At 71.0% G+C, this 115,343-nt stretch carries 85 protein-coding genes, 3 pseudogenes and 1 riboswitch (1 of these 89 running past the window's edge); of the genes and pseudogenes, 56 read left to right on the top strand and 32 right to left on the bottom strand.

Annotated elements, in window-relative coordinates; genetic code table 11:
- Positions 1-171 carry the 3' end of a CAF17-like 4Fe-4S cluster assembly/insertion protein YgfZ gene (ygfZ, locus tag K336_RS0103300; RefSeq protein ID WP_021798900.1) on the top strand. 816 nt of this gene lie to the left of the window's left edge, so 171 of the gene's 987 nt are visible here — the last part of the coding sequence; its start codon lies off the left edge, out of view; the stop codon is at positions 169-171.
- A 108-nt stretch (positions 172-279) separates the two neighbouring features.
- On the opposite strand, the gene typA is transcribed toward ygfZ, so the two are convergent.
- Both typA and K336_RS0103290 read right to left on the bottom strand, forming a co-directional pair.
- A complete protein-coding gene (gene typA / locus K336_RS0103295) occupies positions 280-2,157 on the bottom strand; it encodes a translational GTPase TypA (RefSeq protein WP_021798896.1) in 1,878 nt (625 codons plus the stop codon).
- A gap of 266 nt (positions 2,158-2,423) precedes the next feature.
- Positions 2,424-2,603: a hypothetical protein gene (locus tag K336_RS0103290; protein ID WP_021798895.1), complete on the bottom strand. Its 180-nt coding sequence runs from the start codon at positions 2,601-2,603 to the stop codon at positions 2,424-2,426.
- Between the two features lie 94 nt (positions 2,604-2,697).
- Here K336_RS0103290 and K336_RS14080 point away from each other — a divergent pair, with 94 nt between their 5' ends.
- The gene (locus K336_RS14080) at positions 2,698-3,435 is read left to right on the top strand and encodes a rhodanese-like domain-containing protein (protein ID WP_051245361.1); all 738 of its coding nucleotides are present in this window, start codon (positions 2,698-2,700) and stop codon (positions 3,433-3,435) included.
- Here K336_RS14080 and K336_RS0103280 read toward each other — a convergent pair.
- The 4 genes from K336_RS0103280 to K336_RS18395 all read right to left on the bottom strand — a co-directional run bounded on the left by K336_RS0103280 (position 3,424) and on the right by K336_RS18395 (position 10,530).
- Complete coding sequence (locus K336_RS0103280; RefSeq protein ID WP_021798899.1) at positions 3,424-3,702, bottom strand: metal-sensitive transcriptional regulator; 279 nt, start codon at positions 3,700-3,702, stop codon at positions 3,424-3,426. The genes K336_RS14080 and K336_RS0103280 overlap by 12 nt on opposite strands.
- Before the next feature lie 114 nt (positions 3,703-3,816).
- Entirely contained in the window at positions 3,817-4,800 is a 984-nt protein-coding gene (locus K336_RS0103275) for an ATP-binding protein (RefSeq protein ID WP_028706281.1), read from the bottom strand.
- A 4-nt stretch (positions 4,801-4,804) separates the two neighbouring features.
- Positions 4,805-6,670, bottom strand: a complete 1,866-nt coding sequence (locus K336_RS18400) for a VWA domain-containing protein (RefSeq protein ID WP_051245368.1) — start codon at positions 6,668-6,670, stop codon at positions 4,805-4,807.
- Positions 6,671-6,741: 71 nt separating this feature from the next.
- A complete protein-coding gene (locus K336_RS18395) occupies positions 6,742-10,530 on the bottom strand; it encodes a cobaltochelatase subunit CobN (protein WP_028706280.1) in 3,789 nt (1,262 codons plus the stop codon).
- Between the two features lie 497 nt (positions 10,531-11,027).
- Between K336_RS18395 and K336_RS14070 the strand changes: the two genes are divergently transcribed.
- Positions 11,028-11,795, top strand: a complete 768-nt coding sequence (locus tag K336_RS14070; RefSeq protein WP_233418711.1) for a queuosine precursor transporter — start codon at positions 11,028-11,030, stop codon at positions 11,793-11,795.
- A gap of 448 nt (positions 11,796-12,243) precedes the next feature.
- Here the strand turns inward: K336_RS14070 and K336_RS14065 are convergent, their stop codons facing one another.
- The 3 genes from K336_RS14065 to K336_RS14060 are packed head-to-tail and all read right to left on the bottom strand — an operon-like array spanning position 12,244 to position 15,229.
- Positions 12,244-13,137, bottom strand: a complete 894-nt coding sequence (locus tag K336_RS14065) for an ABC transporter ATP-binding protein (RefSeq protein ID WP_233418710.1) — start codon at positions 13,135-13,137, stop codon at positions 12,244-12,246.
- Positions 13,134-14,171, bottom strand: a complete 1,038-nt coding sequence (locus K336_RS0103250) for a FecCD family ABC transporter permease (RefSeq protein ID WP_021798174.1) — start codon at positions 14,169-14,171, stop codon at positions 13,134-13,136. The genes K336_RS14065 and K336_RS0103250 overlap by 4 nt, the downstream gene beginning before the upstream one ends.
- Positions 14,168-15,229: an ABC transporter substrate-binding protein gene (locus K336_RS14060; RefSeq protein WP_021798176.1), complete on the bottom strand. Its 1,062-nt coding sequence runs from the start codon at positions 15,227-15,229 to the stop codon at positions 14,168-14,170. Before K336_RS14060 ends, K336_RS0103250 begins: the two co-directional genes overlap by 4 nt.
- A 540-nt stretch (positions 15,230-15,769) precedes the next feature.
- A riboswitch (cobalamin riboswitch) is annotated at positions 15,770-15,980 on the top strand.
- 285 nt (positions 15,981-16,265) lie between these two features.
- Here K336_RS14060 and mutA point away from each other — a divergent pair.
- The 3 genes from mutA to meaB are packed head-to-tail and all read left to right on the top strand — an operon-like array spanning position 16,266 to position 21,371.
- Positions 16,266-18,170: a methylmalonyl-CoA mutase small subunit gene (gene mutA / locus K336_RS0103240; RefSeq protein ID WP_028706277.1), complete on the top strand. Its 1,905-nt coding sequence runs from the start codon at positions 16,266-16,268 to the stop codon at positions 18,168-18,170.
- Positions 18,167-20,371, top strand: a complete 2,205-nt coding sequence (gene scpA, locus K336_RS0103235; RefSeq protein WP_021798175.1) for a methylmalonyl-CoA mutase — start codon at positions 18,167-18,169, stop codon at positions 20,369-20,371. Before mutA ends, scpA begins: the two co-directional genes overlap by 4 nt.
- Positions 20,364-21,371 carry a methylmalonyl Co-A mutase-associated GTPase MeaB gene (gene meaB / locus K336_RS0103230; RefSeq protein ID WP_028706276.1) on the top strand — a complete coding sequence of 336 codons (1,008 nt, stop codon included), beginning with the start codon at positions 20,364-20,366 and terminating at the stop codon, positions 21,369-21,371. The genes scpA and meaB overlap by 8 nt, the downstream gene beginning before the upstream one ends.
- Before the next feature lie 119 nt (positions 21,372-21,490).
- Here meaB and K336_RS14055 read toward each other — a convergent pair whose 3' ends face one another.
- Positions 21,491-22,570 carry a nucleoside hydrolase gene (locus K336_RS14055; protein ID WP_021798179.1) on the bottom strand — a complete coding sequence of 360 codons (1,080 nt, stop codon included), beginning with the start codon at positions 22,568-22,570 and terminating at the stop codon, positions 21,491-21,493.
- Between the two features lie 215 nt (positions 22,571-22,785).
- Between K336_RS14055 and K336_RS0103220 the strand changes: the two genes are divergently transcribed.
- Positions 22,786-24,069, top strand: a complete 1,284-nt coding sequence (locus K336_RS0103220) for an adenylosuccinate synthase (RefSeq protein ID WP_021798178.1) — start codon at positions 22,786-22,788, stop codon at positions 24,067-24,069.
- 228 nt (positions 24,070-24,297) lie between these two features.
- On the opposite strand, the gene K336_RS14050 is transcribed toward K336_RS0103220, so the two are convergent.
- From K336_RS14050 to K336_RS14025, 8 genes are read right to left on the bottom strand one after another with little or no spacing between them, the layout of a single operon-like run.
- On the bottom strand, positions 24,298-25,812 hold the full coding sequence (locus K336_RS14050) for an ABC transporter ATP-binding protein (protein WP_051245360.1): 1,515 nt from the start codon (positions 25,810-25,812) through the stop codon (positions 24,298-24,300).
- A gap of 19 nt (positions 25,813-25,831) precedes the next feature.
- The gene (locus K336_RS14045; RefSeq protein WP_051245359.1) at positions 25,832-26,566 is read right to left on the bottom strand and encodes an energy-coupling factor transporter transmembrane component T family protein; all 735 of its coding nucleotides are present in this window, start codon (positions 26,564-26,566) and stop codon (positions 25,832-25,834) included.
- Positions 26,563-27,237, bottom strand: coding sequence for an MptD family putative ECF transporter S component (locus K336_RS0103200; RefSeq protein WP_081660533.1), 675 nt, complete (start codon positions 27,235-27,237; stop codon positions 26,563-26,565). Before K336_RS0103200 ends, K336_RS14045 begins: the two co-directional genes overlap by 4 nt.
- A gap of 13 nt (positions 27,238-27,250) precedes the next feature.
- Entirely contained in the window at positions 27,251-29,083 is a 1,833-nt protein-coding gene (locus K336_RS14040) for an ABC transporter ATP-binding protein (protein WP_021798913.1), read from the bottom strand.
- Positions 29,080-30,867: an ABC transporter ATP-binding protein gene (locus K336_RS14035; protein WP_081660532.1), complete on the bottom strand. Its 1,788-nt coding sequence runs from the start codon at positions 30,865-30,867 to the stop codon at positions 29,080-29,082. Before K336_RS14035 ends, K336_RS14040 begins: the two co-directional genes overlap by 4 nt.
- Complete coding sequence (locus tag K336_RS14030) at positions 30,834-31,550, bottom strand: thioesterase II family protein (protein WP_021798909.1); 717 nt, start codon at positions 31,548-31,550, stop codon at positions 30,834-30,836. Before K336_RS14030 ends, K336_RS14035 begins: the two co-directional genes overlap by 34 nt.
- Positions 31,547-33,616 carry a Gfo/Idh/MocA family oxidoreductase gene (locus K336_RS0103180; RefSeq protein WP_028706274.1) on the bottom strand — a complete coding sequence of 690 codons (2,070 nt, stop codon included), beginning with the start codon at positions 33,614-33,616 and terminating at the stop codon, positions 31,547-31,549. Before K336_RS0103180 ends, K336_RS14030 begins: the two co-directional genes overlap by 4 nt.
- Positions 33,613-46,095 (bottom strand): non-ribosomal peptide synthetase, encoded by a 12,483-nt coding sequence (locus tag K336_RS14025; protein WP_043150161.1) that lies wholly within the window; start codon positions 46,093-46,095, stop codon positions 33,613-33,615. Before K336_RS14025 ends, K336_RS0103180 begins: the two co-directional genes overlap by 4 nt.
- A gap of 227 nt (positions 46,096-46,322) precedes the next feature.
- On the opposite strand from K336_RS14025, the gene K336_RS0103170 reads away from it, so the two are divergent.
- The 3 genes from K336_RS0103170 to purB all read left to right on the top strand — a co-directional run bounded on the left by K336_RS0103170 (position 46,323) and on the right by purB (position 50,198).
- Positions 46,323-47,375: an acyltransferase family protein gene (locus tag K336_RS0103170; RefSeq protein WP_028706273.1), complete on the top strand. Its 1,053-nt coding sequence runs from the start codon at positions 46,323-46,325 to the stop codon at positions 47,373-47,375.
- A gap of 117 nt (positions 47,376-47,492) precedes the next feature.
- Positions 47,493-48,752, top strand: a complete 1,260-nt coding sequence (gene purD / locus K336_RS0103165) for a phosphoribosylamine--glycine ligase (RefSeq protein ID WP_028706272.1) — start codon at positions 47,493-47,495, stop codon at positions 48,750-48,752.
- Positions 48,753-48,764: 12 nt separating this feature from the next.
- Complete coding sequence (gene purB, locus K336_RS0103160) at positions 48,765-50,198, top strand: adenylosuccinate lyase (RefSeq protein ID WP_028706271.1); 1,434 nt, start codon at positions 48,765-48,767, stop codon at positions 50,196-50,198.
- A gap of 221 nt (positions 50,199-50,419) precedes the next feature.
- Here the strand turns inward: purB and K336_RS19635 are convergent, their stop codons facing one another.
- On the bottom strand, positions 50,420-50,608 hold the full coding sequence (locus tag K336_RS19635; protein WP_233418709.1) for a hypothetical protein: 189 nt from the start codon (positions 50,606-50,608) through the stop codon (positions 50,420-50,422).
- A 19-nt stretch (positions 50,609-50,627) separates the two neighbouring features.
- Here K336_RS19635 and K336_RS20065 point away from each other — a divergent pair.
- The 3 genes and pseudogenes from K336_RS20065 to K336_RS0103150 all read left to right on the top strand — a co-directional run.
- A pseudogene (locus tag K336_RS20065) lies at positions 50,628-50,840 on the top strand (hypothetical protein); the annotation flags it as partial.
- 31 nt (positions 50,841-50,871) lie between these two features.
- Positions 50,872-51,759: an AAA family ATPase gene (locus K336_RS14020; RefSeq protein ID WP_211223431.1), complete on the top strand. Its 888-nt coding sequence runs from the start codon at positions 50,872-50,874 to the stop codon at positions 51,757-51,759.
- A gap of 4 nt (positions 51,760-51,763) precedes the next feature.
- Positions 51,764-52,375, top strand: coding sequence for an RloB family protein (locus K336_RS0103150; protein ID WP_211223430.1), 612 nt, complete (start codon positions 51,764-51,766; stop codon positions 52,373-52,375).
- 12 nt (positions 52,376-52,387) lie between these two features.
- Here K336_RS0103150 and K336_RS0103145 read toward each other — a convergent pair whose 3' ends face one another.
- Positions 52,388-53,407 carry a DUF2207 family protein gene (locus tag K336_RS0103145; protein WP_028706269.1) on the bottom strand — a complete coding sequence of 340 codons (1,020 nt, stop codon included), beginning with the start codon at positions 53,405-53,407 and terminating at the stop codon, positions 52,388-52,390.
- Between the two features lie 462 nt (positions 53,408-53,869).
- On the opposite strand from K336_RS0103145, the gene K336_RS14015 reads away from it, so the two are divergent.
- Genes K336_RS14015 through K336_RS14000 form a run of 6 tightly spaced genes read left to right on the top strand, consistent with a single transcriptional unit; the run spans position 53,870 to position 59,923 of the window.
- Positions 53,870-54,382, top strand: a complete 513-nt coding sequence (locus K336_RS14015) for an adenylyltransferase/cytidyltransferase family protein (RefSeq protein WP_226906018.1) — start codon at positions 53,870-53,872, stop codon at positions 54,380-54,382.
- Positions 54,379-55,134, top strand: a complete 756-nt coding sequence (locus K336_RS0103135; RefSeq protein WP_211223429.1) for a CDP-alcohol phosphatidyltransferase family protein — start codon at positions 54,379-54,381, stop codon at positions 55,132-55,134. The genes K336_RS14015 and K336_RS0103135 overlap by 4 nt, the downstream gene beginning before the upstream one ends.
- Before the next feature lies 1 nt (position 55,135).
- Positions 55,136-56,044, top strand: a complete 909-nt coding sequence (locus K336_RS0103130) for a glycosyltransferase family 2 protein (protein ID WP_028706267.1) — start codon at positions 55,136-55,138, stop codon at positions 56,042-56,044.
- Positions 56,045-56,080: 36 nt separating this feature from the next.
- Entirely contained in the window at positions 56,081-57,283 is a 1,203-nt protein-coding gene (locus K336_RS14010; protein WP_051245358.1) for a GumC domain-containing protein, read from the top strand.
- Positions 57,276-58,514: a glycosyltransferase family 2 protein gene (locus tag K336_RS14005; RefSeq protein ID WP_021796798.1), complete on the top strand. Its 1,239-nt coding sequence runs from the start codon at positions 57,276-57,278 to the stop codon at positions 58,512-58,514. Before K336_RS14010 ends, K336_RS14005 begins: the two co-directional genes overlap by 8 nt.
- Positions 58,511-59,923 (top strand): O-antigen ligase family protein, encoded by a 1,413-nt coding sequence (locus K336_RS14000; protein WP_155944970.1) that lies wholly within the window; start codon positions 58,511-58,513, stop codon positions 59,921-59,923. The genes K336_RS14005 and K336_RS14000 overlap by 4 nt, the downstream gene beginning before the upstream one ends.
- On the opposite strand, the gene K336_RS16765 is transcribed toward K336_RS14000, so the two are convergent.
- Positions 59,859-60,488 (bottom strand): hypothetical protein, encoded by a 630-nt coding sequence (locus K336_RS16765; RefSeq protein WP_051245357.1) that lies wholly within the window; start codon positions 60,486-60,488, stop codon positions 59,859-59,861. The two genes, K336_RS14000 and K336_RS16765, sit on opposite strands and share 65 nt — an antisense overlap.
- Before the next feature lie 63 nt (positions 60,489-60,551).
- Between K336_RS16765 and K336_RS0103105 the strand changes: the two genes are divergently transcribed.
- From K336_RS0103105 to purQ, 5 genes and pseudogenes are all read left to right on the top strand, one after another.
- Positions 60,552-62,066: an oligosaccharide flippase family protein gene (locus tag K336_RS0103105; protein ID WP_028706266.1), complete on the top strand. Its 1,515-nt coding sequence runs from the start codon at positions 60,552-60,554 to the stop codon at positions 62,064-62,066.
- Between the two features lie 156 nt (positions 62,067-62,222).
- A complete protein-coding gene (locus K336_RS0103100; RefSeq protein ID WP_196807731.1) occupies positions 62,223-65,945 on the top strand; it encodes a fibrinogen-like YCDxxxxGGGW domain-containing protein in 3,723 nt (1,240 codons plus the stop codon).
- A 5-nt stretch (positions 65,946-65,950) separates the two neighbouring features.
- Positions 65,951-66,766: a WecB/TagA/CpsF family glycosyltransferase gene (locus tag K336_RS13990; RefSeq protein ID WP_051245355.1), complete on the top strand. Its 816-nt coding sequence runs from the start codon at positions 65,951-65,953 to the stop codon at positions 66,764-66,766.
- Positions 66,767-66,988: 222 nt separating this feature from the next.
- Positions 66,989-68,146: pseudogene (locus K336_RS0103090) on the top strand (phosphoribosylaminoimidazolesuccinocarboxamide synthase).
- A gap of 1 nt (position 68,147) precedes the next feature.
- A complete protein-coding gene (purQ, locus tag K336_RS0103080) occupies positions 68,148-68,822 on the top strand; it encodes a phosphoribosylformylglycinamidine synthase subunit PurQ (RefSeq protein ID WP_028706263.1) in 675 nt (224 codons plus the stop codon).
- A 13-nt stretch (positions 68,823-68,835) separates the two neighbouring features.
- Here purQ and K336_RS0103075 read toward each other — a convergent pair whose 3' ends face one another.
- The gene (locus K336_RS0103075; RefSeq protein WP_028706262.1) at positions 68,836-69,822 is read right to left on the bottom strand and encodes a sugar-binding transcriptional regulator; all 987 of its coding nucleotides are present in this window, start codon (positions 69,820-69,822) and stop codon (positions 68,836-68,838) included.
- 220 nt (positions 69,823-70,042) lie between these two features.
- Here K336_RS0103075 and K336_RS13985 point away from each other — a divergent pair, with 220 nt between their 5' ends.
- From K336_RS13985 to K336_RS13975, 10 genes are all read left to right on the top strand, one after another.
- On the top strand, positions 70,043-71,398 hold the full coding sequence (locus K336_RS13985) for an MFS transporter (protein ID WP_051245354.1): 1,356 nt from the start codon (positions 70,043-70,045) through the stop codon (positions 71,396-71,398).
- 38 nt (positions 71,399-71,436) lie between these two features.
- Complete coding sequence (locus K336_RS0103065) at positions 71,437-72,819, top strand: four-carbon acid sugar kinase family protein (RefSeq protein ID WP_028706261.1); 1,383 nt, start codon at positions 71,437-71,439, stop codon at positions 72,817-72,819.
- Positions 72,803-73,837, top strand: coding sequence for a 4-hydroxythreonine-4-phosphate dehydrogenase PdxA (gene pdxA, locus K336_RS0103060; protein WP_021798653.1), 1,035 nt, complete (start codon positions 72,803-72,805; stop codon positions 73,835-73,837). Before K336_RS0103065 ends, pdxA begins: the two co-directional genes overlap by 17 nt.
- A gap of 279 nt (positions 73,838-74,116) precedes the next feature.
- Positions 74,117-74,554, top strand: a complete 438-nt coding sequence (locus K336_RS0103055; RefSeq protein WP_028706260.1) for an RpiB/LacA/LacB family sugar-phosphate isomerase — start codon at positions 74,117-74,119, stop codon at positions 74,552-74,554.
- 29 nt (positions 74,555-74,583) lie between these two features.
- Positions 74,584-75,330, top strand: coding sequence for a triose-phosphate isomerase family protein (locus tag K336_RS0103050; protein ID WP_043150157.1), 747 nt, complete (start codon positions 74,584-74,586; stop codon positions 75,328-75,330).
- 228 nt (positions 75,331-75,558) lie between these two features.
- Positions 75,559-76,473, top strand: a complete 915-nt coding sequence (locus K336_RS0103045; RefSeq protein ID WP_162142551.1) for a sugar-binding transcriptional regulator — start codon at positions 75,559-75,561, stop codon at positions 76,471-76,473.
- 220 nt (positions 76,474-76,693) lie between these two features.
- A complete protein-coding gene (locus K336_RS0103040; RefSeq protein WP_028706258.1) occupies positions 76,694-77,581 on the top strand; it encodes a class II fructose-bisphosphate aldolase in 888 nt (295 codons plus the stop codon).
- Positions 77,571-78,035, top strand: a complete 465-nt coding sequence (locus K336_RS13980; protein ID WP_162142550.1) for a PTS sugar transporter subunit IIA — start codon at positions 77,571-77,573, stop codon at positions 78,033-78,035. The genes K336_RS0103040 and K336_RS13980 overlap by 11 nt, the downstream gene beginning before the upstream one ends.
- Positions 78,036-78,044: 9 nt before the next feature.
- Positions 78,045-78,383 (top strand): PTS fructose transporter subunit IIB, encoded by a 339-nt coding sequence (locus K336_RS0103030; RefSeq protein WP_211223428.1) that lies wholly within the window; start codon positions 78,045-78,047, stop codon positions 78,381-78,383.
- Positions 78,376-79,545 carry a PTS fructose transporter subunit IIC gene (locus tag K336_RS13975; RefSeq protein WP_081660527.1) on the top strand — a complete coding sequence of 390 codons (1,170 nt, stop codon included), beginning with the start codon at positions 78,376-78,378 and terminating at the stop codon, positions 79,543-79,545. Before K336_RS0103030 ends, K336_RS13975 begins: the two co-directional genes overlap by 8 nt.
- 38 nt (positions 79,546-79,583) lie before the next feature.
- Here K336_RS13975 and K336_RS19240 read toward each other — a convergent pair whose 3' ends face one another.
- On the bottom strand, positions 79,584-79,739 hold the full coding sequence (locus K336_RS19240) for a hypothetical protein (RefSeq protein WP_211223426.1): 156 nt from the start codon (positions 79,737-79,739) through the stop codon (positions 79,584-79,586).
- A gap of 48 nt (positions 79,740-79,787) precedes the next feature.
- Between K336_RS19240 and K336_RS0103020 the strand changes: the two genes are divergently transcribed.
- A complete protein-coding gene (locus K336_RS0103020) occupies positions 79,788-80,567 on the top strand; it encodes a cupin domain-containing protein (RefSeq protein WP_211223425.1) in 780 nt (259 codons plus the stop codon).
- Between the two features lie 219 nt (positions 80,568-80,786).
- On the opposite strand, the gene K336_RS0103015 is transcribed toward K336_RS0103020, so the two are convergent.
- A complete protein-coding gene (locus tag K336_RS0103015) occupies positions 80,787-81,518 on the bottom strand; it encodes a FadR/GntR family transcriptional regulator (protein WP_028706255.1) in 732 nt (243 codons plus the stop codon).
- Between the two features lie 211 nt (positions 81,519-81,729).
- Between K336_RS0103015 and K336_RS13970 the strand changes: the two genes are divergently transcribed.
- The 8 genes from K336_RS13970 (at position 81,730) to K336_RS0102975 (ending at position 91,557) form a co-directional block, all read left to right on the top strand.
- Positions 81,730-83,061, top strand: a complete 1,332-nt coding sequence (locus K336_RS13970) for an MFS transporter (RefSeq protein WP_051245352.1) — start codon at positions 81,730-81,732, stop codon at positions 83,059-83,061.
- Between the two features lie 31 nt (positions 83,062-83,092).
- Positions 83,093-83,947 carry a sugar phosphate isomerase/epimerase family protein gene (locus tag K336_RS13965; protein ID WP_211223424.1) on the top strand — a complete coding sequence of 285 codons (855 nt, stop codon included), beginning with the start codon at positions 83,093-83,095 and terminating at the stop codon, positions 83,945-83,947.
- Positions 83,940-84,794, top strand: a complete 855-nt coding sequence (locus K336_RS0103000) for a phosphogluconate dehydrogenase C-terminal domain-containing protein (protein WP_211223423.1) — start codon at positions 83,940-83,942, stop codon at positions 84,792-84,794. Before K336_RS13965 ends, K336_RS0103000 begins: the two co-directional genes overlap by 8 nt.
- 163 nt (positions 84,795-84,957) lie before the next feature.
- Complete coding sequence (locus tag K336_RS0102995) at positions 84,958-86,655, top strand: dihydroxyacetone kinase family protein (protein WP_028706253.1); 1,698 nt, start codon at positions 84,958-84,960, stop codon at positions 86,653-86,655.
- 620 nt (positions 86,656-87,275) lie between these two features.
- Positions 87,276-88,649, top strand: coding sequence for an MFS transporter (locus K336_RS13960; protein WP_051245351.1), 1,374 nt, complete (start codon positions 87,276-87,278; stop codon positions 88,647-88,649).
- 40 nt (positions 88,650-88,689) lie between these two features.
- Positions 88,690-89,472 (top strand): SDR family NAD(P)-dependent oxidoreductase, encoded by a 783-nt coding sequence (locus K336_RS0102985; protein ID WP_043150153.1) that lies wholly within the window; start codon positions 88,690-88,692, stop codon positions 89,470-89,472.
- Positions 89,473-89,550: 78 nt separating this feature from the next.
- The gene (gene rhmD, locus K336_RS0102980) at positions 89,551-90,759 is read left to right on the top strand and encodes an L-rhamnonate dehydratase (RefSeq protein WP_028706251.1); all 1,209 of its coding nucleotides are present in this window, start codon (positions 89,551-89,553) and stop codon (positions 90,757-90,759) included.
- A gap of 21 nt (positions 90,760-90,780) precedes the next feature.
- On the top strand, positions 90,781-91,557 hold the full coding sequence (locus tag K336_RS0102975; RefSeq protein WP_051245350.1) for an aldolase/citrate lyase family protein: 777 nt from the start codon (positions 90,781-90,783) through the stop codon (positions 91,555-91,557).
- Positions 91,558-91,915: 358 nt separating this feature from the next.
- Here K336_RS0102975 and K336_RS18390 read toward each other — a convergent pair whose 3' ends face one another.
- Positions 91,916-92,083: a hypothetical protein gene (locus K336_RS18390; protein ID WP_155944969.1), complete on the bottom strand. Its 168-nt coding sequence runs from the start codon at positions 92,081-92,083 to the stop codon at positions 91,916-91,918.
- A gap of 167 nt (positions 92,084-92,250) precedes the next feature.
- Between K336_RS18390 and K336_RS13955 the strand changes: the two genes are divergently transcribed.
- From K336_RS13955 to K336_RS0102930, 8 genes are all read left to right on the top strand, one after another.
- Positions 92,251-93,084: a DeoR/GlpR family DNA-binding transcription regulator gene (locus tag K336_RS13955; RefSeq protein ID WP_051245349.1), complete on the top strand. Its 834-nt coding sequence runs from the start codon at positions 92,251-92,253 to the stop codon at positions 93,082-93,084.
- A gap of 716 nt (positions 93,085-93,800) precedes the next feature.
- Entirely contained in the window at positions 93,801-94,880 is a 1,080-nt protein-coding gene (locus K336_RS0102960) for a hypothetical protein (protein ID WP_028706249.1), read from the top strand.
- A gap of 35 nt (positions 94,881-94,915) precedes the next feature.
- A complete protein-coding gene (locus K336_RS0102955) occupies positions 94,916-95,773 on the top strand; it encodes an HAD-IIA family hydrolase (protein WP_028706248.1) in 858 nt (285 codons plus the stop codon).
- 63 nt (positions 95,774-95,836) lie between these two features.
- Positions 95,837-97,396, top strand: a complete 1,560-nt coding sequence (locus K336_RS0102950) for an FGGY-family carbohydrate kinase (protein WP_028706247.1) — start codon at positions 95,837-95,839, stop codon at positions 97,394-97,396.
- 19 nt (positions 97,397-97,415) lie between these two features.
- Positions 97,416-98,783, top strand: coding sequence for a sn-glycerol-1-phosphate dehydrogenase (locus K336_RS0102945; protein WP_028706246.1), 1,368 nt, complete (start codon positions 97,416-97,418; stop codon positions 98,781-98,783).
- Positions 98,784-98,951: 168 nt separating this feature from the next.
- Positions 98,952-99,929 (top strand): sugar phosphate isomerase/epimerase family protein, encoded by a 978-nt coding sequence (locus K336_RS0102940; RefSeq protein ID WP_233418707.1) that lies wholly within the window; start codon positions 98,952-98,954, stop codon positions 99,927-99,929.
- A gap of 509 nt (positions 99,930-100,438) precedes the next feature.
- Positions 100,439-101,431 (top strand): 3-hydroxyacyl-CoA dehydrogenase family protein, encoded by a 993-nt coding sequence (locus K336_RS13950; RefSeq protein ID WP_233418706.1) that lies wholly within the window; start codon positions 100,439-100,441, stop codon positions 101,429-101,431.
- Between the two features lie 3 nt (positions 101,432-101,434).
- Positions 101,435-102,739 (top strand): MFS transporter, encoded by a 1,305-nt coding sequence (locus K336_RS0102930; RefSeq protein WP_028706244.1) that lies wholly within the window; start codon positions 101,435-101,437, stop codon positions 102,737-102,739.
- Between the two features lie 131 nt (positions 102,740-102,870).
- On the opposite strand, the gene K336_RS0102925 is transcribed toward K336_RS0102930, so the two are convergent.
- The 3 genes from K336_RS0102925 to K336_RS13945 all read right to left on the bottom strand — a co-directional run bounded on the left by K336_RS0102925 (position 102,871) and on the right by K336_RS13945 (position 106,054).
- Positions 102,871-103,596 (bottom strand): GntR family transcriptional regulator, encoded by a 726-nt coding sequence (locus K336_RS0102925; RefSeq protein ID WP_028706243.1) that lies wholly within the window; start codon positions 103,594-103,596, stop codon positions 102,871-102,873.
- Positions 103,597-103,727: 131 nt separating this feature from the next.
- Complete coding sequence (locus K336_RS0102920; protein WP_051245347.1) at positions 103,728-104,690, bottom strand: N-acetylglucosamine kinase; 963 nt, start codon at positions 104,688-104,690, stop codon at positions 103,728-103,730.
- A gap of 29 nt (positions 104,691-104,719) precedes the next feature.
- On the bottom strand, positions 104,720-106,054 hold the full coding sequence (locus K336_RS13945) for a glycoside hydrolase family 28 protein (RefSeq protein WP_162142549.1): 1,335 nt from the start codon (positions 106,052-106,054) through the stop codon (positions 104,720-104,722).
- A 490-nt stretch (positions 106,055-106,544) separates the two neighbouring features.
- Here K336_RS13945 and grcA2 point away from each other — a divergent pair.
- Both grcA2 and pflA read left to right on the top strand, forming a co-directional pair.
- Positions 106,545-108,932 (top strand): annotated as a pseudogene (gene grcA2 / locus K336_RS0102910) (autonomous glycyl radical cofactor GrcA2).
- Positions 108,933-108,946: 14 nt separating this feature from the next.
- On the top strand, positions 108,947-109,810 hold the full coding sequence (gene pflA, locus K336_RS0102900; RefSeq protein ID WP_043150150.1) for a pyruvate formate-lyase-activating protein: 864 nt from the start codon (positions 108,947-108,949) through the stop codon (positions 109,808-109,810).
- Between the two features lie 183 nt (positions 109,811-109,993).
- On the opposite strand, the gene K336_RS0102895 is transcribed toward pflA, so the two are convergent.
- A complete protein-coding gene (locus K336_RS0102895) occupies positions 109,994-110,737 on the bottom strand; it encodes a hypothetical protein (protein WP_155944968.1) in 744 nt (247 codons plus the stop codon).
- Positions 110,738-111,287: 550 nt separating this feature from the next.
- On the opposite strand from K336_RS0102895, the gene K336_RS18385 reads away from it, so the two are divergent.
- Together K336_RS18385 and K336_RS0102885 are read left to right on the top strand one after the other, a co-directional pair.
- The gene (locus tag K336_RS18385) at positions 111,288-111,446 is read left to right on the top strand and encodes a hypothetical protein (RefSeq protein ID WP_021798210.1); all 159 of its coding nucleotides are present in this window, start codon (positions 111,288-111,290) and stop codon (positions 111,444-111,446) included.
- Positions 111,447-111,521: 75 nt separating this feature from the next.
- The gene (locus K336_RS0102885; RefSeq protein ID WP_081660524.1) at positions 111,522-112,895 is read left to right on the top strand and encodes a dihydrolipoyl dehydrogenase family protein; all 1,374 of its coding nucleotides are present in this window, start codon (positions 111,522-111,524) and stop codon (positions 112,893-112,895) included.
- Between the two features lie 290 nt (positions 112,896-113,185).
- Here the strand turns inward: K336_RS0102885 and K336_RS0102875 are convergent, their stop codons facing one another.
- Complete coding sequence (locus K336_RS0102875; protein ID WP_028706236.1) at positions 113,186-113,515, bottom strand: hypothetical protein; 330 nt, start codon at positions 113,513-113,515, stop codon at positions 113,186-113,188.
- Between the two features lie 451 nt (positions 113,516-113,966).
- Positions 113,967-114,467, bottom strand: coding sequence for a transposase (locus K336_RS0102870; protein WP_028706235.1), 501 nt, complete (start codon positions 114,465-114,467; stop codon positions 113,967-113,969).
- Positions 114,468-114,727: 260 nt separating this feature from the next.
- On the opposite strand from K336_RS0102870, the gene K336_RS19235 reads away from it, so the two are divergent.
- Positions 114,728-115,027 carry a hypothetical protein gene (locus K336_RS19235; RefSeq protein ID WP_028706234.1) on the top strand — a complete coding sequence of 100 codons (300 nt, stop codon included), beginning with the start codon at positions 114,728-114,730 and terminating at the stop codon, positions 115,025-115,027.
- 119 nt (positions 115,028-115,146) lie between these two features.
- Here K336_RS19235 and K336_RS19230 read toward each other — a convergent pair.
- Positions 115,147-115,343: hypothetical protein (locus K336_RS19230; protein ID WP_211223421.1), on the bottom strand; the 197-nt coding region annotated here is incomplete at its 5' end.

Genomic DNA, 115,343 nt, shown 5'->3' with positions numbered 1-115,343 from the left:
CCGATCGGCCTCGGCCTGGTCGGACGCGCCGTTCCCGTCGATGCGCAGTTCGTCGTCGACGGGGTGGACGCGGCTCAGGAGGCGCTCGTCGACCCCGACATCGGGCTCCACGTGAGGCCGCCCGCAGGGCTGCGCCGTCGCCCCGTCGGCCCGCGTCGCCGTTCGCTCTGAACCGGTCTGTGTCGCTCGCACCTCGCTTCTGTGCTCGCACCTCGGGCATGTCCCGGGTGTTGGACGAAAAGTGAGGCGGGAGGGGACGAGGGGAGCGGTGGCCCCGGCTCAGGCGTTCGCGTCCTGGTTGCGGTTCCTGATGCGCACCTTGGCGCGGTCCCGGGCGTCCAGGACGACCTTGCGCACGCGCACCGCGTCGGGGGTGACCTCGAGGCATTCGTCGGCGGCGCAGAACTCCAGCGACTGCTCCAGGCTCATGCGTCGCGGGGGGATGAGGCGTTCGAGCTCGTCGCCGGTGCTGGAGCGCACGTTCGTGAGATGCTTCTCCTTGGTCGGGTTGACGTCCATCTCGTCCGGCCGGGAGTTCTCGCCGACGACCATGCCCTCGTAGACCTCGTCGCCGGGCCCGACGAACAGCTCGCCGCGCTCCTGCAGGTTGAACAGGGCGTAACTCGACACGACGCCCTGGCGGTCGGCCACGAGCGAGCCGGTGGGGCGGTTGCGCATCTCGCCGGCCCAGGGCGTCCAGCCCTCCCAGACGTGGTTCATGATGCCGGTGCCGCGGGTCGAGGTGAGGAACTCGGTGCGGAAGCCGATGAGCCCTCGCGAGGGGACGACGTACTCCATGCGCACCCAGCCCGAGCCGTGGTTGATCATCTGGTCCATGGTGCCCTTGCGGGTGCCCATCATCTCGGTGACGGTGCCCAGGAACTCCTCGGGCACGTCGACGGTGAGCCGGTCGGTGGGCTCCAGCAGGGTGCCGTCCCCGTCGCGGCGGGTGACGACCTCGGGCTTGCCGACGGTGAGCTCGAATCCCTCGCGGCGCATCATCTCGACGAGCACGGCCAGCTGCAGCTCGCCGCGGCCCTGCACCTCCCAGGTGTCGGGCCGGTCGGTGCCGAGCACCCGGATCGAGACGTTGCCGACGAGCTCGGCGTCGAGGCGGTTCTTCACCAGACGGGCCGTCAGCTGCGTGCCGGAGCGGCCGGACAGCGGCGAGGTGTTGATGCCGATGGTCATCGACAGGCTGGGCTCGTCGACGTGGATGAGCGGCAGCGGGCGCGGGTCGTCGGGGTCGGAGATCGTCTCGCCGATCGTGATCTCCGGGATGCCCGCGATCGCGATGATGTCCCCCGGGCCGGCCTGCTCGACGCTCACGCGGTCGAGGGCCTCGGTCATGAGCAGCTCGGACAGGCGGACGTCCTGCACGGTGCCGTTGCGGCGGCACCAGGCGACGGTCTGCCCGCGGCTCACGGTGCCCTCGACGACGCGGCACAGGGCGAGGCGGCCGAGGTAGGGCGAGGAGTCGAGGTTGGTCACGTGGGCCTGGAGCGGGGCGCCCTCGGTGTAGGCGGGGGCGGGGATCGAGGCCTCGATGACGTCGAAGAGCGGCTGGAGGTCCGTCGAGTCCGGCAGGGCGCCGTCGGCGGGGGCGGTGAGGCTGGCCCGCCCGGCCTTGGCGGCGCAGTAGACGATCGGGAAGTCGAGACCGCCGGCGTCCTCGTCGTCGAGGAGGTCCAGGAACAGCTCGTAGGTCTCGTCGACGACCTCGCCGATGCGGGCGTCCGGGCGGTCGACCTTGTTGATGACGAGGACGATCGGCAGCTTCTTGTCGAGCGCCTTGCGCAGGACGAAGCGGGTCTGGGGCAGCGGGCCCTCGGAGGCGTCCACGAGCAGGAGCACCCCGTCGACCATCTCGAGGCCGCGCTCGACCTCGCCGCCGAAGTCGGCGTGGCCCGGGGTGTCGATGATGTTGAGGGTGAGCTCGCGCCCGTCGGTCATGGTGTGCCGCACGGCCGTGTTCTTCGCGAGGATGGTGATGCCCTTCTCGCGCTCCAGGTCCATGGAGTCCATGACGCGGTTCTCGACGTCGGAGCCCTCGCGGAAGGCGCCGGACTGCCACAGCATGGCGTCGACGAGGGTGGTCTTGCCGTGGTCGACGTGGGCGACGATGGCGACGTTTCGCAGATCCTGGCGGACGGGCATGGGACTCCAACATGGCGATGGTGACGGCCGACGGACGGCGGGGAGCCGCGGGCCGGATGCCTGCGTGAGCGGGCACACGGGCGACGAGTCTACTCCGGCCCGGCCCGATCCTTCCCGGCCGCCGCCGTCACGGTCGGCCGGTCGCGGCCATGGCGGCCGCCCTGCGGTGTGCACGGCCCGATGCCCTTCTGGCCAGTGGTTTCGGGACGGGGACAGGGCCCGGGCGGCCTCCGGCCGGTCCGCGACCCGTGGGCCCGTGCCCTGGCTCAGCGCCCGAGCAGCCGTCCCAGCGGCCCGGGCCTGCGGGTCGCCGCGACCTCCTCGGCGGTGTGGTCGCCGTCGCACCAGCGCTGCGGCGGCACCTGCGCCTTCACCTGGGCGATGTGCCGGCCGCATCCGGCCCAGGTGGTCCTGCCGCAGATCTTGCAGGTGACGGGTCGGCACATGAGCACTCCTCGACGATTCGGTGCGGCGGTGGACGGGCGGCTGCCCGGCCATGTCCGATTGTATACCCCCAGGGGTATATGACACGATGGTGTCATGAGAATCGTCATCGTGGGCGGAGCGGCCGGCGCCATCGCCGGCCGCTCCGCCGCCGACCGGCCGGTGCCGGGCGGCTTCATCGTCGGCGTCCTCGGGCTCCGGGCGGCGGCCACCGGCTGGAACGAGCGACGCGCCCGGGCCGCCGGCAGGCGGCTGCGCATCATCCGCACCCATCCGGGCGATCACGCCGGCCACTGCCCGGGCGCAGAGCAGATGAACCTCGGTCTCGTCGTCGACGCCGACACCGACGACGTGCTGGGCGCGCAGGGCGTCGGCCCGGCCGGGGTGGACAAGCGCATCGACGTCATCGCGGCGGTGATGGCCGGCGGTCCGCGGGCGGCCGAGCTGGGGCGCCTCGAACCGGCCTGTGCGCCGCAGTCCTCCTCGGCGAAGGACCCGGTGAACATGCTCGGCCTCGTCGACGAGAACCTGCGCGACGGGCCGACCGAGAACCTCCAGTGGCACGAACCCGACGCGGCCGCCGGCGCCGCCGTGCTGGACGTCCGCTCGCCCGCCGAGCACGCCCGGGCGGGCCATCCCCGGCTCGCTGCCCATCCCGCCGGACGAGCTGCGCGACCGGCTGGGCGGGCTGCCCGACGGGGAGCTCGTCGTGTACTGCGCGGCTACTCGGCCTGCCGGATCCTCGCCCGGCACGGGCGCCGGGCCCGCAGCCTCGACGGCGGCCTGGCCACCTGGTCGTCCGGGACGGCCGCCGCCCGGGCCTCAGGCCAGTGAGAGGAAGAGCCGCTCCATCTCGGCCGGGTCGGGTCCGGACCGCGGGTCGGCGATGCAGTGGCGCAGCCCGGCTGCGATGACGGCGAACCCCGCCCGGTCGACGGCCTTGCTCACCGCGGCGATCTGGGTGACCACGTCCTTGCAGTCGCGGCCGTCCTGGATCATCCGGATGATGCCGCCGAGCTGGCCCTGGGCGCGCTGCAGGCGTCTGATCACAGCTGCCAGGTCGTCATCGGTTCCGGCATCGGTCGGCGTCGTCGCGGTCATGCGGGCTCCCTCCTCCGACGTGCCCCAAGAATACCCGGGAGGGTATCCGGGGCGTTCAGGGCCGCCCGGTGCCCTCCGTCGACGCGGATCACGCCGACGATCCCGCGACGCGGTTCAGGACCCGATGCCCTCCAACGGACGGCGGCGCATGCGGTGCGGCAGGACGAGGCGGCCGGCCCGGTCGAGGTCGTCGGCCCCCACCCGGGCGCGGCCGTCCCAGGCGGCCAGGGCGCGGGCGGCCCGCACCATCATGATGTCGGCGCGGTGACCGTCCACGCCAGCCTCGATGCAGATGGACGCCACCCGCCCCAGGGCGTCGTCGCCGGCCCGCACCTCGGGGAGCAGGCCGATGGCGCGGTCGATCCGCGCGGCCAGCTCGTCGCCCGCCTCCCGCCAGGCCGCCGCGAAGGCGACCGGGTCGTCCTCGTAGGCCAGGCGCCGGCGGATCACCTCGACGCGGGCCGCCGGGTCGGTCTCCCCGGCCACCGTGACGCACAGGCCGAAGCGGTCGAGCAGCTGCGGGCGCAGCTCGCCCTCCTCCGGGTTCATCGTGCCGACGAGGGAGAACCGGGCCGGGTGCGTCACCGACAGCCCCTCCCGCTCGACGGTGGACACCCCCATCGCCGCCGAGTCGAGCAGCAGGTCGACGACGTGGTTGTCGAGCAGGTTCACCTCGTCCACGTAGAGGATCCCGCGGTGCGCGGCGGCCAGCAGCCCCGGCTCGAAGCGGCGCGCGCCCTGCCTGAGGGCGGCCTGGATGTCGAGGCTGCCCGTGACCCGGTCCTCGGTGGCGCCCACCGGCAGCTCGACGATCTGCACCCGGCGGCGTTCGACGGCGGGCGGCGCGGCGGACTCCAGGCCGAGCTGGTCGGCGTAGGCGGCGAACTCGTCCGGGGACAGGTGGTAGGGGTTCCCGACCACCTCGTCGCGCTCGGGCAGCAGGGCGGCCAGGCCGCGCACGGCGGTGGACTTCGCGGTGCCCTTCTCGCCGCGGATGAGGATGCCGCTGAGCTCGGGGCAGATGACCGCCAGGACGAGCCCCAGGCGCATCTGGTCCTGGCCGACGATCGCGGTGAACGGGTAGACGGGTCGTTCCATGGTCTCAGCTCCTTGCCAACGGCGTTGGTGTCTCGACGGTGGTCGAGTCCCGGCGGGCGGTCCGGGCCAGGCCGGCCAGCTCGTCGGCGCGCAGCTCCTCGACGGACAGGCGGCGCGCCCCGAGGGCCGCGGCCAGACCCGCCGCCGTCCGGGTGCGGCGCCCGGTGGGGTGCTCGGTGTCGACGACCAGCCAGGTGCAGCCGTTCCCGGCGAGCCGGGCCGCCACCGCGAGCGCCTCGTCCTGGGCGCCCCGGGACACCCCGCCGTCGAGCCCCACATTGGCGCGGCCGTCGGTGACGACGATGATGATCTGCCGCTGGCCGGGATTCGTCCGGCGCAGCGCGGCGGCCAGCCCGTCGGCCGCGACCAGCCCCGACGACAGCGGGGTGCGCCCGCCCACCGGCATCCGGCGCAGCTGGCGCTCGGCCAGCTCGACCGACGCGGTGGGCGGCACGAGGACCTCCGCCCCGGCGCCGCGGAAGGCGACGAGCGCCACCTGGTCGCGGCGGACGTAGGAGTCGAGCAGCAGGCTCAGCACGGCGCCCTTCGAGGCGACCATGCGCCCGCGGGCGCCCATCGAGCCGGAGGCGTCCACGACGAGGATCACGGCGGAGCCGACCTGCGTGGTGCGCTCGGCCCGCCGCCAGTCGTCCGGCTCGACGATGAGGGCCAGCTCGAGGCGCGGGTCGCCGGGCCCGAGCCCGGCCCGCCGGTCCCGCTGGTGCGGGGCCGCGGCCCGCAGCGTCGCGTCGAGGGCCAGGCGGTGCGCATCCCCGGTGGGGCGGGCGGTGACGTAGTGGCCGTGCCCGTCGGCGCTGACCGTCTCCTGGCGCCGCCCCGAGCCGGTGCGCGGAACCCGGTCGGCGCCGAGCCGCAGCTCGCGGACGGCGAAGGGCTCGCCGATCTCGGCGGTGCGGTCCGGCGCCGGCCCGTGCTCGGGGCCCCGCCCCTCGCGGTCCCGTCCCCGCCCGGGGCCGGGCTCGGGCCCGTCCGGCCGCCCGCCGGGCGCGTCCTCGCCCGGCCGGTCCGGGTCCTGCGGCGCGGGAGCAGGGGGAGCACCGGGCGGTGGCGCGGCGCGGCGCCGGTGGGCCAGGACGAGCTCGGCGACGGCCTCGACGTCACCGGCCGTCGCCACCGGCCGACCGTCCAGGGCCGCCTCGGCGCGGGCAGCGCCGGCCATGACGACGTCGGCGCGGTGCCCGGCGCAGGCCGCCCGTCGGCACAGGTCGACGATCAGGTCGTTCACCGGCTGCGGCAGCTCGACGCGGGCCACCAGCGCGCGGGCCTCGCGCAGGCGCTCGGCCAGGGCCTCCTCCCCCGTCGCCCACCGGGCGATGAAGGCGTCCGGGTCGGCGTCGAAGGCCAGGCGCCGGCGGATCACCTCGACGCGGGCCGCCGGGTCGGTCTCGCCCCGCACGTCGACGCACAGGCCGAAGCGGTCGAGCAGCTGCGGGCGCAGCGCCCCCTCCTCGGGGTTCATCGTGCCGACGAGCGAGAACGCTGCCCGCCGGCTCGCCGACAGACCCTCGCGCTCGACCCGCACGAGCCCGGAGGCGGCCGCGTCGAGCACCAGGTCGACGAGGTGGTCGTCGAGCAGGTTCACCTCGTCGACGTAGCAGATGCCGCCGTCCACCTCGGCCAGCAGCCCGGGCATCAGCCGCGGCGTCCCGCCCGCCAGGGTCGCCTCGAGGTCGAGCCCGCCGAGCACGCGGTCCTCGGTGGCGCCCAGCGCGAGGGTGCGCATCGAGCCGGCCGGCAGCAGGGCCGCCAGGGAGCGGGCGATCGTCGACTTCGCGGTGCCCCTCTCCCCGCGCAGCAGCACGCCGCCGATCCCGGGCGAGACGGCCACCAGCTCGAGGGCGTGCCGCATCGCCCGCTGGCCGACGATCGCGGTGAACGGGTACAGCGGCGGCCTCCTCGGCGCCCCGCCCGGGGTACGGCTCACTGCGCCTCGGTCCCGTCGCCCTCCAGGGCGGCCTCGAGGTCGAAACCCAGCGCGTCCAGCGCGTCCAGCCGGTCCTCGTCGGCCGACCACAGCCCGCGCTCGGAGGCCTCGGTGAGGCGCTGGGCGATGTCGGCTGCGGCGTGCGGGTTGTTGTCGACGAGGCGTTCGCGCATCCGCTCGTCGGCGAGGTAGCGATCGAAGACCTCGTCGAACATCCAGTCCCCGACCTGCCCGGTCGTCGCCGCCAGCCCCACCAGGTTCGTGACGCGCTTGGCGATCTCGGTGCCGCCGCGATGCCGGTGGGCGAGCATGGCGTCCTGCCAGTCCGGGTTGAACAGGCGGGTGCGCAGGCCGTCGGCGGTGGCCTCGCCCGCGGTGCTCGTGTGCACGGCGGCTCCGCTGGTGTCGGCGACCAGGGTCATCGGGCGTTCGCCGCGCACCTGGACCACGGCCGCCGAGAAACCGCCCAGGTACTCGAAGTAGTGGTCCAGGTCGGTGATCGCGTACTCGTTCGAGGACCGCACCTGCGAGACGACCTCGACCCGCGCCAGGCCCTTGGCGTAGAGCCCGTCGACGCGTTCGCCCGACCGGCGGCGCGAGTAGACGTGGTCGTTGGCGTGCGCGAACTCGCGGGCCAGGTCCTCGGCGTCGTCCCACTCGCCGGCCTCGACGGTGCCGGTCATGCCGGTCCCGTAGTAGCTGCTGGCCGGGCCGAAGATGCGGCTGCTGGCCAGCTCGCCGGCCTCGTCGGCGCTGCGGCCGCCGGCGATGAGTTCGCCGCGCAGGGCGCGCGCCGAGGCGGCGACCGGGTTGATCTCGTCGGGTTCGTCGAGGGCGGCGATGGTGGCCACCAGCTCGTCCAGTTCGTCGATGAGGCCCGAGAAGAGGTCGCGGAAGAAGCCGCAGATCGTCACGACGACATCGACGCGCGGTGCCGTCAGCTCCTCGGCCGGGATCGGTTCGAAGCGCGGCCGGCCGGGCCGGGGCCGGGCCGCCGGACGGGCGCCCAGCAGCGACAGGACCTGCGCGAAGGCCTCGCCCTGGGTCCTGGTGGTCTCCAGGCCCCACAGGACGACGCCGACGCAGCGCGGATCGGCGCCGTCGTGCTCGGCGCGCCATGCGGCGCGGATGTCCGCGGCGATGCGTTCGCCGCGGCGCCAGGCCACCGGGGTGGGGACGCGGCGCGGGTCGAACTGGTAGATGCCGTGGCCGGACGGCATGATGCGCGGGTCGCGGATCACGTCGCCGCCCAGCCGCGCCGTGAGATGACGACCGGTCAGCGCCCGGTGCAGTCCATCCCACTCGTCGTTGCCGCCGAGGACCGATCTCAGCTCGCGGGCCCGTGCCGCCAGGGCGCCGAGCGCCTCGTCCCCCCGTGGGCGGGCCGGTGCCGCAGCGGCGGCGAGGCCGAGCGGCTCGGCGATCTGCGGGGGCATGCCGTCTGCGGGAGCTCCGGTCCGGGGCCCGGGGCCGGCGGCCGGGCGGGCCGGTTCGGGTTCGTCGAGCGCGGCGTCGATCAGCTGCGTCGCCCGCTCCCGCAGCCTGGTCAGCTCGGTGCGCGGCAGCTCGTCGACCGTGGCCGGGTCCAGGCCCTCCGCCTCGGCGACGACCTCGACGACCGGCGGCAGCTCGGCGGTGCCGTGCCCGAGGGCGCCGTGCACCATCGTGCGCGTCTGCGCCGCGGTCCACGTCCGGCCGAAGACGTGCAGCCCCATCGGCGTCAGCGACTGCGCCAGACGGTCCAGGCGGGACTCCAGTTCGTCGGGGTCGGTCGGCAGGTGCTCGGCCTCGGCGCGCCTGCGCACCTCCTCCAGCAGCTCCGCGCTCGTCGCCGGCGCCAGCGCGAGACTGCGCCGGTACTCGGCCACCAGCTCGTCCAGCTCGGCGAGCGTGTCGTGCAGCCCGCCGGGCACCATCGCCACCGGCTGGTGGCTGACGATCTGCGCGTGCGAGCGGCGCACCGCGATGAGGCCCTCGGCGGGGTTCCCGGCGTAGTAGAGGTACACGTGCGGCACCGAGCCCATCATGATGTCGGGGTAGCAGCGGGTGCTCACCGCGTTCTCCTTGCCGCCCAGGAACTCCATCGTCCCGTGCGTGCCGACGTGGACGATGACGTCCGGGCGCCACACCTTCTGCAGCCAGGTGTAGAACGCCAGGTACTGCGGGTGGGGCGGGGCCGTCTTGTCATGGGCCTGCGCATCGGCCGTCGCGCCGCCGCCGCGCCCGGGCTGGATGCCGACGAGCGCGTTGCCGAACTCGAGCGCCGGGATGATGAAGTCGCCCTCCGGCGTCGTCATCGGGGCGCTCGGCCCGTCGGCCGGCCACGCCTCGTCCACCTGCGCGCAGGCCCGCTCGTCCCCCAGGTCGGCCCGGGCCTGCGCCCTCGGATAGACGAACGGGGCGTCCGGCGCGCCGAACCGGGGCGAGTTCACGGCGCGGGCCAGCAACCGGTCCAGCAGCTCGTCGGGACCGGGCGTGCCCACCCGGTAGCCGGTGCGGGCCAGCTCGGCGAGCACCGCCGACATCGAGGCGGCCACGTCGAGGAAGGAGCCGCCCAGCAGCCTGCTCTCGCCGGCCGGGTAGTCGTAGCCGATGATCGCCACGCGCGCCTCGGCCGGGTCGAGACGCCTCAGCCGCAGCAGCCCGGCGACCCGGCCGGCCAGGCGGTCGACCTGCTCGGGGATCGGGGTGAGCGCGTTGAGGGCGACGCCGTAGCGCTCGTCGACCCGTGGGGCGCTCATCGCGGCCACCGGGATCTCGTCGATGCAGCCGTCGAGCTCCGGCAGCATCATCGACACCATCACCTTGGCCGGGCTCAGCCCCGAGGGGAGCCGGAGCCAGTCGTCGATCGTGATGCGGGTCAGCAGGATCGGGTGCACGTGCGCGGCGCCCCACTCGTCGAGCAGCTCGGCCCCGGCGCCGCCCGTGCCGCCGCCGTAACTCGTGCCCAGCCGCAGGCTGAGCATGTTCACGACGACATCGGGCACGATGCCGGCGTCGGCCATGAGGCGACGCAGGTCGTCGACCGTGCGGGTGGCGTCGCGCACCGCCAGCGGCAGCACCCAGCAGTGCTCGCCGAGCGCCTCGACGACCGCCCTCGTCGCCGCCGTCGAGTCGATCGGGTACCCGTTGCCGGGATGCAGCACGAGCGCCACCTGCCGCCGCCCGGGCCCGCCGACGGCCTCGGCGTAACGGCGCACGTCGGTGAACTCGCGTCCGCCGGCCAGGTCGACCGCGACGATGCCGTCACCCGGGTACTCGGCCGGTGTCACGGCGATCTCCGGGTGCCCGCCGTACTCGTGCAGGAGCAGCGTCAGGAAGGCCATGGTGTGCACCGGGGTCATCGCGTGGAAGCACCGCAGCAGCGTTGACAGGTTGGCCAGGTCGGCCCGGAACCGCTCTGGTTCGGCGCCCTCGGCGCTGGTCGGTTGCGCACCAGGGCCGGCGGGCCCGATGGGGACGCCGCCGGGGGCGGGTCGCACGGCGCCCAGGCGCAGCCTGTCGGTGAACAGATGCCCCGGAGGCAGCAGGTCGCCCTCGTAGGCCGCCACCGGCCCGGCCAGCGCGTCGGTCCAGGCCTGCGGCGCGCCGCTCAGGTCGATGGCGAGGAAGTCGCTGTTCGCCACCGCCCCGGGCAGCCGCGCCGCATCCTGCGGCGACGGGGGACTGGTGGCGTTGAACAGCCGGAGCTCGCAGGCCCCGGGATGGGTCCGAGCCAGCTTCCGGTCGGCCGCGATGAAGGCCGACAGCAGATCGGGACACACGCTGATGATCGTGATGCGCAAGACCGTTTCCCCCTGGATCGACCGCCGCCTCGTCCCGGGCTGCCCGCGTCGGCCGAGCGGCCGCCGTGCCCCGCCGGCAGCAGGACGGATCCTCACGTCATCAGCTTAGCCTTGCCTGAACGGCATGGCGTCGCCTGAATGACACGGCGTCGCGTCCCGTGTCCGGGCCCCGCCCGGGGCTCCGGACCGGCGCCCCGCCCCGGGCGGTGTGCGGCCGTGCCGTGTTCGCCCGGGGACCGAGCACGGCCTCGGTGCGCGGGGCGCCGATGGGGGCGGTCGCATCGTGCTGCGGGGCCGCGCCGCTCGCCATGGTCGGGGCGGGCCCCGCGCGGCCTCCTCGACCGCGTCATGGCTCCCTCCCCGACCCGGCGGGACGGCATCAGTGCCCGCCATCGTGGCGACTCCGCCGGGGCTCCTTCCCGACCCGGCGGGACGGCGGCCGCGTCCGAGCGCCGGACACGACGCGGCCCCGGGCGGGTGCGAATACACTGCCGCCCGTGGCAGAAGAACCCGCTGGAGCCCGATCCGCTCAGCCCCCCGACGCGGGCGGCGAACGCCCCGCCTCCGCCACCGGGCGTCCAGCCGCGGAGCCGGCTTATGCGAGCACGGGCGCCCGGTTCTACCCGATCATGCTGGCCGCCATGGCCGTCGTCATCGTGCTGTCGGGCATCGGCGGATCGAAGGCCGTCCAGCTCGGCCCGATCCTCACCGACGGCGCCTTCTTCATCTTCCCGTTCAGCTACGTCCTCGGCGACTCGATCACCGAGATCTACGGGCCCCGGGCCGCCCGCCAGGCCATCACGACGGGTTTCGCCGTCAACATCGTGAGCTCGTCGATCTACTGGGTGATCATCGTGCTGCCGGGCCTGTCGGACGGTAGCAACGCAGCCCGCGACGCCGCCTTCCGGCTGGCCCTCGGCCCGGTGTGGCAGGTCGTCCTGGCCGGCGTCGTCGGTTTCGCCGGGGGGCAGAGCACCAACTCCCTCATCATGTGGCTCGGCAAGCGGCGCAACCACGAGAAGGGCCTGTACGGCCGACTCGTCTCGTCGACCGGTGCCGGCGAACTCATCGACACGCTGCTGTTCTGCCTCATCGCCGCGCACGCGATCGGCCTGACCACGGTCGGGCAGGTCGTGAACTACACGATCGTCGGCTATCTGTACAAGATCGCCCTGCAGTACGCCCTCGTGCCGCTCACCGGACGCGTCATCGCGGCGATCAAGAGACGCGAGCCGAGCTACCGGGCGGCACTGGCCGCGGCCTGAGTCCGGCAGGCGGCCGGCGGAGCCGCCCGCCGGCCCGGGCCGTGGCGATGGCGCCTCCCGGCCGGCCCGCCCCGGGCCGGGCGCCCCGTGGGGATGCCGCCGGCCCCGCCCGTGACGGCAACAGCGCGGCGGGGGTCCGCCCCGAGCCGGGCGCCACGTGGTGACTCCGGCTCAGCCAGTGACCTCCTCCTCGATCGTGACGCCGTACGTGCTCTGGAAGTACCCCTGCGTGGCGGTCATGAGCTCGGCCGTCTCGGTCTGCGCCGAGTCCCAGCGGCCGTGCCCGGGGACCCGCCGGAGGCGCTCGACGCCGCGCTCGTCGTGTCCGCCCGAGCGCTGCCCCGCTGCGCCGAGGCGCTGTCCCGACTGTCGCCGGACGACCCGGAGCAGGCCGACAGGGGCAGCGCCGGGGCCGCTGCGAGAAGAGGGACCAGTGGCATCCCTGCTCTCATCGTTTCTCCTCGCCGTGATGGCCCCCCGCCCGGTGGGCGGGGTCCTGTGGGGCTCCTGGGCCGGTGGCCCGATGCGACCGCGGCACCACGACCGGCTGCCCGCTGACCGGGTCGGCGCTGATCCAGGTGTCCACGCCGAAGACCTGTTCGATGGTCTCGGCGTCCAGCGCCCGCGCCGGGGCGCCGGTGGCCCGCACGCGCCCGTCGGTCATGAGGACGGCGTTGTCGCAGTAGCGCGCCGTCTGGGTCAGGTCGTGCAGCACCATGACGACGGTCAGTCCGCGTTCGTCGTTGAGCTCGCGGACCAGATCGAGGATCTCGAGCTGGTGGGCGACGTCCAGGTAGGTGGTGGGCTCGTCGAGCAGGAGCACCCGCGGTTCCTGCGCCAGGGCGGCGGCGAGCCAGACGCGCTGCCGCTCGCCGCCCGACAGCGTCCCGATCCGCCGGTCGGCCAGTGGAGCGAGCCCGGTGCGGTCCAGCGCCGCCTCCACCGCGGCCCGTCCGCCGGTGTCGCGCGCCGCGAACCAGCTCTGGTGCGCGTAGCGCCCGTATCCGACCATGTCGGCCACCCGCGCATCCGGGCCGGCCTGCGCGTTCTGCCAGACCACGGCCATCGCCCGGCCGCGCCGCCGCGAACTCATCGAGACGACCGGCTCGCCGTCGAGCAGCACCCGGCCCCGTGCGGGGGCGGTGCCGCACAGGGCGCGCACCAGCGTCGTCTTGCCGCAGCCGTTCGGCCCGGCGACCCCGTGGACGAGCCCCGGCGCCAGGTCGAGGTCGATGCCGTGCAGGATCTCCCGCCCGCCCAGCTCGACGACCAGGCCGCGCACCGACAGGCCGGCACTCGCCGGGTCCCCCGGGCCGCTCGCCGGGTTCCCCGCGCTGCTCACAGGGCCCTCCTCAGCAGGAAGAGGAAGAAGGGCACGCCCAGGGCGGTCATCGTGATGCCGACCGGGATCTCGATCGGCGAGAAGACCGTGCGCGAGAGGGTGTCGCTCGCGACGAGCAGGGCGGCGCCGGCCAGGATCGAGCCGGGCACGGTGAGCCGGTGGTCGGGGCCCAGCACCATGCGCACGAGATGCGGCACGATGAGCCCGACGAAGCCCAGCAGCCCGACGGCGCTGACCGCGCTCGCGGCGAGCACCGCCGCCAGGGCGGTGAAGAAGACGCGGTTGGCCTGCACGTTCATGCCCATCGAACCGGCCGCGTCGTCCCCCAGCACCAGAACGTTCAGCCGCCGCGCGAAGCACAGGGCCAGCGCCAGGGCGACCAGCGAGTACGGCCACAGGCCGCGCACCTCGGTCCACCCCCGCATCGACATCGCACCGTTCATGAACATGAGGGCGCCGGCCACCCGGTCCGAGAAGAGCACCATGAACGCCGAGATGCCCGCCCCGCACAGCGCCGAGACGGCCACCCCGGCCAGGATGATCCGCAGCGGCTGGATGCCGCCCTCCCAGGCCAGCAGGAAGATCGCGGCAGCCGCCCCCATCGCACCGGCGAAGGCCGCCGGCGTGACGAGCGCGAGACGACTGGGGGCGACGAGCATGACGCCGATGCCGAGCAGCCCGGCCCCCGAGGAGACGCCGATGATGCTCGGATCGGCCAGGGGGTTGCTCATGACCGCCTGCAGGATGAGGCCGCTGACGGCCAGGTTCATGCCGACCAGGGCGGCGAGCAGCATGCGCGGCAGCCTGATGTCCCAGACGATCCGCCGCAGCGAGGCGTCGCGCCCGGTCAGGGCGTCGAGCATCTGGCCGATCGACAGGTGGACGGACCCCGCCCCGATGGCGTACAGGGCCCCGGTGACGAGCAGCACGGCCAGTGCCACGAAGACGCCGGTGCGGAACCAGCTGCGCTCGGGGAGGCTGCGGCGGGTCGTGCCGGGGGAGCGCCCGCCCCCGCTGGCGGTCGCCGCACTCATGCGTACTGCTCGGCGTCGCCGTAGACGTCGGGATGGACGCAGGCCGCCAGGTAGGCCACCGCGTCGCCGTAGTAGGGGCCGCCGTTGAGCAGGAAGTACTCCTGGGGCAGATAGGAGACGCGCCCCTCCCGGACGGCGTCGACCGCCTGCCAGGCCTGGTTGGAGGCGAACTCCTCGGCCATGCGCGCCCGAGCGTCGGCGTCGGTGTCCACCATGCTCGTGACGAGCACGTGGTCGGGCTGGGCGGCCACGATGGCCTCGATGTCGAGGGGCGTCGTCTCCGAGTCGGGGTTGTCGGGCGTCGACCCCGAGGCGATGTTCGTCAGGCGCAGGGTGCGGGCGATCTGCCCGGCGATCGAGTCGTCGAGCTTCACGGCCAGCGATGCGGCCGTGACGTAGACGATGACGACCGACGTCGACTCGTCCGGCAGCCGGCCGACCACCTCGTCGACCTGCTCGCTGATCCGGTCGATGCGCTCGGCGGCCGTGTCCTGGTGGCCCGTGAGCACGCCGAACGCCCGGTAGATCGAGTCGAGCTCGGCCTGGGAGCGCGCCCGCACCTGAAGGCCGCGGATGCCCAGTTCGCGCAGCCGGGACAGCACGGTGTCCTGGGCGCTGCCCATGACGATGACCAGGTCGGGCTCGTACGAGCTGACGGCCTCGATGTCGACGTTCGAGGTGGCGCCGACGGTCGGCACCGCCCGCATCGCCGCGTCGTTCTCCGGGACCGTCTTCACGTTGTCGGTGATCTGCACCGAGCAGACGGCCGTGCCGCCCACGTCGTACCAGATGTTCATGGCGGTGCCGGCCAGGATGCACACCCGCTGCGGCGCCGACTCGAAGTCGACGCTCCGGCCGCTGACGTCGGTGATGCTCAGCGGGAACTCGGTGCCCGTCATGGGCATCGGGTCGGCGCCGGTCGAGGTCGGCGGCGGCTCGCTCGGCGACGGTGCGCCCTGACCGCTCGAGCAGCTCGCGCCGAGCACCGACATCGCCGCGCACAGCACCAGGGCGAGTGTCCTGCCGGCCCGGCGGTGACGACGACTGGTGATGGGCATGACGGCCTCCTGCGATGGTGCGGACGCGGTCACCATACCCATGAACGGACTGAAAAATACAAGACCTTTGTGTGAAATTCTTTGCGAACTCCACAAGGAAATTCGTTGCCATCTCAGAAGGTGAGGCAGGGCTTCCGCCGGTGGACTCCCGCGGCTCCCGGGCGTCTTCGCACGACGACCGCAGGGCCGGGCGGGCCGGTGCGGTGACGGGCGTCCGCCCTGCGGTGCTCGTGCGGCCTCACCGCGGGGCGGGCGGGTCCGGAGGCCGGCGGTTCCCGACCGCCCTCCCGCGCGGCCATGGTCTCGACCAGGTGGTCGGCGTCTCGAAGACGCGGCCCGACCGCCTTCCCGCGCGGTCATGATGGCGGGGAGCCGCTCCCGCCGGTCGTGATCCGGGGCCGTCCGCTCCCGACCGCACTTCTCCCGGAAACCGCAGGACGATCGCCGTTGCCCGTACGGAGCCGGGCGCTCACCGCTGCCCGCCGAGGTGTGCACGGGCCGAATCCATGGGCCCCGGGGGTATGCGGTGGCGTCGTCTTGTGTACATTGAGAAGTGCTGGTTCGACCCATCGTCAGGTGGGTCGTCGCAAGAGGGAATTCCGGTGAGAGGCCGGAGCTGTCCCGCAGCGGTATATGGGAACAACGCCACAACGGGCACTGGGCCGCTCGGCCTGGGAAGCGGTGGCGTAGGAACCGGGAGCGATCCCGAATGCCCATGAGCCCGAAGACCTGCCAGCCGCAGCAGCGCCAGCTGCTGCGGAACGTGCCCCGCGGAGGGTCCACGGATCGAGGCGATCGGTGCCCGGCGATGCGCATCATCGTCGGCGTCGGTTCCCTCGGATCAGTGCCAGCGGTTCCGGCGAGCGTCTGCCGGGCGAGCCGGTGGGAGTCACCGGCGGACCCGCAGGTCCGGGAGTCGAGGCCGCGGACGGGCGCTCGGGTCCCGTGCTCGGCGCCCGCCGATGACCGGTCGGCAGCCAGTCCCCGGTGCGCCCTACCGCAGAGCGCACCTTGACCCTTCAGGAGCAGGAGTCGAATGAGCAACACCGAATCGGGCGCCCCCGCGGCCGAAGAGGCCACGCCCACGCAGCTCAGTCTCGCCGGCGATTTCCCGGCAGCCATCGAGGAGCAGTGGGAGATCGAGGTGGCCAAGGTTCTCAACCGTGGTCGTCCCCCGGAGAAGCAGCTGACCTTCGAGCAGTGCATGAAGCGTCTGACGGTCCACACCGTCGACGGCATCGACGTCAAGCCGATGTACAGGCGCGATGACGTCCCCGGTCCACTGAGCTATCCCGGGGTCGCCCCCTTCACCCGCGGCGCCGCCGTCCGCAACGGCGAGGCCGACGCCTGGGACGTGCGCGCTCTCCACGAGGATTCCGATGCGGCCTTCACCCGCAAGGCGGTCCTCACCGATCTCGAGCGCGGCGTCACCTCCATCTGGCTGCGCGTCGGCTCCGATGCCGTCGGGCCCTCCGACGTGGCCGAGGTGCTCTCCGACGTGCTCCTCGAGATGGCGAAGATCGAGGTCTCCTCCCGCGAGGACCAGAAGGCCGCCGCCGAGGCGCTCCTGGCCGTCTACGAGGCCTCCGACAGGCCCAAGGACCACGTCTTCTTCAACCTCGGCATCGACCCCACCGGCCTGGCCGCCCTCCGGGGCTCCGCCGCCGACCTGTCGGGGCTCGGCGAATGGGTCCGGCGCACCGCCGCCTACCCGAACGGCAATGCGATCACCGTCGACTCGACGATCTACCACAATGCCGGCGCCGGCGACGTGGCCGAGCTCGCCTGGGCGCTGGCCACCGGCGCCGAGTACGTGCGTGCACTCGTCGAGCAGGGCGTCGACGTCAACGAGGCCTTCCGGGCGATCGAGTTCCGCGTCACCGCCACCCACGACCAGTTCCTCACCATCTCCCGGCTGCGCGCGCTCCGCACGTGCTGGTCGCGGATCGGCGAGGTCTTCGGCGTGGACGAGGACAAGCGCGGCGCCCGTCAGAGCGCCGTCACGAGCTGGCGTGAGCTGACCCGCGAGGATCCCTACGTCAACATCCTGCGCGGCACGATCTCCACCTTCGCCGCCGCTGTCGGCGGCGCCGACGCCATCACGACCCTGCCGTTCTGCGCCGCCTTCGGCCTGCCCGACGACTTCGTCCGCAGGATCGCCCGCAACACCGGCATCATCCTCGCCGAGGAGGTCAACATCGGGCGCGTCAACGACCCGGCCGGCGGCTCCTTCTACGTCGAGTCCCTGACCGACTCGCTGGCCAGGGCCGGCTGGGCCGAGTTCCAGAAGGTCGAGGCCGCCGGCGGCATGGCCGCGGCCCTCGCCGGAGGCCACGTCGCCGAGGTCCTGGCGGCCTGCAACGCCGAGCGCGCCAAGCGTCTGGCCAACCGCAAGCAGCCGATCACCGCGGTGAGCGAGTTCCCGATGCTGGACGCCCGGACGATCGAGGTCAAGCCCTATCCGCCGGCGCCCGCACGCGGCGGCCTGGAGTGGCACCGCGACGCCGAGCCCTTCGAGCGGCTCGTCGACCGCTCCGCCGCGAACGGCGAGCGTCCGAAGGTCTTCCTGGCCTGCCTGGGCACCCGTCGCGACTTCGGCGGGCGCGAGGGCTTCTCGGCCCCCATCTGGCACGTCGCCGGGATGGAGACCCCGGAGGCCGAGGGGGGCACGGTCGACGAGATCGTCGCCGCCTTCAAGGCCAGTGGCGCCCAGGTCGCCGACCTGTGCTCGTCCGCCAAGGTCTACGCGCAGCAGGGCGTCGAGGTCGCGAGGGCCCTTCGCGACGCCGGCGCCAGGGCCGTCTACCTGTCCGGCGCCTACAAGGAGCTGGGCATCTCCGACGACGAGGCCGCCGGAATCTTCGACGGCCGGCTGTTCATGGGGATGGATGTCGTCGACATCCTCACCCGCACGTTCGATGTCATGGGGGTGGCCAAGTGAGCACTCTTCCTCGTTTCGATTCCATCGGTCTCGGCGACAGCCCGGTTCCCGGCTCCGCCGCCGAGGACTTCGCACGACTGGCCGAGGCGGCCGGCACCGGCGAGAAGTGGCTGACCCCCGAGCAGATCCCGGTCGGCACACTCTACGGAGAGGACGCCTACCGGGGCGTCGACTGGCTCGACACCTACGCCGGTCTGCCGCCGTTCACGCACGGCCCGTACGCCACCATGTACGCCTTCCGCCCGTGGACGATCCGCCAGTACGCCGGCTTCTCCACGGCGAAGGAGTCCAACGCCTTCTACCGCCGCAACCTCGCGGCCGGCCAGAAGGGCCTGTCGGTCGCCTTCGACCTGCCGACCCACCGCGGCTACGACTCGGACAACCCGAGAGTGGGCGGCGACGTCGGCATGGCCGGTGTGGCGGTCGACTCCGTCTACGACATGCGCGAGCTGTTCGCCGGCATCCCGCTCGACCAGATGAGCGTGTCGATGACGATGAACGGCGCCGTCCTGCCGATCCTCGCCCTCTACGTGGTGACGGCCGAGGAGCAGGGCGTCAAGATGGAGCAGCTGGCGGGGACGATCCAGAACGACATCCTCAAGGAGTTCATGGTTCGCAACACCTACATCTACCCGCCGCAGCCCTCGATGAGGATCATCTCCGACATCTTCGCGTTCGCCAGCGCGAACATGCCGAAGTGGAACTCGATCTCCATCTCCGGCTACCACATGCAGGAGGCCGGTGCCACGGCCGACATCGAGATGGCCTACACGCTGGCCGACGGTGTCGACTACATCCGCGCCGGCGAGTCCGTCGGCCTCAAGGTCGACCAGTTCGCCCCGCGCCTGTCGTTCTTCTGGGCCATCGGCACCAACTTCTTCATGGAGGTCGCCAAGATGCGCGCGGCCCGCATGCTGTGGGCCAAGCTCGTCCACCAGTTCGGGCCGAAGAACAACAAGTCGATGAGCCTGCGCACGCATTCGCAGACCTCCGGCTGGTCGCTGACCGCCCAGGACGTGTACAACAACGTCGTCCGCACCTGCGCCGAGGCCATGGCCGCGACCCAGGGGCACACCCAGTCGCTGCACACGAACTCCCTCGACGAGGCCATCGCCCTGCCGACCGACTTCTCGGCCCGCATCGCCCGCAACACCCAGCTGTTCCTGCAGCAGGAGTCGGGCACCTGCCGCGTCATCGACCCGTGGAGCGGCTCGGCCTACGTCGAGGAACTCACCAAGGACCTCGCCCTCAAGGCCTGGGGCCACATCCAGGAGGTCGAGGCGGCCGGCGGCATGGCCAAGGCCATCGAGCAGGGGATCCCGAAGATGCGCATCGAGGAGGCCGCGGCTCGTACCCAGGCGCGCATCGACTCCGGCCGTCAGCCGCTCATCGGTGTGAACAAGTACCGTCTCGAGCACGAGGACCCGATCGACGTCCTCAAGGTCGACAACTCCCAGGTGCTCGCCGAGCAGAAGGCCAAGCTGGTCAAGCTGCGCGCCGAGCGCGACGAGGAGGCCACCAGGGCGGCCCTCGACAAGCTCGCCTGGGCCGCCGCGAACCCCGATCCCACCGATCCCGATCGCAACCTCCTCAAGCTCTGCATCGAGGCGGGTCGCGCGATGGCCTCCGTGGGCGAGATGAGCGACGCCATGGAGCGCAGCTTCGGTCGTTACACGGCGCAGATCCGGACGATCTCCGGCGTCTACGCCAAGGAAGTGAAGGAGTCCCCCGAGGTGGACGAGGCGCGCGAGCTCGTCGAGCGGTTCGAGCAGGCCGAGGGCCGTCGCCCCCGCATCCTGCTGGCCAAGATGGGCCAGGACGGTCACGACCGCGGGCAGAAGGTCGTCGCGACGGCCTTCGCCGATCTCGGCTTCGACGTCGACGTGGGCCCGCTGTTCCAGACGCCGGAGGAGACGGCGCGGCAGGCCATCGAGGCCGACGTCCACGTGGTGGGCGTGTCCTCGCTGGCCGCGGGCCATCTCACGCTCGTCCCGGCTCTGCGCCGCGAGCTCGACGCCCTGGGCCGCAAGGACATCCTCATCGTCGTGGGGGGCGTCATCCCCGAGCAGGACTTCCAGGCGCTGCGCGATGCGGGCGCCGTGGACATCTACCCGCCGGGCACGGTCATCCCGGATTCGGCGGTGCGCCTGCTCAAGGAGCTGCTCCGGGCCCTCGGCGATGAGGTTCCGGCGAATGCCTAGGAGCATCGACGTCGATGCGCTGGTCGGCCAGGTCCTGGCCGGCCAGCGCGCCGGCATGGCCAGGGCGATCACGCTGGTCGAGTCCGCCCTGCCGGCCCATCGTCCCCTGGCGCGCAGGCTGCTCGCGCAGCTGCTCCCCCATGCGGGCGGGGCCACGCGCGTCGGCCTCACGGGTGTCCCCGGCGCCGGCAAGTCGACCTTCATCGACGCCATGGGATGCCGCCTCATTGAACGCGGCCACAGGGTGGCCGTGCTGGCGGTCGACCCGTCGAGCACCCGTACGGGCGGTTCGATCCTCGGCGACCGCACGCGGATGGGCAAGCTCGCCGAGTCCGACCGGGCCTACATCCGCCCCTCGCCGTCCGGCTGCCATCTGGGCGGTGTGGCGCGCGCCACGCGTGAGGCCATGATCATCGTCGAGGCCGCCGGCTACGACACCGTCATCGTCGAGACGGTCGGCGTCGGCCAGTCCGAGGTCGCGGTGGCGGGCATGGTCGACACCTTCCTCCTGCTCGCCCTCGCCCGCTCCGGTGACCAGCTGCAGGGCATCAAGCGCGGCATCCTCGAGCTCGCCGACGTCATCGCCGTCAACAAGGCCGACGGCGACAATGCGAGCGAGGCCCGCGTCACGGCGCGGGACCTGTCGATCGCCATGAAGCTCATCAACGACGAGTCCACCGGCCGCCGGACCCCGGTCATGACCTGCTCGGCCCTGACCGGCGACGGCCTGGACGACGTCTGGAAGGCCGTCGAGGAGCATCGCGCCTGGATCGACGGGACCACCGGCCTGGCCCGTTACCGCGCCGACCAGCAGATCGAGTGGATGTGGGCCCAGATCGAGGGTCAGGTCCTCGACTCGCTGCGCTCCACCCAGGAGCTGCGCGAGCTCGGCCGCGAACTCGAGGCGAAGGTCGAGAAGTCCACCGAGAGCGCCCTCGACGCCTCGGCCGAGTTCCTCGCGGCCTGGGCCGGGCAGCTCCCGGGCTACCGGTGGAACTGATCCCGGCCCGACGTCGAGGCCCCCGGCCCCTCGACCCGTCGCCCCTCCCGCCCCCGGCATGGACCGGCGGGCCGCGGTCCCGGGCCGGGGCCATGGGGACGTGGGGAGGAGCCCGGCGACTACGTCGCAAGGCCCTCGGCCACGGCTGACGCCCCACGGCCCGTCCCCGCACCCCCTCCGCGGGTGGACAGCGAGACGACCGCCCTCACGAGCGCGTCGATCGCAGCCGCCGGGTCGACGTCCGTGAGCACCCGGGCGCTGGGGGCGCGGCCGAGCAGGCGGCGCACGTCGGCGACGGTCGTGCCGCGGGTGATGCCCGCGCCTGTCTCGACGCCGACCCACAGCGCCTCGGCCCGGGCGCCGAGCGGCTCGCCCACCGCCACCTCGGCCGCCAGCAGGTCGTGGACCTGCGCCAGGTATCCGCAGCCGTGGTCGGCGTGGAATTCGAAGTAGAAGCGCAGCGCGTCGATGAGCAGATCGAACAGGGCGCTGCCGGTGCGGCTCGGCGCGCCCGGGCGCGGGGCGTCCGGGCCCAGGTGCGGGGCGTCGACCCCGATCCGCCCGGCGATCCCGTCGAGCACGCCGGGGCGCAGCTCGACGGTCTCGGTGACGTTGAGCGGGCACACGAGCGGCAGCCGCTCGGCGGGCAGGCCCTCGAAGGCCGCGTAGACCTCCGCCGCCGCGTGCGGATCGCACCAGGCGTTCCACTCCGAGGTCGGCAGCGTGTTGCCCGGGTGGTTGAACGACCCGCCCATGATGACGACCCGACGGGCCAGCCGCGGCAGGCGCGGCTCGGCGCGCAGGGCCAGGGCCAGGTTCGTCAGGGGGCCGGTGACGAGCAGGGTCGTCTCCCCGGGGTGCGCGCGCAGCTGCGGCAGCCACAGTCCGGTGATCGGGTCGCCGGGGTGCAGGGCGCCGGACGCGTCCGGCAGCGCCGCACGGCCCAGGCCCTCGTCGCCGTGGGTCTGCGGCGTCGTCTCCGGCTCGACGACGAGGGGGCGGCCCGAGCCCGTCCAGACGGGGACCCCGGGGCGGCCGGCCAGCGCCAGGACGGCGGCGCTGTTGCGGGCGGCCCGGGCGGCGGTCGTGTTGCCGGTCGTCGTCGAGACGCCCACCAGGTCGACGTCGGGCCGGGCGGCGAGCAGGACGAGGGCCAGCGCGTCGTCGATGCCGGTGTCCACGTCGGCGATGAGCCGCATCCTCGTCCTCCTGCCGTCGTCCTCGGCCCCCATTGTGGCCCGGGCGCCCGCGCCGCGGCGCACCGGTCGGGCGTCCAGATGCGGGGCGGCCGCGACGGTGCCGCCCGGCGGCCCTTAGAATCCCTGTGCAAGAGCCCGATGCGATGCGCTTGCGCAGCACAGCGGGCTTTCGTGCGTCGGGGCGGACGCCCCGACCACCGACCAGGGAGGCATACATGCCAGGCATCGTGGTGATCGGCGCCCAGTGGGGCGACGAGGGCAAGGGCAAGGCCACCGACCAGATCGGGGAGCGGGTCGACTACTGCGTCCGTTACTCCGGCGGCAACAACGCCGGACACACCGTCGTCGTGAACGGTGAGAAGTTCGTCCTGCACCTGTTGCCCTCGGGCATCCTCAACCCCGACTGCACCTGCGTCATCGGCAACGGCGTCGTCATCGACCTCGGGGTGCTCGCCGCCGAGCTCGACGAGCTGGTCAGGCGCGATGTGCACGTCGCCCCCCCGCTCATCAGCGCCAACGCGCACATCATCGCCCCGTACCACCGCACGCTCGACAAGGTGAGCGAGCGCTTCGCCGGCAAACGACGCATCGGCACGACCGGTCGCGGCATCGGCCCGGCCTACTCCGACAAGGTCAACCGCATCGGCCTGCGCATGCAGGACCTGCTCGACCCGGCCGGCCTGCACGACAAGGTCGAGGCCAGCCTCGACCAGAAGAACCAGATCCTCACGAAGATCTACAACCGCCATCCCATCGACGCCGAGCAGGTCACCGAGGAGCTGCTCGGGTACGCCGATCGCTTCGCTCCCTCCATCGTCGACACGGGCCGTCTGCTCAACGACGCCCTCGACGAGGGCAGGGTCGTCCTCCTCGAGGGCGCCCAGGCGCACCACCTCGACGTCGACCACGGCACCTACCCGTACGTGACGAGCTCCAACCCGACCGCGGGCGGCGCCTGCACCGGTTCGGGCGTCGGCCCCACGCGCATCGACCGGGTCATCGGCATCTCGAAGGCCTACATCACCCGTGTCGGGGAGGGCCCCTTCCCCACCGAGCTGTTCGACGAGGACGGGGAGAGGCTGCGCCGGGACGGTGGCGAGTACGGCGCCACCACCGGGCGTCCGCGCCGCTGCGGCTGGTTCGACTCGCTCGTGGTCGGCCAGTCTGCGAAGATCAACGGCTGCACCGACATCTTCCTCACCAAGCTCGACGTGCTCACCGGCTGGGAGAGGATCCCGGTGTGCGTGGCCTACGACGTCGACGGGAAGCGCTTCGACGAGTGGCCCGCCACCATGAACGAGCTGACGGGGGCGAAGCCGATCTACGAGTACGTCGACGGCTGGACCGAGGACATCTCGGGCGCCCGCTGCTTCGACGAGCTGCCGGCCAACTGCCGGGCCTACGTGCGCCACCTCGAGGAGCGCATCGGCTGCCGCATCTCCGGCATCGGGGTGGGCCCGGGCCGCGACCAGACGATCATCATCAACGAGCTCATCTGAAGGCGGCCCGAGGAGCTCGTCTCCGGGAGCCGTTGATCCTGCGGCCCTGATCGGTCGTCGACCGGGAACCGCGGCATCAGCGGGATCGGGCGGGGCCGTGCTCCCCCCGGTGCTCGTCGCGCCCCGCCCGGCACCCGAGGCGCCGGGACGACGAGTCGTGCATCCCGCCGTGGATCAGGATGGTCCTGAGCCCCGGCCCGCCGCGCCCCGGGGCCCCGATCGCCCCGCTCATCGGCCGGGCCCCCTCTCGGGCTCCGGCCCCGGCGCGGCGCGCCGGCCCGCCAGCGCCAGCAGCTGCCCGACCGAGCGCAGAGCCGTGTCGTCGGTGATGCGTCCGGCCTCCATGCGCACGACGCGCGTGCAGCATTCGAGCGCGCACTCGACGTCGTGGGTGATGAGCACGACGGTGCGTCCCTGCCCGGCCAGGCGGCGCAGCAGAGCGCTGACCGAGCGCATCGTGCGCCCGTCCAGGCCGCTGGTCGGTTCGTCGAGGATGAGGACGGGTGCCTCGTCCATGAGCGCCGCGCCGAGGACGAGCCGCTGCTTCTGCCCGCCGGACAGCGTCGAGGGGTGCTGCTCGGCGAGTCCGTCGAGACCGAGCTCGCGCAGGATCCCCGTCGCCCTCCCGTGCAGCCGGTCGCGGTGGCGACGACCGGTCAGCAGTTCGTCGAGCACGCTCTCGCCGAAGAGCTGGCTGTCGAGGTCCTGCCCGATGTACCAGACCTCGTGGCGCCGCCGGGAGCGGCGGGCGGGCCCGCCCCGCAACCTCACCTCGCCCGAGTCGGGCCTGACGAGGCCGGCCAGGGTCCTGCCGAGCACGCTCTTGCCCGCCCCGTTGGGCCCCACGAGTGCGGTGATCTGCCCGGGGAGGAGCCGCAGGTCGACGCCGTCGAGGGCCCTGGTCCGGCCGTAGCGGCGCCGGAGCCCGACGGCCTCCACGATCGGCGAGGCCGCGGCCGGCGGTTCGGGTCGCTCGCAGGGGCGGGGGCGCAGCGCCTCCAGCGAGGGCATGCGCAGGCCCATCTCGACGAGCCGCTGCTCGGGCAGCGCGACGAACTCGTCCGCGGTGAACTCGGTCTCGATCCGCCCCTCGCGCAGGCAGACGATCCGGTCGGCCAGGTCCATGAGGTGGTGCAGGCGGTGCTCGGCGACGATGACGGTCCTGCCCCGCTCCTTCAGCCCTCGGAGCAGCTCGTGCAGGTCCTCGGTCGAGTCCAGGTCCAGATTCGCCGAGGGCTCGTCCAGCACGTAGACCCGCGGGTCGACGGCCCGGGCCGAGGCGATGGCGACCCGTTGGCGCATGCCGTAGGAGAGTCCCCGGAGGGCCCGCCCGAGGATGCCCTCCAGCCGCAGCGCCCCGGCCGTCTCGTGCACCCGCTCGACGATCTCGCGGTGGGGCAGGCCGTAGTTCTCGCAGCCGAAGGCGATCTCCCCGGCGACCTCGTTCGAGAAGAACTGGCTGCGGGGGTCCTGGAAGACGCTGCCGATGGAACGGCCCCGCTCCCAGTTCTCGAGCTCCGCCAGGTCGCGCCCGTCGAGCAGGATGCGCCCGGTCAGCCGTCCCGGGTGGAAGTGGGGCAGCAGCCCGTTGACCAGCCTGGTGAGGGTGGTCTTGCCGCTGCCGGACGGGCCGGTCAGCACGACGAGCTCGCCGGCGGCGATCCGCAGCGAGAGATCCGCGACCGGCTCGGGCCGGCCGGGGTACTCGAAGCGGACCCCGTCGAAGGCGATCGATCCGTTCATGGTGGGATACGGCTCCTGTTCAGCGGGCGATGAGGCGCGGGCCCGCGACGGCGGCCGCCGTGAACGCGAGGCAGACGAACATGAAGGCGGCATCGGCGGGGCGCATCCGGTTGACGTAGTAGCCGTGCTTGACGCAGGGGCTCTCGATGCCCCGCACCACCGCCGCCGCCGATATCTCGTCGGCCAGCTTCAGCTCGCGGAAGATGAGGGGGACGACGGCGTACTCGACGGTGCGCAGGGGACTCCGCAGGACGGTCAGCGGCGAGCCGAGCAGGCCCCGCACCCTCATGGCGTCGCGGATCCCGGCCGTCTCGGCGATCACGGTCGGCACGAAGCGCAGCATGACGGTGAGCATGAGCTGGGCGCCGGCCGGGATGGGCAGCTGCCGGATGCCGGCGGTGAGCTTGGCGGCGGGCAGGGCGAACAGCAGCCCGAGCGCGACGAATATCGGGATCAGCCGGTGGACCAGGGCCAGCGCCAGGGGAGGGGGCACGATGATGCCGAAGCGCACGTCGACCTGCAGCCAGACGGTGACGAGGACGTAGGCCAGCAGCAGCTTCAGTCCCAGGGCCGCCCGCCCGAACGCGCAGGCCAGCGCGACGAGGGCGACGGCGAGCCCGGCGTGGGCCTGCAGGCCCGGCGTCAGATAGGACGCGACCATGGTGCACAGGACGAGCCAGAGCACCGCGCGCACGTCCATCCTGACCAGCCGTTCGTGCCCGCCGTCCGCCCCGGCGCACGGATTCCGGCTCATGCCACGATCCGGGCCCTGCGGAAATGACGGCGCATGATCCGGTCGGCGAAGCCGATGCCGAGGGCGCCGCCCGCGATCGAGATCAGCATGGCCGCGCAGATGTGCAGCGGGCTGTGCACCATGCGCACCTGCATGTCGAACAGCTCCTGGGAGAAACCGCTGGTCGCGGCGCGCTGGGTGAAGCTGTCCCAGGCGAACCACAGCGGGATCGCATTGCCGAAGACCATGCCGGCCGACAGGACCGACCAGCCGATCCCGATGCGCAGCGGGGAGCGGTAGCTCCCCGCCCCGATCATCGTCAGCTCGCAGAGCGCGCCGAGCGCGAGGAAATAGGGGATCAGGAAGGGGTAGCCGAAGAGCCCGTAGACGAGGCCCTGCACGGTGACCCAGATGAGGAAGAGCCCGTGCTTGTCGATCCGTCGGGCGGCGACCGTGAAGAAGATGGCGCTGAGGAACATCTCGCCGGCCGCCGAGACGTACAGGTACATGAATGGAATGGGCAGGAGGATCGAGCCGACCAGTGAGTTGGCGGCCATCGCCAGGACGAGCATGGCGGCGGCCGTGAGGATGTCCCGCGTCGTCAGGGCGTTCGGCGAGTCATTCGTCGGCGAGTCATTCGTCGGCGAGTCATTCGTCGGCGAGTCGTTCGTCGGGTTGTGGGTGGTGGTCATGCGGTGCCTCTGTTCAGTTCTCGTTCTCGTTCTCGCCCGCGGACGTCTGCTCGTCTTCGGGCGCTTGGTCGTTCTTGGGCGTCTGCTCGTCCTTGGGCGTCCGCTCGTCCGCGGATGCCTCGTGGCGGCCGATCCGCCAGGACGCCGAGCGGGCCCTCTCGTCCCAGAACCGGCCGTACATGCCGCCCTCGGCGATCAACCCGTCGTGCCGGCCGTGCTGGACGATCCGTCCCCGGTCGAGCACCAGGATCTGGTCGGCGCCGCGGATCGTGCTCAGCTCGTGGGCGATGACGACGAGCGTGGAGCCGCTGCGCAGCTGCTCCAGGGCGTCCTGGACGGCGCGCCGGGTCGACCAGTCCAGGGCGCTCGTCGGCTCGTCGCACAGGACGACGGGGGCCCGGCGCAGCAGCGCACGGGCGATGGACACCCGCTGGCGCTCGCCGCCGGACAGCAGCAGGCCGCCCTCGCCGACGCGGGTCCGGGCCCCCTCGGGGAGACGTTCGGCGATCTCGTCGACCCGCGCCCGGCGCATCGCCTCGGTCAACCGCTCGGGGGAGGCCTCGGGGTCGCCGAATCGCACATTGGCCTCGAGCGTGTCGTCGAAGAGGTAGACGTCCTGGAAGATCATCGACATGGAGCGGTGCAGCGCGTCCTCGCCGATCTCGCGCACGTCCACCCCGCCGATGCGCACCGAGCCGGAGTCGACGTCCCAGAAGCGCGGGATGAGGCGCAGCATGGTGGTCTTGCCCGAGCCGGAGGGGCCGACGACGGCCGTCATGGCGCGGGCCGGGATCTGCGCGCTGAGCCCGTCGAGGACCGGGGCGTCCGCGTCGTAGCCGAAGCGCACGTCGTCGAAGCTCAGCCGGGCGTCGGTCGGCACGGGCCTCGGCTCGTCCGGCTCGGGCATGACCGGGGTGTCGAGCAGCTCCTGGACCGCGCCGACCTCCTCCTCGGCCTTGCGCAGCGTCACGGCGAAGCTGGCCAGCAGACGCAGCGGGCCGATGAACTGGGCGACCAGTCCGATGAGGGCGATCATCGTGGCCGTGTCGGCGCCGCCGAGCAGCAGCCACACCGCCAGGGAGACCGTGGCCCCGAAGACGCAGTCGGTGACGACGCTCTGCACGATGGAACCGGTGATCGAGGCCGCGACCGCCCTGCGCATGGCGCGGCGCTGGTTCTCGATGCCGTCGGCCAGCGGCTCGTAGGCGGTGCCTCTGACACCGGCCGAGCGCAGGGCCACCTGGTTGCGGGCGAACTCGAGCAGGCGCTGGTCGGTGTCCAGCTGCTGGACCCGGACCCGTTCCTCGGCGCGGGTCTCCGCCCAGGAGCTCAGCCGCGCCGAGACCCACACGACCAGGCAGGAGGTGATGAGGGCCAGCCCCAGGCGCCGGTCGATGACCAGCGCGCCGACGGCGATCGTCGCCGGCACGGCCAGATCGACGATGAGGGGCACGATGACGTCCATCGAGACGGTGGCGACGAACATCGTGCCGCTGACGGTGATCTGCGAGGCCCTGGCCGGGGCCCGGCCGTCGAACCAGCTCTGCGGCAGCTTCACCAGCCGATGCCCGAGGCGCTCGTGCATGACGTCGATGATGCGCAGCGATCCCTTGAAGCCGTCCCAGGTGGCCAGGGAGAGCAGCACCGCCTGGACGAGGAAGGCGACCGCCAGCACGACGAGCCAGCGCACGGCGCCGGTCGGCGAGGCGAAGAGCGCCCGGATGGTCGGGACGATGAGAATGGCGGCGGTGCCCTGGGCGATCGCCGCGAGCACCGCCAGGACGATCGTGGAGCCGAGCGGGTTCCTGCCGCCGGGCCCCGCGATGAGGCTGAGCTTGCGGATCATCGTGCCTCCGCTCCTTCCCGGGTCTCCTCCGACGAGGCGTTCGCGCTGTCCCACAGGCTGCGGTAGAGGCCGTCGGCGGCCATGAGCTCCGCATGGGTGCCCCGCTCGACGACGCGCCCCCGGTCCAGGACGACGATCTGGTCGGCCCCGGCGATGGTGTGCAGCCGGTGGGCGATGACGACGACGCTGCGGCCCGTCGCGAGCCTGTCCAGGGCTTCCTGGATGCGGGTCTCGGACTCCGGATCGGTCGCCGAGGTGGCCTCGTCGAGGATGAGGATCGGGGCGTCGGCCAGGATCGACCGGGCGATGCACACCCGCTGGGCCTGGCCGCCCGACAGACGGGCGTCCTGGCCGATCACCGAGTCGTAACCGCGCGGCAGCGCCATGATCTCGTCGTGGATCGCCGCGGCCCGGGCGGCCTCGACGACCCTCTCCATGGGGGTCTGCGGCCTGCCGAGCCGGATGTTGTCGGCGACGGAGATCCCGAGCAGCTGGAGGTCCTGCAGCACGGTGCCGACCGTGGCGCGCAGGACGGATTCGTCGATCTCACGGACGTCGACCCCGCCGATGCTGATCGAGCCCGAGTCGGCGTCGCGGAAGCGGGCCAGCAGCGCGGCCAGGGTCGACTTGCCCGAGCCGGAGGGGCCGACGACGGCGGTGACGCTGCCGGCGGGCACGCTCAGACAGATGTCCTGCAGGGCCATGGCGTCCGAGTCGTCCTCGCCGTAGCCGAAGCACACCCCGCGCAGCTCGATGTCCGTGCCGTCGGGCCGGACCGGGCGGTCCGGTGCCGCCAGCTCGGGGCCGTGCAGGATCTCGGTGATGCGCCGCGCCGCGTCCATCGCCTGGGAACGGGCCTGTCCGGAGGCCGCCAGGGTCTGGAAGCCGGCCGGCATGAGCAGCGCTGCGACGAGCGTCACGAGCACCTCCGACGGGCTCGTGGCGCCCGAGTGCACCGTCCAGGCGCCCACCGCGAGCATGACGAGCGCGACGAACGGCGCCGAGATCGCCGTCACGGCGATCGCGTGGGCTCGCATCTGCGGTGCGACGAGGGCGCCGAACTCCTCGCGGAAGTCGGCCGACTCCTTGGCGAAGCGGGCCGAGCCCTCGTCGGGACGGCCGAAGATCTTCAGCACGCCGATGCCGTTGACGTACTCGACGATCGCGCTGGAGACCCGCTCCAGGCCGCGGTGCATGGCGGCCACGGTCTCCTGGTTGCCGCGCGCGGCCAGCAACGAGTAGAGGAGCAGGTACGTCGCGAAGGGGACCAGGCTCGCCAGCCCCAGGCGCCAGTCGATGCACAGGCAGAAGACGAGGCCGGCGGCCGGAGTCAGCGCGCCGGCGAGCGTGTCGACGATCGTGTGGGCCACCAGCTGGTGGATCGAGCCGACGTCGTTCTGCACGAGCTGGCGCACCCGGCCCGTCGAGCGCTCGTCGAACCATGACAGCGGCAGACGTCCCATCTTGTCGGCCAGCGCGCGGCGCAGCCGCGCCTGCACGCCGGTGTCGACGAAGTGGCAGACCAGCAGCGCGAGCGAGTTGAGTCCCGCGGAGCAGGCCAGCCCCATGAGGAAGACGAGCAGGGCGTTCCACGGCGAGCCCGGCGCCGTCCCGGTGAGGCGCCCGATGAGCACGAGCAGCCCGCACAGGGGCACGACCGAGGCGGCCGAGGCGATCACCTGCATCAGCGCGGCGATCGCCAGCGGTCTCAGGTGCGGGCCCAGGACCTCGCGCAGTGCGGTCGAACCGGTCATGCCGTTTCCGGAACCGGCCTTGTCAGGCATCGGAAAACCTCCCCCGTCAGGATCTCCGCCAGGTGTCCCCGCGGATTCAGATGGTGCATGTGCGAGCCCGGGACGATGATCGGTCCGCACCACTGGCGCGCGTGGCGGCGCCACAGGGCCATCGTGTGGACGTCGAGCTCCCCGTCCCGGTCCCCCTTGACCGCGACGATCCGCTGGAGCGGAGCGCCCGGTTCGGAGGGCGTGTAGGTCTCGACCAGCCGGTAGTCGTCGCGGATCGAGGGCAGGAAGGCCGAACGCATCTGCGCATCGGCGAAGAGTTCCCGGTTCCCGCCGTCGACGCGGGTCAGCTCCTCGACCAGCGCCTCGTCGGAGGCCAGGTGGAGCGAGCCCCCGCGGTGCAGCTGCGGCGCCACTTGACCGCTGACGACCAGCGACAGCGTCCCGGAGGTCGGGGCCAGCAGCAGGGCCGTCTCGTAGGCGACGAAGGCCCCCAGGGAATGGCCCGCCAGGACGACGGGGCCGTCGCCGCGGGCCAGCTCCTCGGCGCACGAGCGCGCGATCTGCTGCACGTCGCGCGCCGGGCCGTCGGCCCGGTAGTCGGCCACCCGGATGTCGACCTCCGCCCCGTACCCGGCGCACAGCCCGCGAAGACGCCTGCTCAGGGGCGCGTACTGGTGGGCCATGCCGCCGGCATGGGGGAACAACTCGAGGACGACGATCATGAGCAGGGACGCCCCACTTCCAGGGGCTCGGGATCGACCGAGGCGATCGGAGTCGGGATGGGCATCGCCGAGCGCAGCCGCGCCCACCACGCAAGGGTCTGGAGGGTGCGCTGGTCCACCAGCGGGCGGCCGGCTGGGGCCTGCACCAGACGGTTCACCGCACGGTGGATCGCGGCCGGCCAGAGGCGCCCGAGGATCTCCCGGGCGCGGATCGGCTCGTCGGGTCCCAGTGCGGAGCACATCGGGGAGTCGGGGTCGTGCAGGCGCCCCGAGTTCAGGTGCATGCGCGGCAGCCAGTGCAGCGGGCCGTGCACATGGTCCCAGCGCAGTTCCCCGTCCAGGGTCGTCACGACGGCGTGCAGATCCGGCTGGCAGTGGTTGTCGGGGTCCTCGGGGTCCCAGCGGTTGTGCACCATGAGATCGACCGGTGTCGGCCCCCAGAGCCCGCTGACGAGGATCCGCTCCGGGCCGCTCGCTGCGGCGACAGAGGGCGCGCCGGTGGGGGCGGCGCCGATCGCCTCGGCCAGGACGAGCAGGCAGCGCTCGAGCAGCTGAACGCTCGTACGGGCCTCGACATGGATGAGCCTGCCGTCGGCGCGCAGCCGTGTGCAGACCCTCACGAACTCGCGCGAGCTGTCGAGGTGCTCGTAGAAGCCCGTGGGCAGGTAGACCGAGCCGTTCTCGCGGGCGGTCCGGGTGAGCTCGGCCACGATCCGCCCGTCGACGGGGTGCTCCTGGACGACGCGGATCCCTCGTTCCAGGAGACCTCGGGCGATGTCCGTGCCGGGGCCGCCGATCATGTCGCTGCTCACCGCGACGACCGCCAGCTCGGCCTCGGCCGCGTCCGCCCCGGGCAGCAGGGGGACGGCGAGCTCCTCGCTCAGCGCCCTGCTGCGGGCGCCTCCCCTTCCCGCGACGCCGACGAGCCGCGCCGGGGAGTCCTTCCGGGCCAGCGCCCTGGCGTAGTGGGCGCCGAAGCCGCCGCCGACGACGATCGCGCGCGGGCGGTTGTCCCGTTCGGCCGTCCGCGCGGTGACGGCGGGGCCCGTTCTCCTCGGCTCTGCGACGGCGGGCGCACTGCGTATTCCGAGCCCCTCGCGCCAGTCCTCGCAGGCGGGGCTGGTCGAGGCCCAGCGCGCTCCGGGCTCCTCGTCGCCGATGCGGCGCACGGTGCGGGCCGCGATGCGCCCGCTGGCGGCGTAGCTGTCGGTGCACGAGAACTCCAGGGCGCCCTGCTCCCCGACCACGTGGATGGCGAAGACGGGCTCGGCGGGGGAGGCGGCCGCGATCGCCTCGCCGAGATCCGTCTCACCGGCGATCACCGCGCGCAGCGCCGAGGCCGTGACCGGGTCGCCGATGACGGTGTAGGCGGTCAGTTCGGTGAGGGCCAGCTCCCGGGCCGCGTCGGCGCACTCCTCGTCGAGATGGAGATGCCGTGAGGCCCCCGGGCCGTACATCGACGGGAGGACGGCCCGGCCGGGGTCGTCGCCTGCGATGATCGAGCCGTCGACCCACCGGCCGCGGGGCCAGCCGAGATCGTTCGACAGCGAGGCGAGGTACTCCTCGGCGCCGGCCCGCGTCAGCCGCTGGCGCCCGCCGCAGTGGACGGTGATCCGCCGCGATCCCTCCTGGCCCGCCCAACGGATCATCGCGCCGAGCAGGCCCGGTTGGACGCCCGCACCCAGCAGCACCGGTACTGCGCGCTCGCGGGCGGGCCCGTCCAGGGCGTCGAGCAGGCGCCGACTGCCGCCCGCGTCCGCATAGGCGATGCCGCGTTCGATGCAGCCCCGCGCCAGATCCTCCGCCAGACGAACCGCCGGCCCGGCGCAGCACAGCACCGCGTCGGTCCCGCCCAGCGCCGGTTCGTCGGGCGCCGCCGGAAGACGCACGGTCGTTGCCGACAGCTCCGCGGGGCTGCCGGGGGCGAGCGCGGCGGCCAGCTCCTCCGCGTGCTCCCGGTCCCGTGCCGCCAGGACGATCGCGTCCCCGCGTCCGCACAGACGGGCCAACTCGGCCGCCGCGGCGCGCCCGACGGTGCCGGTCGCCCCGATGACGAGGAATCTCATGAACCGCTCTCCTCGATGACCAGCCGGGCGATGCGCGCGGCGCGCGGGCCGCTCAGGCAGTCGAAGTGATTGCCCTCGACCTCGTCGATGCGCAGCTCGCCGAGGCACTGCTCCTGCCAGAACCGGGTCATGTCGGCGCCCAGTCCGGGCAGGAAGCCGATGCGCCCGCGCTGGCGGATGAACTGCATCCGGCCGAGGAAGGCCGGCTCGTCCCAGGCCGCGACGGCCGCCATCGACTGGGCGAAGACCTGCCGGGCGCCCCTCAGCGAATCGGTCGACCACTGGCCGTCCGAGTCCGCGGCCAGCAGGGCCAGCCGCTCGTCGACCGTGCGCGGGGCGCGGGCCAGGGCCTCGCGCAGCGAGGGGTCCCCGTGGCGGGCGAGCAGCTCGTCGGTGATGACCTCGTTGCCGGCCTCGCGGGCGGCGGTCAGGGCCCTGCCCAGCTCGTCCTCGGCCAGGACGATGCCGGCCTGCGCCGGCTCGCGGTGGAGCAGCCTGGCCAGGGCGAAGTCCATGAGCAGCTCGCTGCCGACGGTGAACGGCATCCGGTAGGAGCTGATGACGGTGACCGATGCGTCGAGTCCCCGGGCGAGCAGCCGGGAGGCCGTGCCGGTGGCGAGAAGACCGCCCATGCAGTAGCCGACCAGGTGCACCGGCCGGTCGCCCCGGGCGGCGATCTCGGCGGCGTAGCGGTCCGCGAGCTCGCCGAAGAGCCGCTCGGGCGGGGTCCGCAGATAGCCGTCGTCGGTGGAGCGACTCAGGCCGATCGCCTCGTGGCTCCCGTCGGCGCGCAGCTGCTCGACCAGATCCTCGTAGGGGCCCAGCCCGCCCGAGCCGTCATGGACGAGGACCAGCACGGGCCGCCCGCGGGCCTGCCGCCCCCGGCCGTCGACCAGCGTGGTGACCGTCGGGCCCGTCGGCGTGCTCGGCCGCCCCCGGCCGTCGACCGGCGTGGTGACCGGCGCGCTCGGCCGCTCCTGCCCGACGGCGGGTCCGGGCGTCGCCGGGAGCCGGGGGCCGGGACCGGAGGCGGTGACGGCTCTCAGGAAGCCGCGCGGCGTGGGATCGTCGACGACCGTGCGCAGCACGTGGTCCCAGGTGGTCGTCTCGGGATCGGTCAGGGCCCTGCGGACCTGGCCGACGGCGCGTGCGAGGAGCAGTGAGTCGCCGCCGAGGGCGAAGAAGTCGGAGTCCTCGGCGATCGCGCTCGACGGGTCGAGGTTGAGGACCTCCCGCCAGACCATCCTGATCCGTTCCGACGGATCGGCCGTCACGTCCTGGGTCGGCGACGGTGCGACGGGCGCGTCGGGCGCCGCGGACGGCGGGTTCCCCGGCGCCGGGAGGGCGGTCGTCGCCTGCGCGGCGGTCGTCGGCCCATCCGGGGCTCTCGTGCCCGGCCCCGTCGCCAGCCCCGCGACGGCCCTGCGGTCGCGCTTGCCGTTGGCGGTGAGGGGGATCCCGGGCAGTTCCACGAGCCGGCGGGGTCGCATCGAGGCGGGCAGGCGCTCGGCCGCGCCGGCGCTCACCGCCTCCAGATCGAGCCCGGTCCGGTGGACGCCTGCCCAGAACATGCTCTGCGCGCCCGCCTCGAGGCCGTGACCCCGTGGCGGGTAGGAGTGGACGCCCGCGAAGATCTCGCCCAGCACCCGCTCCCACTGGTCGCGGGTCAGGAACGGAGACCCGGTGAGGCGGCGCTCGTCGTGGATCTGCGAGGGGCCGGCCTTGAACTTGAACTCCATCGACGCCATGAGCGCCGGCAGGGGCGCGGTGGACTCGATGACCACCATCGCCCCGTCCGGGCGCAGCAGCTCGTGCAGCGCGCGCAGCGAGGCGGGGATGTCGACGGCGTTGTGCAGCGTGTTGGCCGACAGCACCACGTCGAAGTCCTTGCCGAAGTCCTTGCCGAGGGCGTCGATCTGCCGAGGATCGTTGATGTCGAGGATCGCGGTGCGCAGCTGCGGCCAGCGGCGTCGGGCGTCGTGCAGGAAGAACTCGGACAGGTCGGTGAAGAGGTACTCGTAGGGCCGCCCGCCGAGCGCCTCGACCACCGGCGCCGTCGTCCCGCCGACGCCGGCGCCGATCTCGAGGATGCGCAGTGCCCGGCCGTCCCGGACGGCGCGGTCCGCCATGGCGGCGATCGCGGCGCAGCACTGGCCGTTGAGATAGGTGCTGACCAGATTGCCCTGGTAGGAGTCGGCGGCCACATCGGTGCGCCCCTGCGGGAAGAACAGCGACAGGGCGTCGACGCTGCCGTTGAGCAGTCCGGGCATCCGGCGCAGGCACTGCCCGACGTAGTCCAGCATCTTCTCGCCGTAGTGCTGCTCGCGGCCCAGTCGTTCCACCTCGTCCCATTGGGGCCAGATGCTCTCCAGCGGCCTGGTCGGGCCGAACGAGACGGTCCCGTCCGGGGCGGTGCTGGCCAGCCCGGCCCCGGTCAGGCTGGCGACCCAGCGGCGCAGCAGGTCGATCCGGCCCGAGGCCCCCAGCGCGTCGGCGATCCGCTCGACCGTGGCCGGACCGTGACAGGCCCTCGCCAGGTGGTGGGCCATCACGGCGTGGACGGTGTCGTTGACGAGCGCCGCCAGCCGACGAAGGGCCTGCTCGTCGATCCGCGCCGCCTCGTGCGAGGCGGCCAGCGCCCGTCCGACGAGCCGGTCCGACTCATCGGCCCGGCTCTCGGCCACGACGGCGCCCACCAGGAAGCGGCCCTGCCGGTCCTCGTCCCCGGCGACCGCCGCGAGCGCATCGGACACGCCCGGGACGAGCCGCAGCGCACGCTCGACCTCGCCCAGCTCGATGCGGTGCCCGTTGAGCTTGACCTGCCCCTCGTCCAGCCGTCCCAGGAATTCGACTTCGCCGTCGGGCAGCAGGCGTCCGCGGTCGCCGGTGCGATAACAGCGCTCGCCGGCGACCGGGTGGGTGAAGAAGGCGCCGTCCGCCGTCGCGGGGACGCCGATGTAGCCCCTCCCCACGCCGTCCCCGGCCAGTACGATCTCTCCGGGCTGGGTGACGCCCGTCGGCTCGTCGTCGGGGTTGAGCACCCACAGGCCCTGGTTGCTCAGAGCCCGTCCGTAGGGGATGGACCGCTCGTGGTGCTCGCCAGGGGCCACCTCGTGCAGATTCGACCAGATGGACGCCTCGGTGGCGCCGCCGAGGGCCAGGAAGCGCGCTCCCGGAACCAGCGACCACAGCCGTGCGGGCTGGTCGACGGGGATCCAGTCGCCCGAGACGAGGGCGGCCCGGATGCTGCCCAGCGGGTTGGACGGGGCGGCCCCGGCCTCGTCCAGGAGCATCGTGAGCTGGGCCGGGACGGAGTTCCACAGGGTCACCGAGTTCGTCGCGATCTCCTCGGCCCAGACCTGCGGGTCGGCCGACTGTCCGCAGCGCGGCACGACGATCGCCCCGCCGGCGCCCAGGACGCCGAACACGTTGAAGACCGACAGGTCGAAGCTGTGCCGGGACACGGCCAGGACGCGGTCGCGGGGCCCCAGACGCAGTCGTCCCGCGATGTCGGAGAGCGTGGTGAGCGCCTGCTCGTGGCTGATCGCCACGCCCTTGGGCGTGCCGGTGGAGCCGGAGGTGAAGATGACGTAGGCGGTCTCCTCGGGGCCCGCGTCCACGGCGGACGGGGCCCCGGCGGCGGGCGGGGCCTGCGGGCTGCAGGCGGCCTGGACGGCGTCGTCGTCCACGACGAGCGGGGCGGCCCCCCAGGCGCTGGCGAGCGCGGCACTGATCTCGGCGGTCCGGGCCGGCGGCCACTGCGGGTCGATCGGGACGAAGCAGCCGCCGGCCAGCAGGACGCCCAGCTCGGCGACGATCTGCCCGGCGCCGGGCCCGAGCCGCACCATGACCGGCGAGCCGACGCCGAGGCCCCCGTGGAGCAGGCTCGTCGCGAGCGCGTTGGCGCGCTGAACGAGCTCGCCCCGGGTGAGGCGCTCCGACCCGTCGATGAGCGCCACGGCCTCCGGGCCGGCGTCGGCCTGCAGGACGACGGAGCCCTCCAGCCGTGCGGACCCGCGCCCGACCCGTTCGACCGGCCGCGGGGCCCGCTGCGGCAGTGCCGGCCCGTCGGGCCACCGATCGCCGGTGCACAGCGCGTCGACGGCGGCGCAGTAGTCGGCGAAGGCCTCGTCGAGAAGGCGTTCGTCGAAACCGCCGACCCGGCTGTCCCAGTCGACGGTGACGCCGTCGCCGGCCGGGGTGATCTGCACGTCGAGGAGCACCTGCGGCGTCGCGCTGATGCCACTGCCGGGGCGGACCCGCAGCCGACGGGGCCCGGGCAGCGGACTGGCGCCGACCGTCGAGGTGAAGACGACCGGAACGGTCCGTGCCCGCCGGGCCCCGTCCCCGTCCCGGGCCCCGATCATCCGGGATGCCTCCAGCCCCGAGACCGAGCCGTGCTCGAGGGCGTCGAAGATCTCCTGCTGGGTGGCCCGTGCGTCCTCGAGCAGGTGATGCGTGCATCGGACCCGGGCGAGCACCGCGGTGGTGAAGTCGCCGACGATGCGCGCCATGTCGGGGGCCAGCTGCTCGCGCTGGACGGCCGTCACGGTGACCAGCGACTCCTCCTGGGAGCCGTAGCGGCGGCCCACGGCGCCCAGCAGCGCCAGCAGAACCGACGAGGGGGTCAGGGCGTGCTCGGTGCAGGCGGCGGTGAAGGCCTCCCAGGCGGGCCCGGGCAGGTGATGGCTGCGGCGTCGGCTGACGGCCCCCTCCTCGGGCCTCTCGAGGGGCGCGGCGAGGCGCAACGGCTCGGGGGCCCGGGTCATCCGCTCGCGCCACCAGGCCAGGTCGCGCTCGCGCTCTGCGCGGGCCCCGCTCGTGGCCGCCCGGGCCTGGCGGAGCCTCTGGTAGGCGGCGAAGCTCAGGCTGGGCGGGGCGATGCGCTCATCGGGGTGGTCCAGCGCGCGGTCGAGATCGTGCAGCAGCGAGCGGATTCCGGTGTAGTCGGTGATGAGCAGGTCGATCGACAGGTGCACGACGACGCCCTCGTCGGTGATGCGCGCGACGATGTCCATCATCGGACGGTCGGAGTCGATCTGGTACTGACGGGCCGACAGCTCGCGGCGCAGCCGTTCGCCGCGCTCGTCGTCCGGGTCGAGCTCGATCTGCATCGGGACCTGCATGCCGGGGCGGACCGACTGCGTGCCGTCGGAGCCGATGACGGCCCGGAGCATCGGATGGGCGGCGCAGACCCGGTCCCAGGCCTGCGTGAGCCGGTCCATCACGGCGGCTCGCTCGCCCTGGTCGCGCAGATCGCCGATGCCCAGTCCCGCGAGGTCGAGATCGAACTCGACGTAGCCGGTGCATCCCAGCCCGCCGTCGCTGTAGGCGCCGGTGCGGCCCACCAGGTAGGCGGTCTGCACCTCGGTGAGGGGGAACGGCGTGCCCTCCGCGGGCTCGGACGACGTCGCCCCGGCGGCGCCCGCCGCCCGGGCCTCCCCGGGATCGGGCGTGACGGGCCGATCCGCGCGGTCCGGGAGCGGTGGCGGGGTCCGGTGCCCGCCGTCCTGGCCCGCGCCGGCCCGCCGCAGCAGCTCGACGAAGCCGGCCAGATCGGTACTGGCCAGCAGCATGCGCAGGCCGGCCTGTCCCAGGCCGCGGTCGTGGAGCTCGCGGATGCAGCGGGTGGCGCGCAGGGAGTCGCCCCCGGCCGCGAAGAAGCCGGTGGTCGGGTCGACCTGCTCGGTGCCCAGGGCAGCGCGCCAGGCCTCGGTGACGGTCCGGGTCAGCTCGTCGGCCGGGGCCCGGGAGGGCCCGCGCCGGGCGTCGACGAGCGAGACGAGTCGCCTCGCGACGCCCTCGACGAGACGGCGCGCCAGCGCGGGCTCGACCAGCTGGACGACGTGGTCGGCGCTCAGGTGCAGGCCGTCGTCGGCGGCGAAGACCTGCAGGTCGAGGACGACCTGGGGCGTCTGGGAGCGCGCATGGCGCAGGCTGGCGAAGCCGAGCTCGCGGGGGTCGGGGACGTCCGTCCCCCCGGCAGCGCCGAGGCCCAGGCCGCAGGTGAACACGATCGGGTGGATGGCCGCCGTCGGGTCGCCGGTACGGGCGACGATGCGCCGCTGCAGGGCGGTGGTGTCGGCGGCCGGGTCGTCCGCCGCATCGGCGAGTTCGGTCTGGACGCGCCGGGCGAGTTCGGGCAGCGGGTCGCCCGTGTCCAGGCAGGGGATGAGCCTCAGACTGGTGAAGTCGCCGAGCACCTGCTCGATGCCGGCCAGGGCGGGATCGCGGTCGAAGCGGGTGACGTTGACCGTCACCGAGTCCAGGCCGCTGAGCCCGGCCAGCTCGGCCGCGTACGCGGCCAGGGTCATGGCCGCGGGCGTGACCCGTAGCTCAGCGGCGCGCTCGACGACGGCTCGCCAGTCCCGCCCGTCGAGCTCGGCCCGGACGCGCTCGAAGGAGGGGCTGCGCAGCCCCAGCAGCTGGTCGCGTGAGGGCAGGAGGGGCACGGCGGGGAGCCTGTCGAGCCGGCGGTCGAGCCGCTGGATCTCGGGCCCGTCCGTCTGGTCGGCCGCTCTCCGGTAGGCGGCGGGACCGGGCATCGGGTCGACGTGCTCGGGCGGGTCGGCGTAGAGCTCCCCGAGCTGCTGCAGCGCCATCATCATCGAGGCGCCGTCGAGCATCAGATTGTCCATGCCGATGCCGATGGTGGCTCCGTCCCCGTGCTCGTGGACGCGCACAGTCAGCGGGCCGTGGGCCGACGGATCGGTCACCTCGGCGAGGGTCTCGTCCCGGGGATCGGCGCTGGACTCGACCAGCGGCCAGTCGGCGGCCGGCAGCTCCGTCGCGACGGGCCCGTTCCCGGTGCTCCTCGTGACGGTGCGCAACGCGGGATGGCGGGCGACGAGGGCGCCCACCGCCGTCTCCAGACGGTGCGGGTCGAGGCGCTCGGCCTCGTACTCGAAGTAGCAGTGCGCGGCGACGCCGCCGAGCAGCTGCTCGGGGTCGCGTCCGGTCAGATAGGCGCGCTGCACCGCGTTGAGGGGGTACGCGGCGGACGTCGGGTCGGGGCCGGCCGGGGCGCCGCCTGCGGCCTCGCGCCCGCTCTCGGCCATGCGGGTGGCGAACTCGTCGAGATCGGTCGTGGTGAAGACGTCCACCATGCGGATCCGCCGCCAGCCGAGGGCCTGCAGCCCCCTGACGACACGGGTCGCGCGCAGGGAGTCGCCGCCTGCCGCGAAGAAGTCGGTGCCCGGATCGGGGTCCTCGCCGAGCGGCAGGTTCTCGCGCCACAGCCGGGTGGCGTCGGCCAGAGCCGCGGCATGCGTCTTCTCGAAGCCGGGCCGAGGGGCGGCCGGCGACCCGGCGTCGTCCTGAGCGGGTCGCGGCGGCTGCTCGGCGGTGGCGGCCCCGAGCGGGGCCGGGCCGTCGGTCCCGGGCGGGTCGGCGCGGTCGGCGCCGGCGCGGGCTCGGACGACGAGCAGCCCGTCGTCGAGCACGCGCGCCGAGCGGGGCGACCAGCCGGCCTGCTGGAGCCGCATCCACCAGTGCGAGCCGTCGTGCAGGGCCGTGCCGTCGAGCAGGCCCGGGTCGAGCAGCCCGGCCGAGACGAGCCCGTGCGCGGTGAGCTCGGTGGGCTCGGCGATGAGGGCCCAGCTGGAGGGGCCGCGCCGCACGTGGGCCAGCTCGTGCAGCAGACGGCGGTCGCGGTGCAGCACGCCCAGCCCGATGACGACGTCGGCGACGAGCGGCGGCACCCGGCGGACGGCGTCGATGCCCTCCCGGGCCGCCTGCTCGCGCAGCAGATCGTCGGGCTCGACGACCACCCACAGCACGTCGACCCCCTGCTCGCGCAGGGCGGCCATGGCCGAGGGCTTGGCCACCGCGCCCAGCTCGACCACGACGAGCGGTCGATTGCGCGACCGGGCGTCGTCGCGGATCTCGCCGATGAGGCCCTGGAGGATGGTGCCGGTCCGGGGATGGGAGCGCATGAGCCCGACCGGTGACAGCCTGGGGCTGCGCAGCAGCTCCTCGACGGGTCGGCGGCCGGCCGCGCAGTCGGCCAGCAGCAGGGCGTCCTGCGGTTGCCAGTCCAGTGGGGCGTCCGCCGGGCCGTGCCCCGCCGTGGCCCGGCGCCAGGCCCCGACGACGGCCGAGTCGACGTCCCCCAGCTGCTCGAGAGCGGCCGACAGCAGCCGGTGCACCGAGCTCCGCCCGGTGCGCGGGTGGCGCCCCGAGGACTCGGGGCGGGCGCCGATGCGGGCGCAGAAGTCCTCGAAGGCGGCGCGCAGCCAGTCCTCGTCCAGCGTGTCGCGGGGGTGGTCCCAGCGCACCTCGGCGCCTCCGGGGCCCTGGGTGAGCTGGCAGTCGATGAGGACGCCGGGGGTGCTCGTGAGCGACCAGACCGGGCGGAGCCCGGTCCGCCCGCTCGCCCCGAGACCGAGGGTGGAGGTGAACACCACCCCGAACGCGCTGCGCCGCCCGGTCGCGCCGGCCTCCACGCCGGTCCTCGTGCTCGACAGCGCCTCGCCGATGGCCCGGTGGGAGGCCCGGGGCTGCGGCCGGGGGCCGCAGACGAAGTGGCCGAGCCTGGTGAAGCAGCCGAGCGCCGTCTCCGGGGCGTCATCGGGGCGGTGCTGCATGGGCAGGGTGATGGTGGCCGACTCCTGGCCGCTCGCGGCGGTGAGCGCGGCCCCCAGCTCGGCCAGCACCTGGGCGCTCAGCGTCACCTGCTGCTCGGCGGCCCGCCGGGCGGCGAGGCAGTCCCGGGGGAGCGCCGCGCGCAGGCTGGTGAAGCCGACCTCCTGCCCGGACAGTCCCGGGGCGGGCACGTCCGGCCCGTCGGGGAGCCGGCGGCCGGCGGCCGATGACCCGTCGTCCCGGGCGGCGCGCTCCAACCGGGTGCAGAAGCGGGCGAAGTCCTCGGCGGAGCTCCCGAGGCGCCCCGGGCCGCCGCTGAGGCGCTCCGAGATCGCGCCGATCAGCAGGGACAGGCTCGGGGCGTCCAGGCACAGGTAGTCGACCAGGAGCCCGATCTCCTCGCACCGCGTGGCGGTGCCGTCCGGCAGCACCACCTCGATGACGTGCCCGGCCCCGATCCTTCTGCGCTCGAGGTCCTCGCGCAGGGGCCCACTGGCGGTGAGCACGGGCACGGGCGCGTCGGCGCGCACCCGCTGCATGCTGTCGCCCTCGCGCATGCAGCGCAGCGCGGCGCAGTCGTGGACGAGCGCCGTGACGGCGTCGGCGAATGCGGCGCCGTCGATGGGGCCGTCGCCGGCCAGGACGACCGCGTACTGGGTGCGCGCCCGTACCGTGCCGGGCAGGCCGTCCATCCCGAGCGCGTAGCCCCGCTGCAGCGGGGACAGGGGGAAGGCCTCCCCGCCGAGCGGCGCCGCGTCGTCCGGGGACGGCTCGGACGGTGCCGCGCTCCGTCGGCAGCATGCGACGAAGTCGCGCAGCAGGGGCCTGGTGAACAGGCTCGCGACGGTGACCCCGTAGCCGTCTGCGCGCAGCCGCGCGCAGACCCTCGTGGCGTCGAGGGAGTCGCCGCCGACGGCGAAGAAGTCGGTGTCCCCGGTGACCGGGACCCCCAGGACCCGGCTCCACGCGGCGCCGATCCGCCGTGCGTCGTCGTCCTCCGGCGGCGCCGACGAGTCCCCCGACGGCGCGGGGGAGCCGACCCGCTCCCGGTCGTCGAGGGCGATGGCGGCCGCCCTCCCGCGGTCGATCTTGCCGTTGGCCGACAGCGGCATGCGGTCGATCGTCCTGATCCGGCGGGGAAGCATGAAGGAGGGCAGCCGCTCGGCGAGGGCCTCGACGATCCGGTCCGGATCGACCGGGTGGCCCCCCGCCGGGCTGATCAGCCCGATGAGCGCCGTCCTGTCGGCGGTGGGCACGACGACCGCCTCGCGGACGCCGTCGATGGAGCGCAGATGCTGCTCGACGTCGCCGAGCTCGATGCGGTGCCCCCGGATCTTGACCTGGCTGTCGCGTCGCCCGAGGAAGTGCAGCAGCAGGTCCTCGTCCCACATGCCCAGATCCCCGGTGCGGTACCAGCGTCGGCCGTCGAGCGTCGGGAAGCGCTCCGCGGTGAGCTCGGGCCGGTTCAGATAGCCGGTGGCGAGGCTGGCGCCGCCGATCCACAGCTCGCCCGCCACCCCGGGCGGGCAGTCCCGGCCGTGCCGGTCCGCCACGCGGTAGGCCTGGCCCCGCAGCGGCTGGCCGTAGGGCACGGCCCGCCAGTCCCGGCTCAGGTCGTCGGGGCCGGTCACGAGGTGCAGATTCGACCAGATGCCCCCCTCGGTGGCCCCGCCCATTGCGGCCAGGACGCAGCCGGGCGCGATCCCCGCCATCCGCTCGCCCAGCCCCGGGTCGATCCAGTCGCCGGAGCACAGGCAGGCCCGCAGCGGCAGCCGCTCGTCCGGACCGGCCGCCGCGCAGAGCATCTCGGCGAGGGCGGGCGCGGAGTTCCAGATGGTGACGCGGTGCTCGGCGACGAGCCGCAACCAGGCGAAGGCGTCGCGGCGCTCGTCCTCGTCGATGCAGACCAGGGCGCCGCCGGTCGACAGCGGGCCGAAGATGTCGAAGACGCTCAGGTCGAAGTCGAGCGACGAGACGCCCAGGACGCGGTCCCGCGGACCCAGCGCCAGCCGCCCCGCCACGTCCTGGACCGTGTTGGCGGCGGCGGCGTGGCTCATGAGCACGCCCTTGGGCTCCCCGGTGGAGCCCGAGGTGTAGATCGCGTAGGCGCTGTCGTCGGGCCCGGTCGGGCGGACGGGGTCGCCGGCGGGGGCGTCGGCCCGCATCGCCGCCTCGACGAGCCCCCGGTCGATGGTGACGCCGAGCCGGGCGGAGGAGACGATGGCCCGCCTGCGCGCCGGCGGCAGCTCGACGGACAACGGCAGATAGGCGCAGCCGCTGTAGAGCGCGCCGAGGACGGCCATGACCTGCTCGGGGCCCTTCGGCAGGCTGATGCCGACGAGCTCGCCCGGGCGGGTCACCGGTGCCAGCCGATGGGCGATCCGGCGGGCGGCCTCGTCGAGCCGCCCGTAGCTCATCTCGTGGGCGCCCCCATCGTCGTGCCACAGCAGCGCCATGGCCCGCGGCTCCTCCTCGACGTGACGCATGAACAGCTCGTGCAGTCGGCGCCCGGGCAGGGGATCGGTCGAGTTGAGCGCCTCGCGCCGGGCCTCCAGCTCGGCGGGCAGGCGCACCAGCTCGTCCAGGCTCGGCCAGGGCCGCTGCGGGTCCAGCTCGGCGACCCGCACGATGGACTCGTAGAAGCTGTCGAGCATGAGCGCCCCGGCGCGGTCGCCCGCGCGGAGCGCGCCGTCGCGCACGTCGAAGGAGATCTCCACCCCGTCGCTGTCGAACTGGATCACCTGGGCGTCGAGGGCCACCTGCGGGGTGGAGGATCGGGTCACCTCCTGCCTGCCGAGGACGCGGGTCACGGCGGGGGAGAAGATCGGGGCCTCGGCGTTGTAGGTGAAGACGAAGGGCGACATGCCGCTGTGCCCGTGCGCGCGGGCCTCCCGCAGTTCGTCGAGGGCGCTGGTGCCGCTCAGCAGTCGGCGGCGCAGTTCCCCGGCGACAGCCGTGGTCGCCTCGTCGAGATCCCTGCCGGGGTCGACCGCTGCCCGGATGGCGTGGACGCGGGTGCGGTCGGCGATCTGGCCCCTGCTGCGACGCACGTCCAGACCGGGCAGCGAGACGATGAACTCGTCGGTGGTCGACCAGCGCGCCAGCATCGTCTCGTAGAGGGTCAGCAGGAGGACCGGTTTGCTCGTGCCGAGCCGTGCGGCGAGTCGGCCGAAGCGCTCCCAGTGCTCCCTGTCGAGCCTCCTGCGGTGGCGGGTGATCCTCGTGCCGGGGACGCTGTCGTAGGCCACGCACAGATCCGGTGGTTCGGGCAGCGGTCCGGAGTCCTCCTCGACCGCGTGCAGCCTGCGTTTCCGGGGCGGGGCCAGCTTCTCCCCGAGCTCGGCGAACCCGATGCGCGGGAGCTCCTCGTCGTTCGCGAGCTCCTCGATCATCCGGATGACTCCGTGGATGTCGGTGACGGCCAGCGAGATGACGATGTGGATGATTGACTCGTGCGGCGCCCGGGTCACCTCGACGGCCCAGGCCTGGCCGTGCTCGACGTCCAGGACGCTGCGGTTCAGGCGGTCGCGGACCCGTCTCCGGACGCGGTCGGCCTTCTGCTGCGAGGCCGTCGCATCGTGCACCACCACCGTCGGGGCGGTCAGGTCGTTCTCGCGCAGCAGGCCCGCTGACAGGTCCATCGATGCGCGCAGTGCCGGGTGCCGGCGCAGACGGTCCACCCGTGTCTGGAGCGCGGCCGTGTCGATGCTGCCGCCGACGAATTCGAAATAGGACAGGCAGTCGACCCCGCCCAGGGGCTGGTCCGTCGCGCGTCCGATCGTGTAGGCGCGTTGGATGGGCGCCAGAGGGAGGCTCCGCGGGCTCGCCGAAGTCTCGGTGGTCCGGCCGTCGGAGGGCGCGCCGAGCGTGTCGTCATGCATCGTCGAACCGGTCATGCTCCATGCTCCTCGACGTATGGATCCGGAGTCCGGGAAGTGTCCTGCAGCACAGTGAAGATAAGTATACACTAACCTATTCTCAATTAAGAATTGTTCTTAATAACATTGGTTCGTCGTGCCCAGGGGCGAGTCCCGCCGGACCGGCCCGCGCCCGCTCCTCCGGCGTCCATCCTCCGCGGTCCGCGCGATCCGTCGGGGGCCGCCCCGTGCTAGCCTCACGCCCCGTGAGCACACCCCCACTGCCCGCGAACCGGCGCGACGGATCGGTCGACGTCGCCCGCGGGCTGGCCATCACGGGCATCGCCTTCGGGCACGTGCTTCGCGGGGTCCGCAGCGCCGGCCTCGTCGACGGGGGGTCGTCGGCCTACCTCGCCGCCGATCGCGCGGTCTACATGGTGCACGTCGCCCTGTTCGCCGCCGCCGCCGGCCTCATGGTCGAGGCGGCGCTCGCCAGGCGCGGGCCGGTGCGCTATCTGCGCGCCCGTCTCGGCGACTTCGCCTGGGTCTACGTCCTCTGGAGCGTCGTCCAGGGCCTCATGCAGTACGCCCTGGCCGGCTCGGTCAACAGCGAGCGCACCCTCGGCTCGGTCTTCGCGCTGTGGCGGCCGGCCAACCAGATGTGGTTCCTGCCGTGGATCATGGTCATGACGGTGCTCGTCACGGCGGCCCAGCCCTGGCGCTCCCGGCTGCGCGGGCTCTGCTCGCTGCTCGGCGCGGCGGCGCTCAGCATCGGCTGCTGGGGCCTGTTCGGGCCGTGCATCTTCCTCCAGGGGCTCGGCCTGAGCGTCTTCTTCTTCGCCGCCGCCACCGTGACCCTTGCCGGTTACGCGCGGGCCCGCGCGCGTCTGGGCACCGGCGGCGTCGCCGCCGTCCTCGTCGTGTCGGCCCTCTGCTACGGGCTCCTCGTCGCCCTCGGCCGGCCCGCCGCCCCGACGACCACCCAGTTCGGACGCACCCCGGTCAGCATCGGCGAGGGCCTCGTCTGCGCCTGGGCCGGCGTCGTCGCCGTCGGAGCCCTGTCGATCCTGCTCGACCGGGTGCGCCCGGTCTCCCGTCTCGTCGGCTACCTGGGGCGCCGGTCCATGGTCATCTTCCTGGCCCACACCCTCGCCCTGGCCGCCACCCGCATCGTGCTCGTGCGCCTCGGCATCGGATCCGTCGCCGTTCATCTCGTCGCGGGGACGCTCGTGGCGCTGGCCGGCTCGATCGCCCTGTGGTGGGCGACCCGGCGCTGGCTGCCGTGGCTCTGGCGCGCGCCGCGCCGCGTGATCGGCTGAGGGGCCCGTCCCCGCGAGGCCCCACGAGGACGACCGGGCCGTCGCGCCGCCGGACGAGCGCGCGACCACGGGCTGGCCCGCCGGTAGACTGCCGCCGTGAGCTCTGGATCCGATCCCATCACCGTCCTCGTCGTGGGCTCCGGCGGCCGCGAGCACGCCCTGGCCCTGGCCATCGACCAGGATCCGGCGGTCGCCGCCGTCCACGTGGCCCCCGGCAATCCCGGCACCGCCTCCTTCGCGACGAACCACCGGGTCGACATCCTCGACGGGACGGCCGTCGCGGCCCTGGCCGCCGAGCTGGGCGTCGACCTCGTCGTCATCGGCCCCGAGGCCCCGCTCGTCGCCGGTGTCGCGGACGCCGTGCGCGGGCGCGGCATCGCCTGCTTCGGCCCGAGCGCGGCCGCCGCCCGTCTCGAGGGCTCGAAGGCCTTCGCCAAGCGGGTCATGGCCGACGCCGGGGTGCCGACCGCCCGCTCCCGCGTCGCGACGGCGCCGGCCCAGGCCGCCGCCGCGCTCGACGAGTTCGGAGCCCCCTACGTGGTCAAGGCCGACGGTCTGGCCGCCGGCAAGGGGGTCGTCGTGACGGACGACCGCCGGACCGCCCTCGACCATGCGGCCGAGTGCGGGCGGGTCGTCATCGAGGAGTACCTCGACGGCCCCGAGGCCAGCCTGTTCGTCATCACCGACGGGACCACCGCCGTCCCGCTCCCGCCGGCCCAGGACTTCAAGCGCGTCGGCGACGGCGACGAGGGGCCCAACACGGGCGGGATGGGCTCGTACACGCCGCTGCCCTGGCTGCCCGCCGGCACCGTCGAGCAGGTCATGGCCGAGGTCGTCGAACCCACCCTGGCCCGGATGCGCACCCTCGGGACGCCCTTCGCCGGCCTGCTCTACGTCGGCCTCGCCCTCACGGAGGCCGGCCCGCGGGTCGTCGAGTTCAACGCCCGCTTCGGCGACCCCGAGACCGAGGCGATCCTGCCGCGTCTGCGCACCGGCCTGGGCGCCCTGCTCCACGCGGCCGCCACCGGCGCGCTCGCCGACCGGGGCGCCCCCGAGGTCTCGGACGAGGCCTGCGTCGGCGTCGTCCTGGCGGCGAGGGGCTATCCGGGCTCCCCGGTCAAGGGCTGCGTCATCGGGCTGCCCCCCGCCCCGGACGGCGTCCACGTCATCCACGCCGGCACAGCGCTGGACGATCGCGGCCGCCTCGTCTCGGCCGGCGGGCGCGTCCTCGTGGTCGTCGCCACCGGCGCCGACATCGCCGACGCCCGCGAGCGGGCGTACGCCCACATCGCGCGGATCGACTTCACGGACGGCTTCGCCCGCTCCGACATCGCCTCGCAGGCCCGACTCGACGCCATCGCCGCCCGACTGGGCTGAGAAGGAGGGAACATGACCGTCCCCGACGTGCTGGCCACCCGCTACGCCTCCGACGCGATGCGCCGCATCTGGTCGCCCGAGCACAAGATCGTCTCCGAGCGCCGGCTGTGGATCGCCGTGCTGGAGGCCCAGCGCGATCTCGGCGTCGACTTCGGCGGCGACGACCCCGACGCCGTCATCGCCGACTACCGCACGGTGACCGACCGGGTCGACCTCGACTCGATCGCCGCCCGCGAGCGCGTCACCCGCCACGACGTGAAGGCCCGCATCGAGGAGTTCAACGCGCTGGCCGGCCACGAGCACATCCACAAGGGCATGACGAGCCGCGACCTCACCGAGAACATCGAGCAGATGCAGGTGCTGCACGGCCTGCGGCTCATCCGCTCGCGCGTCGTGACGGCCCTGGCCCGTCTCGCCGAGCTCGCCGCCCGCTACACCGACCAGCCGATCGCCGGGCGCAGCCACAACGTGGCCGCCCAGGTCACCACCCTCGGCAAGCGCTTCGCCACCTGCGCCGACGAGCTGCTCATCGCCCACGCCCGTCTCGACGACCTCATCGACCGCTACCCGGCCCGCGGCATCAAGGGCCCGATGGGCACCGCCCAGGACATGCTCGACCTGCTCGGCGGCGATCTCGAACGGCTCGGCGAGCTCGAGCGGCGCATCGCCGCCGGCCTGGGCTTCCACCACGTGCTCACGAGCACCGGTCAGGTCTACCCGCGCAGCCTCGACCTCGACGCGCTCACCGCCCTGGCGCAGACCGCGGCGGCCCCCTCGAACCTGGCCACCTCGATCCGCCTCATGGCCGGCAACGAGCTCGTCACCGAGGGCTTCAGGCCCGGCCAGGTCGGCTCCTCGGCCATGCCCCACAAGATGAACACCCGCAGCTGCGAGCGCGTCAACGGTCTGGCGGTCGTCCTCCGCGGCTACGCCTCGATGATCGGCGAGCTGGCCGGCGACCAGTGGAACGAGGGCGACGTCTCCTGCTCGGTGGTGCGCCGCGTCGCCCTGCCCGACTCCTTCTACGCGCTCGACGGCCTCTTCGAGACCTTCCTCACCGTGCTCGCCGACTTCGGCGCCTTCCCCGCCATGATCGCCGCCGAGCTCGACCGCTACCTGCCCTTCCTCACCACGACGAAGATCCTCATGGCGGCCGTCCGCAGGGGCGTCGGGCGCGAGGACGCCCACGAGGCCATCAAGGAGAACGCCGTGGCGGTCGCCCTCGAGCTGCGCGAGACCGGCGCCCGGGGGAACCCGCTCTTCGACCGGCTGGCCGCCGACGGCCGCCTCCGGCTGAGCCGCGACGAGCTCGCCGAGCTGGTGAGCGCCCCGCTGGAGCTGACCGGGGCGGCCCGCCACCAGGTCGGGCGGCTCGTCGCCCGCATCGAGCCGATCGTGGCCGCCGACCCGGACGCGGCCGCCTACCGGCCCGGCGCGCTGCTGTAGGCCCGGCGTCGGCGAGGGCCCGGCGGGGCGGTGCGAGGGCGCGCCCCGGCGTTCTGCCGCGCCCGCCGACCGGATGAGGTTCGGGCGGGGGCGCGGCCGTCGATCCGCAACCCCGCGTGCGCGCCGCCGGATCCACCCATCCCCATGGCGCCGCATGAGCGGTGCCGCGAGGCTGTTTTCCGAACTCATATGAAAAATTTTTCCCAAAAAGGGCTTTGGATTCACTTCTCGCGCTGGTCTGTCAGCATGTTGCTCGACTTCACCGTCTCCAACCACCAGTGCTTCGCCACCGAGGCCGGTCTCTCCTTCGTCAGCCCGTCGCTGAGGACGCAGACCCCGGGAGCGGGCCGTACCTGGAGCGACGTCACGAGCCGGGTCGCCGCGGTCTTCGGTCCGAACGCCTCCGGCAAGTCGACCATCCTCTCGGCCGTGGGCCTGCTCGGCCGGGCCATCGCCGAGCCGGGCACGCGCCTCTACTGGCCGTACGCCGCGGCGGCCGCGGCGCAGACCCCCACGGCCTACGACGTCGACTTCACCGTCGACGAGGTGCGCTACCACTACGAGCTCGAGGCGATGGCCTGGGGCATCCGCAGGGAGTCCCTCCACTCCTATCCCAGGGGGAACCCGGCGCAGGCTCTTCGTCCGCGAGCAAACCGGCCCCGAGGCCCCGATCGTGGTGCGTGCGGGCTCCTCGCTCAAGGGCCCCACCGCCGAGGTCCGCAGGCTGGTGACCCCCGGCGACCTCCTGCTCGCGGTCGCCGCCCGGTACCGGCACGACGCCCTGCAGCCGATCGCGCGTGGCCTGCGCACAGGCGCCTCGACAAGCGTCGTGGGCCGCAGCGACGACGACCAGCAGGTGCGCCTCCAGTGGCTCATGTCCCGCATGATCGAGGACCCGCAACGCTGGAACGGCATCGTCGACGTCCTGGCCCACGTCGCCGACCTCGGGGTCGCGTCGGTGCGGGTCGAGGAGAAGCAGGTCCCGCAGAAGATCCTGGAGAGAATGCGGGCCGTCCTCGCCGCGGGCTCCGGGGACGATCCCGCCGAGATCCCAGCGGACGCGATCGCCCCGGTGGCGCGGTCCCTCGTCTTCACGCACTCCGGTCCGGCGGGGGAGTCCTTCGAGCTCCCCCTCGGCTCGCAGAGCGACGGCACCGTCGCGTGGCTCGCCGCTGCGGCACCGGCCGTCGACGTCCTGCGCAGGGGCGGTCTGCTCGTCGTCGACGAGCTCGACGCGAGTCTTCACCCCGCGCTCAGCTCGGCACTCGTCACGATGTTCAAGGACCGGGACGTCAACCCGCGCGGCGCCCAGCTCCTGTTCAGCAGCCATGACACGGCCCTGCTCGGCAATGCGCCGAGCCGCCTCCTCGGCCGCGACGAGGTCTGGTTCTGCGAGAAGGACGACGCCGGCGCCAGCGAGCTCGTCCCGCTCTCGGCGTACGCCACCCGCCGGGGCGACAACGAGCAGAAGCGTTATCTGACGGGCCGCTTCGGCGCGCTTCCCAGGGTGGACCTCTCGGGTCTGCTCGGCATCGTGTCCGACCCGGACGGGGCGGAGTGACCCGATGGGCAGGCGCATCCGTCGTTCGTCCCGTCCCCGCCCCGAGCGGCGGACCGTCCTGCTGGTGACCAATGGGGGCAGGACCGAGAAGACTTATCTTGGGAAGCTCAAGGGAAGGGTTCCACGCGATGCGAACCTCAGCATCATGGTCATCTGCCAGGAGGGCAAGGAACCCGAGACGATCCTGCGCAACCTCGTCCGGGGCGAGACCGATCTCCGCGCCTACGACGAGACCTGGATCGTCGTCGACCACGACGGGGCCGACCGTCGGGACTTCCTCGCCCGGTGTGGGAAGGTGTCGAAGGATTCCGGGAGCAGAGTCGTCGGGGTGGTCTCCGTGCCCTGCTTCGAGGTCTGGCTCAATGCCCACTACGAGCAGGTGCAGAACTATCGGGACCAGAAGGACGCGCAGCGGCACTACGAGCGCCTGACCGGGCTGAGCGGCAGGAGCGCGAAGGACCTGCCCGGTGACTTCCCCTTCGACCGGGCGGTGGAGGCGGAGACCCGGTGCACTCTGCGCGGCACCTCGGTTCCCGGTACGAACGCCCGGGGCCCCTGCCCCTCGACGACGATGCCGCACCTGCTGCGCAGTCTCGGGCCCCTCCGGGCGCGGTGAGGCCGGGCCGCCTCAGAACTCCCCGTCGCCCTCGTCCGCCAGACGCGCCCCGGCGTCGACGAAGCCGGTGACCGCCACGACGAAGGCGCTCACGGGGCGCTCCCCGCCCGGGGTGCGGAACCAGCCGAGGTCCAGGTCGACCGCCCGGCCCCAGCGCTCGGCGCGGTCGACGACCTGCTCGATGACCCGCCCCAGCCTCTCGGCGCCGCCGAAGGCGAGCGCATAGCCGAGCGAGTCGCGCAGGACCGCCGGGGCGTCCTCGACGAGGACGCGCTCGGGCCCCATCGAGTCGAGGTGCCGCCGGTAGGCGAGCAGCTCGTCGCGGGTGCTCGCGCCCTCATCCGTGCGCCTGCCCAGGAGGCGGCCCAGGGAGGCGAGCTCGAGACCGGCGACGGCGATGAGGACCGGGCCGACCACGACGCTCCAGTGGCTCGTGGCCATGACCCGGATGACGCCGAGCACCGCCAGCACGAGACCGACGACGATGACGACGCCGCCCGCCCGGCCCCAGCGGTCGGTGCGCGTCGAACCGTGCTGGAACCAGCCGCGGTCCATCGCGTCGTCGTGCAGCTGCCGCCTCGCGCGCGGCAGCGCCCGTTCCGTCGAGGTGACGACGCTCGAGAGCGTGATCGGCTCGTCCGGCCCGACGAAGAGCTGGTCGAGCAGGAAGTGCTCGAAGCCGTGCAGGCCCTCGCCCCCGGCGGGCCTGGCCGTGCGGGTGAGCACCCAGTCGTGCGCGGGCCGGTCGGGGCGGGCGAGCGCGGTGATGCCCAGGAAGCCGCGCTGGGCGAGGTCGATGAGCGTGATGAGGACGTCCCTGCTGGTCGTCTCCCCGTTGAGCAGCGCGTCGACCATGCCGGGCGTCAGGCCCCTCGGGGCGGCGGTGACGGGGTCGTCCTCGATGAGACCGGGGCGGGGCGCCGGGGCGCGCCGATCGTCCGCGCGGAGCCGGCGGGCGCGGGCGACCACGATGCTCGCCGCGAGGACGGCTGCGACGCCGGTGATGAGCACGATGAGTGCCGGTGTGTCCACGATGCGACCTCCGCGGCCAGCCTATCGGCAGGGCCCGCCCCCCGTGCGGGACGGACGTGCGGGCGATGGTGATGCGCGTCCCGGGTCCGGTCGGGTCTGCTCCCGTGCGGGACGGGCATCCGGCGCCGGGGCCGGTCGAACCCGCTGCGGCAGCCGACTCCGGGACCCGCGGGCGGACGGCCGGTCCAATGACCCCGTTCAAACGCACCTTCGAGGCGAGCCGGGACCCGCGGGCGGACGGCCGGTCCCCGGCCCGGAGCCGCCCTCGACCCGGGCGGGAGCCGTCGCCCCGGCGGGGCTCCGGTCGGGTGGGCGTCGACGGGCCCTCCGCGCCGCCGGCGCCGCGCCCGAGAGTCGGCCATCCGGGGAAGAATGCCGGTGTTCGCGCTGATCACGACAATTCTGGGAATTGTCTGTGGGAGGACTGTCAATGAGGTAATTGATACCTGGCAGAATGGGTGCGTGCACACCCCTCATGAGAAGAATGATCGCATCACCGGATACGTGCCCGGCGGCTTCGACATGTTCCACATCGGGCACCTCAACGTGCTGCGCGCCGCACGCAAGCACTGCGACCGCCTCGTCGTGGGCGTGGCGGCCGACGAGTCCCTCTACCGCATGAAGGGACGCATGCCCGTCATCCCGCTGCGCGAGCGCTGCGAGCTCGTGGCCTCGCTGCGCTTCGTCGACGCCGTCGTGGTCGACCTCGACCAGGACAAGCGCCTGGCCTGGCGCCTCCAGCCGTTCGACGTCCTGTTCAAGGGGGACGACTGGAAGGGGACCCCCAAGGGCGACCAGCTCGAGTCCGAGATGGCCGAGGTCGGCGCCACCGTGTTCTACCTGCCCTACACGCCCAGCACCTCCAGCACGAAACTGCGCCGCTTCATCGCCCCCGAGGACTTCGCGGACGAGGACGTCGACGGGACGGCGGACGCCGAGCGCGGAGCGGTCGCGCACGAGGCGGGGGCCAGGTGAGCGCCGCCGGGCCCGTGGCCGCCCGCGCCGGCTGGGGCGGGCGCGTCCGCCGTTACCGCGCCGAGCTCGACGCGGCCCAGAAGCCGGGCGACGGCGTCCCCGCCTACACGCGCTGGGTCAACCGCCGCGGAGCCCGCCTCGTGGCGGCCCTCGCCGCGGCCTCCGGGCTCACGCCGAACGCCGTGAGCGCCCTGTCGTTCCTCCTGTCGGCGCTCGGCATGGTCGTCCTCCTCGTCTGCCGCCCGGCCGCTTGGGTCGGACTGCCCGTCGCCGTCCTGCTCGCCCTGGGCTATCTGTTCGACTCGGCCGACGGCCAGGTCTCGCGCGTCACGCACGCCGCCAGCAGGACGGGCGAGTGGATCGACCACGTCGCCGATGCCTTCCGCTCCCCGGCGATCCACCTGTCGCTGGCCGTCACCACGGTCCTGCACTCCGGACGTCCCTGGTTCGCGCTCGTGGCCGTCGTCCACGCGTGGGTCACCTCCGGCCAGTTCCTCTCCCAGATCCTCGCCGAGCAGTTCGTACGGGCCGCCGGACGCAAGCAGACCCGCGGCGGCACCCTGCGCTCCATCGTCCTGCTGCCGACCGACCCCGGCGCGCTGTGCTGGTCGTTCCTCCTGTACGGTCTGGGCGCCCCCTTCCGCGTGATCTACACGCTGCTCGCCGTCATCGCCCTGGCCCACTCGATGCTCTCCCTCACGCGCCGCTACCGCGATCTGCGCGCCCTCGACGCAGCCGCCCGGGAGGGCTGACGTGCCGCGACTGTCCGTCCTCCTGCCGGCGCACAACGCCGAGCGCACCGTCACCCGGGCGGTGCGCTCGACGCTGGCCGCCCTGCCCCCCGACGCCGAGCTGGTCGTCGCCGATGACGGCTCCACCGATCGCACCGCCGAGCGGGTCCTGGCCGGCGCCGCCCGGCGGGGCGTCGTCGACCGCAGGTTGCGACTCGTCGATGCCGCCCCGGGCCCGGGCGGCATCACGCGCGTCCTCACCCAGCTGCTCGAGACCACCGACTCCGAACTCGTCGGGCGCATGGACGCCGACGACATCTCGCTGCCGGGCCGCTTCGGCGCCGCGCTGGCCCGCCTCGACGACGGCGACGACATGGTCTTCCTCCAGCAGGTCGAGCTCCGCGAATCGGCCGGCGGAGGCCTCCGCCGGGTCGTCCCGCGCGCGCCCTACCCGATCGGGCCCGACGAGTTCGCCCTCCACCTGCTCCTCACCAACCCGGTCTGCCATCCCACGATGGTCGCCTCCCGCCGACTGCTCGAGCGGGTCGGCGGTTACCGCGACGTCCCCGCCGAGGACTATGATCTGTGGCTGCGCTCGGCCAGCGCCGGAGCCCGCATCCGCAGGCTCGGCCGCTGGGGCCTCGTCTACCGCGTCCACCCCGCGCAGACCACCGCCTCCGCCCGCTGGCGGAGCGCCTCCTGGACCGACGAGCGGCAGCAGGACGCCTTCGCCGAGCTGTCCGAGCGCCTCACCGGCGTCCGGCTCCAGCGGATCGTCTCGATGGCCGTCCTCCCCCCGGCCGAGCGCGAGGCCGGGTTCGCCCGCTTCGCGGCTGCCGTCGAGCCGGCCATCGCCGCCCTCGGCCCCCGCCGGGCCGCCGTCCTCACGAGACGTCTCGCGGCGCGCCGGTCCTGGCTGCGCGCCCAGTAGAGTCTTTTCGAGCAGTACCTCCGAAGGAGAGACCGCATGAGCATCCTCACACCGCCGCCCACCGGCGGCCCCCAGATCCTGGGGCACGAGCTGGCGCGCCGCTGGAAATCCGTCGTCGCCGGCATCGTCCTCGGCGGCCTGCTCGCCGTGCTGTATCTCATCGTCCTGCCGGGCTCGCACACCGCGACCGCGACGGTGACGATCACCACCCCGTCCTCGACCCTCGAGCCGGCCGCCCGCACCTCGCTGTCGAGCACCGACATGGTGACCGAGAAGGCCATCGCCAAGTCAGCGGTCACCCTCCAGCAGGCGCTCGACTCGATGCCCGGCACCGACCTCACGCTCGACGACCTCAAGGGCGCCCTCACGGTCGAGGGCGACACGAACGGCACCATCGTGTCGATCTCCTGGTCGGGGAGCACCCGCGAGAAGGCGGTCGCGGTGACCGATGCGATCACCGCCGCCTACATCCACCAGCGCACCGGCCTCATCGAGCAGCGCGCCGACGAGTTGTCCGCCGCCATCACCGACCGGATCAACGCCCTCAACGCCGAGGCGGCCGGGCTCGGTTCCGGCGGCCAGGCCCGCGCCGAGGCGATCCAGACCGAGCTGACCGAGCTCGCCAAGCAGCAGGACCAGCTGGCCGCCTACCACACCACGGCGGCGCGGGTGCTCACCGGTGCCGCGGACTCGCCCGACGACACGACGCCGCCCCGGAAGAAGGTCCTGGCGGCCGGGCTGGCCGTCGGCGTCGTCCTCGGCCTGGCCATCGGCCTCGTCCGCGAGCGCCGGGAGCGGCGGGTGCTCTCTGCCCTCCAGCTCTCCGACCTCACCGGCCTGCCCGTGTGGAGCGCCGACCAGGATGTCGCCCCGGTGGCGCGCTGGGACGCTCCGGCCCAGGTGTCCGCCCTGGCCGTCGGCAAGGAGTACGAGCTCATCGTCCTCGCCGACGGCGCCGACGCCCGGGCGCTCGCCTTCGCCGAGGCCATCGGCCGGGCCCGCGGCGTCCAGGGCGCCGCGGCCCCCGTCCTCGTCGATCGGCGCATGCCCCTCGCCGAGGTCATCGAGCGCCTCGGCTCCGGCGGCCGCATCCTCATCGGCGCCGCGGTCGGCGACCCCCTCGCCGAGCTGCACCAGCTGCTCGACCAGCTGGACGTCGCCGAACGCGACGTCGTCGGCGTGATCCTGCTCGACGGCGGGTTCTACTTCGCCCAGGCGACCAGGGGCGGGTATGCCTGACACCGACGTCCCGCGCGACGAGATCGACGGGGCCGGCTCGCGCATCGTCCAGCTGGACCGGACGACCGGGCTGGTGAGGACCATCAGCGGGGCCGGGCAGGCCACCGCCCTCGTGCTCGTGCGCGACGGCGGACGCACCGCCGGGGTCGTCACCGTCGACTCCGACTCCGAACCCGCCTCCGCCCCCCGGGTTCTGGCGCTGCCGCCCGCTCCCCGGCGCGCCTGGGACGAGGGCGCCGGCGCCTCGCTCGGCGCCTCCGTGGTCCTGTGCACGACGGGCGACTGCGAGCTGCTGCGCTCCGCCGTCGAGGCGCTGCTCGCCCAGACGCACCCCGATTTCGAGCTCATCGTCGTCGACAACGCCCCGGCCACGGGGCGCACCCGCGCCGCGCTGGCCGGTCTCGAGGACGCGCGCCTGCGCATCGTCGAGCAGGCCGTCCCGGGCCTGTCGTGGGCCCGCAACACCGGCGTGGCGGCGGCGCGGCGCCCCGTCATCGCCTTCACCGACGACGACGCCCTCGTCGATCCCGGGTGGCTCGTCGCCCTGCTCGACCCCCTCGCCTCCGACCCCGACCGCGTCATCGGCGCGACGACGGGCATGGTCCTGCCGGCGGAGCTGCGCTACCGGGCGCAGCGCTGGTTCGAGTCCCGCGGCGGCTTCCCCAAGGACGACGTTCCGCGCGTGTGGACGATCGGCCCGGCCCCGCGTTCGGTGCGCCGCTTCGGCGCGCCCGGCGAGGGCGGCCCCCTCTACCCGGTGACGACGGCCCGCGTCGGCGCCGGTGTGAGCATGGCCTACCGCGCCGAGGCGCTCGCCGACGCCGGCGACTTCGACGTCCGGCTCGGTGCCGGCACCCCGACCCGCGGGGGCGAGGACCTCGACATGTTCGCGCGTCTGCTGCGCACCGGGCGGGTCATCGTCCACACCCCCGATGCGGTGCTGCACCACCGCCATCGCCGCACCGCGGCCGGCCTGGACGCCCAGATCCGCGGCAACGGCTCCGGCATGTCGGCGCTCATCGTCAAGTCGGTGCTGGAGCGCCCCGCGACGCTGCTCGTCCTGGCCGGGCGCGTGCCCGGCGTCGCCGCCCGGCTCAGACCCGGCTCGGAGCGCGTCGCCGGCTCGGACGACGACACCCCGGGCTCCCTCACGCGGTCCGAGATCAGGGGCTTCCTCGAGGGGCCGTGGTGCTACGCGAGGGCGGCCAGGGCCGCGAAGGGGCTGCGATGAGCCCCCTCGGCGGATCCGCCGAGGGGGCCTGGCGGAGCGCCCCGGCGGCCGGCCGCTGGCACCGCACCGGGGACGACCCGGCGCGGGCCACGCTGCGCCCCGAGGCGTCCGCGCTGCCGGTCTGGCCGTTCGTCCTGCCCTTCGCCGGCTACATCCTCTGGTGGGTCCTCGGCATCGGCGACATGATCTGGCCCGTCATGGCCCTCGTCATGCTCGCCCTCATGGCGCGCCGTCGGGGGCTCGACTTCCCCCGCGGCTGGTCGGTCTGGGCCTTCTTCCTGGTCTGGGCCGCGGTCTCGATCGTCGAGTGCGACACCTCGGGGCGCGTCATCGGCGCGCTCTACCGGCTGTCCATGCTCCTGGCCGCCACGGTCTTCGCCTGCTACGCCTACAACGCCCGACGCACCCTCACGCTGCGCGTCTACGGGGGGACGATGACCTGGTTCCTCCTGTCGACCGTCCTGGGCGGCTACCTGGCCATACTCGCCCCGAACCTGCAGATCGACACGCCGCTGTCCCACGTCCTGCCCGGCGCGCTGACCTCCAACAGCTTCATCCACGACTTCGTCCACCGCTCCACGACCCAGTGGGACCAGAACGCGTGGATCAGGACCGACCCGCGCCCGAGCGCCCCGTTCGTCTACGCGAACACCTGGGGCAACGTCTACTCGCTCATCCTGCCCGTCGTGCTCGCCCATGCCGCGCTGCTGCGGCGGGAGCGCTCGCCGCGACGCTGGCCCGTGGCGGCCCTCGTCGCCGTCTCGATCGTCCCGGCGGCGGCCACCCAGAACCGCGGCATGTTCGTCGGTCTGGGGGTCGTCGCCCTGTGGGTGGGTCTCCAGAGGACCCGCTCCGGACGCCTGCCCCAGGTGCTCGCCGGCGCCGGCGTCGTCGTGGTCGCCGCGCTGGTCTGGTTCGTCTCGCCGATGGGGCAGTCACTGCTCAGCCGCGTCCGGGCGAGCACCTCGACGGGGGACCGACTCGTCAACTACGTCGAGACGCTCAGCGAGCTGCGCGGTTCGCCGCTGTTGGGCTTCGGGGCCCCGCGTCCGGCCGCGGCGCCCTGGCTCCCCTCGCTGGGCACCCAGGGCCAGTTCTGGACGGTCCTGTTCTCGCACGGCGTCGTCGGTGCGGTGCTGTTCATGGGGACCTTCGCCGCCGCGGTCTGCTACGCGTGGCGCTGCCGGGACCTCGTCGGCGCGGTTCTCGGCGGGATCGCCCTGGCCACGCTCGTGGAGTCGTTCTACTACGGGATGACGACGGGCATGATGGTCTCGCTCGTTGCCGTCGCGCTCCTCGTGCGCTGGCGCGAGGGGGGCGGTGCGTCGGCCCCCTCGCCGCCGGTCAGCACGTCGGATCGTCGGGGAAGCTCTCTCCGGAGATCTTCCAGGAGCCGTTGGAGTTCGTGAGCATGAAGATGGTGAGCGAGCGCTTCGGCTGGGAGGCGTGCAGATCGGTTCCCTGGTCGTCGAGCACATGGACGGACGAGGAGTCGACGCAGGCCTGCACCGAGACCGTCGCGCCATCGTCCGAGACCCCGACGATGCCGGGGTTCTCGATGGTCGGGGCGCCGTTCTGGTGCACGCCGGTGCTCGCGAACTCGTCGGCCTGCGCCTCGTACGAGTCGAGCTCGCCGTCGGTGAGCACGCCGGACAGATCCGCCGGGTTGCCCGGGTCGGACAGCGCCGCGGCCGTGCGGGTCAGTGCGTCGCGGGTCGTGGCGGCGGCCTCATCCTGCGACAGGGGCGGAGCCGGCTCGGTGTGCGCGCTCGAGGCGCTCTCGGACGGCGAGGCCGACGCGGAGACCCCGGGCGAGGAGCTCGCTGTGGTGCCCGGGGAGGCGCCGCTGGTGCCCTCCTCGGTCGCCCGGGTCCTCGACCGGATGGCGGCGACGGCCACGACGAGCAGCAGGACCACGGCGACGATCGCCGCGACGAGCAGCGTTCTGCGGGAACGGACGGTTGTGAGGGGCATGGGGCACCAACTGACGTGTAGCGGGCGGGTCAGGGTGATGCTACCCCCGAACGGGGCGCTCGGGTGAGCGGGCAGGGGGAGAGCCGCGTCGCGCTGGCCCGCGGCGGGATCGTCGGCTTCGTCGGGGCGGCACTCAGCGCCGTCCTCGGCTTCCTCCTCTCGGTGCTGCTGGCCCGCCTCCTCGGTTCGGCCGGCTCGGGCGTCGTGACCCAGGCCACAGGCGTCTTCTCCCTCGTCATGGCCATGGCCAAGCTGGGCTTCGACTCGGCTGCGATCTACCTCATGCCGCGGTTGCGCGTCGACCGTCCCGAGGAGATCCGCCCCTGCCTCGCCTACATGGGCACCCTCACGGTCGTCATCTCGCTCGTCGTCGTGCTCGTCCTCGAGCTCGTCGCGCCCCTCATCTGGGGCGGGGACGATCCGTCGGTGCGCGACGCGATCCGTGCGATCCTGTGGTTCATCCCCGTCGGCGCGCTGACGGTCGTCGCCGCCGCTGCGCTGCGGGCCCTCGGGAACATGCGCGAGTACGTCCTGGTGCAGAACGTCACCCTGCCGGTGCTGCGGCCGGTGCTCGTCGCCGCGGCGGTCGCGATGGGCGGCTCGCTGACCGTCGTGTCCCTCTCGTGGGCGCTGCCGTTCGCCGTCGTCCTGGTCCTCAGCTGGTTCCTCCTGGTCCGCCATCTGCCCGCCGAGGACCGGACCGGGCCGCAGCAGCGCTGGCCCGGGCGGGGGCGGCGGCGCGCCATCATGGGATTCGCCCTGCCACGCACCCTCTCGGCCGCCCTCGAGCAGGGCCTGACCTGGCTCGACGTCCTCATCGTCGGCCTGCTCGCCGGCAACGGCGCGGCTGGCGTCTACGGCGGCGCCAGTCGTTACATCCAGGCGGGTCTCATCGTCGACACCGCCCTGCGCATCGTCGTCTCTCCGCAGTTCAGCAGACTCATGCACATGGAGCGGATCGGGGAGCTGCGCGCCCTCTACTCCACGGCGACGATCTGGCTGGTGCTCTTCGCCACCCCGATCCACCTGCTCATGGCGATCTTCTCGCCCTGCCTCATGCTCATCCTCGGCCCCGAGTTCCAGCCCGGGTCGTGGGTGCTCGTCATCCTGTGCTGCGGCGCCATGGTCACCTTCTGCGCCGGGAACATCCACTCTCTGCTCATCATGAGCGGGCGCAGCGGTTGGGCGGCCCTCAACAAGGCCGTCGTCCTGGTGGTGAACGTCCTCGGCAACCTCGTGCTCGTCCCGATCATGGGGATCGACGGTGCCGCGCTCAGCTGGGCGGTGTGCATGGTCGTCGACGCCGCGCTGGCCACGGTCCAGGTCGTCCACTTCCTCGACGTCCGCCCGGTCGTCGCCGACGTGCTGCGCCCGCTGCTGGGCGTCGGGGCCTGCGCTGGCATCCCGTCAGGTCTTGTTGCCCTCGCCCTCGGACGGGACTCCCTCCTCGGTCTCGGGCTCGGGATCCTCGTCTCCGGAGTCTGCCTCGGCGCCATGTGCCGCCTCATGCGCGAACCCCTGCACTTGTCAGGGCTCGGTTCAATGCTAGGGTCAAAGATCGGGAGACGACAAGGGTGACCCGTAGGGGTCTTTCACAGTCGATCCTCAGCATCGTCCAATCCTTCCGACAGCTTCTCGTGGCAGCGCTGACGTGGCATAGTGGTGGCCGTCATGCAGTTTCGACACTGCGCCGCCCTCCACCCCGAGGAAGATATGCGCCCCCATCGCATGTGCGTGTCAGCCCTTGTCACGCCGCTCATGATTGTCGCCATGGCCGTGTCCGGCCTCTCTCCTGCGGTCGCCGATCCGGCCGCCGACCAGGGCGGTGCCGCGCCTGCCGCTGCGGGCTCCGAGTCCACCGCCCACGACGGCCGCACCGAGGCAACCGCAGCGGCCTCCTGCTGGGAGATCAAGCAGCACGACCCTGATTCCCCTGATGGCACCTACTGGTTGCAGACGCCCGCCATGGACGCCCCCGGCCAGTTCTTCTGCGACCAGAGCACGGACGGCGGCGGCTGGGTCATGATCGGTCGCGGCCGCGACGGATGGCAGACCCACACCCAGGGCTGGGGCGACCAGTCGCTGCTACTGACCCGCGACCGTTCCGGCGGCAACGTCGACGTCGCCCAGCTGCCGGCTGCCACGGTCGACGGGCTGCTGAACGACCAGCCGGTCTCGGACCTGCCCGACGGCTACCGCGTCGTGCGGGCGGCCGACGCGAAGGGCTCCCAGTGGCAGACCCTCGACATCAAGCCCCATCAGACGCAGGGCTGGGTCTGGCCGTTCAAGACCTACACGACCTATGACTACCGCTTCGGCAACGACTCCTGGACCGGGGCGCAGCAGACCATGGACCAGCCGCTGAACAGGAACTGCAAGTGGTACAGCTTCGGCGGATGCACCACCTCGCTCGACGTGCGCTCCACCTCGGCCAACAACTACGAGACGGGCTGGGCCTACTCGAGCCGTGCGAGCACCGGTGACGGCACTTTCGTCCGCCAGCTGAGGAGCGGCGGAAACCGCTTCCCGTTCTCCGAGGTGTACGTCCGCCCGCGGATCAGCTCCGACGACTCCGGCTTCGCCTCCATCCCCGACACCGGGACGAGCGCGATCCCCTCGCGCACCGACAACGCCGCGTCCGAGTACGCCCAGCGGACGAGCTGGGGCGTGAGCGGCAATCTCACCGGCTCGGTCGCCGAGGGCAGTATCCAGGTGCAGGCCTTCGCCCAGGTCGGCGGCACCATGTTCGTCGGCGGCAACTTCACCGGCGTCCAGCAGGGCTCGTCGGGCCAGGTGCATCCCTCGAAGGCGCTCGCCGCCTTCGACGCGAGCACGGGCGAGTGGAACAGCGCGCTCTCCTTCGACTTCAACAACCAGATCCACGACCTGCTGGCCCTGCCCAACGGGGAGCTCCTCGTCGCAGGCGACTTCACCTCTGTCAACGGCTCGGCGCACTCCGGGACGGTCGTCATCAACCCGACCACCGGCGCCGTGGACGAGTCCTGGGACCTCCAGGTCGTCAACCGCCTGTCGAGTGGCGTCCTGTCCGTCAAGACGCTGGCCACCGACGGCGCCAACATCTACCTCGGCGGCGCCTTCACCCATCTGTCCGGTCAGGGCGTCTCGAACTCCTACGGGCGCTCCGCCGCCCGCGTCTCGCTGAGCGGGCGGCCCGACCGCTCGTGGAACCCCGAGTTCAACGGCAGCGTCTGGGGCTCGGCGGTCGATCCGTCCAGCGGCAAGTACTTCGCCGGCGGCTTCTTCTCGAAGTCGCGGAGCACCCCCGTCAAGTGGGCGGCCTCGATCCTCACGAGCCCGGGCGCCGCGGTCGACACCTCGTTCACCTTCGTCGGCTCGGTCACGACGGATTACTACAAGTACACCCGTCCGAAGAAGATGTACCAGGAGTCCGTCAACGCCGTCGGAGGGAACGTCTTCTTCGGCGGCTCCGAGCACAGCCTGTTCCGCTACGACATCGCCTCGATGACCCGTCAGTCCGGCTCGGTCACGCTGGCCAACGGCGGTGACATCCAGGCCATCGAGTCGCACGGCGGCGTCACCTACGCGTCCTGCCACTGCTCCGACTTCGCCTACCAGGACGCCTACAGCTGGGACAACCTGCCCGGTGAGGACTGGACCGAGGCCGACCCGATCCGCTGGGTCGGCGCCTGGGACTCCGCCACGGGCAAGCAGCTGAACTGGACCCCCTACAACCTGAGCTCCAAGCGCGCGACCGGCGCCTGGGCCCTCAAGGTCACCGACGGCGGCACCCTGTGGGTCGGCGGCGACTTCACCAACTCGTACACCTCGCTCACGGGCCGGCAGTGGAACGGCGGCTTCGCCCTCTACGGCCCCCGCGATGACGAGCCCACCGAGGCCCCGGGTCGGCTTCGCGTCACCGGCTCCGCCTCCGACACCGTGAACCTCGCCTGGGACGCCGTCCCCGGCGCCACGAAGTACGAGGTGCTGCGCGACGACCGCACCATCGCCACGACGACGGCCACCTCGCTGACCGTTCCGCGCGGCGGCGACCAGCGCTACTTCGTCCGCACCGTCGACGACAACGGCAACATCAGCGCCTCCTCGACCGTGGCCACCGCCTCCGGCTCCGGCGGGGCCGAACCCGCCACCCCGGTCCTGCTCGACGACACCGGCACCTGGTCCTACCTGCCCAGTGCCACCGTCCCCGCCGACGACTGGACGGCAGCCGACTACGACGACTCGGCCTGGAGCACCGGCGCGGCCCCGATCGGTTACGGCGACTCGGCGCTGACCACGACGATCACCCCCGGGGCCGCCTCGCGTCGACCGATCACGACGTACTTCCGAAGTTCCTTCACCGTGCCCGACACGACGTCGCTCGCCGGGGTGTCCGTCTCGTACGTCGCCGATGACGGTGCGGTGGTCTACGTCAACGGCACCGAGGTCAGCCGCACCCGCATCGACGCCGGCCCCGTGCGCGCCGACACCCGCGCCAATGCGATCGCCAGGACCTCCGACGCGCGCGCCCACCGCACGGTCGTCACCGTGCCCGCCGACTCGCTCGTCGCTGGCGAGAACACCATCGCCGTCGAGGAGCACGTGAACTACCGCTCCAGCGCCTCCATGACGATGCAGGCCCGGGTCACCCGCATCGAGCGGGCCCAGGACGCCGACGGGGCGGCCGACCGCGCCGGGGCCTCCGACCAGGCCGGTCAGGACGCCGACGAGGCCGACCAGGCCACCGATCCCGCCGGCGCCGATGACCGGGCCGCCGATGACCGGACCGGCGACGACCGGGCCGCCGACGACCAGGGGGCTGGGGACCGGGAGGCCGCCGACGCCCGTGGCGCCGACGGCGGCACCGGCTCCGCGAAGGATCCGGGCGCCGCTCCGGCGACTGGCATGCCCCTGGTCCCGGTCGACGCGACCACCGCCACCGGCGAGATCGTCCCGGCGGGCTCCGAGTGGTCCTACCGCTACGAGACCACCGCTGCCGACGACGGCTGGAGCAAGGACGCCGATCTGAGCGGCTGGCGGACCGGCAGGGCCCCGTTCGGCTGGGACTCCCGCAACAGCACGATCAACACCCCGCTCGAGAAGGGCGTGGCGAGGACCGCGTACTTCAGCCGCGACGTCGACCTGGGCGCGCTCACCGACTCCACGAGGCTGACCCTCAGGGTCCGCGTGGACGACGGCGCCGTGATCCGCGTCAACGGCACCGAGGTCGGGCGCCTGCGCATGGAGTCCCGGGACGTCGACCACGATGGCAGGCCCGACAACGTGATCAGCTTCACCGACAGCGCCACGCAGGAGGTCACCGCCGCCTGCGCGTCCGCCGACGAGAACATGTTCACCGTGGAGCTGGACCGCTCGCAGCTGACCGACGGCGTCAACCGCATCGGCGTCGAGACCCACTCCAACAGTCGGATGGCCTCCTCGCTCACCTTCGACGCGACGGCGACCCTGGAGCGCTGAGCGCGATGACGGATCGGTGCCCGGGGGGCCTGGACCGGGAGTTCCTCGAGCGGTTCGCGCGCGAGGCCGGGCGCCCCGGTGCGGTGGTCACCTGGCTCAACCACTGGTCGCTCCTGCACGCCGACTGGCCCGCCCTGTCCCGGATGCGGCTCATCGGCTTCGACGGCACCCTCCTCCAGATGGTGCTGCACCACCACGGCCACCGGGTCGGGCGGAGTTCCGCGGACCTGGTGCTGCCGATCGTCCTCGACGAGGTCCTCGCCCCGGACGACAGGGTCGCCCTCATCGGGGCCGCCCCCGGCGTCGCGGCCGCCGCGGCGGGGCGCCTCGGCCGGCACCCCGCGATCGTCTTCGACGGCTACGGGGGGCTCGAGGCCCTGCTGGCCGATCCGTCGGCCCTCGTCGACGTCGCGCCGCGCCTGGTCGTCATCGGACTGGGGGCCGGACTCCAGGAGAGGGTCGCCCTGCAGATCCACGAGTGGCTGCCCGACGCGGCGGTCGTCACCGCCGGCGGCTGGCTCGACCAGCTCGACCACGCCGAGCAGTACTTCCCCGGCTGGGTGCACCGCATGCGCCTGGGCTGGGCCTGGCGCATCGTCCACGAACCGCGTCGGCTGTGCGGGCGCTACACGATCGAGGCCGCCCGCTTCCTCCTCGGGGCCGGCGCGCTCGTCGAGCTGCTCGAGACGATCGGCCCCTTCAACGGGCTGGGCATCGACCGCTGCACCGCGCCGGGCCCCGCGGGCCGCTGGGACGGGACGGGCGCCGCTCCTGCGGCGTCCGCGGCCCTGCTCCGCGGGGCCCGGCGCCCGGGGGCGTGAGCCGGCTCGCGGATGACCGCACCGGCCCGTGCGTGCCGCAGGCCGGGCCCTCTTCCCGGTCGGCCGGAGCCCGCCCGGCTCCGCTCTGGCCGGTCTGTTCGCTCCCCGGGGCCGACCGGTCCGCGGCGTCCGCATCACGACACGGCGTCGATGGCCCCGTCGCGATCGCGCCGGCCCGTGAACCGCCGTCCCCGGGGGCGCTCTCCGGCATAGGATGGGCGCGTGACTGACCCCCAGTATGCAGATCTCGGTCTTCCCCTCCTCCACGCCGGCAAGGTCCGCGAGCTCTACTCGCTGCCGGACCGCCCCGGGCGGATCCTCATGGTCGCCACCGACAACATCTCGGCCTTCGACCATGTCCTCGACTCCACGATCCCCGACAAGGGGATCATCCTCACCCGACTCTCCCTGTGGTGGTTCAACCGCCTCTCGGGCATCGTCGCCAACCACGTGGCGAGTACCGACGTCCCCGAGGCCGTCAAGGGCCGCGCCGTCATCGTCCAGGAGCTCGACATGATCCCCGTCGAGTGCGTCGCCCGCGGCCACCTCACCGGATCCGGCTGGGAGGAGTACCGGAGCACCGGCATGGTCTGCGGCGTGAGGCTGCCCGAGGGCCTGCACGACGGCTCGGAGCTGCCCGAGCCGATCTTCACGCCCGCCATGAAGGCCCCCGTCGGCGAGCACGACGAGAACGTCACCTTCGACGAGATGGTCGATCGCCTCGAGGTGCCCGACGACGGCGAGCGGGTCCGCAACCTCACGCTGTCCCTCTACCGCGCCGCCGCGCCGGTGGCCCGCAAGCGGGGCATCATCCTGGCCGACACGAAGTTCGAGTTCGGCAAGCTCCCGGACGGCACGATCGTGCTCGCCGACGAGGTGCTCACGCCCGACTCGTCCCGCTTCTGGGACGCCGGGGCCTACGACGAGGACGGCTCCCTCGTGAGCTTCGACAAGCAGTACCTGCGCGACTGGCTGCTCAACGACTCCGGCTGGGACCGCGGCTCCGGCGCCCGGCCGCCTGCGCTGCCCGACGAGATCGTCCAGGCCACCCGGGCCCGCTACCTCGAGGCCTACGAGCGGCTGACCGGCGAGCGGCTGGCCGTCTGAGCGGCCCCGCACGATAAGGTTCTGATCATGTCACGAGTTGTTGTGGACGTCATGCCCAAGCCCGAGATCCTGGATCCCCAGGGCAAGGCCATCACCGGTTCGCTCGCGCGGCTCGGCTTCGACGGCCTGTCGGTGCGGCAGGGCAAGCGCTTCGAGATCGAGGTCGACGGGGCCATCACCGACGAGCGTCTGGCGCAGATCCACGAGGCCGCTGAGAAGCTCCTGGCCAACACCGTGATCGAGGCCTTCGCCGTCCGCGTCGAGGAGGACTGACATGGCGCGGATCGGCGTCGTCACCTTCCCCGGCACCCTCGACGACCAGGACGCGCTGCGCGCCATCAGGATCTGCGGCGCCGAACCGGTCGGCCTCTGGCACGCCTCGGACGACCTCCAGGGCGTCGACGCGGTCGTCCTGCCCGGAGGCTTCAGCTACGGCGACTACCTGCGGTGCGGCGCCATCGCCCGTTTCGCTCCGGTCATGGACGAGGTCATCGCGGCGGCGGGGCGGGGCGTGCCGGTCCTCGGCATCTGCAACGGCTTCCAGGTGCTGTGCGAGTCGCACCTGCTGCCCGGCGCCATGATCCGCAACGAGTGCCGCAGGTTCATCTGCCGCGAGCAGCGCCTGCGCGTCGAGACCGACGACACGACGTGGACCTGCGCCTTCGTCCCCGGCGAGGAGATCAGCATCGTGCTGAAGAACGGCGAGGGCAACTACATGTGCGACGACGACACCCTCGAGGCCCTCGAGGACAACAGGCAGGTCGTCTTCCGCTATCTCGACAACCCGAACGGCTCGCGGGCCGACATCGCCGGTGTGACGAACCGGAGCGGCAACGTCGTGGGCCTCATGCCCCACCCCGAGCACAACGTCGACGAGCTCATCGGCACGTCGCTCGACGGGCGCCGCTTCTTCGAGTCCGTCCTCCAGTTCCTCGCGGCCCGCGTCTGAGCCGTCGGGCCCCTCAGGCCTCGACGACGGCCTGCGCCGTCGCCGCGTCCACGACGACGTCGGTCATGAGACCGGCGCCGAGGACGGTGCGGATGGCCGGCGACTTCGCAGGGTCGGCCGCCACGAGCAGGCGCCGGCGGATGCGGCGCAGCTCGTTGAACGGCAGTCCGGTCGAGCGCGCGTTGACGTCGATGCGGTCGGTGCTGGAGTCGGTGCGGAAGAAGATGCCGCCCAGGTTGCCCACGACGTGCTCGCGCTCCATCTGCGCCATGTCGGCGGCGGTCAGGTAGCCGGAGTCGTAGAGATGCCCGGGCAGCTCGCCGTCGGGCGTGCCGACGCTGGTGAGCAGCAGGTCGGCCCCGGCCCGCAGGGCCAGCACCTGCTGGATGGACTTCTCCCGCCACATCGCGGCGCGCGTGCTCGCCGAGTCGAAGAAGGCGGGCACGGGGAAGTAGTGCACCTGGGCGTCGAAGGCGTTGCCGATGCGGTCGAGGATGAGCCCGGCGTAGTTGGTGCCGAGCGTGGCCACATTGCCCGAGCCGTGCAGCTGGACGATCTGCATGTCGGGGACGGGGTGAGGGCGGAGCTGGAGCGAGATGTTCTCGACCGTGCTGCCCCAGGCGACGGCGAGGATGACGCCGGGTCGGACGAAGGCGTCGAGCCAAGAGGCCGTCTGGACCGCGACGGCCAGCATCCGTTCCCGGGCGGTCTCGGAGTGCTCGACGGGGGCGACGGTGGCGCTCACGCCGTAGCGCTGCTCGAGCTCGTGACGCAGCTGGTCGGTGGGACCCTCCTCGCGGTGCACGGTGAACTGGATGACGCCCGTCGCGCGGGCCCGGGCCAGCATGCGCGAGACCGTGGAGCGCGAGACGCCGAGCTCGGCGCCGACCTCCTCGACCTTCTTCCCCTGCACCCAGTAGAGCTCGGCGGCGTCGGCCAGACGCGCGCGCTCGACGGGGCGCAGCGCCCGGCTCGTCCTGCCCGACTGTCCGACGATCATGCGATGACTTCCTGGATCGAGGGCCCGCAGGTGCGCGGGTGCCTCCTCGGCGAGGCGACTCCCAGCATACCGCCACACTGTCAACAATGCGATATTTTCCCAAAACCTCGCATCAAGACCCTCTCATATGGACAATGATGAGAATTTGTGTAGTCTTGTCTCGTCTCGGGGCTCCTCCCGACTCGTACACATCGTCCACCGCACACCAGATGGGGCACGCATGTCATCGTCGACACTTCACCACGAGGAGCGTCCCACGCATTATCGCTGGGTCGTCCTCACCGTCATCTTCATCACCTACGTGATCTGCATGGCCGACCGCTCCAACATCGGCGCCGTCCTGCCGATGATCAAGGGCGAGTTCGAGATCTCGAACTTCGCCTCGGGCGCCATCTCGAGCTTCTTCTTCCTCGGCTACGCGATCTCCCAGATCCCCGCCGGCCTCGTCATGACGAAGAAGGGCACCCGCCACATCGTCTCGCTGGCCGTCCTGCTCTTCTCGATCATCACCTTCTGCATGGGCTTCGCGACCACCGCCGTGGCCCTGCTCGTGCTGCGCCTGCTGCTCGGCCTCATGGAGGGCCCGACCCCGGTCGGCATGACCTCCACCGTCAACGCCTGGTTCCCGCCCAAGGAGAAGGGCACGGCCACCGGCGTCTACATCGCCTCGACGCAGTTCGCGCCGATCATCGTGCCGATCATCGCCGTGGCCCTGGCCAACGCCCAGGGCTGGCGCTCGGTGTTCCACTGGTTCGCCGTCTCCGGGGTGGTCATGGCGATCGTCTTCTTCCTCGTCCAGCGCACCCACCCCGGCCAGTCCAGGTGCGTCAACGCCGCCGAGCTCGCCCGCATCACGAGCACCGACACCGGTGGGACCGAGAAGAGGGTCGACTTCGGCGACATGGGCTGGATCGACCGCCTCATCCGGCTGCGCGACGAGAAGCCGCTCGACACCAACGGCAGGATCATGCGGTCCTGGAACATCTGGGGCAACACCATCGCCTACTTCTTCATGAACAACGTGCTGTACGGCATGCTCACCTGGATCCCCTCGTACCTGGTGACCGCCCGCGGCTACAACTTCATCAAGATGGGCTTCGTCGCCTCCGCCCCGTCCATCGGCGGCCTGGTCGGCGCCCTCGTGGGCGGCGTCGTCTCCGATCGCGTCTTCCGCGGGCGCCGCAAGCCCACCATGCTCATCACCGCCCTCATGACCGCTGTCATGATGGTCGTCGTGCTCGTCGTCCCGCAGAACACGGTCCTGGTCGTCGGCTCGCTGATCCTCACCGGCTTCTTCCTCAACATCGGCTGGCCCATGTTCACCGCCTACGCGATGAACCTCACGACCGACGGGACCTACCCCTTCGCCATCTCGGTCATCAACTCCGGCGGCAACCTCGGCGGCTTCTTCGCCCCGATCATCGTCGGCGCCCTGCTGGACGCCTTCGGGGGCAACTACACGGTGGCCTTCAGCTACTTCGTCGTCGTCCTGCTCATCGGCCTCGTGCTGATCCTCACCCTCACCGAGGGGCGGCCCGCGCCCAAGGTCGGGGCCGCCACCGCGACCCGGGCCTGATCTGCGACGATGAACCCTGCACAAGGAGGTGCCGACTCATGGCGAATGTGGGAATCGTCGCGGACGACCTGACCGGCGGAACGACGGTCGGCGCGCTCATCGCCCGGGAGGGCGTGCCCGCCACCGTGTTCTTCGACCCCTCGTACGTCGCGACCACGCCCCTGCCCGACAACGCCGCCGCGATCGTCAGCACCGACTCGCGCCCGCTGTCCGCCGGGGTGGCCTTCGGGAGGGTGCGCGACGCGACCCGGATCCTCGAGGAGCAGGGCGCCCGGATGTTCGCGAAGCGCATCGACACGACGGTCCGCGGCGGCGTGGGGCCGGAGGTCGAGGGCATGCTCTCGGCCCTGGGCTCCGAGTACATGGCGGTCGTCGTGCCGGCCATGCCCCAGTCGCGGCGCGTCGTGATCGAGGGCTACTCGCTCATCGACTCGGTGCTCCTGACCCGCACCGGCGTCGCGCAGGATGTGCGCACGCCGGTGCACCAGGCCCACCTGCCCACCCTCTTCCGCGAGCAGTTCAAGGCCGGGCTCGGGCACGTGAGCATCAGGCCCGTCATCTCGGGCAGGCAGGCCATCAAGCACGAGCTCGTCGAGCTGCGCCGCGAGGGGACCCGGATCTTCCTCGTGGACGCGTTGAGCATCGACGACGTCGACCAGATCGCCCAGGCCGTCGTCGACCTCGGCTGGCCGATCGTCTGCGTCGACCCGGGCCCGTTCACCGACCGCGTCGCGGTGCACGCGGGGGCCATCCGGCCCGCCGAGGTGCCGCAGCGCGTCACCCGCCTCGACCCGGTGCCGGGCGAGACGGGCACGGTGCTCGTCGTGGCGGGCAGCGCCACGCGGGTGACCCACAACCAGATCACCAGGCTGGCCGAGGCGCCCGGGGCCGTCGCGCTCTCGGTCGACGTCCTGGCGATGCTCGACAGGGACGTCTCGACCCACGAGGCCGAGTGCCGCAGGGCGGAGGCGGAGGCCCGCCGTCTGCTCGACGAGGCCGCCGCGCCGCCGCGCGTCATGATCTGCGCGCTCGACACCGTCTACAGCGGCACGACCACGCCGAAGGCCGTCATGGAGGAGCTGTCCGGCCTCACAGGCCCCGAACCGGCCAAGCGGCTCACCGTACGCTTCGGCGCCCTGGCCCGGCGCGTCCTCGACGTCATCGGCAGGCAGGACTGCGCAGGCCTGTACCTCACCGGCGGCGACGTCATGGTGGCCGGCTGCGAGGCCTTCGGGGCCAAGGGCATCACCCTCGTCGACTACGTCATTCCGCAGGTCGACCAGGGCATCATCACCGGCGGCCCCTACGAGGGGCTCCCCGTCGTCTGCAAGGGCGGTCTGACGGGCACCGAGGTCACCGCCGTTCAATCCGTCAACCGAATCCTCGACGAAAGGATGCGCACTCATGGCGCACACGCGTAAGCCCACCATGGCGATCACCATGGGCGATCCTGCCGGCATCGGCCCGGAGATCACCCTCAAGACGATCCAGGACGAGCGGATCCACGACATCTGCGATCCCTTCGTCATCGGCAGCGCCGACTCCCTCGAACGGGCCGCCGAGATCCAGGGCGTCAGGGATCTGAAGCTCAACGTCATCACCGGGCCGGAGCAGGCGAGGAACGAGTTCGGCACCGTCGACCTCCTCGAGACCGGCGTCGAGCCCGACGCGACGATCGGGTTCGGCGCGATCCAGGTCGCCGCGGCCAGGCGCGCCTACTCGTACATCGAGAAGTCGATCGAGCTCGGCATGGCCGGTCGCATCGACGGCGTCTCCACGGCCCCGATCAACAAGGCCGCCCTCAAGGCGGCCGAGGTGCCCTACATCGGCCACACCGAGATCTACCAGGCGCTCACCGGCTCGCCGTACGCTTTGACGATGTTCAACGTGCACAGGCTGCGCGTCTTCTTCGTCAGCCGGCACGTCTCGCTGCGCGAGGCCTGCGACCTGGCCAACCACGACCGCATCCTCGAGTTCCTCGGGAACATCGACACCGAGCTGAAGAAGTTCGGCTTCGAGCACCCGTCGATCGGCGTCGCTGCCCTCAACCCGCACGTCGGCGAGGGCGGCCTGTTCGGCACCGAGGAGATCGAGCACATCGCGCCGGCCGTCGAGGACGCCCGGGCCCTCGGCATCGACGCGCACGGCCCCGATTCGGCCGACGCGATCTTCGCGTTCAACCTGGACGGGCACTACGACGCCATCCTGTCGATGTACCACGACCAGGGTCACATCGCCTGCAAGACGCTGGACTTCCAGAACGCCGTCACGCTGACCCTCGGCCTGCCCTTCATGCGCAGCTCGGTCGACCACGGAACGGCCTTCGACATCGCCGGCAAGGGCATCGCCCAGGGCGAGTCGATGATCGAGTCGACGCGCGTGGCCGCCGTCTACTCCCAGATGCAGATCGACGCGAGGGCCGAGGCCTCCCGCCCCTGATCCTCCCGGGCCCGGCCCCCGTCCGAAGCCCGGGCCGCTCGGGCTCGCCCCCGTCGGAGGGCGGAGCGACCCGGGGCGGGCCGGGTCGTGCCGCGAGCACGCGCGGCCCGGCCGTCCCGCCCCCGCATGAGTCGTACCCGCATGAGTCATATAGGATCGGCGGCGAAGTGGCGGCGTCGCCGCGAGCCCGCCGCCACCGATCGCCGCGGAGCGCACCGCGCACCGTCCACACCGCGCACCGTCTCAGAACCACACACCGTCTCGGACGAGAGGAATCCCATGAAGCTCATCTTCGGGTGCGACCCCAATGCCGCCGAGTTCAAGAAGGCCCTCATGGCCAGGGCCGTCGAGCTGGGCCACGAGGTCGAGGACTACGGCTCCGACGACCCGATCTACGCCAACGTGGCCACCAGGGTCGCCGAGGACGTCGTGGCCGGCGGGGCCGACCGCGGCGTCGTCGTCTGCGGCACGGGCATCGGCGTCTCGATCGCCGCGAACAAGGTCCGCGGCGCCTACTGCGCCTGCGTCGCCGACGTCTACCAGGCCCAGCGGGCGACCCTGTCCAACAACGCCAATCTCATCGCCATGGGCTCCCAGGTGCTCGGCATCGAGACCGCGAAGGTCCTTCTGGAGAACTACCTGGCCAACGAGTTCGACCCCGCCTCGCGCAGCGGCGTCAAGGTCGCCCGCATCTGCGAGTACGAGGCCGAGCACTGAGGCCGCGCCGAGGCGAGGGGGAACCGATCGTGAACAGGCCGATCGTCGCGGTGAGCTTCAAGATGTACTTCGAGCGCCCCCGCACGCTGGAGTACGCCCGTTCGCTCGTCGACCTGGTCGGCGCCGAGCGGGGCCTGTCGGACGCCGTCCGTCTGGCGGTCCTGCCCGACTTCCTGACCATTGCCGAGACGGGGGCGATCCTGGACGGCTCGGGCATCCTGCTCGGCGCCCAGGACCTCTGCCAGGACGACCGGGGCGCCCGCACCGGCGAGGTGTCGGGCGTCGACCTGGCGGCCCTCGGCGTCCGGGTCGTCGAGGTGGGGCATGCCGAGCGGCGCACGATCTACCGCGAGGACGACGCGATGGTCGCCGCGAAGACGGCCGCCGCCGCCCGCAACGGCATCGTCCCGCTGCTGTGCATCGGCGAGGCGGAGCGCTCCACCGAGGCCGAGGCCGCCGCGAAGTGCGTCGGGCAGGTGCGTTCGGCCCTGGCCGACGCCCGGCCGTCCGAGCTCTGGCTGGGCTACGAGCCCCACTGGGCGATCGGCGCGCCGGCCCCGGCCCCGTCCGAGTACGTCTCGGCGGTGTGCCGGGGGATCCGCGAGGGTCTGTCCGACGTGCCCGGGCTCAGCCTGCTGTACGGCGGCTCGGCCGGTCCGGGTCTGCTCGGCACCCTCGACCCGGCCATCGACGGCCTCTTCCTGGGGCGCTTCGCCCACGACCCGGACGCATTCGTCTCGGTTGCGAAGGAGGCGCGCGAACGCGCAGCGGTCTGAACTCGGGGCGGCGGGCCCTCCGACGTGTTCCAAACCGGGCATCACTCGTTCTCGGGCGCCGCACCATATTCTGGCCGCACCATATTCTGAGAGGGGATCGCCAATGATCCTCGTGCGGGTTCGTGGGGAGGACGTCATGCCAGGTGGAGCCGGGGGAGTGAGCGCATGAGAGCCCCCACGTCTCGCGCAGATGCCCACCAGACGAGGCTCATGGTCAGGGTCGCCCGCATGTACTACGAGCAGGGGCTTCGCCAAACCGAGATCTCGTCTCGTCTGCATCTGTCGGCGTCGAAGGTCTCGCGGCTCCTGAAAAAAGCCGCCTCCACCGGTGTGGTGCGGACGGTCGTGTCGCTCCCCGCGGGCGTTCACGCTGAGCTCGAGGAGCAGCTGGAACGTGCCTACGGGCTCGACGAGGTGGTTGTCACTGACGCGCGGGGCTCCCACGAGCAGGTTCTCTCTTCGCTCGGCGCAGCTGGAGCCGCGTACCTTGAGAACAGTCTGACGACCGGTTGCGTGCTGGGCGTGTCGGCATGGAGTGAGAGCCTCATGCGCGTCGCTCAGGCGCTTCCTCGGCTCGCGAATGCGGCAGTCGATGAGGTCGTGCAGCTGGATGGCGGCGCCGGACACGCCGCCGCTCAGATCGAGGCCTCGCAGATGCTGGGTCTGTTCGCCACCAAGATGGGTGCCAAGCCCGTTGTCATCCCAGCGCCGGGGGTGGCGACGAACAGGACTGTCCATGACGCGCTGACCGATGACCCCAGCGTGGTCGAGGCCATGTCGCGCTGGCGTGCCGTGACCGTTGCGCTGGTGAGTGTCGGCTCGCTGTCCTCTTCGACACTGGTGAGGCCGGGGGGCACCTACGCGTCGGCTCATGACCTGGCAGAGCTGGAGGAGGCTGGGGCAGTCGGCGACGTGTGCTTCCGCTTCTTCGACGCTGAGGGTCAGGCGATCCGATCGGCCTTCGACGACCGGGTGATCGGGATGGATCTTGATCAACTGCGGAAGATCCCTCGTCGCATTGCTGTGTGCGGTGGATCGGAGAAGATCGAGGCGATCATGTCGGCACTGCGCGGGGGCCTGGCGAGCGTCCTCATCACGGATCTCGGTGTGGCCGAGTCTCTCGCTGCGGGTGACGTCGGCTGAGCAGCGCCTGGCCACGGTCAGCACATCCTCGTGCGGAAGAGCCCATGTCGGGCAGTGACTGGCAGCGACCGGGCAACCATTCCGGAGCCATGCTCTGTTCGATGCGGCTCTGCCCTTGCCGTCCCAGCTAAATGACAGTAATATCAGCCCTGCAAGATCTTGCAATTGTAGACGACTGGTGGGCCTCGAGGGCGAGGTCCGCCTGCCCAAGGAGACCGACATGCTTGTCAACCTGAAAGAGATGCTGACCGACGCGACGAGGAACCGTTACGGAGTGGGCTGCATCAACGCCCCGAACACGACGTACCTGCGGGCGCTCATCGATGCAGCCGAAGAAGTGAACATACCGCTGGTCATCGACCATGCCGAGGTGCACGATCCGCTCATCCCGCTCGAGCGGATCGCCCCGGACCTCATCGGCTGTGCACGTCGTGCAAAAGTGCCGGTCGCCGTGCACGTCGACCACGGCGAATCCATGAACTTCATCATGCGTGGTGTCAACAACGGGTTCACCTCGGTCATGTATGACTGCTCGAAGCTCACGTTCGAGGAGAACGTCAGCAGGGTCAAAGCCTTCATCGAGATGGTCCGTCCTGCCGGAATCAGCGTCGAGGCCGAACTGGGCGAGATGCCCACTACGCTCAATGACACCCATGGCGGCTCGAGTGCTTCGACCGCGTACACGGACCCGGACCTTGCCCATGAGTTCGTGGAACGAACCGGGGTTGACGCCCTGGCCGTCACATTCGGCACCTCGCATGGGATCTACGAGAAAGAACCCGTGCTTGATTTCGAACATCTCAAGAGGCTGCGTGAAGCCACTGGGGAGACGCCTCTTGTCATGCACGGCAGCTCTGGTGTCCCACTGCCAGACATCACCAAAGCGGTGGCCGGTGGTATTTCCAAGGTGAATTACTACTCCTATCTGGCAGTTGAATCCTCGCGGTTCGCCGGTGAAGTCATCGAGGCGGACCGGGCCGAAGGGAGACCCACGTTCTACCACGAACTGGTCGAAAAAGTCTACGTCCACACGAAGGCCGAGGCGAAGAAACTCTACGGCGCGTTTCTCAATGGGTTCGAGTACCGAAGGGCTCGAAATGATGAGTGACGAACATGGTGTCGTGAGTCCGGACATCATCAGACTGGACATGCGACCGCCGAATGATTTCGAGGATCTGGTTCGTCAAGCGGCGGCTACCCTGGATGAGGCGGGACGGATCGTGGACAGGGAGGTTTTCGTTCAAGATCTGTACCGGCGTGAGCGCGAGGGGTCGACCTACATGGGCAACGGGATAGCGATTCCGCACACTCGGTCGGCGGGGGTCCTGGCGGCCTCGGTGTGCATTTATCGACTGGCGGCGCCCATGCACTACGTGTCACATGGCGAGGAGGGCGAGGTGGACAAGGTGTTCGTGATCGCCATGCCTGAAGGGTCCGGCAACGAGCACCTCAGGGTCCTTGCCAGACTCGCTCGCAACCTCGTGGACAAGGAATTGTTGTCCGCATTCGATAATGCACTGAGAAATGATGAAGTCGCCGATCTCTTCGACGGCATGGGGTAGGAGGAGTCGATGATGAGACTGGTCGCGGTCACCTCGTGCGCAACGGGGATTGCTCACTCGTACATGGCGGCAGAGGCGTTGGAACGACTCGCCCAGGAGCATGGCCTCGAAGTGAGGGTCGAGATACAGGGTGCCTTGGGCATAGAGAACAGGCTCGGTCCGGAGGACATAGCCAATGCCGATGTCATCATCTTGGCCAATGATGTCGCCATCGCGGATGTCGAGAGATTCGCCAGCCGGAAGAACGCAACAGTCAAAGTATCACCGCATCAGGTGATTCAGAGCCCTGAAGCACTCTATCGAGCGCTAGTGAAACGTGGCCTCATCGGGGAGGAAGAAAATGAATAGGGCGAAAGAAGAGGGTCGCGAGCTCATGCAGGCTCTCCTCACAGGAGTTTCGTACATGATTCCGTTCGTGGTGGCCGGAGGTATCCTCATTGCGTTGGGGTTCGCCTTCGGGGGCATCTACGTCGGAGATGGTTCTGGATTCTGGGCCGATGTCTATGCCTGGGGTCAGGCCTCGATGGGGCTCATGACCGCTGTTCTCGGCGGCTACATCGCCTACGCGCTGGCAGACAAGCCGGCAATCGTTGGTGGTTTCGTGGCCGGAGCGATGGCCAACTCGCTCGGGGCGGGTTTCCTCGGCGCCATCATCGGCGGTATTGCCGCCGGCTACCTGGTGCGGCAGCTCAAGAAGATCAGGTTGCCTGCAGTGCTGCAATCACTGCTCCCAGTGCTCATCATCCCCGTCGTGAGTGTCCTCATCATCGGTGCCTTCATGCAGTACGTCATCGGCGTTCCCTTCGCCTGGCTCAATGGAACCATGCAGTCCTGGCTGCTCAACATGTCCGGTGGTGCCAAGATGATACTGGGCATCGTTCAAGGCGCCATGCTCGCATTCGACATGGGCGGTCCTGTCAACAAGGCGGCTTATGCCTTTGCCCTGGCTGCTGCGGAAAGCGGCAACTGGGCCCCCATGGCTGCGAATTTCATCGCCTCGATGTCTCCTCCGCTCGGCCTCGGTGTTGCTGCGCTGATCGCACCCAAACGGTTCACGAAGGCCGAACGGGGTTCAATGGGCGGTCTCCTCGTCGGTGGCGTGGGCATGATCACCGAGTTCGCCATCCCCTTCGCCGCCGCAAATCCCTTCCGGGTCATCCCATCGCTCATGGTCGGCAGCGCGTTCGGGGCTTCGCTCAGTTACATCGCCGGGCTGACGATGCAGGCGCCCCATGGCGGGCTCTTCGTCCTGCCGCTGTGCAACCGTCCGCTCATGTTCCTGCTGATCCTCCTGTTCTCCGCATTAGTCACGGCAGGCATGCTCGTGCTCCTCCTGCCGAGATCGGCCAGGGCTGAGGGCGGGGCCTCTGCTGTCGGCGGCCTGGGCGACCTGATGGGATCTTCTGCCATGGCGACACGCTCAGCTGCCGGGGAAACGGATTTCGATGACATCGAGACGCTCGATCTCGACACCGATGAACAGCTCTGGTCGGGAGACCAGAACAATTGACACAAGAAGGTTCATTCACAAGATCCTGCACGGAGGCGTCACCACTTGTCGCGCCCTCGGCCGCCGATGCCGTGAATGAGTTTCAAGATTGGGAGTTCACCATGACAAGATTCCAGGATGTACTCGAACGCTTCCCCTTCGAACCCGCTGAGAAGAGAACTCTTCTCATCAGGAAAACCGACTATCTTCATCATATATATCCTCCGGACAATGCATTCACCAGCGACAATAATTATTTGATAGTGTCCACCGACACTCTTCTCGTCGGGATCTACGAACTAGCGCCCGGGGCGTCATTCGAGCCGATCGACATCCATCCCGGCGATGAGATGTACTATATTCTTGAGGGGCCGGTGGTCCAGAAGAGCAACTATGGTCAGTATGTCGAGTTGCAGACCGATGAGGGCCTGCTCATCCCTCAAGAGACGTGGCATCAGGGGAATAACTTCTCCAACCACAAGGTCAGGGTCCTCTTCTTCATCGCTCCCAAGGCGTGGGGCGAGGACGTCCCGCCGAAGATCTTTCCTGCGGCGGATGACACGAAGACCTTCAAGGGTCGCAAGAACAGCGAGATCCCGAGTGTCGCCGGTCGTTCGGGGATCAACCCGCTTCCCACCACTGACGACCTGGGTCGCTTCCCGGTCGATGGAGCCGCGGCGCGAATTCATCCGACCAATATTTATCGGATCGGCGACCGTGAGAAGCTGGTCACGCTCATGGGCAACGACAGCCCCATGCTCATGAAATTCACGGTGAGCACGGATTTCGCCCACATGGGTGAGATGATCGTACCGCCCGGGGGCGGCAAAGGGCCGCGTTGCTCCGAGCCCATGTCCCACCAGGGAGATCTCGTGCTCTACTGCATGGAGGGTCCCATCACGGTCAACTTCCCCGATCGCCGGGACTGCCTGATCCTGGAGCCCGAGGAGTCCATCTTCATTCCAGCCGGGGTGAGCTATCAGCTGGTCAATTTTGACGGACATCCGGTCCGAGCGATTTTCAGTATCGCGCCGGGTCTGTGATGCGGTGGGCCGGTGCTCAACTCCCGAACGGGCCTTGACCGCGAGGGGCCCGTCACCTCCAACTGGTGACGGGCCCCTCGCTCTGGCGAGCCGGGCGTGCCCGTGGGAGGGGTGATCGCTTGTTGGTGATCCGGGGGAAGATGCGGGCGCTCATCGGTGGCCCGGCTCGTCGAACAAGCGTGCTGATGAACGCTCCTGCAGGACCGGACGCGGTGCTGCTCACATCTGGGTGGTGAGGCGCTTCGTCGCGGTCCTCATGTGGGCGCGCATGGCCTGCTCGGCGGCCTCGACGTCGTGCCTCTCGACCGCTCGCAGGATCATCTCATGCTCGCCCAACGACTCGACGGCGTCCGCCTCGCTGCGCAGGGCCCGGTCCAGCCAGATGCTCAGCAGCGTGCGGCAGGTGCGCAGCATGTCGGCGGCCAGGTCGTTGCGGCAGCCGTCGGCCAGGACGACGTGGAAGCGGTAGTCGAGTGGGATCACCTTCTCCAGATCGGGCAGGGCCTCGCGCATCGACTCGATGCTGTCCCTCAGCAGCCCGAGGTCCCGTTCCTCGGCCCGCTCTGCGGCCAGGCGCGCCGACTCGACCTCGAGGGCCGAGCGCACTTCGAGGAGCTGCCGGGTGTCGTTGTCTCCGAGCAGCATGCCCCAGGTGAGCGTCTTCGGCAGAAGATCCGAGGTCGTCCCGCGCACATAGGTGCCCGCGCCCGGTCGTACCTCGACCAGGCCCAGCAGCTCGAGCGCCGCGAGCGCCTCGCGGACGGCAGAGCGCCCGACGCCGAGCTTCTCGGCCAGGGCCCGCTCGGGCGGTACCCGGTCACCGGTCGACAGGGGGCCGGTGCCGAAGTGGGACAGCAGGTGCTGCGCGACCTCGGCCGCCGTCGTCCCGCGGGGGAGGGCGGACATCTCCTCGAGGAACTCGTCGGCCGGTCCGGTTGCGTATGCGGGCATGCCGTCAATCTACTAGGCGCGATCCGCCCTGCTCGGGACGTGCGACCGCCGTGGGGCCGCCGGGCGCCCCGCCGCTGAGCCCGTACGACCTGCAGAAACAAGTTAACCGGTTGACAGGTTGGTCGGTGTGGCTCTACCCTCGTACGCGTACGGACGCCGCGCAGCGCTGCGCGACCGATCGGAACGATGACAACGATGACGAGGAGGTCACGTGTCGAGCACAGCAATCGTGAACCCTGCGGTGGAGAGGTCCGCCGTCCACAAGATCTCGGTACGGCTGGTGCCGTTCGTCGCGCTGATGTTCTTCATCAACTTCCTGGACCGCACCGCGATCGGATACGCCGGTCCCAACGGGATGGAACAGGACCTGGGCATGACAGCCGCCCAGTTCGGACTCGCCTCGGGCGTGTTCTTCATCGGATACATCATCCTTGAGATCCCGTCCAACCTGGCGCTCCACAGATTCGGCGCCCGGGTCTGGCTGTCGCGCATCATGCTCACGTGGGGCATCGTCTCGATCCTGTTCACCTGGGTCCAGTCGAGCGGTCAGCTGTACGCCCTGCGCGTCCTGCTCGGCGTCGCCGAGGCCGGCTTCTTCCCCGGTGCGATCCTCTTCCTGAGCATGCTGGTGCCCTCGCAGCACCGCAGCCGTACCCTCATGCTCTTCTACCTCGCCCAGCCGCTCACGAACGTCATCGGGGCCCCGCTGGCCAGCTGGCTCATCCAGCACCACGGCGTCCTCGGGCTGGAGGGCTGGCGCTTCATGTACCTGTGCGTCGGCGCCCCGGCCATCGTCGTCGGCGCCATCGGCTTCTTCTACCTGAAGGACAGGCCGGAGGACTGCTCCTGGCTCACCGCCGAGGAGGTCGCCTGCCTGCGCGTCCAGCTCGACGCCGAGGCCGAGACGAACAGCGGCGACCGGAGCGAGCGGAACGTCCGGGCCGCCCTCACGAGCGGCCGGGTGTGGGTCCTCTCGCTCATCTATTTCGGCTTCATCTACGGCCTGTACGCACTGGGCTTCTTCCTGCCCACGATCATCAAGGGCTTCGGGGCCCAGTACGGGACCAAGCTGACGATCCTGCAGCAGGGGCTGGTCACCGCGGTCCCCTACGTGTTCGCCGCCCTGGCGATGTACCTCTGGTCGAGGGACGTCACCCGGCGCGGGCTGCGCAGCTGGCACATCGCCGTGCCGGCGGCCATCGGCGGGGTCTCGATCCCGGTCGCCCTGTTCGTCGGCTCACCGGTCGGCGCCATCGGCGTCATCTCCGTCACGGCCATGTCGATCTTCGCCGTGCTGCCCAACTTCTGGACGCTGCCCACGCAGTTCCTCACGGGCGCCCCGGCCGCGGCCGGCGTCGCCCTGATCAACACGATCGGCAACATCGCCGGCTTCTCCGCCGGCTACATCACGGGGGCGATCCACGACTGGACGGGCGGGTACGTCGTGCCCATGGTCGTCGTCGGCGGCTTCATGATCCTGTCCGCGGTGCTCATGGTCCTGCTCGCCCGACGGGGCCGGGTGCACACCGCGGATGCGTCCTGATCGGCATGGCGACGAAGACGGAGAGGCGGTGATGACCATGGCGCTGGGGATCGGCACCTATGCGCTCTTCTGGGAGTGGTCGGAGGCCGTGGAGCGGCCCCTCGACCTGGCCGGCATGCTCGAACGGGCCGGGGACCTCGGGTGCGGGGTCTTCCAGGTCTGCGACTACCCGCCCATCGAGACGATGTCGGCCGACCAGCTCGAGGACGTCCGCCAGCAGGCCTCGGACCTGGGGCTGGCGCTCGAACTGGGCACCCGCGGCACCCGTCCCGATCACCTGAACGGGTACCTGGACATCGCCGAGGCGCTGGGCGTGCGCCTGCTGCGCTCCATGGTGCGCGTCGGCCCCGGCGAGCCGACCCTCGACGAGTCCCTCGCAGCGGTCCGCGGGCTGCTCCCGCGGCTCCACGAGGACGGCGTCTCGCTCGCCCTCGAGACCTACGAGCAGCTGCCCAGCGCGCGGCTGGTGCGATTCGTGGCCGACGTCGACGACCCCCGGGTCGGCATCTGCCTCGACCCGGCCAACTGCGTCGCCAGTCTTGAGCTGCCCGGTGATGTGATCGACCGCTGCGCGCCGTACACGCTGAACCTCCATGTGAAGGATTTCGCCTTCACCCGTCGGGACGGCTGGGTGGGCTTCACCCTGGCTGGTGCGGCGATGGGGGAGGGGCTGCTCGACCTCGGCGCCGAGCTGAGTGCCGTCAGACCCCTCGAACGCGGCATCAGCATGATCGTCGAGCACTGGCTCACCTGGCAGGGCGACCCGCGGACCACCGTCGCCATGGAGCGCCGATGGACGCGGCAGACCCTTGCTCGCGTGCGCAGCGGCCTCGGCGACCACATCGAGGAAACCATCGAGGATGAAGGAGAACCGAATCATGAGTGAGAACCTGAGGATCGCGGTCGTCGGCGCCGGCGGCAAGATGGGCATGCGCGTGTCCGACAATCTGCAGCGCACCGACTGGACCGTCTACTACTGCGAGAACGGCGAGGCCGGCAGGCGGCGCGTGCAGGAGGCCGGCCGCGAGGTCGTGCCGACGGACGATGTCATCGGTGGCGTCGACGTCGCGATCCTGGCCGTGCCGGACGTGGCACTGGGGCCCGTCACCGCCGACGTCGTCCCCAGGATGAAGTCGGGCGCCATGGTGCTGACCCTCGACCCGGCAGCCGCCTACGCCGGCCTGCTGACCATGCGCGACGACCTCGACTACGTCGTGGCCCACCCGACCCATCCGTCGGTCTTCCTCGAGCGCCGCACGCCCGAGGAGTACGCCGACACCTTCGGGGGCGTCGCCGCCCCGCAGAACTCGGTCGCCGCCCTGCAGCAGGGGGACGAGTCCCTCAAGCCCCTCGCCGAGCGGATCATCTCGACCATGTACGGCCCGGTCATCAAGGTCTACTGGGCCTCCGTGCACGACTTGGCCGTCCTCGAGCCCACGCTGAACGAGACCATCGGGTGCATGCTCGGCCAGTTCCTCAAGGACGCCATCGACGCCACGGTGCGTCACACCGACATGGACGAGGCGACCGTGACCGCCATGATCCACGGCCACATCTGGATCGCGCTGACCAACGCGCTGCGCGGGTCGAACCCCTTCTCGGACGCTTGCCTGCTGGCCATGGACTACGGCCGTGAAGCCATCATCAAGGACGACTGGGAGCGCATCTTCAACGATGCCGACCTCGACATCGTCATCGCCAAGATGCTGAAGCTCGACACGGCGGAGCACTGATCCCGCAGGCCCCGGCGGCACAGGAGTACGGGAATGGCGGTCTCGCCAGGAGGCCGCCATCCCTATATTCTGTAGGAACCGTGCTGATGGTTCGGGCCTACCGCCCCTCGACGACGAGTGCGACCATGAAGCAGAGCCTCTGAGACATGAGACAGGAGAGACAATGACGTACCTTGTTGGCGAGCCGCTGGACTTCGCGGCTGACAGTCTTGCGGGCTTCGTGTCCGCGCACTCGGATCTCGTCCAGGCGGTGCACGGCGGTGTGGTCCGCGCCGATGCCTCGCCCCGCGGCGAGGTCGCCGTCGTGGTGGGCGGGGGTTCCGGCCACTACCCGGCGTTCTGCGGCTGGGTCGGCCCGGGCATGGCCCACGGCTCGGTCTGCGGCAACATCTTCGCCTCGCCGTCCGACTCGCAGGTCGTGTCGGTCGCCCGGGCCGCCGACAACGGCGGCGGCGTACTGCTGCTGTTCGGCAACTACGCCGGCGACTGCCTGCAGTTCGGCAAGGGGGCCGACGTGCTCAACGCCGAGGGCATCGACACCCGCGTCGAGACGATCACCGATGACGTCGCCTCGCGTCCGGTCGAGAAGTGGACGGAGCGCCGCGGCATCGCCGGCGACTTCTTCGTCGTGAAGGTCGCGGGCGCCGCTGCGGCCGCCGGCCGGGACCTCGACGCCGTCGTCGAGGCCACCCGGCGCGCGAACGCCGCGACCAGGACCCTCGGCATCGCCTTCGACGCCCCGACCCTGCCCGGGGCGCCCGAGCCGCTGTTCACCGTTCCCGAGGGCCACTACGAGCTCGGCCTGGGCGTCCACGGAGAGCCGGGGCTGTCCTCGCACCCGCTGAACGGCGTCGACGAGATCGCCCGGACCCTCGTCGACGGCGTCCTGGCCGAGCGGCCCGCCGGCGCCCGGCGCGTCGGCGTCCTGGTCAACGGCCTGGGCTGCACCAAGTACGAGGAGATGTTCGTCCTGTACGGGCGCGTCGCCCGGCTCCTCGAGGCCGCCGGCCTCGAGATCGTCGCCCCGATCGTCGACGAGCAGGTCACGAGCCTCGACATGGCCGGCGTCTCGCTGAGCGTCGTCTTCCTCGACGACGAGCTCGAGGAGCTCCTGCTCGCACCGGCCCTGACGCCCGCCTTCACCCGGGGCGCCGTCGAGCACGCCGGCCCGAGGCGCGAGCTCGCCGCCGAGGCCAGTGCCGAACTCGCCGCCGGCTCGCCGGAGTCCGCGGCCCAGGGCGCCAGGATCGCCGAGGTCGTCGAGCTCATGGCCCGCACCGCGGCCGAGGACTCCGACTTCCTGGGCAGGCTCGACTCGATCGCCGGTGACGGCGACCACGGGCAGGGCATGGTGCTCGGCTCGCGGGCCGCGGCCAGGGCCGCCTCCGCGGCGGTCGCCGCGGGCGCCGGCGCCGCCACGGTCATGCGCCAGGCGGGCCTCGCCTGGGCCGAGGGCGCCGGCGGCACCTCCGGGGCGCTGTGGGGCCGGGCCCTCGAGGCCGTCGGCGCGGCGCTGTCCGACGAGACGGCTGCGGACGCCGCCACGGTGATCGCCGCCGTCGCGGCGGGCGCCGAGTCGGTGCCGGCCAACGGCGGCGCGCAACCCGGCGACAAGACGATGGTCGATGCCACGACGCCGTTCGCCGCCTCGTTGCGGGCCGCCGGGGACGATCTGCCGGGAGCCTTCTCGGCGGCCGCGGCCGCGGCCACCGCCGGGGCCGAGGCGACCGCCGATCTCGTGGCGAGGAAGGGGCGCGCCACGACGCACGGTGACGCCTCGCTCGGTCACCCCGACCCGGGCGCGGTCTCCTTCGCGCGTCACATGACGAGGATCGCCGAGCAGCTGGCCGGGGAGATCTGATCCCGGTCGCTCCTCCGCACGGGGGAGGGCCCCACCGCTGGACGTCCTCGTCGGCGGTGGGGCCCTCCCCTCTCTGCGTGCGCGGCGGGTCGTCCCCTGTTCGGGGCGGATGACCTCATCGGGATCGTTCTTCGTCGGATGGACGGTGCTGGCGGATCATCGGGGAAGCTTGTTCACAACACGACAGAATGAAGACTTGACAAGGTGAAACGTTCCTATTAACGACTCCTGTGAACAAGCCTCGAAGAAGTCGTGAGCGATTTCCGGCGGCTTCTGGCCAAACGAACCCTATATGATCTATGATACAGGCATGATCGGTCATGGGTGACGCGATCGGAGGGATCGCATGCAGGCGACTGGTTCAGGGTCCTCGACCCGTGCAACGACAGCGGATCGTCGGCCGGGGGCGATGCGTTCACCGATGGAGTGGTTCCCCATGTCGAGGCATCGGACCGGATCCGGTCCGGGAGCCGGATGCCGGGTCCGTCCCGCGCCGTTCGCCGACCTGCCGTGCGGCGGGGAGGGGCCGGCTGCCCCCGGCCCCTCCCCATCCTCAGCGCCCCCGATCCCCGCGGTCGGGCGCTGATCCCAGATTCTGTTGTGTGACAAGGAGGTCTGACGTGACAGAGAAGACAACGTCTCGCGCGACGCCGGACGAGGCGACCGTCAGGAGCGCCCTGGAGAAGGTGACCAAGCACATAATCCCCTTCCTGCTGCTGATGTACGTGATCGCGTTCGTCGATCGCACGAATCTTGGTTGGGCCCAGCAGGAGTGGAAGGCGAATTACGGCATCTCCACCGCCGCCTACACGTTCGGAGCGACCCTGTTCTTCGTGGGTTACGCCGTCTTCGAGGTGCCGTCCAATCTGATCATGCACAAGGTCGGTGCCCGGTGGTGGATGACCCGGATCATGATCACTTGGGGCATTGTCGCGGCCTGCTTCATGTTCGTGCAGGGGCCCAAGAGCTTCTACGCGCTCCGCTTCCTGCTGGGCGTCGCCGAAGCGGGGTTCTTCCCGGGCGTGATGCTGTACCTCACCTACTGGTACCCGGCTGCCAGGCGGGCGTGGGCCACGGGGCTGTTCTACATGGGGCTGCCCATTGCCAACATCTTCGGGAACCCGCTGTCCGGCAGCCTGCTGGAGCTCGACGGTCTCCTGGGCATGGACGGCATCCACTGGATGTTCCTCGCCGAGGGGGCGCTCGCCGTCGTGGTCGGCATCATCTGCCCCTGGGTCCTCGTCGATCGTCCGAACAAGGCCGCCTGGCTGACGAAGGAGGAGCAGCGGGATCTCACCCTGCAGATCGAGATCGAGGAGGCCGCCAAGCAGAAGGCGAAGCCGATCAGCTGGGGCCGGGCGTTGGCCGATCCCCGCATCCTGTACTTCTGCCTCATCTACTTCTGCATCCAGGCCTCGGTCTACGGGCTCACCTTCTTCCTGCCGAAGCAGGTCACGTCGATGACCGGCACCTCGGCGGGCTTCAAGGCGTCCCTCGTCACCGCGATTCCCTGGGTGGTGGCCCTCGTCGGAGTCCTCATCATTCCCAAGATCGCCGACCGGAAGCAGAACCACGGGCTGTTGTCAGGCTTCATGCTGGCGTTCTCGGGCGTGGGGATCATGGGGTCCGCGCTGTTCCTCCACCAACCGGTTCCCGCGCTCATCCTGCTGTCAGTGGCCGCGGTCGGTTTCACCTGTGCGCAGCCGATCTTCTGGCAGCTCCCGACCAGATACCTGAGCGGTGCGGCCCTCGCCGGCGCCACCGGGCTCGTCAACGCCGTCGGCAACCTCGGGGGCTGGGCGGCTCCGCTGCTGCGCACATGGGCGACCCAGAACGCGTTCGGCACGGTCGAGAACCCGAATGAGGCGGCCGGGCTCGTGGTGCTCGGTCTGGCCGGCATCGTCGGCGTCCTGCTCGTGCTGGGGCTCAAGCTGTTCAAGAAGTCCGACGAGGAGCGCGAGGCCCTCTCGCTGCAGAGCGGTGCGGAAGCCTGATCGGACACTGAAAACAATCGCAGAAGGAGGAATCAGTGAAATGATGGAGTACAGGAAACCAGTCTTCCCGGAGCGGCACACCGCTGTCGTGAGCGGTGCTGGTGCGCCGAGGGGGATCGCCCGCAGGACTGCTCGCCGGCTGGCCGAGGAGGGTTGGGATCTCGTGGTCGTCGACCTGTCCGACAAGGTGCTGGAGTTCGGCGAGGAGCTCGCCGACGAATTCCCGGATCGGAAGTCCATGGCTCTCCGGCTCGACATCTCGGACGAGGAGCAGGTGAAGGATGCCTTCGCGCGCATCGAGGAGACGATGCCCCCGGTCGTGGGGCTGGCGAACATCGCGGGCATCGCCTGCCCGGTGCCGCTGCTCGAACTCGATGCCGACCTGTTCGACAAGGTCCTGGCGGTCAACTGCCGTGGCACCATGCTGATGATGAAGTACGCCGCGGAGCGGATGAGGAAGCAGGGCATCGGTCGCATCGTCAATTTCTCGTCCATCACCGCCCTCGACGGGGGAGGCACCTTCTCGAAGTTCGCCTATGCCGCCGCGAAGGCCGGTGTGCTCGGCATCACCAAGGGAGGCGCCCGAGAGCTCGGCCCCTACGGAATCACGACGAACGCGGTCCTTCCGGGGCCGATCGACACGGACATCATGGGCGGGAGGCTCACGGATGAGCGCAAGCAGCAGATGTCCTCGAACATTCCGGTGGGGCGGGTCGGCCAGCCGGAGGAGATAGCCGCGGTCGTGGCCTTCCTGCTCTCGGCGGACGCCTCGTTCGTCAACGGCGTCTCGCTCAACGTCGACGGTGGCAAGCAGATGCACTGACCGGTTCCGGCGCGGTGGCGGACGCCCGATGAGCGCCCGCCACCGCGCCTCACCTCGGAGGAACAAGGGAGAAGAGCCATGGGGCTTCCAACGATCAAGGACATCCGCGCCTACTTCATGGGTGGAGCGAGCTCGTCGGCGTCGGGCCGAGGGGGTGGGGACTACCATGACCAGGGCGCCGGCCACTGGATCGATGACCACATCGCCACCCCGATGAGCAAGTATCCGCAGTACGAGCAGTCGCGTCAGTCGTTCGGTATCAACGTGCTCGGCACGCTCGTGGTGGAGGTCGAGGCGAGTGATGGCACGACTGGATTCGCTCTCTCGACCGCGGGATGGATCGGATGCTTCATCGCCGAGCTGCATCTTTCCCGATTCATCATCGGACGACGCGTCGACGACATCAGACTGATCCATGACCAGATGGTCAACGCGACCCTCTTCTACTCCGGGGGAGGGGGAGTGGTCGTCAACACCATCTCCTGCATCGACCTCGCCCTCTGGGATCTGTTCGGCAAGGTCCTGGGGCAACCGGTGTACAGTCTCCTGGGCGGTGCGGTGCGCGAGGAGATACAGTTCTACGCCACTGGTTCCCGTCCCGACCTCGCCAAGGAGATGGGTTTCATCGGGGGCAAGATCCCCACGCATTTCGGCCCGAGCGACGGTGACGCCGGAATCCGCGAGGAGGCCGGGCGCGTCGAGGGGTTCCGGGATCTTGTCGGCCCCGACTTCTGGTTGATGTTCGACTGCTGGATGAGCCAGGACGTCAACTTCGCCGTGAAGCTCGCCCATGCCGTGGCCCCCTACGGTGTGAAGTGGTTGGAGGAGTCCTTCCCCGCCGCCGAGTACGAGAGCTACGCGGAGCTCAAGCGACAGATGCCGCCCGGGATGATGGTCACCTCGGGAGAGCACCATGGAAACATCGCTGCGTTCAGGACGCTGAGCGAGACCGGCGTCGACATCCTGCAGCCCGATGTGGGGTGGTGCGGTGGTCTCACGGCGCTCCTGGACATCGCTGCGATCGCCAGGTCGCGCGGACAACTCGTGGTCCCGCACGGTTCCTCCGTCTACTCGCACCATGCAGTGATCACATTCGTGAACACGCCGTTCAGCGAGTTTCTGATGACGAGCCCTGCCGCCGATGAGATTCGGCCCCAGTTCGATCCCCTTCTCGTGGGGGAGCCGGTTCCGGTGAACGGGAGGATCAGCAAGGAGGTCCTCACGAAGCCCGGGTTCGGGGTCGAGCTGAATCGGGCATGTCCTCTCGAGCGCCCATTCAGGCACTGATCGGGTCAGGAGGTGCACGACATGTCCGAATGGGCGGAAGAGGTGCCCCGCAACGGCTTGAAGGAGCGGCTCCTCGCGGGGCAGAGCCCCCAACTGGGGCTGTGGCTGAGCAGTGGTTCGTCTCTCATGACCGAGATCGCAGCGGGCTCCCGCTTCGACTGGGGGCTCCTCGACGGTGAGCACGGACCGAATCACATCGTGAGCCTGGTGGAGCAGCTCCGGGCCATCGGACAGTACGCGATGACCCCCGTCGTCCGGCCCGCGGCGACCGATCGGGTGCTCATCAAGCAGGTCCTCGACGCCGGCGCGCAGTGCCTGCTGCTCCCGATGATCGACACTCCCGAGGATGCCGCCGCCGCCGTCGCGGCCACGCGCTATCCGCCTCGCGGCACGAGAGGCGTCGGCGCGTCCATCGCCCGGGCCGGTCGCTGGGGTCGGATCAGGCGATACATGGACGAGGCGGAGGCGCAGCTCTGCGTGATTCTCCAGGTCGAGACCCGGGAGGGACTCTCCAGCCTCGACGGGATACTTCAGGTGGAGGGGGTCGACGGGGTGTTCATCGGCCCGGCTGATCTCGGCGCCTCGCTGGGGAATCCTCCTCAGGACGAGCTCAACGGCATCGTCTGCGAGTGTCTGGGGAGGATCCGCGACGCAGGCCTGGTCGCGGGCTCGATCGCCTTGGAGGGCGACGTCGCCGAGGAGTACGTGGCGGCCGGAGCGAACTTCCTCGCAGTGGCGTCGGACACGGATCTGTTCGTCCGTGCGCTGGACGGTTGCCTGGCCGGGTTCGGGCGATGATCCCCTGCGCGCCGGGGCCCGGGGCACGGCCCCGGGGGCCGGTGACGGGGCCATCGGGGCCGTCATGCGCCGCCGACGTGGTCGGGTCATCCGGCTCGACGCCGTCGCCATGCGGCGGGTCGGACTCGAAGGAACTCGATGCGAGCATGTCCACCGGCGCAGCGTGGACGTCATCACGCAGCCCCAGGGGCCGGACCGGGGCCTGCGAGGGCGTTCTCCGGGTCGGAGCCGCTCATGGGCCGGATCATGTCGACTCGGCCGAGAGGAGGACCGCCGACCGACGGCTGAGCCCAGCGGCTCGCGGTGCGTCCTGCCCGGGATGCCCGGGATGCCAATGGTTCCGAGGAGGACCGTCGGATCAGGCCGCGATGGTGAGTTCCGGTTCGTTGGCGCCCAGGGCGCCGTGCTCGTGCGGATGCTGGAAGAGGGGGAGGACAACGCCGACGAAGGTCACCGTGGCTGCGAACAATACGACCATGAATGGAATCTCCTCGTGGTGTGCGGAGACGAGCTGCGGGTCGTCCACGGGCAGACGAGGAGCTGCGCACCTCGTCGTGTGGGATCCAGAATATGCCTCCGGCCTCCAGGCGGCCCGTGTCGCCGCGTGTTGTTCTCCTGATGGTCCGATGGCTCCGGTCGGGGCCCGTTCCGCTCAGTATCCTGTGGGTGGACGAGCTCGTGAGGAGATGACACATGGCCGGCGCGCGTGAGGGGCAGACCTCGGGCCCTAGGGCCAGGCAGTACGCCATCGCCCAGGCCGTGATCGGCAAGGGGAAGTCGACTATCGAGGAGCTCGTCGACCTGACCGGGGTCTCCGCCATGACGATCTATCGCGACGTCGCGGTGCTGGAGCAGAGCAACATCGTCCAGCTCCACAACGGCACTGTCGTCGCCGTCGCGAGCGGGCTGCACGAGGCCGATGCGGTCTTCCGGCTGGAGCAGGCCTCGGACGAGAAGCGTCTCATTGCGGCCGAGGCGGCCACGCTCGTCGCCAACGGCTCCTCGGTCATGCTCGACGACTCGAGCTCGTCGGTCTGGCTGCTGCGTGCCCTGTCGGAACTGTCGTCCCTGACCATCGTCACGAACTCCCTGCTCGTGGCCGACGAGGTCACCGGGAACCGCCTGGCCCAGCTGATCATGACCGGAGGGGAGTACCGCTCGTGGGCCCATGCCCTCATGGGCCCGACCACTGTGCAGAACATCGAGTCGATGCACGCCGACTACTGCTTCCTGTCCACCTCGGGAATCTCCTCGATGGCCTGCTTCCACCCCTACCAGGAGGTCGCCGAGGTCAAGTCGGCCATGCTGCGCTCCAGCGAGGTGCGGGTGCTGCTCATCGACAACAGCAAGTTCGGCCGCCGGGCCCTGTTCAAGTTCGCCGAGCTGAGCGACTTCGACCATGTCGTCGTCGACGCCAAGGCCCCCGAGGAGGAGCTGGGGCGTCTCGAGGACGCCGGCGTGCACGTCATCGTGGCCGGGGCCCGCGGGCGTCGGGTCCGCCGAACCGGCGCCACGAGGCGCGGCTGAGTCGGCTCGTCCCGACCTTGTGAGGCTCCGAGTGGGCGGACACTGCGCCGAGGGACTCCTGCTCGTGGTCGGGAGGGGACGCGGTCGACGACGTCTCCGTCGCCTCCCGGACGAGGTCCGTCGGTGGATGGCCTCCGGGCGGACGGCGTCGACTCAGGGATGCCCCGGATTTTAACAGTATGGATGATGAATTGAACATAATCCATGGTGACATCCACCACATGAGTTGTTAGTGTGCTTCCACGGGATGGGCCCGGACGGAGTCGTCCGGAGCCGCCGGATCCGAGCGAAGGGTGTCAGGCATGCGATGGGGCTTTCTGGTCGATCGGCTCGTCGAGCCCGCAGGGCGCCTGACCTCATCGGGGGATCCCTTGTCGAAAGGGGTTCCTCGAGGCCCGAGGGACGTCCGGGAGTCTCCGTCCGGAGTCCTCGGGGGAAGCCGGAAGGCCTCGGCCTCGTGCTGGTCCCGTGCTCGTCCGTGTTCTGCGGGTGGTGATGTTCATCACATGAATTGTGATGAAAATTTCATCAGTTCTGTGGATCATGTGGCCATGACGGTACGAGTCGCGGGCGCACGCGGCGTCCGGGCCCGTCCCTGCGCGGCGCCCCTCGTCGGGGGCGGTCACCGTCGGGTCCTCGCCCGGCGGTGAGTCCGTCGGCGCGTCAGGCACTGGGCGCGTCCATCGTCCATCATCGAACGACAAGAAGGAACAAGGATGTTCACAGCTTCTCTGGGGGTCTTCCTCTTCGGCCTCCTGGCCGCCGTCGCCGGCGGTGCCGTCGGCGCCGCCATCGGCGGCAACTACGCATTCGTGCTCGTCGGCTTCTGCGTGATCGCCTCCTGGGGCGTCTTCGCCGCGACCGGCAGCACCTTCGGCTTCGACTACCTGGCCTTCGGCCCCTTCATGGGTCCGCACGTCGCCTTCGCCGGCGGCGTCGCCGCGGCCATCTACGCCCGGTACAAGGGGCACATGGAGGACGGCAAGGACGTCAACTCCCCGCTCGCCGGCCTGGGAAGGCCCGCCGTCCTGGTCGTCGGCGCCTGCTTCGGCGTCTTCGGCTATCTCTTCCAGATCGGCGTGAGCCACGTCCCGTGGTTCGGCTCCCACACGGACTCGGTCGCCTTCACCGTCCTCTGCTCCGGCCTGCTGGCCCGCATCATCTTCGGCGGAGCCCCCGGCAAGGGCCTGTTCCGGGGCTCGCTGCACAATCCCGAGGGTTTCCACGAGGACGCCACCAGCTTCCCCGCCAAGATCAAGCCCGGCCCCAACGGCCGCTGGCTCGAGTGGCAGGAGAGGCCCTCCCAGCTGATCACGATCGGCTCACTGTTCGGCATCTTCGCCGGTGGCGCCTCCCTGTTCCTGGCCGCCAACGTCGGCGCCCACCTGAGCGGGTTGGGATTCGCCAACGGCCTGGCGGCCGCCAACGCCAACAGCTTCTGCTTCGGCATCTCGGCCATCATCATCCTGTTCCTCATCACGAATCGGAACATGCCGGTCCAGCACCACGTGACGAACATCGCCGGGCTGGCCGCCGTCCAGTTCTTCCCGATCCTCATGGGCAGGAGCCTCCGCACCTTCACGTGGACCGCCACCTCGTCATGGGACTCGCACACCTGGCTCATGGCCCTCGTGGCGATCCTCGTCGCCGGTTTCTTCGGCGTCGTCGCGGCGGCCCTCGGCGAGCTCGCCGCCCGGCTCTGGTACAACCGCGGCACGAGCCACGTCGACCCGCCGGCCGCCTGCATCTGGATCAGCAACACCCTGGTCGTCTCCCTGGCGGCCCTGCTGTCCTGACGGGCCACCGCCGAACCGGTCGGAAGGAACCACACATGAACCACGGCCCCGAGGGCGGCCCGACGGAGTTCGGGGACGCCTACATCTTCGATCTCGACGGCACGATCTACCTCGGCAGTCACCTACTGCCCGGCGCGAAGCGCCTCATCGAGGAGCTGCGCCGCCGCCGGATACCGGTCCGCTTCCTGTCGAACAACCCCACCCGGGATCCCGACATGTACGTGCGGAAGCTGGCCGGTCTGGGGCTGCCCACGGAGCTCGAGGACATCTGCAACACCGTCGTGACGACCGTCCGCTGGCTCACCGAGCACCATCCGGACGCCGTCCTGTTCCCGATCGCCGAGCAGCCCCTGTGCCGCGCCCTCGTCGAGGCGGGCTTCGAGCTGAGCGACGACCCGGCCAGGATCGACATCGTCATCGCCTCGTACGACCGGACCTTCGACTACCGCAAGCTCCAGATCGCCTTCGACGCCATCTGGTTCCACAAGCGGGCCATTCTCGTGCAGACCAACCCCGACCGCTTCTGCCCCTTCCCGGGCGGGCGCGGCGAACCCGACTGCGCGGCCATCGCCGCCGCCATCGAGGCCTGCACCGGCACCGAGTGCCGGGCGAACTTCGGCAAGCCCTCCCCGGTGATGCTCACCGAGGCCCTGTCGGGCCTCGATGTCGACGTGACGAGGTGCGTCATGGTCGGAGACCGGCTCCAGACCGACATCCGGATGGCGCTGGACGCCGGCATGCGGTCGGCCTGCGTGCTCACCGGTGAGGCCACTGCCGAGGACATTGCCGCGCTCGACGAGGACCACCGGCCCACCTACGTGCTCGACCGCGTCGACCGGCTCGTCCCCGCCGCGTTCTGGGACGAGCTCGGCTGGACCGAGGACGACAGCTGAGCCGTCCGACCCGGCGAGGACCATCCATCATCCATCCCATTCATCCGCTCAAGGGAGAGTTCCATGACTGACAACGGCCCCTACGTGCTGGGCATCGACTACGGCACCGAGTCGTGCCGCGTGGCCATCTGCGATCTGCAGGGCCGACCGATCACCTTCGCCGCCACGCCCTACCGGACCACCCACCCGCACCCCGGCTGGGCCGAGCAGAATCCCGAGGACTGGTGGAAGGCGCTCCAGGCGTCCACCCACAAGGCCCTCGAGAGCTCCGGCATCCCGGCCTCGGCGATCGCCGGCATCTCCTACGACGCCACCACCCTGACGATGGTGGCCATGGACGCCAAGGGCGCCGAGCTCCGGCCGGCCATCATGTGGATGGACGTGCGCGCCGCCGAGCAGGCCGAGCGCGCCGCCCGATCCGACTCTGTCGCCCGGCTCTACAACGGCGGGGGCCACTGCCCGGCGACGGCCGAGTGGTACCCCTTCAAGGCCGCCTGGCTGCGTGAGAACGAGCCCGAGACCTACGCCAGGGCCGTCCACCTGGTCGACGCGCCCGACTGGGTGACCTACAAGCTGACCGGCGAGTGGACGACCAACATCAACTCGGCGGCCATCCGCATGTACTACAACCGGGACAGGGGCGGCTGGCCGAAGGACTTCTACGAGACCATCGGCTGCGGCGACGTCCTCGACAAGATCCCCGAGCGCGTCCTCGACCTGGGCACCCCGGTCGGCGAGCTGGGCCTCATCCCGGCCCAGCTGCTCGGCCTGCGCCCCGGGATCCCGGTCGCCCAGGGCATGGCCGACGCATGGGCCGGTCAGATCGGTCTGGGCGTCCTGCGGCCCGGCCAGATGGCCCTCATCACCGGTTCGTCCCACGTCCTCACCGGCCAGTCCGACAAGGAGATCCACGGCGAGGGCTTCTTCGGCGCCTACACCGACGGCGTCATGCCCGGCCAGTACACGGTCGAGGGCTCCCAGGTGTCCACCGGATCGGTGCTCAAGTGGTTCCGCGACAACTTCGTGCGCGACGTCGTCCAGGCCGCCGAACGCGTCGGGCTCAACCCCTACGACGTGCTCAACGAGCAGTCCAAGGACATCCGGCCCGGCTCCGACGGCCTCATCATCAACGAGTACTTCCAGGGCAACCGCACGCCCTACACGGACTCGAAGGCCCGCGGCATCGTCTGGGGGCTGTCGCTGGCCCACACCCCGGCGCACATCTACCACGCCATCCAGGAGTCGGTCTGCTACGGCAACGCCCACAACCTCCGCGCCATGAGGGCGGCCGGCTTCGAGGTCAGTCGCATGGTGGCCTGTGGAGGCGCGACCAAGAGCCGTGGGTGGATGCAGATGCACGCCGATGTCGCCGGGGTGCCGATCGCCCTGACCGAGGTCGGCGACGCCGTGGTGCTCGGCACCTGCATGCTGGCCGCGGTCGGCGCGGGCCTGTACGAGGACCTGCCCACGGCCGCCGCCTCGATGGTCCACGAGATCGACGTCCTCGAGCCCGATCCGCAGCGCCACGAGGAGTACCGCTTCCACCTCGACGCCTACTGCGACACGTATCCCAGGTTGCAGCCGATGATCCATGCCATGGTGGATCACGAGGCGCAGCGATGAGTCCAAGGAGGAGAGAGACATGTCGGAGGATCTGATCGAACGGGCACTCGCCAGTGCCGACGACACCGATGAGGTGGTGATGGGCGACGACGTGCTGGGCGAGACCGGGCGGCTGTTCAGACGGCTCTTCGGCGACGCCGGGGGAGTCGTCATCGCCGACGGCAACACCTGGGCCGTGGCGGGCGAGCAGGTGACCGCCTCGCTCCGTGGCGCCGGCGTCGAGTTGGCCGAGCCGTACGTCTTCCCCGCCCGCCCCAGCGTCTACGCCGAGTACGAGAACGTCGAGCTGCTGCGCGAATTCCTCGCCCCGCTCGGTGCGAATGCCGTCGTGATCGGCTCGGGGACCCTCAACGACCTCGTGAAGAAGGCCAGCGACGAGTTGGGGCGCCGCTACCTCGTGGTGTGCACCGCGGCCTCGATGGACGGTTACGCCGCCTTCGGGGCCTCCATCTCGGTCGACGGCTTCAAGACGACCCTGAGCTGCCGGGCGCCGCAGGGCCTCGTCGTCGACCTGCCGACCCTCGCCGCCGCCCCGCAGCGGTGCACCGCCACCGGCGTCGGCGACCTCATCGAGAAGATCCCTGCCGGCGCCGACTGGATCCTCGCCGACGAGCTGGGCATCGAGCCCATCGAGCAGGGCTCCTGGGACCTCGCCCAGGGCCGGCTGGAGGCCGCCATCAGCGACCCGCAGGGGCTCGTCGACCGCGACCCGGGCGCCTTCGTCGCCCTCGCCGAGGGGCTCGTGCTCTCGGGCCTGGCGATGCAGCGCTACCGCATCAGCTCGCGCCCGGCCTCGGGGGCCGGGCACCTGTTCTCGCACGTCTGGGAGATGGAGCACCTGGGCATGGACCAGGACCCGCCGCTCACGCACGGCTTCAAGGTGGGCCTGGGCACCCTGGCGATGCTGGCGCTGTGGCAGAACGCCGTCGACCTCGATGTCTCGGCCATCGACACCGAGGCCGCTGTCGCGACGTGGCGCAGCCGCGAGGAGACCGAGGCCTCCGTGCGCTCGTGGTTCACCGGGAACATGGTCGAGCCGGCCGTCAAGGAGACGCTCGACAAGTACCTCACCGCTGAGCAGCTGCGCGCGCGCATCGGGCTCATCAAGACGGCCTGGCCGGTGATCACCGCCCGGGCCCGCGAGCAGCTCGTACCGCCGGAGCGGGCCGGGTCGATCCTCGAGCGGGTCGGCGCGTTCCACCACCCGCAGCAGATCGACCTGAGCCGTCAACGCTTCCGGGACACCTATCTGCGCTGCCGCATGATCCGCAGCCGCTACACCCTGCCCGACGCGTTGTTCGAGCTCGGCGTGCTCGAGGAGCAGGTCGACAGGCTCTTCGCCCCCGACGGCTTCTGGGGTCGGCGGCCCTGGGCGCAGACCGGCTGATCGCAGGGCGGCTCCCGACCCGCCCTGGTGCGATGCCTCCGGCCCTCGCCTCGTACGAGGCGAGGGCCGGCTCGTTCGGAGAGCCCGGCTTGCAAGGGCGACCAGGCGTAGGTGCGGGAAGCCCGCGAACAGGGAAGGGGAAGGGTGCACGTGTAGAATATATGATCTATGATCCTGTCATGGTGCTCGATCACGGTGGATCGGGCCGGAGAGGACGACATGTACACAGCTGATGCGTGGCCGATCGCGTGCAAGATGAACTTCGGGCCGGTGGCCGAGGACGGGACCCCGATTGCGGAGGCTCCGTTGGAGACGTGGCGCGACCAGCTCCTCCAGGTCGCCGAGCTGGGGTTCCGGCACTTCGATCCCATGGATGACTGGGTGCCTCTCGCCGACATCAGCGAGGAGCGGTTCGCTCAGTTCCAGGTCCTGCTGGAGGAGGCGGGTCTGGCCTGCGCGGCGATGTCGATCGGCAGGAACAGCGTCATCGATGCGGAGCGGGGCGAGGAGAACCTCGCTCTTGTGCACCGCACCATCGACAGGGCGTCCGCGCTCGGCGCCACGATCGTCAACATCGGCTTCCAGCAGGAACTCACGGGGCCGCAGAAGGAGGCCCTGTGGTTCTGGTTGGCCGATGGCCATCATGACGACCCCGCCCTGTACGATCTCGCCGTCGAGCGTGTTCGTGAACTCGCCGATCACGCTCAACGGCTGGGACTGCAGATCAGTCTGGAGATGTACGAGGACACCTTCATCGGCACCGTTGAGGGTGCGCTCCAGTTCCACAAGGACGTGGATCACCCCGCCGTCGGCATCAACCCGGACATCGGGAATCTCATCAGGCTTCACCGGCCGATGCCGAAGGGCGAGGAGATGTATGAGAGGCTCCTGCCGTTCTCGAACTACTGGCACATCAAGAGCTACATCCGTGACGAGGATGACGTGACCGGCGCGTACATGTCGGCGCCGGTGCCGCTCAAGTACGGTGTCGTCAATTATCGTGCTGTGATCAGGCGGGCCGTCCAGGTCGGTTACAGGGGGCCCTTCATGACGGAGCACTACGGTTCCGACTGGCTGGGCGTCGGCGCCGAGAACGCCGAGTACATCCGCCAGGTCCTGCGGGGGGCACTGCGCACCTTCGGTTGATGCCGGTGACCGGATCGTCGTTCAGCCTGCTCCACCGGGGCCGCCGCGACACGCGCTGTCGCGACACGGGAGCCCGAAGTCACCGGGCCGGCCCGATCCGGCCCGGCGGATCCCGCGTCCTCGTGCTCCGCGGTGCACCCGGGGCCTCGTCGGGCCGTCGCCGTCTCGCGCGCGGCTCCGCTATGGAGCGGGACGGGCTCGCCCATGCCTCGCCGGGGCCGACGGGCCGACAGGCGGATGGGTCCTCCGCGCCACGGCCCCGCCCTTCCCGGTGGACGCAGACGCACGGAGGATCATTCATTCACGGCACCAGTGGGCATGAAGCTCGTTCAGGCCTCCGTCCCCGCAGATCCTCCGGCCAGGATTCCGCTCGGCGTCCACGGTTTCCGGACGAGCTCCATGGCATTACAGGAGCGATGGATCCAACGGGCTCCTGTGAGCAGCCTCATGACAGATCAAACCATTCAAGTGAACACCATCAGGAGATTTCAATGGAGAAAATCAACAGCGTGGCCGTCGTCGGTGCAGGATACATGGGAGGCGGTATCGCGCAGAGCCTGGCCCTTGCCGGCATGCGGGTCACAGTGGTCGATGGTGATCCGGAGTTGACGAAGAAGCAGTTCGCCCGTCTGCTCGACGAGGCCCAGGACTTCGAGGACCAGGGCCTCTACAGGCCCGGGAGCGTCGAGATCATCAAGTCGAATCTCAGCTGCGGCACCACCATCGAGGAGGCGGTCGGGGACGTCGACTTCATCGAGGAGGCCGTGTTCGAGAAGCCCGAGGTCAAGATGCCCGTTCTCGAGAGGATATCGGGGAGCGCGCGGCCCGACGCCATCATCGGGACGAACACGTCGACGATCCCGGTTCGAGTGCTGGCGCCCGCCGTGGAGCGTCCTGAACGCTTCATGACGGTGCACTTCTCCAACCCCGCGCCGTTCATTCCGGGTGTGGAGCTGGTCGTCGGTGAGGCGACGACGCCAGGGACCGTCGCTCTCGTGAAGGACGTGCTGGCTCGCTGCGGTCGTCAGGGCGCCCAGGTGGCTGACCGCCCCGGAATGGTGTTGAACCGGCTGCAGTACGCCCTGCTCAAGGAGGCGACCTCCTGCGTCGAAGAGGGCGTTGCGACGCCCGAGGACGTCGACGTCATCGTGCGGACCACCTTCGGCTTCCGACTCGGCTTCTTCGGTCCCTTCGCCATCGCCGACCAAGCCGGTCTGGATGTCTACGCCAACTGCTTCAAGACCTTCGAGGAGGCCTACGGCCCCCGGCTCGCCACTCCGAAGATGCTCTCCGACGCGGTCGCCGAGGGGCGCTTGGGCGTCAAGAACGGGAAGGGCATCACCGGTGATTTCGATGATGGGACGAAGGCCGCGTTGATCGCCTACCGGAACAAGGCCTATGCGCGCATGTCGGAGCTTCTCGCGGACCTCGGTCCCGCTCCGGAGGGCGTCACGGGCGGGGCTTCCGGGCAGCCGACGTCACCGGATCCCTCCGAGGGCTGATCGATGGACATCGAGAAGTCGCTGACCCGCAAGATCACCCTGCGCATCATCCCGTTCGTGATGGTCCTGTACACGGCGGCGTACGTGGACCGTTCCGCGGTCGGTTTCGCTCAGCTGCACATGACGACCGACATCGGCGTCGACTCGGCCGCCTACGGCTTCGGCGCGGGGCTCTTCTTCCTGGCCTACTTCCTCTTCGAGGTGCCCAGCAACTGGATCATGCCGAAGGTCGGGCCCCGGCGGTGGTTCGCCCGCATCCTCGTGTCCTGGGGCCTGATCACCGCGTTGATGGCGGCTGCGCAGGGGCCGATCTCCTTCTACATCCTGCGATTCCTGCTCGGCGCGGCCGAAGCCGGATTCTATCCGGGCATCCTCTACTACCTCACCGAGTGGTACCCGCAGCGCAACAGGACGAAGGCGACGGGGGTCTTCGTGATGGCGGCGCCCCTGGCCTTCCTCGTCATGAGCCCACTTGCCGGTTGGCTGCTCGGTGTGACCGGTCTCGGGCTCGTCGGGTGGCAGTGGTTGTTCGTCGTCGTGGGCGGCGTGGCCGTCCTCCTGGCGATCCCGACACTGCTCTTCCTGCACGACAACCCACGTACGGCGCCGTGGATCACGGCGGAGGAGGCCGACTGGATCGACGCCGAGCTGGAGAAGGACCGGCAGGAGCTCGGGCAGGTCGACCACGGCAATCCCTTCAAGGCCCTCCTGGACAAGAACGTTCTCCTGTTCGCCGCGCTGTTCTTCCCGTCGACGGTGGGGATCTACGGTCTGTCCTACTGGCTGCCGCAGGTCGTCAAGAAGTTCGCCAACAGTGATCTTCACACCGGTCTTCTCACGGCGGTGCCGTACATCTTCGCTCTGATCGGAATCTGGATCACCTCCCGGTGGGCGGCGAGATTCAGTGAGAACTGGATTCCGCTGGCCGCCATCTTCGCCGGGGCCGCGGTGGGCATCGGGTTCTCGACACTGGTCGCCTCCCCCGTGGCCCAGCTGGCCTGCCTCTCGCTGGCGGCCTTCTGCCTGTACTCGATCGCCGGCGTCTTCTGGGCGCTGCCGACCCTGTACGTGGTCGGGGCGACCGCCGCCGTCGGGATCGCTGCGATCAACAGCTTTGGGAATCTGGGCGGTTTCGTTGGTCCCTATGTGGTGGGCGTGATCGTGCAGTCCACGGGGACCACCAAGGTGGGAATGCTGTTCCTCGCCGTCGTCCTGCTCCTGGGCGCTGCCGGAACTCTTGCCGCGAAGGCCGTCAAGAGTCGGGCGAAGGCCGGGCCCGCGGGACCCCTGAAGGTCATGTCCTGCTGAGCGCCTGAAGGCGGAAGCGGTGGAGGAGGTCCGGCTCCTCGTCCGGGGAGCTTGTGCAGACCCGGGCGGCGCCAGGAAGAATCCCCGGTCAGAAGGGATCTGGGCGCTCCGCCTCGGTCTCCGGGTCTCCCTCACCGCTCGTCCGGGTCGTCGGGGGCATCCGACGTGGAGCGGACGAGCACCTTCTCGAGGTGCTCGGTCATCGCGTCGGCGGCGTCAGCCGCGTCACCCGCGGAGACCCGCTCAAGGATTCTGGAGTGCTCGTCGATCGCTGCGGAGGCATCGCTCATCTGCGTTCCGAGGGCCTGACGCATTCGATGCACGCTGAACGACAGGGCATTCACCGCACGGCTCAGATATCTGTTGTCGCAATGGTCGAGAATCACCTGGTGGAACAACCAGTCCGACTCGAAGTACCGTTTGACCAGTACGGGGTCTTCGAGGGCATGAGGCGTGGTCACCCTCGCCGCCCATTCCTTGTGCTCGGTGAAGGCCGACTCGAGAGGCGGGAGCAGTGCCTCGGGATCGCGCATGGCGCGGAGCAGGGCATTCGGTTCGAGGATGAGGCGAACATCCACGAGCTCGGCGATCTGTTTTCGGGACATCGGTGGCGCGACGCGGTAGCCCCGGTGGGCCTCGCGAGTCACCAGGCCGGTGTGCTCCAGACGGGCCAGGGCCTCGCGAACGGGAGTGGGGGACACCGACATCGACCGGGCCAGCCCGTCAATGGACAGTGGGGACGCAGGAGGGAACTGGCCGACGAGCAGAATGTTCAGGATGGCGTCGTAGACGTCATCGCTCAGGCCGTGAGCAGACAGGGGGCTGAGTTTGGTAAGGCCCTCCGCTACGGGTTTCATGACAAACAGAGTACAGGACGGGGTGCGGGGCGCAGTTCCACGTCGCCGTGGCGCGCCGAGGACGGGCATGTTCATGAATTGGGGTCGGGCACGGCGCGGGCGCGCGTCTCGGCGGGGGAGCCCCGGCGCCGTCACGCACGAATCTCGTGCACCCGCTGCCGCAGGGCCGAGTCGGGGTCCAGACGGGTCATCGCGAAGCAGCCGGCCAGGCCGTTGCCGCTGGCGTCGATGATCCTCGCCCCCTCGAAGCGCTCGCGGACGAGTCCCTCGAAGCGCGCGCGCAGAACCGCGTTGCGGAAGACCTGGCCGAGCATTCCCACCGCCGGATCGGGCCGTTCGTCCTGACCCACCCGGTGCAGCCCCGCGAGGGCCGAGGAGGCGAGCTCGGTGGCAGCGTCCTCGCTGATCGACCGGGCGATCTCGTCCGTGGCGGCCAGACCGGCCACCGTCCGGGCGTACGAGGCGATGCGGCTGACCTTGTGGTCATCGGCCTGCAGCTCCAGGTAGGCCTTCTCCAGGTCGGGGAAGTCCTGGTTGACGAATCCGCTCAGCGCGGTCGGCCGGCCGCGCCCGTCGTGGGCGCGCATGACGGCGTCGAGTGCGGCACGGCCGATCCAGTAGCCCGAGCCGGCGTCGCCGATGAGGTAGCCCCAGCCGTCCACCCGGGCCACCGCGTCCGTTCCGACGGCCAGGGTGACGACGCCGGTTCCGGCGGCCACGACGACGCCCGGCTGGTCGCCGATCGCGCAGAGGTAGCCGGTCGTCGAGTCGTGGGCCAGCAGCACGTGGCGCACCCCCGCGGCGTGGACGAGCGAGAGCAGCTCGGCCGGATCCACGTCGTCGGCGAGGCCGGACGAGCCCACCGAGATGGTGGGGCAGGGCCGGTCGGCGGTGCGCAGCGCGTCGAGGACGAATGCGGCGAGCTGGGGGATCTGGGGGCGGTCGTTCACCACTCCCGGGTAGGAGCTCTCGGCGACCGGGACGCCCTCGCAGCGCAGCTGGGCGCGGGTGCCGGTCTGCCCGCCGTCCACGCACAGGACGACCTCGTCCTCGCAGATGCCGGCGTCTTCGCGGACAGGGGCGTCATCGCTCATGCGGGTGAGTCTAACGGGGCGCCGGTACGTCAGTCCACGCGGGTCACGCGCACGTCGTCCTGCACCACGTGCCCAGCCGTGCGGAGGAGGACGCCCACCGGCCAGCCGGGGATGCGCTCGACGCCCCAGGGCAGCCCCCGGTCCTTGTCCATGCGGTAGGCGTTGTCCATGCCGGTACCGCCCCTGGCGAGGGGGTTCACCGGGGGGCGCAGGTCGACCGTGCCCGCCATGACGCCCCGCCCGACGACGAGCTCCACGTCGATGTCGCGCAGCACGACGGTGCCGATGTCGCCCGGGGCCTCGCCGACGACGATGACGGCGCCCTCGGCGCGGCCCCGCACGTCACTGATGCGCACGTCGTCCACCCGCCCGGGCCGGTCGCCTTCGAGCCGGGCGCGTGCGCTGATGTGCACCGGCTCGGCGGAGCCCCAGCAGGTGGGGCCCTGCAGCCGGGTGTCGATGCGCAGGCCGTCGACCTCGATGTCGGTGATCGCGCCGCCGTCGCGCGACTGGATGCCGAAGGCGCGGTTCGACTCGACGATCCGGCAGTCGTGCACCCGCACCCGGCGTATCGGGCCGTGGGTCTCCGAGCCGATCTTGAGGGCGCTGGAGTGCGAGCGCAGCCGGCAGCCGCGGACCACGACGTCCTCGCAGGCCGGGGACAGGGCCGGGCACGCCTGGGCGGTCGTCTTGAGGCAGATGGAGTCGTCCTCGCCCGAGATGTCGCAGTCGATCACCTGCACCCGCGAGCAGCTGTCGATGTCGATGCCGTCGGTGTTGGACAGGTCCATCGCGTTGCGCAGCGTCAGCCCCTCCAGACGGCAGTCGGTGCTGGCCACCAGGTGCAGCGTCCACATCGGGGCGTTGCGGATCGTGATGCCCCGCAGCTCGACGTTGGAGCAGCTCTCCAGGACGATGACGCGCGGACGGTGGCGCTCATGGGTCAGATAGCCGTGCTCGTCCAGGCCGTGCACGTAGAGCCCGGCGGCGCCGTCGATGATGCCGGCGCCGCTGATCGAGATGTCGTCGGCGCCGCGTGCGTAGATGATCGCGCTGCGCGACTCCTCGGCCACCGAGATCGTCCGCTCCGGCAGGTCGGCCGCCGGGATGGCCTGCAGCACGGCGCCCGCCTCGAGTACCAGGTGCACGCCCGAGCGCAGCTCGATGCCGCTCACCGCGTGGGTGCCCGCCGGCAGCCTCAGGACACCGCCGCCTGCCGCGCCGAGGGCGTCGATCTCCCGCTGGATCCGTCCGGTGATGTCCGGGCCGGGCCCGTCCCCGGCCCGGATCGCGGCGGCCGTCGTCCCCGCCGTCGTCCGCGCGCCCTGCTCGCGCGGCTCCGGCGGACGTCTCGGCTGCTCCATGGCGGCGCCCCCTCCCGCGGCACTGGTTCCTCCCGTCATCATCGCATCCGTCGGACCGGCGGGGTTCGGATCCTCCCGGCCTCCTGGAGCGCCGGGAGTTCCGGCGCGGTCCGCTGGCCGCCCGCCGCGTCGCTGCGGCTCCACGCGGACGGCGTCCGCGCCCGTGGTCGGGGCCGGGCCGGGCGCCCCTGACCGGGGGAGGTGCCCTCGGCGGGCCGTCGGACGGGCCCCTCCGGGGACGCCCGGCGGCTCGGTGGACCTTCTCACCGGCGGCGACCGTCCACAGGGTGGTCCGCAGGGCTGGCCAAAGGGGAGGATGTCGCCCTAGCCTTGGAGTGCGGCTGCTGCGAGCACCTCTCCCGCCTGCGCAGATGCGAGAAGAACACCGGCGAGCTCTGAGGAAGCGCCATGCTGACAGGGTTCGCCCACGGCACAGTGCGACCGGAGGAGGATCCCTCACGGCGCACCGACCCAACGAGAAAGGCAATCCGTGACCATCACCGAAGCCGACGCCGTCCAGACCGAGAACCCCTGGCACGATTTCGTCGAGGGGCCCTGGACCGAAGCCATCGACGTGCGCGATTTCATCCAGCGCAACTACACCCCTTATGAAGGAGACGCCTCCTTCCTCGCCGGCCCCACGGAGAAGACCCTCCGCGTGTGGGACCACCTCGAGAAGAACTACCTGAGCGAGGAGCGCAAGCGTCGCGTCTACGACGTCGACACGCACACCCCCAACGACATCGACGCCTTCGGGCCCGGCTACATCTGCGACGACGACGACGTGATCGTCGGCCTCCAGACCGATGTGCCGCTCAAGCGCGCCATGATGCCGAACGGCGGCTGGCGCATGGTCGAGACCGCCATCAAGGAGGCCGGCAAGGAGGTCGACCCCGAGGTCAAGAAGATCTTCACCAAGTACCGCAAGACGCACAACGACGCCGTCTTCGACATCTACACGCCGCGCATCCGCGCCGCCCGCAGCTCCCACATCATCACCGGCCTGCCCGACGCCTACGGCCGCGGCCGCATCATCGGCGACTACCGCCGCGTCGCCCTCTACGGCGTCGACAAGCTCATCGAGTGGAAGCAGGCCGACAAGGACAAGGTCACCGACGAGCCCTTCAGCGAGCACTGGGCCCGCTACCGCGAGGAGCACGCCGAGCAGATCAAGGCCCTCAAGAAGCTCAAGACGATGGCCGCCGGCTACGGCTTCGACCTCTCCGCACCCGCCAGGAGCGCCAAGGAGGCCGTCCAGTGGACGTACTTCGGCTATCTCGCCTCGGTGAAGTCCCAGGACGGCGCCGCCATGTCGATCGGCCGACTGTCGGCCTTCCTCGACTGCTACTTCGAGCGCGACCTGCGGGCCGGTCTCATCACGGAGTCCGAGGCCCAGGAGATGATCGACGCGATCGTCCTGAAGCTGCGCATCGTGCGCTTCCTGCGAACCATCGACTACGACCAGATCTTCTCGGGCGACCCGTACTGGGCCACCTGGTCGGACGCCGGCTTCGGCGACGACGGCCGCGCCATGGTCACGAAGACCTCGTTCCGTCTGCTCCAGACGCTGCGCAATCTCGGCCCGGCCCCCGAGCCGAACATCACGATCTTCTGGGACAAGAGGCTCCCGAAGGGCTACAAGGACTTCTGCGCCGCCATCTCGATCGAGACGAGCGCCATCCAGTACGAGTCCGACAGGGACATCCGCGCCCACTGGGGCGACGACGCGGCCATCGCCTGCTGCGTGTCGCCGATGCGCGTGGGCAAGCAGATGCAGTTCTTCGGCGCCCGCGTGAACTCGGCCAAGGCCCTGCTCTACGCCATCAACGGAGGCCGCGACGAGATGAGCGGCAAGCTCGTCGCCGACGGCTTCGAGCCCGTGTCCGGCGACGGCCCCCTCGACTTCGACGACGTCTGGGAGCGCTACGAGAAGATGCTCGACTGGGTCGTCGGCACCTATGTCGAGGCGCTCAACATCATCCACTACTGCCACGACCGCTACGCCTACGAGGCCATCGAGATGGCCCTGCACGACTCCGACATCGTGCGCACCCTGGGCTGCGGCATCGCCGGCCTGTCGATCGTCGCCGACTCGCTGTCCGCCATCAAGTACGCCACGGTCACCCCGGTGCGCGACGAGACCGGCCTCGTGGTCGACTACGTCACCGAGGGAGACTTCCCGAAGTACGGCAACGACGACGACCGCGCCGACGAGATCGCCTCGACCGTCGTCCACACGATCATGAGCAAGATCCGCGAGATCGAGCTCTACCGCGACGCCATCCCGACCCAGTCCGTGCTGACGATCACCTCGAACGTCGTCTACGGCAAGGCCACCGGCGCTTTCCCGTCCGGGCACGAGAAGGGCACGCCCTTTGCGCCCGGCGCGAACCCGGAGAACGGGATGGACACCCACGGCATGGTCGCCTCTATGCTGTCCGTGGGCAAGCTGGACTACAACGATGCGCTCGACGGCATCTCGCTGACGAACACCATCACCCCCACGGGCCTCGGCCGTGACAAGGACGAGCAGGTCACCAACCTGGTCGGCATCCTCGACGCCGGTTTCCTGCCCAACGACTGCAACTGCTACTGAGCCCCACACGACAAGGAGATCTGATCTGACATGTCCGTGAAGACCTACGCCGAGCGCGTCGCCGACATGAAGACGAACCGCGAGGAGACCGGGGCGACCGACGGTCTCTACCACGCCAACATCAACGTGCTGAACCGCGAGACCCTCGAGGACGCCGTCGAGCACCCCGAGAAGTACCCGAACCTCACCGTTCGCGTCTCCGGCTACGCGGTGAACTTCGTCAAGCTCACCAAGGAGCAGCAGCTCGACGTGCTGAGCCGCACCTTCCACCAGTCGGCCTGACGGCCGCGCAGTAGATGACTGCTGACGCGATGACGCCGGCCGGGGACAGCTCGTTCAGGTCCCCGGCCCGGCGGCTCCACGGGGCGGGCCTCGATGGGATCACCACCGAGGACCTGCCCCGTGGCGCGCGTCTGGAGGCGATACGGGCCGGCGACGCCGGCTCGATCCATTCGTGGGAGCTCGTGACCGCCGTCGACGGTCCGGGCACCCGCATGACGATCTTCTTCGCCGGCTGCCCGCTGCGCTGCCAGTACTGCCACAACCCCGACACCTTCTTCATGGCCAAGGGTCGGCTGGTGGGCGTGGACGACATGCTCGCGCGCATCAGCCGCTACCGCGGCGTCTTCGGCGCGACCGGCGGCGGCATCACGCTGTCCGGCGGCGAGGTGCTCATGCAGGCCCCCTTCGCGGCGAGGCTGCTGCATGGGGCCAGGACGATGGGCATCCACACGTGCATCGACACGTCCGGCTTCCTCGGCGCCGCCTGCACCGACGAGATGCTCGACGACATCGACCTCGTGCTGCTCGACGTGAAGTCCGGCGATCCCGACACCTACGAGAGGGTCACCGGCCGGGCACTGGCCCCGACGCTGGCCTTCGGCGACCGGCTGGCCGCCCGGGGCACCCCCGTGTGGGTCCGCTTCGTCGCCGTCCCCGGGCTCACCGACGATCCCGGCAATGTGGCGCGGGTCGCCGACACCGTCGCGGCCTGGCCCAACGTCGCCCGCACCGAGGTGCTGCCCTTCCACCAGATGGGGCGCGACAAGTGGCACGACCTCGGTCTCGACTACGCGCTCGAGAGCACCCCGCCGCCGACCGCCGAGCAGGTCGAGGCCGTCCGCGACGTCTTCCGCGGGCGCGGGCTCACGGTCCGCTGAGCGGTCGACCTGCGCACTGACCCGCCAGAGGCCGACCGGCGGCCTCGATCCCGTGCAGTCCCCGGAGACGGGCGGCTGGCGATGTTCTTCAGCGCCCCGCCCGAACGGGCCGCCGACTCCTCGATCTCGCGCCAGCCCCGGCGGGCGCGCCCGGCCGGCAGGGATCGGCCGCCATCGCCTCCCTCACCAACTGCGCTGGGAGGGGTCGCCCGGATCGGCGTACCCCTGGTACGGCGGTTGGGCGCCGGGTGGTTGGCCGTACTGACCGTACGAGCCGTACTGGCCGTACGAGGGATCCTGCCCGTACCCATACCCGTATCCCGGGTACTGGCCGCCCGCGCCCTGGACGTACTGCCCGTCGGACGACCAGCCGTACTGCTGGGCCGGGGAGTAGTACGCGCCGGGTTGCGCCGACATGACGGCGGAGGACTGGTAACCGATCATCCCGGCAGCCGGCTCCTGCCTCATGCGCGACCAGCCCACCCAGCCGAGGGCGAGGATCGCCAACCAGACGAGGAGCATCAGATTGGCCCCGGCGGTCCCGTCACTCGAGCCCGAGATGAGCTTCGACAGCCTCGTGATGAGGGAGATCGCGGCGAAGACCGAGTAGATGACGAGCACCGCGAGGACCTGCCCGGGATGGTTGCGGCGGACCGCGACGAGCATCCAGATCGCCAGCGCCAGCGGAATGCCGAAGGCGAGGAGGAAGACGACGCCCAGCACGACGAGAAGGCTGATGCCCATGCCGCCGAGGCTCGAGGACAGATCGGTGTCGCTCTCGCGCAGTTTGACGGACAGGAACGAGCCGGCGAACAGCACGATGGACTCGCTCAGGAGGAGCAGCAGGCCGTGGTAGGCGATGGCCGCCACGGCGGCTCCCTTCGCCAGGCCGCTGTTCGACGAGTACGGGGCAGGGGTGTGACTCATGGTGCGAAGACTACGGCGTGGCGGCCTTCCCGGCCAGTGCGTCCACGAGGCCGCCACTCGCTACCCGCCGCACTGTGCGGGCGTGTTCCACTGCGGGGCGCGCCCGTCTCTCAGGGGCGGCACGCATGCGCCGTCGGCCAGGACCGGGCCGCCACCGGTCGGCGCCCGGCCGATGCGGATCCTGCTGTCAGAGGTGTGGGAGCGAAGCAGCTTTTCGGACAGTGGTGAATGTCTGGTTCAGGCGGTCTGATTGCGGCGTCCGGGTTCGGTGCCGACTTCGTCGGGTGCGCGGTGCCGATCGCCGGGCGGAGTCTTCTGCGATCGCGTCCCGGTTCGGTCCAGAATGTCGCGTCCCGGATCGCGCGGGCCCTGGTTGGACCGATTTCGCGGTTCACAGCTCTTGACGTCGGGTGCCGTTGATGGGGCCGTTGCGGCGTTGTGTGCGGCGGGTGCCGGTCCGGTCCACCGGTGGCAGGATTCCGCGGTCGGCCATGATTTTCGCGTATTCGGCCGGGATGCAAATGGGGCCCGCGGTCGGAACGGGGACATCGTGGTGGCACGGACCGGCGGGCAGTCGCAGGCGTTCGCGGCCATGATCTTCCGGACGGTCTGCGCGCCGGCCCGGACCCCATGGCGGGCGTACCCGGCCGGCCCCGTCCGCAACGAGGAACGGTTCCTGCCCGACCCGGCGCGTGCCCTCGTGGCGTGAGACGGTCCGGCAGTGTCCGCTCACCGCGCAACCGGACCCTGTGGTGCGAGCGGCCGAGTCGCATACCTTTTCGTCATGACTGGAATCAGTGACGCGACTCAGACCGTGGACACCGACCTGCTCGTCATCGGCTGGGGCAAGGCGGGCAAGACCCTGGCCAAGGACCTCGGCTCACGGGGCAGGCGGGTCGTCCTCGTCGAACGCGATGACACCTTCGTCGGCGGCTCCTGCATCAACGTGGCCTGCGTGCCCACCAAGGACCTCATCGACTCCGCCGAGCATCGCGCCGACGCCGAACCGGCCGCCTACCTGCGACAGGCCATCGCCTCTCGTGACAGCCTCGTCGCCAGGCTCCGGGCCGCCAACCGCGCCATGCTCGAGACGGTCGAGGCCGTCACGCTCATCAGCGGTGAGGCCTCCTTCGTCGGACCGCACCGGGTCAGGGTGCGGGCCGGGGACGAGACCCTCGAGATCACGGCCGAGCAGATCGTCATCAACGCCGGGAGCAGCCCGCTGCTGCCCGAGCTGCCGGGAATCGACGGGCCGAACGTGCACACCTCGCAGTCGATCCAGCACATCGCCGCTCTCCCGGAGCGGCTCGCCATCGTCGGCGGCGGCTTCATCGCCATGGAGTTCGCCTCGATGTTCGCCGCGTTCGGCTCACAGGTCGTCGTCCTCGAACGCTCACCCCGGTTCGGCGCCGGCCTGGATGACGACGTGCGTGAGGCCGTCCTCGCCGCCCTGACCGATCGCGGCGTGCGGATTCTCACCGACGCGGCCGTCGAGTCCATCGACCAGACCGGTGTGAACACGCCGGCCGGCCGCGTCGACGCGGACGCCGTCCTGGTCGCCACCGGGCGTCGGCCGGAGACCGCCGCCCTCAACCTGGACGCCGCCGGTATCACCACCGACGAGCGCGGCTTCATCGTCGTCGACGAGCGCTTGGCCACGTCTGCGCCCGGCATCTGGGCGGCCGGCGACGTCAACGGGGGACCGCAGTTCACCTACATCTCGCTGGACGACTACCGCGTCATCGCCAGCCAGCTCGTCGGCGATGGCTCCCGCACCACCGCCGACCGGTCGGCCGTGCCGAACACCACCTTCATCACCCCGCCCCTGGCCCGGGTGGGTCTGAGCGAACGCGAGGCCCGCAGGCAGGGCGTTGATCACGTGGTGGCCGTCAAGAACGTCGCCGACATCGCCGCCATGCCCCGTCCGAAGATCCTCGGTGAGACCCACGGCCTCATCAAGGTGCTCGTCGACCCGGGCACCGATCTGGTGCTCGGCGCCACCGTCTTCTGCACGGACGCCCAGGAGGTCATCAACCTCGTCGCCCTGGCCATGCGCGCCGGCGTCACCGCCACCCAGTTGCGTGACGGCATCTGGACCCACCCGTCCAGCACCGAGGCGCTCAACGAGGTCCTCGCCACGCTCCCCACGGGGCGGTGACCGCGGAAACAACGCGCGCCGCCGGCCCACCGCCGGCGTCCGCCTCCGAACGACTGGCGTCGGCGGCGGACGAGAGGTCCCCGTGCCAGCCCGGATCAGCTCCACCGGTGCGTCATCACGACCGGGCTCATGCTCTTCGCCCTGGTCCTCGGCGCGGGCGCGCAGCCTCATCTTCCCGCCGATGCTGGCCCCGGCCGGGACCGTGCCGGGGCGCTGGCGGCGGCGCCGGTCCTGCCGCCGATGGACGTGTTCTCGTGTTCCTCCACCCCTGTGCTGTGACACATTGAGAATCATCGCTTGAGATCCGGATATTCTTTGATCAAGCTGTCATAGCCGAACCTGAAGGCGGCACTTCCTTTCAAGCGAGGTTTTCCGAGTTTCGGGTAGACGTCATCGAGCCAGTCGGCGAACTTGAAGAACTCTCCCTCATTCTCCGGTGTGATGTCAGTGTAGACAGCGCTGCCGTAAGGCATGATCATGAATATGGCATAGTCATGAAATTCAACGAAGTGTTCCTTCAGATAGTCCAGGGGCATGCTCATGAGGCCATGAATCGCCTCGATCTCCTCATCGATCTCAAGAATGGGTGATCGTGGTGGAAGATCATCGAATGTGACCATGATCGGAGCCTCCTGCTTGTTGTTTCCGCGGGGTCGGCCATCCGATGGGGTGCGAGTCTCGTTCATCGCCGCCCTGTCAACCCAGAGGTATGTTCATGGGATCACGGGAATCGTCCGCGGCGGTGTTTCCCCTTGTCGGGTCTTCGTTCTGACATGCTGTGAAAAAGTCTCCCAGTTTTCGTCTGTGGTGTGGGTGGTGTGATGGGACTTGTTCACAGGAAGCTCGAAGAGAGACGCAATCCTTGGCCGTGGCCTGGTTCAATGAGGCTGTGCACAAGCCTCCAGTCACGTCACGGATCGAGTGCTGGCCCTGGAAACATCTCATTTCCCCTCGGGTGGGTCATCGTCCCATTCGGCCATGGCTGGATACTCTCGCACCAGGTCATCAAAGCTCGCGCGGAAGGTTTCGGACGAGGCGACCGGTTTCACACCCAGCTCATCATATATTTCATCAAGCCAGTCCGCGAAGGCGATGAATATTTTTTCGTTGCTCCGACGAACTCTGGCCGTCATGAAACAAGATCGTTTCTGGTTTCGGGGGGTGGGGGTGTTCGAAGTCGTGGTCGAAGGCGCGGCCGGTGACGTGTGGGGCGGACGCGCCGAGGGTTTCTCCGGGGGTCTCGTGCTGGATGGTGGCGATGTTGTTCTTGGCCGCGTTCCGGACGTGCTCGACCGGGTTGTGGTCGGGCGCGTACGGCGGCAGATGAATCGGTGTGATGCGCTCCAGCAGCCGGCCGGGCTCGTGGAGGCCGGCCAGCATCTTGGCATGGTGGAATCGGGCGTTGTCCGGGACGACCGCGGTCTTGCCGGTGCCGGTTTCTTGTTGGAGCAGGTCCGGTGCGAGGGTCGTCTGCCAGGTGTTCCGGTTCTGCTCGGTCGGGTACGGCGTGACTGTTCTGCTGGTCGGGGGGAGGGCGTCGGAGAAGGACTGGGACGTCTTCTGCCGGTCCACGGACCGGTCTGGTGCGCTGCCCTTTCGGGGGCTGCATGCGGCGGGTCCAGGCCTCGTGCTCCAAGCGGACCTCGTCCGCCGTGCAGACCTCCCGGCCCTGGTCCAACAGAGCATTGACTTGGGTTTTCACCTCGGCCATGCGTCTGGTGATGGCTTTCTCGTCGCGGTGCTCGTCGAACGGGTCGGGCAGCTCGAGACTCAGCCCGCACAGGCGCAGGAGCAGCTGATACGAAGAATCCGACTCGTACTCCACGTCGAACATGATCTTCACGACGTCACGTATCGTTGGGACGTCCCAGAACTCGGCGTGGACACCCGACCGGGAGGGCGGCCGGGCCAGGATGGCCTTGAGTTCTTCCTCCTGGGTGCGGGTGAGTTTCGCCGCGTTCTGGTTCCCGGCGTGGCCGGTCAGGACCGAGCACATCCTGGTGGCCCGCCACTCGGCCGGCCACTCCTGCACCGTCCTCTCGGCCCGCTCGACCATCTTCGCGATGATGCCGATTCCGACTCCTTCGGAGGCGTACAGGATCGCTTCGGTCTTCATCCGCACCAGCACATGATTGTCGGAACGCTTCTTCCACCTGATCAGGACGGCTGTTTCTTCCGGGGTGACCCCGACCTGCACGCCCCGATCATATCCGAAACAGCACAGGAAATCCACGAAAAATACGGTTTCGTTTCATGCCAGCCATCCATAGGCGCCTCCATCCATGTGAGATCCGTCCAGGCCACTGACAACCTTGTTGAACTTGTCGATGTTGTCGACAATGTATTCACGGGACATCCCCATTAACCCTTGTATGACTCTGATCTCATCTTTTGCATACATCACCGATGGAAGACTGGTGTAGTCATCAAAAGTTGCCATTTTCCCTC

Origin of the sequence: Propionibacterium acidifaciens DSM 21887 (genome assembly GCF_000426605.1) — a bacterium.
Lineage (GTDB): Bacteria > Actinomycetota > Actinomycetes > Propionibacteriales > Propionibacteriaceae > Propionibacterium > Propionibacterium acidifaciens.
Note: the sequence above shows the minus strand (reverse complement) of the source record. Positions and strands in the feature narration are given on the sequence as shown.

What these genes read in the sequence shown, in the direction of transcription:
- typA (WP_021798896.1), bottom strand. Translation starts at nt 2,157, where the DNA reads ATGCCCGTCCGCCAGGATCTGCGAAACGTCGCCATCGTCGCCCACGTC.
- K336_RS0103290 (WP_021798895.1), bottom strand. Translation starts at nt 2,603, where the DNA reads ATGTGCCGACCCGTCACCTGCAAGATCTGCGGCAGGACCACCTGGGCC.
- K336_RS14080 (WP_051245361.1), top strand. Translation starts at nt 2,698, where the DNA reads ATGAGAATCGTCATCGTGGGCGGAGCGGCCGGCGCCATCGCCGGCCGC.
- K336_RS0103280 (WP_021798899.1), bottom strand. Translation starts at nt 3,702, where the DNA reads ATGACCGCGACGACGCCGACCGATGCCGGAACCGATGACGACCTGGCA.
- K336_RS0103275 (WP_028706281.1), bottom strand. Translation starts at nt 4,800, where the DNA reads ATGGAACGACCCGTCTACCCGTTCACCGCGATCGTCGGCCAGGACCAG.
- K336_RS18400 (WP_051245368.1), bottom strand. Translation starts at nt 6,670, where the DNA reads ATGCGGCACGCCCTCGAGCTGGTGGCCGTCTCGCCCGGGATCGGCGGC.
- K336_RS0103250 (WP_021798174.1), bottom strand. Translation starts at nt 14,171, where the DNA reads ATGAGTGCGGCGACCGCCAGCGGGGGCGGGCGCTCCCCCGGCACGACC.
- K336_RS14060 (WP_021798176.1), bottom strand. Translation starts at nt 15,229, where the DNA reads ATGCCCATCACCAGTCGTCGTCACCGCCGGGCCGGCAGGACACTCGCC.
- mutA (WP_028706277.1), top strand. Translation starts at nt 16,266, where the DNA reads ATGAGCAACACCGAATCGGGCGCCCCCGCGGCCGAAGAGGCCACGCCC.
- meaB (WP_028706276.1), top strand. Translation starts at nt 20,364, where the DNA reads ATGCCTAGGAGCATCGACGTCGATGCGCTGGTCGGCCAGGTCCTGGCC.
- K336_RS14055 (WP_021798179.1), bottom strand. Translation starts at nt 22,570, where the DNA reads ATGCGGCTCATCGCCGACGTGGACACCGGCATCGACGACGCGCTGGCC.
- K336_RS0103220 (WP_021798178.1), top strand. Translation starts at nt 22,786, where the DNA reads ATGCCAGGCATCGTGGTGATCGGCGCCCAGTGGGGCGACGAGGGCAAG.
- K336_RS14050 (WP_051245360.1), bottom strand. Translation starts at nt 25,812, where the DNA reads ATGAACGGATCGATCGCCTTCGACGGGGTCCGCTTCGAGTACCCCGGC.
- K336_RS14045 (WP_051245359.1), bottom strand. Translation starts at nt 26,566, where the DNA reads ATGAGCCGGAATCCGTGCGCCGGGGCGGACGGCGGGCACGAACGGCTG.
- K336_RS0103200 (WP_081660533.1), bottom strand. Translation starts at nt 27,237, where the DNA reads ATGACCACCACCCACAACCCGACGAACGACTCGCCGACGAATGACTCG.
- K336_RS14040 (WP_021798913.1), bottom strand. Translation starts at nt 29,083, where the DNA reads ATGATCCGCAAGCTCAGCCTCATCGCGGGGCCCGGCGGCAGGAACCCG.
- K336_RS14035 (WP_081660532.1), bottom strand. Translation starts at nt 30,867, where the DNA reads ATGCCTGACAAGGCCGGTTCCGGAAACGGCATGACCGGTTCGACCGCA.
- K336_RS14030 (WP_021798909.1), bottom strand. Translation starts at nt 31,550, where the DNA reads ATGATCGTCGTCCTCGAGTTGTTCCCCCATGCCGGCGGCATGGCCCAC.
- K336_RS0103180 (WP_028706274.1), bottom strand. Translation starts at nt 33,616, where the DNA reads ATGAGATTCCTCGTCATCGGGGCGACCGGCACCGTCGGGCGCGCCGCG.
- K336_RS14025 (WP_043150161.1), bottom strand. Translation starts at nt 46,095, where the DNA reads ATGACCGGTTCGACGATGCATGACGACACGCTCGGCGCGCCCTCCGAC.
- purB (WP_028706271.1), top strand. Translation starts at nt 48,765, where the DNA reads ATGACCGTCCCCGACGTGCTGGCCACCCGCTACGCCTCCGACGCGATG.
- K336_RS0103150 (WP_211223430.1), top strand. Translation starts at nt 51,764, where the DNA reads ATGGGCAGGCGCATCCGTCGTTCGTCCCGTCCCCGCCCCGAGCGGCGG.
- K336_RS14010 (WP_051245358.1), top strand. Translation starts at nt 56,081, where the DNA reads ATGAGCATCCTCACACCGCCGCCCACCGGCGGCCCCCAGATCCTGGGG.
- K336_RS14005 (WP_021796798.1), top strand. Translation starts at nt 57,276, where the DNA reads ATGCCTGACACCGACGTCCCGCGCGACGAGATCGACGGGGCCGGCTCG.
- K336_RS14000 (WP_155944970.1), top strand. Translation starts at nt 58,511, where the DNA reads ATGAGCCCCCTCGGCGGATCCGCCGAGGGGGCCTGGCGGAGCGCCCCG.
- K336_RS16765 (WP_051245357.1), bottom strand. Translation starts at nt 60,488, where the DNA reads ATGCCCCTCACAACCGTCCGTTCCCGCAGAACGCTGCTCGTCGCGGCG.
- K336_RS13990 (WP_051245355.1), top strand. Translation starts at nt 65,951, where the DNA reads ATGACGGATCGGTGCCCGGGGGGCCTGGACCGGGAGTTCCTCGAGCGG.
- purQ (WP_028706263.1), top strand. Translation starts at nt 68,148, where the DNA reads ATGGCGCGGATCGGCGTCGTCACCTTCCCCGGCACCCTCGACGACCAG.
- K336_RS0103075 (WP_028706262.1), bottom strand. Translation starts at nt 69,822, where the DNA reads ATGATCGTCGGACAGTCGGGCAGGACGAGCCGGGCGCTGCGCCCCGTC.
- K336_RS13985 (WP_051245354.1), top strand. Translation starts at nt 70,043, where the DNA reads ATGTCATCGTCGACACTTCACCACGAGGAGCGTCCCACGCATTATCGC.
- K336_RS0103065 (WP_028706261.1), top strand. Translation starts at nt 71,437, where the DNA reads ATGGCGAATGTGGGAATCGTCGCGGACGACCTGACCGGCGGAACGACG.
- pdxA (WP_021798653.1), top strand. Translation starts at nt 72,803, where the DNA reads ATGGCGCACACGCGTAAGCCCACCATGGCGATCACCATGGGCGATCCT.
- K336_RS0103055 (WP_028706260.1), top strand. Translation starts at nt 74,117, where the DNA reads ATGAAGCTCATCTTCGGGTGCGACCCCAATGCCGCCGAGTTCAAGAAG.
- K336_RS0103045 (WP_162142551.1), top strand. Translation starts at nt 75,559, where the DNA reads ATGTACTACGAGCAGGGGCTTCGCCAAACCGAGATCTCGTCTCGTCTG.
- K336_RS0103040 (WP_028706258.1), top strand. Translation starts at nt 76,694, where the DNA reads ATGCTTGTCAACCTGAAAGAGATGCTGACCGACGCGACGAGGAACCGT.
- K336_RS13980 (WP_162142550.1), top strand. Translation starts at nt 77,571, where the DNA reads ATGATGAGTGACGAACATGGTGTCGTGAGTCCGGACATCATCAGACTG.
- K336_RS0103030 (WP_211223428.1), top strand. Translation starts at nt 78,045, where the DNA reads ATGATGAGACTGGTCGCGGTCACCTCGTGCGCAACGGGGATTGCTCAC.
- K336_RS13975 (WP_081660527.1), top strand. Translation starts at nt 78,376, where the DNA reads ATGAATAGGGCGAAAGAAGAGGGTCGCGAGCTCATGCAGGCTCTCCTC.
- K336_RS19240 (WP_211223426.1), bottom strand. Translation starts at nt 79,739, where the DNA reads ATGATGAAGATAGTCGGTTTTCCTGATGAGAAGAGTTCTCTTCTCAGC.
- K336_RS0103015 (WP_028706255.1), bottom strand. Translation starts at nt 81,518, where the DNA reads ATGCCCGCATACGCAACCGGACCGGCCGACGAGTTCCTCGAGGAGATG.
- K336_RS13965 (WP_211223424.1), top strand. Translation starts at nt 83,093, where the DNA reads ATGACCATGGCGCTGGGGATCGGCACCTATGCGCTCTTCTGGGAGTGG.
- K336_RS0103000 (WP_211223423.1), top strand. Translation starts at nt 83,940, where the DNA reads ATGAGTGAGAACCTGAGGATCGCGGTCGTCGGCGCCGGCGGCAAGATG.
- K336_RS0102995 (WP_028706253.1), top strand. Translation starts at nt 84,958, where the DNA reads ATGACGTACCTTGTTGGCGAGCCGCTGGACTTCGCGGCTGACAGTCTT.
- K336_RS0102985 (WP_043150153.1), top strand. Translation starts at nt 88,690, where the DNA reads ATGATGGAGTACAGGAAACCAGTCTTCCCGGAGCGGCACACCGCTGTC.
- rhmD (WP_028706251.1), top strand. Translation starts at nt 89,551, where the DNA reads ATGGGGCTTCCAACGATCAAGGACATCCGCGCCTACTTCATGGGTGGA.
- K336_RS0102975 (WP_051245350.1), top strand. Translation starts at nt 90,781, where the DNA reads ATGTCCGAATGGGCGGAAGAGGTGCCCCGCAACGGCTTGAAGGAGCGG.
- K336_RS13955 (WP_051245349.1), top strand. Translation starts at nt 92,251, where the DNA reads ATGGCCGGCGCGCGTGAGGGGCAGACCTCGGGCCCTAGGGCCAGGCAG.
- K336_RS0102960 (WP_028706249.1), top strand. Translation starts at nt 93,801, where the DNA reads ATGTTCACAGCTTCTCTGGGGGTCTTCCTCTTCGGCCTCCTGGCCGCC.
- K336_RS0102955 (WP_028706248.1), top strand. Translation starts at nt 94,916, where the DNA reads ATGAACCACGGCCCCGAGGGCGGCCCGACGGAGTTCGGGGACGCCTAC.
- K336_RS0102950 (WP_028706247.1), top strand. Translation starts at nt 95,837, where the DNA reads ATGACTGACAACGGCCCCTACGTGCTGGGCATCGACTACGGCACCGAG.
- K336_RS0102945 (WP_028706246.1), top strand. Translation starts at nt 97,416, where the DNA reads ATGTCGGAGGATCTGATCGAACGGGCACTCGCCAGTGCCGACGACACC.
- K336_RS0102940 (WP_233418707.1), top strand. Translation starts at nt 98,952, where the DNA reads ATGATCCTGTCATGGTGCTCGATCACGGTGGATCGGGCCGGAGAGGAC.
- K336_RS0102930 (WP_028706244.1), top strand. Translation starts at nt 101,435, where the DNA reads ATGGACATCGAGAAGTCGCTGACCCGCAAGATCACCCTGCGCATCATC.
- K336_RS0102925 (WP_028706243.1), bottom strand. Translation starts at nt 103,596, where the DNA reads ATGAAACCCGTAGCGGAGGGCCTTACCAAACTCAGCCCCCTGTCTGCT.
- K336_RS0102920 (WP_051245347.1), bottom strand. Translation starts at nt 104,690, where the DNA reads ATGAGCGATGACGCCCCTGTCCGCGAAGACGCCGGCATCTGCGAGGAC.
- K336_RS13945 (WP_162142549.1), bottom strand. Translation starts at nt 106,054, where the DNA reads ATGGAGCAGCCGAGACGTCCGCCGGAGCCGCGCGAGCAGGGCGCGCGG.
- pflA (WP_043150150.1), top strand. Translation starts at nt 108,947, where the DNA reads ATGACTGCTGACGCGATGACGCCGGCCGGGGACAGCTCGTTCAGGTCC.
- K336_RS0102895 (WP_155944968.1), bottom strand. Translation starts at nt 110,737, where the DNA reads ATGAGTCACACCCCTGCCCCGTACTCGTCGAACAGCGGCCTGGCGAAG.
- K336_RS0102885 (WP_081660524.1), top strand. Translation starts at nt 111,522, where the DNA reads ATGACTGGAATCAGTGACGCGACTCAGACCGTGGACACCGACCTGCTC.
- K336_RS0102875 (WP_028706236.1), bottom strand. Translation starts at nt 113,515, where the DNA reads ATGGTCACATTCGATGATCTTCCACCACGATCACCCATTCTTGAGATC.
- K336_RS19235 (WP_028706234.1), top strand. Translation starts at nt 114,728, where the DNA reads ATGATCTTCACGACGTCACGTATCGTTGGGACGTCCCAGAACTCGGCG.